Raw genomic sequence first — 91,463 nt, 5'->3', positions numbered from 1 at the left:
GCACCCAGACGACCCGAAGCCCGCTGGCTACCATGCCCGCGGGCTTTCTGTCGTTTGGGGCATTGGCTGCGCTAGCCGCTCGCAGACACAGCGACCCGCTAGTGTGATCGTCCCCGCCGAACGCAAGCGGATCGCTCGGCACCACGCCACCGCTGGCAGGGGAGGGGGCTTCGCATTCGGAGATCAGGATTCAGAATCGCGGACCGGGCGCGCTCAGCCTGCCCAGCGGGCTGACCCCAGCACGCCGCAGGCTCGGACTCCGACAGCGCTAGGGCCGAGGGCGTCTTCGCGACCCTTGAATGCGGACGGCTCGACCGCCGGCGCTTCGCCTCGCTGGCTCGAGAGCCATCCAGACCGACCTTTCGATCCTGATGAGTGATCGCGGGAAGTCCGGCGATCTCGCTGGCTTTGGCTTCGGCAGAGGTTCTACCCCCCGGCACCCCGCCGGCCGCGCGGTCCCGTGGGGGTTGGCGTGTTGTCGCGGTTTTCGGTGAGAAGCTTGCGCCAACGGATCAGCCGCTCAGGGTCGAGCCGGCCGTCGGCGACGGCGGCCTGTACGGCGCAGCCGGGTTCGTGCGCATGCGTGCAGTCGCGGAACCGGCACGAGGGTGCGAGTTCGGTGATCTCGGCGAACAGGGTTGCGATCCCTTCCGCGGCGCCGCTGACGTGCAGCGTCCGCATCCCCGGCGTGTCGATCACCCAGCCGCCCCCCGCAATGGCGTGCAGTGAGCGCGACGTCGTGGTGTGACGGCCCTTGGCATCGTGCTCGCGAATGCCTCCGGTCTCCTGGGGAAGCGCCTGTCCCGGACCGGCGAGCGTGTTCACCAGCGTTGATTTGCCGACACCGGAAGAGCCGACCAGCGCTACGGTTTGTCCCACCCCACACCACGCGGCCAGGGTGCTTGCAGCCGTCGGAAGGCGGGGATTGACGCTGACGACATCGAGCCCGCGCTGCAATGCAACGGCTTGGTCGCGATAGACGCCGACATCGGCCGCCATGTCGGCTTTGGTGAGCAAGATCACCGGATTCGTGCCGCCCTGATTGGCCAGCGCCAGATAGCGCTCCAATCGGGCCTGATTGAAATCGGCATTGCAGGAGGTGACGATGAACAGCGTATCGACATTGGCTGCGGCGGGCTGCAGGGCTCGGCTGCCTTCGACGCGCCGCTCCAGGACCGTCCGACGGTTCAGACGGCGGTGGAGCATCCGGGTCTGGGGATGAACCAGCACCCAATCGCCCACGGCGAAATCGCCGGTATTGGTATGAACCGGAAGTTCCAGCTGGACCGGTCCCGTCTCCGACAGGGCGGTCAGGCGTGAGCGATGAACCGTGGCGATCCGCACGGGAGCGAGATCCGACTCGTGCGGTTCACGCTGCTCCTCGAAGAAGGCGAGCCAACCCAGGCTCGCAGGCGGCGCGGGTGAAAGAGGTTCAGGATGATGGGTCACCGGCCTGCACATGACATGGCATCGGTCTTGTGACCAGCGCCCCGTAATGGGGTGCGCTCTCCGCGTGCGATGGAATCAGGTAGCCGCGACAGGTTGGACTTGGGACAAGGCTGAACCGCTCCCGGGTCAACGCCAATCGCGACACGCTTCCGGTGCACAGAATTTTCGTCCGGCCGCAGCTTTTCCTCGAACAGAAAGCGGGCGCATCGTCACCGGTTCAACCGGGCGACCATCAGGCTATTATGGGGAGAGTGCGAGATTGTCGTCGCTCATTGCCGAACACTGCAGCAACGATTTTGGCAACGAGATCGAAGGCCGGTGGCGCTCCCAAGGGGAATCGAACCCCTGTTTTCGCCGTGAGAGGGCGACGTCCTAGACCGCTAGACGATGGGAGCTTCCGGGCCGACGGGGGTTCGTATAGCGAGGCATCCCGGACCCCGCAAGCGCTTTCCGGGGCGAAATGACGAGAATCCTCACGGTGTCCTCCACGGTGCTTTCCATGAACCCCGGCGCGGACGAGGCGCGCTGCCTCGTGCTCGACGAGGGAACCGTTCCCGAGCGGCTCGACCGCGTCCTTGCCCGCGTCTTCGACGATCTCTCCCGTGCCCGGCTCCAGGGCTTGATGCGCGAGGGCCTCGTGCGCTGCGACGGGATCGTGGTGCGCGATCCCGCGCGCAAGGTCGCGGCTGGCAGCCGGATCGATCTCAGCGTTCCGGCGCCGCTTCCCGCCGAGCCGCTCGGCGAGGCTTTGCCGCTCGCCGTCGTCCATGAGGACGAGGATCTCATCGTCATCGACAAGCCGGCGGGGCTCGTCGTGCACCCGGCGGCGGGGCACGAGGACGGCACCCTCGTCAATCGGCTGATCGCGCATTGCGGGGCGAGCCTGTCCGGAATCGGCGGCGTGCGCCGGCCCGGCATCGTCCACCGCCTCGACAAGGACACGAGCGGCCTGCTCGTCGTCGCCAAGAACGACCTCGCCCATCAGGGCCTCTCGGCCCAGTTCGCCGACCATGGCCGCAGCGGCGCCCTGGAGCGGGCCTATCTCGCCCTGGTCTGGAATGTGCCGGAGCCGCGGGCCGGCACGATCCGCGCGAACCTCGCGCGCTCGCGCCACAATCGCGAAAAGATCGCCGTGGTCCGCGACGGCGAGGGGCGGGAGGCGATCACCCACTACCGGGTCGAGGACGTGCACGGGGAAGGCGGCGTTACGGCCCTGCTGCGCTGCCATTTGGAAACCGGGCGCACCCACCAGATCCGGGTGCATCTGAGCCATCGCGGCCATCCGCTGCTGGGGGACGCGGTCTATGGCGGCGCCTTCAAGACCAAGGCGGCCCGGCTCAGCGAGCCCGCTCGCGCCGCCCTGGACGCTCTCGGACGGCAGGCCTTGCACGCGGTCGAACTCGGATTTCTCCACCCGCGCTCCGGCGAGCGCCTGCGCTTCGAGAGCCCGCTGCCGGAGGATTTTTCGCGGCTGCTCGCCGCCCTCGGCTGAGACGACCCGCTGCCTTCAGGGCGCCGCGCCGGCAGGGGGGACGGCGCCACTGAACCACATCCGCGGCACCATGCGCGGATCCGGAAAGCACGACGCCTTGCCTCCCGGCCCGCCGCCGTGAAACACCCGTGCCATCGGGCCCATGGAGGCGTGCAGGTCGCGCTCGGATGCCGTGGCGCGGGTTGAAAACGACATCGGGCGGAGGTGCTGTTGGGAAGCCGATACGGGCTGGAGATCCGCTCGGCGCTGCCGGCCGATGCGGCGGGGCTTGCGGAGCTGTTGAGCGCCTCAGGCCATCCCGTGCCCTCGCACGTCCTGGCTGAGCAGCTCGAGGTGCTCCGGTATGGCCACGGCACGGCGCTGCTCGCCCTCGAATGGGGGCCGCCGAGCGGGATCGTGGTGCTGCACTGGTATCCGGTGCTCGAGCAGGCCTCGCCGGTGGCGCAGATCACGATGCTGCTCGTCGCCCCGGACGGACGCCGCCGCGGCGTCGGCCGCCAGTTGCTGAAGGCCGCCTCGCAAGCAGCGCGGATGGCGGGCTGCGGCACGATTCAGCTTCTTGCCGCCACGGAGGAGACCGGCCTGCCGGAATTCTGCGGTGCCACCGGCTTCGTGCCGAGCGCCGGCTGCTTCGTGCGCCCCTTGCGCAAGAAGGGGTGACGGGCGGCCCCTACGGGTCGGGCACCGGGACGCGGCTTACAGGTGGAGGAAGGGCAGATCGAGCGGCTGCGGGCCGTCATGCCGGCGGCGCGACCGGAACTGTGGCGTCCGTTGCGCCCAGTGGGCGTCGAAGCGGTCCGAGGCGCGTCCGACGAGGAGCGTCAGGCCATCGAGCGCGGCGATCAAACCGCCGACGCTGAAGCGCAGGCCGTTGCCGCAGGCCCGACCGATCGAATGGAGAACGCGCATGACGACCTTTGCGAGCGGGATGAGCTCGGCGCGCGGGGCGCCGGACACCCGCACAAGTAGCGTTCCGGATCGCGGTTGGGACGCGACCGAAGGTGGCATCGCGCGACCGGAACCTCCTCACGCCTGAGAGTGCCACGCAAGACGCCCGATCACCGATCCTTTCGCTTCCAAACAAGGCGGCGCAGCGCGCGCTTTGTGAAGGACTTCACTGTCGCCGATCCGGTCAGCATGCCGATCGATCGCCGCAGCTTCCAGCGTGGCGGAGACGCCAAGCATTCAAGCGCGGCGACCTCGGTCATCTCTTGATCGCTCTGCCTCTTGTCAAAAGACCATTCCAGACGAGCGGAGGGTAAGGTCATGCATGACGTCACCGGCTCGTCATCTCGACGGGTCGCCGGACGATGAAGCTCTTCTCAACCATCTGTTACGTCTTTGCGGGTAAAGGCAGTGTGCTTCATTTCCGAAGCGTCCGACCCGGACTCGTCCTTATGCGCTCACGTCCGAGCACCGAGCCGCATCTCGACAGGTTGATCCGCCGCGATCAGCTCGAGGCGGTGCGCGCCAGCGTGCAGCAGGCTCTGCCCGTCAACGTGCTTCTCGGTTTGGCCGGCTTCCTGGTCGCCCTGCATTCCGGGCACGGCGCCCTCGGTGCCCTCTGGTTTTCCGCCTCCACCGCCTTCAACGGCTTGCGCTTTGGGTTGTGCCGCGCGCCCTGTGCGGGGCTGGCGATGTCCCCCGGCCGGGCTCCGATCTCCGAAGAGGCCGCGGCCCGCTCGATCGACCGGCACCTGTGGCTGGCCTGCCTCGCCGCGCTCCTCTCCGGCTCTGTCTGGGCCCTCCTGCCGCTCCTGTGCGACGGCTACACCTCGGCGCAGACGCTGTTCTATCTCACGGTCACCTGCGGGATCACGGCCGGCGCGGTGACCCACGGCATCGCCTATGCGCGGATCCCGATCTGCTTCATCACGCCGCCGCTCGTCTCGGTCGCGGGATGCCTGCTCGCCGTCGGCGGTTTCGACCAGACCTGCCTCGCGGCCACCGTGCTGCTGTACCTGGCCGCCCTGATCCGCAGCTCGATCGCGACCGAGCGGGGATTCCGGGAGACCAGCCGCCTGAAGAACGAGGCGACCGCGCTCGCCGAGGCGCGCAAGGCCGCCCATGCCAGCGCGAGCGCCCTGGCGGAGGAAATGCGCGAGCGCGCGACGCATGACGGGCTGACCGGCCTCCTGAACCGCGCGGGCTTCATCCAGCGGGCGGAGGAGCAACTGGCGGCGGGGGCATCGGTCTGCCTGATGCTGCTCGACCTCGACGGCTTCAAGTCGGTCAACGACGTCTACGGCCACTCCACCGGGGACCGCGTTCTCGCCGAGGTCGCCCGCCGCATCCGCGTCGCCGTGCCGGTGGATTGCGATGCCGCGCGTCTCGGGGGAGACGAGTTCGCCCTCGTCTACGACACTGCCCGGGTGATCGAGAGCCCGGCCGCCCTCGCGGAGCGCCTGATCCGGACCGTGGCCCAACCGTTCGAGAGCTTCGATACGGGTCGGCTGGGCATGAGCATCGGCATCTGTCACCGTCCGTCGGACAGCCTGACACATCTGCTGAGTTGCGCCGACGAGGCGCTCTATGCCGCCAAGCATTCGGGCCGCAATCACTTCCGCCTGTTCGACGACGGACTCAGCACGCGCCTGGAGATGCGGCGCGACTGCGAGCGCGACCTCTCGCAGGCCCTGGCCGAGGGAGAGCTGGAGGTGTGGTTCCAGCCGATCTTCGGCCCGGACGGTCGCAGCGTGACCAATTTGGAGGCGCTGGTGCGCTGGCACCACCCGGTGCATGGCTGGGTGCCGCCCGCCGACCTGATCTCAGCCGCCGCCATGGCGGGTCTGACGGAATCGCTGCTGCGCTTCATCCTGGAGCAGGTCTGCGCGATGCTCTGCGCGCTGCGGACGCGGGGACTGCACGACCTCTCGGTGGCGATGAACGTCTCACCGCGGGAGATGGCGCAGATCGCAGTCGATGAGATCGTGCTCGGGCGGCTTCGGGTGCTCGGTCTGCCGGCGACGGCCCTGGAGATCGAGATCACCGAGGAGACGGCGCTCGACATCGAGGCGGTACAGGGCAAGCTGCTGGCGCTGTCGCGGGCCGGCATCCGGATGGCGCTCGATGATTTCGGGACCGGCTACTCGTCCCTGGCCTCGGTGCGCCAGTTGCGGGCCGACCGGGTCAAGATCGACCGCAGTCTCGTGACCGGTTTGTCGGAGGCCGAGGACAAGCGCGGCCTCGTCCAAGCGGTGCTCGGTCTCGGCCGGGCGCTCGGTCTCGAAGTCGTGGCCGAGGGCATCGAGACGGCGGACGATCTCGCCACGCTTCAGGCCATGGGCTGCCCCTTCATGCAGGGCTACCATCTCGGCCGCCCGCAGCCGCGGGACGACATCCTGCGCTTCCTCGATGCGCGCCCCCGCCCGGATGTTCAGGCGCTTCGCCTGCGCGAGGCGTGAGGCGCCCTATCGACGCCGACCGAACCGGTTCACGCGAAGCGTCGAGAGGGGGCTAAGAAAGGTGCGTTTCGGCACTGCGACCCCCGTGCGCCCATGACACGTTAAACCCGGACTCCGGTTCGCGCGTTGGACCCTGCGTGAACAGCGTTGGTCGCTACCGGGCATGGCGGATTTCCATTAAGATGGGGAGCGGCGTGGTCGGCTCAAGAGAGCGGCCATTCGCTTGGAGCCCGCCCGACAGGGGGGCTGTTTAAGGAGGTGCACATGGCCGGCGCTCTGCCCGTGCTCGCCAATGAGGGAGGCCTTTCGCGCTACCTCGATGAGATCCGCAAGTTCCCGATGCTGGAGCCGGCGGAAGAGTTTACCCTTGCCAAGAGTTGGCGCGACGATGGTGACCGCGAAGCTGCGCACCGCCTCGTGACCTCGCACCTGCGTCTCGTGGCCAAGATCGCCATGGGCTATCGCGGCTACGGCCTGCCGATCAGCGAAGTGGTGTCCGAGGGCAATGTCGGCCTGATGCAGGCCGTGAAGCGCTTCGATCCGGACAAGGGCTTCCGGCTGGCCACCTACGCGATGTGGTGGATCAAGGCGGCGATCCAGGAATACATCCTGCGCTCATGGTCCCTCGTGAAGATGGGCACCACCGCCAACCAGAAGAAGCTGTTCTTCAACCTGCGCAAGGCGAAGGGCCGCATCTCGGCGCTCGACGAAGGCGATCTGCGCCCCGATCAGGTCCAGCACATCGCCACCTCGCTCGGCGTGCCCGCGCAGGACGTGATCGACATGAACCGCCGCCTGTCCGGCGACACCTCGCTCAACGCGCCCCTGCGCGAGGAGGGCGAGGGCGAGTGGCAGGACTGGCTGGTGGACAACAGCCCGAGCCAGGAGACCGTGCTCGCCCGTGAGGAAGAGGGGCGCAACCGCCTCTCGGCCCTGCGCGACGCGCTCGGCGTGCTGAACCCGCGCGAGCGGCGCATCTTCGAGGCGCGGCGGTTGGCCGACGACCCGATCACCCTGGAGGATCTCTCGGGCGAGTTCGGCGTCTCGCGCGAGCGCGTCCGTCAGATCGAGGTGCGGGCCTTCGAGAAGGTGCAGGAGGCGGTCAAGCGCAACCTCGCGACTCGCGAGCTGCCCCGGACCGAGGCGCGGGTCTCGTAGGCCGCACGGCGTCGTCCGCACGCGCCCATCCGAGAATGAAAAAACCCGGCCCCCAATGGTGGCCGGGTTTTTCGTGTGAGCGGCCGTCGACGCCCCAACGCATCATCCCGAAAGGCGGGTGGCGCCTGTCGGGGTGATGCACGGTCAGACCATCCTTAGTCGCGCCACTGCGCGAAGGCGCTCTGCAGAGCCTGGGCGCCGGCGCTGCCTTTTTCGAAGCTGATAACCGCCCGCTGGCCGTTCGCGTAGGTCAGGGCCAGATCGAACCAGTTCTTGTGCAGCAACAGCTCGGTGTTGCGGTCCACGTCGCTCTTCAGCGACGACAGACCGATCAGGAACAGGTTCTCGCGCACCCGCACCGGCAGGCCCGAGACCGGGGAGCCGCGGGAGGCTTCCTCGTCCTTGAGCTGGAGCAGGCCGATATTCTGCACCGCGCGCTGGACACCGGCATCCGCGTTGTTGGTGAAGGCGAGTTCGACGGTGTGAGACGCGGGCAGCGTCGCATCCAGATTCTTGCGCATGGTCATCGCCAGCGTCAGCCCCGCCTCCGGGAACTCCACGTTGACGCGGAGTGCCGTCTGCAACGGCTCGCCCTGTTCGCCGTTCACCGCTTCCAGCCGCCAGACCGTATGGCCGTTGGTCGCGATCGGCTGGGCGCGCGTGTCGCTCTGGTTCTCCTCGTAGAGGATCGCCCGCTGCGAGACGGTCACCTCCGGCTGGGCCGGAGCGGCGCCGGGAGCGGCCGGCTTCGGCCGGGCCTCGGCCTCGTTGCGCTCGGCTCCGACCCGATCCGAGAACTTCGCGTCCGGCTGCTCGGCCGGCGTCTCCTGCTCGGCCGCGCTCTGCTGGAGATCGGAGGGCTGGTCACGCAGGAAGAAGGCCGCCACCGCGATCAGCGCGATCACCGCCGCGAGCACGCCGCCGACGAACAGGTTGCGCAGCAAGCGCGAACGCCCCTCGGGCGGCGTCACTACGTCGATGCGCGGGCGCTGGCGGCCGTTGCCCGCCTCGCCGGCACCGTTCGTCTCAGGCGAGGCCGAATCGGCGCTGGCCTCGGTCTCGGACGCGACGGAGGCCGGCTCAGGCTCGGCAATCGGTGGGATGAAGCCGCTCTCGTTTTCCGGCTCAGGCTTCACGGCCTCGTCGGCTTTCGGCCGGCGGGTCGGCGGCATGAACGGCACCGTCTCGGCCGGCGGCTTGGGCTCGGCCGATCCGGTGTCCGATCCGATTCCGGCCGGCACAGAAGCTGGCGGCAGAACCAGCGGCTCATCGGACGTCTGCGGCGGCTCCGGCTCCGGCAGCGTCGGCGGCAGCGGGCCGGGCGAGAGCGGCTCGGGCCGTGTCGGTTCGGGCGGGGGGGAGGGGGCGCCTCCGGAGCGGCGGCCGCAGGCTCCTCGGCCGGCATCGTCACGGCCGCGGGTGGCGGCGCCTCGTATTCCGCCTCCAAGCGGCCGATCGCCGTGTCGAGCGCTTTGCGTTCGAGGTCGATGTCCGCTTCCGGCACCGGCGGGTCGAGCGAGCGGAGCTGCGCGATCAGCGCGCTGCGTGCACGGTCGTAGACGGCCCGGCGCAGGGCCGGGGAACGGTCGGGCAGGGCGTCGAGCGCGCGTGCCAGCAACGGATAATAGTCGGCCATCGTGCCCGGATCTGCCTGTCTCTCCCCGTCGTTCCGGGACTTTAATCCTCGAAGGGGTTGTGCATGAGGATGGTGTCGTCGCGCTCCGGCGAGGTGGAGAGCAGCGCCACCGGCGCGCCGATCAGCTCCTCGATCCGGCGCACATATTTGATCGCCTGCGCCGGCAGGTCGGCCCAGGAGCGGGCGCCCGCGGTGGTGCCGCTCCAGCCGGGGATCGTCTCGTAGACCGGAACGGCGCGCTGCTGCGCCGCCTGGCTCGCGGGGAGATGGTCGAAGCGCTGGCCGTCGATGTCGTACGCGGTGCAGACCCGAATCTCCTCGAAGCCGTCGAGCACATCGAGCTTGGTCAGCGCGATGCCGTCGATCCCCGAGGTCTTCACGGTCTGGCGCACGAGGCAGGCGTCGAACCAGCCGCAGCGGCGCTTGCGGCCGGTGACGGTGCCGAATTCGTGGCCGCGCTCGCCGATGCGCTGGCCGATTTCATCGTGCAGCTCGGTCGGGAACGGGCCCTCGCCGACGCGGGTGGTGTAGGCCTTGGCGATGCCGAGCACGTAGCCGATGGCGCGCGGGCCGAGGCCCGAACCGGTCGCCGCCTGTCCCGCCACCGTGTTGGAGGAGGTGACGAACGGGTAGGTGCCGTGATCGACGTCGAGCAGCGCGCCCTGCGCGCCCTCGAACAGGATGCGCTTGCCGCCCCGGCGCGCGTCGTCGAGCAGGCGCCAGACGGTGTCCTGATACGGCAGCACCCGCTCGGCGATCCCCGTCAGCTCATCGAGGATCGTCTGCTCGGAGATTTCCTCGAGGCCGAAGCCGCGGCGCAGGGCGTTGTGGTGGGCGAGCAGCCGCTCGATCTTCGGCGGCAGGGTCTCGGGCTCGGCCAGATCCATCAACCGGATCGCCCGGCGGCCGACCTTGTCCTCGTAGGCCGGGCCGATGCCGCGCTTGGTCGTGCCGATCTTGGTGCCCGGCGCCCCGTCCTCGCGAAGCGCATCGAGTTCGCGGTGGAGCGAGAGGATCAGGGTGGCGTTATCGGCCACGCGAAGGTTTTCGCGGCTCACCGTCACGCCCTGGCCGGCGAGCCGGTCGATCTCGGAGGCGAGCGCATAGGGGTCGAGCACCACGCCGTTGCCGATCACGCCGAGCGTGTTCGGGCGGACCACGCCGGAGGGCAGCAGGGACAGCTTGTAGACCGCCTCGCCGACCACGAGCGTGTGGCCGGCATTGTGACCGCCCTGGAAGCGGACGACGACGTCGGCCTGCTCCGAGAGCCAATCGACGATCTTGCCCTTGCCCTCGTCGCCCCACTGGGCGCCTACGACGACGACGTTCGCCATGCGCGTCTGACCTGTCTCGAACTCGCGGGCGCGGGCGCCAAGCGGTTGCGCCACGCGCGAAAACCCCGGCCATCAGGTCGGGGATCGGGCATACCGGGCGCGTCTTCGGCGATCTGGGCAAGCAGGTCAAGCGAAGCGGCCCGTTAGCACTGGGGACCGCTCCGCATGGCTGATGTGTGGTCTCGGATTATTTGGCGTTGCCCGGCGGCTTGATCACGGGGGTGGAGTTCGGCGTCGGCTCGGGCGCGATCGTCCTGATCTCGGGATCGACGCCGGCGGGCGGCTTGATCACGCCGTCAGATTTCTCGAGCTTCTCGCTCAGCGTGGCGCCGGAATTGCCGCTTTCGGGCCTGACCCGTTCCGGCACCTGCTCCTGGGGGGCGGGCAGCTTCGGGTCGCTGTCCTGTCCGCGCAGCGGCACCGACGGGTCCTGGGCGAAGGCCGCGCCGCTCGCGAGCGCAGCGAACAGGGCGGCAGCGCGTACCGCATTCTTGGATAAGGTCATTGCGTCCTCGATGGTCCTTCGGGAACCAACGGGCACGCGCGCCTTCGCGTTCCTGCTCAGGCCAAGCCCGGCTTAAGCTTCGGACCGCTCGGCGAAGGCGAAATACAGCTCGCGCAGGCGCCGCGCCACCGGGCCGGGCCGCCCGTCGCCGAGGGGTTTGCCGTCGATTTCCACCACCGGCATCACGAAGGCCGAGGCCGAGGTGTAGAAGGCTTCCGCCGCCTCGGGCAGCTCGCGAGCGTTGATGAGCCGCTCCTCGAAGCTGAGGCCGGTCTCGTCCGCCAGCGCCAGCACCGCCTTGCGGGTGATGCCGGGCAGGACCGCATGGGAGAGCGGACGCGTCACCAGGGCGCCCCCCTTGGTGACGATGAAGACGGTGGAGGACGAGCCCTCCGTCACGACGCCGTCCTCGACCATGAAAGCCTCGGCGACGCCGGCCTCCGAGGCCTGCTGCTTGGCGAGAACCTGGGCCAGAAGCGCCACCGACTTGATGTCCCGCCGCTTCCAGCGCAGGTCCGGCACGGTGATCGCCCGCGCGCCGGTCTCGGCCATCGGGTTGTTCACGATGGATTTCTCCTGCGTGAACATCAGCACGGTCGGGGCCACGTCCCCCTTCGGAAACGAGAAGTCGCGCTCGGCCACGCCCCGCGTCACCTGGATATAGACGAGACCCTCGCGCACGCCGTTCTTCGCGACGAGGTCCGTTTCCAGCCGCTCCCATTCCTCGGCCGTATGAGGATTGCGGATGCCGATCTCGGCGAGCGAGCGGTCGAGCCGGGCGAGATGCCCGGCATTGTCCACGAGGCGGCCGTGCAGCACGGCGGCGACCTCGTAGATCCCGTCGGCGAACAGGAAGCCGCGGTCCATCACCGGCACGCGGGCTTCGTCCAGGGGCAGGAATTCGCCGTTCAGGTAGGCGGTGCGGCTCATGGCTTTACTCGATCGTTCGTCGACAGCGAGCGCGAAGCAGGTTCCGTGCAGAACGGATCAGGCTTCGCCGAACACCCGCGAAAAAATCGTGTCGACGTGCTTGAGGTGGTAGCCGAGGTCGAAGCACTCTTCGATCTGCTCCGGCTTCAGCACGGCGGTCACCTCGGGATCGGCCTTGAGCAGCGTGAGGAAATCGCCCTCGCCGCGCCAGACCGGCATCGCGTTGCGCTGGACCAGCCGGTAGGCGTCCTCCCGCGAGACGCCGCCCTGCGTCAGCGCCAGCAGCACCCGCTGCGAGTGGACGAGGCCGCCGAGCCGGTCGAGGTTCTTCTGCATCTGCTCGGGGTAGATCAGCAGCTTGTCGATCACGCCGGTGAGCCTGGCGAGCGCGAAGTCGAGGGTCACCGTGGCGTCCGGGCCGATCATGCGCTCGACCGAGGAATGCGAGATGTCCCGCTCGTGCCAGAGCGCGACGTTCTCCAGGGCCGGGGTCACGTAGCCGCGCACCATGCGGGCGAGCCCGGTGATGTTCTCGGTGAGAACCGGGTTGCGCTTGTGCGGCATCGCCGAGGAGCCCTTCTGCCCCTCCGAGAAGAACTCTTCCGCCTCCAGCACTTCCGTGCGCTGCAGGTGGCGCACTTCCGTCGCGAGCCGCTCCATGGAGCTGGCGATCACGCCGAGCACGGCGAAGAACATCGCGTGGCGGTCGCGCGGGATCACTTGGGTCGAGACCGGCTCCGGTGCGAGCCCCATCTGCTCGGCGACGTATTCCTCCACCCGCGGGTCGATGTTGGCGAAGGTGCCGACCGCCCCCGAGATCGCGCAGGTCGCGACCTCTTTGCGGGCGGCGACGAGCCGGTCCTTCGCTCTCGCGAACTCGGCATAGGCCTGGGCGAGCTTGAGGCCGAAGGTGACGGGCTCGGCATGAATGCCGTGCGAGCGGCCGATGGTGGGGGTGAGCTTGTGCTCGAAGGCGCGCCGCTTCAGCGCGGCGAGCAGCGCGTCGAGATCCTTGATCAGGATGTCGGCGGCCTTGGTGAGCTGCACGTTGAGGCAGGTGTCGAGCACGTCCGAAGAGGTCATGCCCTGGTGGACGAAGCGCGCCTCCGGCCCGACGATCTCGGCCAGATGCGTGAGGAAGGCGATGACGTCGTGCTTCGTCACCGCCTCGATCGCGTCGATGCGCGCGACGTCGAAGACCGCATCGCGGCCCTTCTCCCACACCTTCTCAGCGGCCTCCTTCGGCACGACGCCGATATTGGCCAGAGCCGTCGTGGCGTGGGCCTCGATCTCGAACCAGATCCGGAACCGGCTCTCCGGCGACCAGATTGCGGTCATCTCGGGACGGGAGTAGCGGGGGATCATCGTTTTCAGTGCCTCGGACGTGTCGCGATCTCGTGAAATCGCTCCGCGCGTAGCACGGCGCGGCCCAGCGCCTCAACGCGTCGCCCTGCCGGGATGTGCATGGCTCCCCCGCGACGTCAGGCGACGGTTGACCCGCCGCAGCCGCGGGACAACATCGACAGCATGACCAGCGAGCCGACGCCCCGCGCCTTCATCCCCCTCGCCATCGCCGTGCTGACGGTGTCCGACACCCGTGTGCTTGCCGACGACCGGTCGGGCGATACCCTGGTCGCGCGGATCACGGGGGCCGGGCATCGGCTTGCCGAGCGGGACATCGTCCCGGACGAGATCGTGTCGATTCGCGAGAAGGTCGAGGGCTGGATTCACGATCCCCGCATCGATGTGATCCTGACCACCGGCGGCACCGGCTTCACCGGGCGCGATGTGACGCCGGAGGCGATCGAGCCGCTGTTCGAGAAGCGGATGGACGGCTTCTCGGCGGTGTTCCACCGCATCTCCTACGACAAGATCGGCACCTCGACGCTGCAGTCGCGGGCGACGGCCGGGGTGGCCGGGGCGACCTATATCTTCGTGCTGCCGGGCTCGCCCGGCGCCTGCAAGGACGCTTGGGACGGCATCCTCGCCAGCCAGCTCGATTACCGCCACCGCCCCTGCAACTTCGTCGAGATCATGCCGCGTCTCGACGAGCACCTGCGCCGGGGCGCCGCCACGACGACTTGAGCCGTCCAGCGCCGCCTCTGTCCGCGACGTGATGCGGGCGCGCAACGTCCACTGCTCAGGCGCGAGGCGTCAGCCACATCGGCTTCGTGAACCCACGCCGGCGTGATCCAAAAAGTCGCGGCGGCACCGTCATTTGGCGGCACTTCGCATCGCGGGTGGCGTTACGATCCGGGACGGCCGGGCTTCGAGCCATTGCATCGAGCCGGGGCGGGTATCCCCCGAAGACGGCGCCGCGCGGCGTCCTTCTTGTTCACGGAGTCGCTGTCCTTGCTCCCGCTTTCCGTTCGGCCCCTTCTCCTCGCGGCGCTGATGCTGAGCGCGCCGCTCGCGCCGGCCTCCGCCGCGCCGCGGGTCGATGCGCGGGCCAAGGCCTGGGTGGCCGGAATCGTCAACCGCATCGGGATGGCGGATCGCGCCGCGGCGCCGGGGCGGGGCGGGCAGGTCACGGTTCGGGTGCGGATCGAGGCCGATGGCGCGCTCGGCGGAATCGTGCTCGAAGAGGGCCCCGCAGCCCTCGGCGAGCGCGCCGCCCGCGCCGTGCAGGCGGCCGCCCCCTTTCCGCCGCCGCCCGCCGGGCTGTTGACCCTCGAAGGTTTCACCGAACTCAGCTTTCCCCTCACGCTGCGGTGACGGCGCCAATCGCCATCGTGTCATCGAATCGTCGCGGATGGGCCGGAAAGGCTGAGTTTCCGTTCGTCAGAAGAGCCGCGCTCCATGGATTTTCACCGCCGCTTCACCGTGCTGATGTGCACGCCCGCCTTCGATCCGGATGATCTGGAGGGCGCGCGCGTCGATCAGATCGTCGCGGCGGTGGAGAAGCGCGGCTTCGAAGTGGTGCGGGCGCGGCGCGTCGAGGATGCTTCGATTGCGGTGCAGACCGACTCCGCCGTCGGCTGCCTCGTGGTCGATTGGGGCAAGCGCGGACTCGAGGGCAAGGCGGCCGCGCTCATCGACATGATGCGCAAGCGCGGCCTGGAGATGCCGATCGTCATCATGGTCCGCCGCAAGCGGCTGGAGGACATCCCGGTCGAGCTGCTCGACTTCATCGACGGCTACATCTTCCTCGCCGAGGAGACGCCCGAATTCATCGCCCGCGGCCTCGTTTCCCGCGTGACGCAGTATGCTGACACGCTGAAGACGCCGTTCTTCGGCGCGCTGGTCGATTACGCCGAAGAGGGCAACCAGCTCTGGACCTGCCCCGGCCATAACGGCGGCATCTTCTACAACCGCTCGCCCATCGGCCGCATCTTCGTGGAGCATCTCGGCGAGGCGATCTTCCGCGACGACCTCGACAACTCGGTGCTCGATCTCGGCGACCTGCTGACCCACGAGGGGCCCGCGCTCAAGGCGCAGAAGGAAGCGGCAAAGATCTTCGGGGCGGAAAAGACCTATTTCGTCCTCAACGGCACCTCAGCCTCGAACAAGGTGGTGCTGGGCTCGCTGGTGGCCGAGGACGACCTCGTCCTGTTCGACCGCAACAACCACAAGGCCGCCCATCACGGCGCGCTGCTGCTGGCCGGCGGCATCCCGATTTTCCTCGAGACCGACCGTAATGCTTACGGGTTGATCGGGCCGATCTACCACGAGGCGCTCGACGAGGGGCGCATCCGCGAGAAGATCCGCGACAACCCGCTCGTGAAGGACAAGGAGGCGTGGCGCAAGGAGCGCCCGTTCCGCTGCGCCGTGATCGAGCAATGCACCTATGACGGCACGATCTACGACGCGCAGGCAATCGTCGAGCGCATCGGCCACCTGTGCGACTACATCCTGTTCGATGAGGCCTGGGCGGGCTTCATGAAGTTCCACCCGCTCTACCAGCGCCGCTTCGCCATGGGCCTGACCGGGCTCGACGAGACCTCGCCGGGCATCATCGCCACGCAATCGACCCACAAGCAGCTCGCCAGCTTCTCCCAGGCCTCGCAGATCCACACCCGCGACGGGCATATCCGCGGCCAGACCCGGCGGGTCGAGCACAAGCGCCTGAACGAGAGCTTCCTCGTCCACGCCTCGACCTCGCCGTTCTACCCGATCTTCGCCTCGCTCGATGTCGGCGCGCAGATGATGAAGGGGCGCTCCGGTGTCGTGCTGTGGGACGACACGATCCGCCTCGGCATCGAGTGGCGCAAGAAGGCCCGCGCCATCCGCAAGGAGTTCGAGGAGCGCGAGGCCGACCCGAAGCGGCGCTGGTTCTTCGACCCCTTCGTGCCCGACGTGGTGAAGGGGCCCGAGGGCACGGAAATCCCGTGGGAATCCGTGCCGACCGACGCCCTGGCCGCCGACGCCCGCTACTGGGAGCTGACGCCGGGCGCGGCGTGGCACGGCTTCACCCATGTCGCGCCGGGCTTTGCTATCACCGACCCCAACAAGCTCACCGTGCTCACCCCCGGCTTCGACCGGAAGACGGGGGCCTATGCCGAGCACGGCGTGCCGGCGCCGATCGTCGCGCAATACCTGCGCGAGAACCGGATCGTCCCGGAGAAGAACGACCTCAACTCGCTGCTCTTCCTGCTGACGCCGGGCGTCGAATCGTCGAAGGCGGGCACGCTCATCTCCGGCCTCGTCGCCTTCAAGCGGCTGCACGACGACAACGTGCCGCTCGAAGAGGCGATGCCGGAATTCGTGGCACGCCGGCCCAAGCGCTACCGCGGCGTGCGCCTGCGCGACCTCTGCGCCGATTACCACGCCTTCCATCGCGAGTCGGGCACCTCGGCGCTCCAGCGCAAGCAGTTCATGCCCGAGCACCTGCCGGAGATGGTGATGGCGCCCAAGGCCGCCGCGCAGATGCTGACCCGCAACCGGGTCGATTACGTGCCGATCGCGGAGGCCGAGGGGCGCGTCGCCACGACCCTGATGCTGGTCTATCCGCCCGGCATCGGCACCGTGCTGCCCGGCGAGCGCCTCGACGAGCGGGCCAAGCCCATGCTCGACTATTTCAAGATGTTCGAGGCGGCGGCCAACCTGTTCCCCGGCTTCGAGGCCGAGATCCAGGGCGTCTACCGCGAGAGCGATCCGGACGGGCGCATCCGCTTCCACACTTACGTCCTGCGCGAGGGCGCCTGATGGCGGAGGGCGCGGCGGCGATTCCTACTCACGCGGAGGTGGTGATTCGACCCTCGTCGGATGCCGACGTGTCGGCGATGATCGCGATCTACGAGCGTCACATCCGCAAAGGCGTCGGCGATACTGGCGACTTCGAGGAGGAGCGCCTGTTGCCCGACGAGTTGCGGCGGCGGCGCAAGACCATGCGCAGCAAGCGTCTGCCCCATCTCGTTGCCGAGCGGGGCGGGCAGATCGCCGGCTACGCCTACGCCGTGCCGTTCCGCAAGCGCCCGGCCTACCGCTACGCCCTCAAGCACTCGATCTACGTTCACCCGGACCACCTGCACGCGGGCATCGGGCGTCGGCTTCTGCCGGCGCTGATCGAGGCCTGCGCCGCGGGCGGCTACCGGCAGATGATCGGCTACATCGACGCCAGCAACGAGGCCTCCCTGCGCCTGCATGAGGCCTGCGGGTTCGCGCGCGTCGGCTACCTTCCGGCGATCGGCTACAAGTACGGGCGCTGGAGCGATAGCGTCATCGTGCAATGTCCGTTGGGGACCGGGGCGGACGACCAACCCTCCGCGTGGCACCGTCCCGAGCGGACGCGCGCTTTCCGGTTGTCGTCGACGTCCTGACTTTGTGGCCGGGCCGGCTCGGCGAAATCGGTGACGAAGGCCGGCCTGCCCAAACAGCGCCGGCTTTTTTGCGTGAAGCCAACGCGCAACTTTCCATCCGATGCACTAGATCGGTTGCAGGACGCTTCTCCCTCCCAGGGCCGCCCGCGGTTTTCGCAGGGCGGCGCCGTGTTCGCTTCGAGCCGTTCCATGACCCTTCTCGCACCCTCGATCCTTGCGGCCGACTTCTCCAGGCTCGGTGAGGAGACGCGGGCGATCGCGCAAGCCGGCGCCGACTGGATCCATCTCGACGTGATGGACGGGCATTTCGTGCCCAATATCAGCTTCGGCCCGGCGGTGGTGAAGGCGCTGCGGCCGTGGACCGACAAGGTCTTCGACGTCCACCTGATGATCGCGCCGGCCGACCCCTACCTCGCCGCCTTCGCCGAGGCCGGCTCGGACGCGATCACGGTCCATGTCGAGGCGGGTCCGCACATCCACCGCTCGCTCCAGACGATCCGGGGTCTCGGCAAGCGCGCGGGCGTGGCGCTCAACCCCGGCACCCCGGCCTCCACCATCGAGCCGCTGCTCGACATGGTCGATCTCGTGCTGGTGATGACGGTCAATCCCGGCTTCGGCGGCCAGAGCTTCATCCACTCGTCCCTGGAGACCGTTGCGCGCGTCAAGGCGATGACGGCGGGCCGCTCCATCGACATCTCGGTCGATGGCGGCATCACGCCAGAGACCGCCGGGCCCGCCGCGCAGGCCGGTGCCAACATCCTCGTCGCCGGCTCGGCCGCCTTCAAGGGCGGACCGACCCAGTACGAGACGAACGTCGCGGCGATCCGCGAGGCGGCCCAATCGGCCACCGGGCGGGACGGCGTGCGATGCTGAAGGCGCTGATCTTCGACGTCGACGGGACGCTCGCCGAGACCGAAGACCTCCACCGCCAGGGCTTCAACCGGGCGTTTCGCGCCCTCGGCCTGCCCTGGCACTGGTCGCCGGAATTCTACGCCGAACTGCTCAAGGTGATGGGCGGCAAGGAGCGGCTCGTCCACTACATCGAGCGATATCACCCCGAGGAGGCGCACGCGCTCAAGCGCCGGATGCCGGAGATCCACGATCTCAAGACGCGCCATTACGGCGCGCTGGCCGAGAGCGGCGGGCTCTCGCTCCGTCCCGGCGTGCGGCGTCTCGTGGAAGAGGCGCGCGCGGACAACGTGCGGCTGGCGGTGGCGACCACCACCAGCCGGCCGAACATCGACCTCCTGCTCCGGCTCAATTTCCCGGGTGACGCGCAGCCCTTCGACGTGATCGCCGCCGGCGACGAGGCGGCGCAGAAGAAGCCCGCCCCGGATATCTTCGCGCTTGCCGTCCACCGTCTCGGCATCGATCCGTCCGAGGCGATCGCTTTCGAGGATTCGGCGGCCGGCATCCGCTCGGCGCTCGCCGCCGGCCTGCCGGTGCTCGCCACCCGCAGCCGCTACACGCAGAGCCACCGGCTCGACGGGGCCTTCTCCGCCGTCTCCGATCTCGGAGAGCCGGACGCGCCGCATCAGCATCTTCAGGGCCATGCCTGGCCCGACGGTGTCGTCACCCTCGACGCCCTGCGCCGGTGGCATGCGGGGCACCTGCACGGCGCGGCCTGATCGGCCGTTATCGCGCCCTCGTCACCGAACCACCGCTTCCCAATCCACCACGGCGCGGTCTATCAGGACGGCCGCCTTCCGCTCCGGGTCGCGGGTCCCGGAACGGCGCCGTACCGGCCGCCTCGCGCGCCGCGCGGGAGGCCGGGACCCTGCCGCTGCGACGTCACACCGCCGGACCGTGGAGCCTGATGCGCGAGCCGAACGCGATCGATTTTTGGCGCGGCTTCGCGCTCATCACGATTTTCATCAACCACATCCCGGGCAATTTCTTCGAGCGCTACACCTTCTCGCAATACGGCATCTCGGATGCCGCCGAGCTGTTCGTGTTCCTGGCGGGCTGGTCGATCGGGCTCGCCACCCGCGGTCGCGACGGCCAGCCGGAACCGCGCCTCACCACCGTGCTGCGCCTCCTGGCGCGCACCGTGGAGGTCTACCGCGCGCAGATCACGATCATGGCGCTGGCGCTGGCGATGATCGCGGGCTGCGCGCTCTATCTCGACAACCCGCTCATCCTCGAATGGCACAATGCCGGCGGCTTCTTCGCCGACCCGATCCAGACCATGGTCGGCGTCGTGCTGCTCACGCACCAACTCGGCTTCTTCAACATCCTGCCGCTCTACGTGGTGCTCATCGCCATCGCCCCGGCCGTGGTGCTGATCGGCCGGGTGAGCCGGCTCCTGCTGCTGGCGCTCTCGCTGTCGCTCTACGGGGCGAGCCTCGTCTTCGAGTGGAACTTCCCGTCCTGGCCCGGCGAGGGCGATTGGTTTTTCGATCCGCTCTGCTGGCAATTGCTGCTGGTGCTCGGCTTCCTGTCGAACGAGGCGACGCGGGGATCGGAGCGGCTGCGGCGCCTCTGGCCGCGGCTGATGCCGCTCGGCGTCATCATCGTCGCGGTCGGCGTCGTGCTTGCGGTGCTGGAGCTGCGGCCCGATCCGATGCTGGCGCCGGAGCCGCGCCTCGTCTTCACCTTCGACAAGACCTACCTTTCGCCCGCCCGGCTGATCCATTTCTGCGGGATGGTGCTGGCCTTCCAGGGTGTCTACGCCCTCATCGCCCCGCGCGTCGGGCGCCTTGCCCGCTTTCTGTCGGGTTTGGGGCGCAACTCGCTCGCGGTCTTCTCGATGGGATCGCTGTTGAGCCTCGCTGGACAGTTCGTGCGCTTCCAAACCGGCGGCGGTATCTTCGTTGACATTTCGGTCGTAGGCTCCGGCCTGATCGCACTGGGTTTCACCGCATGGTTCGTCGAATGGCGTTCCCGCAGACCGCGGCCGACGCGCAAGGCTCCCGACACCGCCTCGCCCGCCGACTCGCCGTCCTCCTCGGCCTGAGTCTCGCCTCGCCTGCCTTTGGCGAGACCGCGGGCGCCGCGCCGATGCCGCCTGCGACCGCGACGGTCGAGGCGCTCGACCTGAGCCTGTCGCCCGAATGCCGGGTGCCGGGCTCGAAGCTCTACACCCTGGCCCGGCTCAAGGCGGTCAAGGCCGCGCTCAAGGAGAAGCGGCCGATCCACGTCCTGTCGATCGGCTCCTCCTCGGCGGGGCTCGGCGCCTCCGCGAGCTATCCGGTGAAGCTGGAAAACGCCCTGGAGCAGGCGCTGCCCGACGTTCAGATCGAGGTCGAGGCTCGCGGGCTGCCCGGCGAGGTGGCGAGCGGGGCGGGCGAGCGGCTGCGCTCCATGGTCGCCGAGATGGAGCCGGACCTCGTCGTCTGGCAGGTCGGCACCAACGATGCCCTGGCCCGCGTCGATATCGAGGCCTTCGGCGAGGCGCTCGATGAATCAGTGCAGTGGGTCAAATCCCACGGCATCGACATCGTGCTCATCGACCCCGTCTTCACCGAGAGTCTGGCCGACGACGCCTATTATACCCAGATGGTGCGCACCGTGCAGGACGTCGCCCGCCGCGAGGCGGTGCCGCTGGTCCACCGCTACGCGGCGATGCGCTTCCTCTCGACCCAGCGCACCACCGAGGCGCACATGCTGGGCCGCCATTTCCGGCTCAACGATCTCGGATTGCGCTGCATGGCCGAGCACGCCACGCGGGCGATCACCCTGTCGCTGCTCCAGCCGGATGCGGCCAAGGATGCAGGCAAGATCGATCCGAGCAAGATCGATCCGAGCAAGATCGATCCGAATAAGACCGATGCGGTGAAGACGGACCACGCCACGTCCGAAACCACGAAGCCCGACCCGACCCAGACCGGAACGCCAGGCTCCGGACCGACCCCGGCGCTCAAGCAGCCGTAGGGCCGGCAGCGGACGTTTTGTGACACCCTCTTAACCCGCTCGAAATGCCGCGCTTCCTAGGCTGATCGCCGAGCGTGCCGGCCACATCCGCGCCCGGCGCCTTTCGGATGGCGCGCCCATGGCAGCGGACAAGGTGATCGCGGGCGGCCTCCCAGCATCCTTTCTCGAGACCCTCCTCGTCCGGGCTCGGGCCGTGCGTGCCACAGCCGCCGTCTCGGCGCTCGGCGTGTTCGCGGTCCGCATCGGCGCGGCCGGGTTCGCCTACGGGGCGCAGGTCCTGATGGCGCGCATGATGGGCGGTGCGGAATACGGGATCTTCGCCACGATCTGGGTCTGGATCGCCATCCTCGGCCACACCGCGACCTTCGGCCTGTCCCAGGGCGCCTGCCGCTTCCTGCCCGCCGATCAGGCGACGGGCCGGCTCGACGATGTGCGCGGCTTCCTGCTCGGCGGGGCACTCGTGAGCCTCGGCGGGGGGCTGGCCCTGTCGCTCGGTGGCCTCGCCGTGGCCTTCCTGCAAGGCGGCCTGCTCGCCGGCCCCTACGGCACGCCGATCCTCGTCGCGGCCGTCGTCGTGCCGCTCTTCGCCTTTCAGGACTATCTCGAGGGCGTGGCCCGCAGCCAGGGCTGGCCGCTGCTCGCCATCGCGCCGCCCTACCTGCTGCGCCAGGCCCTGATCATGATCGCGATGATCGGCGCCGTGCTCGCGGGCGCGCCGGCCGAGGCCTGGGTCGCCATCGCCTGTACGCTGGCCGCGACCGGCCTCGCGGCGGCGGTTCAGGCGGGGCTGCTGCTGGCGCGCCTGCGCCGCCACCTGCCGGCCGGCCCGCGCCACTACCGCTGGCGGCTGTGGCTGGCCGCCTGCCTGCCGATCGCGGCGGGCGACCTTGCCGCGAGCGCCTTCGGCTTCGTCGATGTTGTGATCCTCGGCTTCCTCGCAGCCCCGGAGGCCGTCGGCCTCTACTTCGCCGCCACCCGCATCCAGCAATTCGTGGCCTTCGTGCATTACGCGGCCTCGGCCACGACCGCCCAGCGCCTCGCCGCCGCCCGCGCCCGCGGCGACGAGGCGGGGCTCGCGCATCTCGTGCGCATGCAGGCGCGCTGGACCTTCCTGGCGACGGCGGGCGTCGGCCTCGGCATCGTCGCGGTGTCGCCGCTGCTGCTCGGCCTGTTCGGCGAAGGGTTTCGCGCCAGCCTTCCGGTTCTGGCGATCCTCGTCGCCGGCAGCGTCGCGGCGAGCCTGTTCGGCCCGGCCGAGGATGTGCTGACCATGCTCGGCGGCGAGCGGCTCTGCGCCGGCGTCACCCTGGCGATGCTGGTCCTCGCCGCAGGGCTCTGCCTTGCCCTGGTGCCCTGGCTCGGGGTCGGCGGCGCGGCCCTTGCGGTGGGGCTGGCTCAGACGCTGCGCGGGCTCATTCTGGCGCTCGGCGCCCGGTCCCTTCACGGTCTCTCGACGCCGGTCGTCGGATTTCCCCAGCGGAGTGCCGCCCGGTGATGCGCGCCCTGTCCCTTTCCGGATCGTCGCGGGCGGCGGTCGAGCCCGTTGCCGCGCTCGCTGCCGAGGCCTCGGCCTGGGATGCCCTGGCGGTCCGAGCCGTCCCCGCGCATCCGTTCTTTGCGCGGGCGGTCGTCGCGGCTCATTGCGATCATGGCCTGTGCCATCCCCGCCTCTCGGCGGTGGTCGTCCGTGACGGGGGGGCGATCAGCGCCCTTCTGCCCTTCACCCTGCGCCCCGACATCGCCGGGCTCGGCGCGGCGATCGCGCAGCCCTTCCTCTCGCCCTACATGACGGCGAGCGCCCCCCTCGTCGCCGACGGTCCCGGCCTGGAGGAGCGGCTCGACGCCCTGGTGGACGGCCTGGCACGCGCCTCCGGCGGCCGGCCCTGGCGCTGGCCGCTGCTCGCGACCGAGACCCGTCTCGGCCTCGGGCTGCTCGCCGCCATGGAGCGGGCCGGCTGGCAGACCGGCACCGTCGCGCGCTTCGAGCGCCCGGTCCTCGACCGGCGGGCCGATTACGACGCCTTCCTCGCCGGCCACCCGCACAAGAGCCGCCTCAAGGACCTGCGCCGCCGCCGCCGCCGTCTGGAAGAGGCCGGGACGCTCACCGTCGAGACCGCCACGGCGGGGGCCGCGCTGGAACAGGCGCTGGAGGATTTCCTCACCGTTGAGGCGGCTGGCTGGAAGGGCGAGGCCGGCACGGCCCTGCGCAGCCGCCCGCGGACGGAAGCCTTCGCCCGCGCCCTGTTCCGGCCAGACGGTGGTTCCGTCACCGTCCGGGCCGACCTTCTAAGCCTCGACGGGCGCACGGTCGCGGCCAGCCTCGCCCTGGTCTCCGGCGGCACCGCCCATCTGCTCAAGACCGCCTATGACGAGAGCTTGCGGGCCATGGCCCCCGGCCTCGTGCTGGAAGACGCCATCGTGCGCGCCCTCCATGCGGAGGGCTTTGCCGCGCGGCTCGACTCGGCGACGATGCCGGGATCGGCGCTGGAAAGCCTCTACCCCGAGCGCGAAAGCATCGCCGAGATCATCGCCCAGCCGCCGGGCGCCGGCCTGATCTCCCTGGAACGGCGCCTGCGCCTCGCCCGGTTCGAGCATCGCGCCCGGGCCGAGGCCAAGCGCCTGCTGCGGCGGGGCTGACGCCGCGTCGTCACTGGGTGGAATCAGCGCGTCGAGTTCTCGCCGTTGTTGCGCTGGACGCAGCGATAGCCGGCGAAGCAGTACGGATTGTCCAGGGTCGGCTCGAAGGCGGGGCGGGCGGTCACTTCGTTGCGGCAATCGCCGCTGTCGAGATGCACCGCCTCGTAGGCGTTCGGGCTCGTGGCGAGCACGACACGGCGCTGCCGCGCCACCAGAGCCTGCACCGCCCCGCAGGTGAGAGACGGGGTGAAGGGCCGTTCCTGGGCCGAGGCCGCCGCGCCGGCGAGGCCGCCGACGCCGAGACAGAGGGCGTGGAGGAGAGAGAGCGTGCGCTGCATCGTCGTGGGACCTGCCCGAGCCGGAGGGAGGAGCCTCGGGACGATCCCGGGTTCTGCACCCTGAACCGTGCGTGCGCCATACCGGTTCTCGGCGCCTGTGAGCCGGCGGTGGTGATGCCGGGGCGTTTGGCCCGCGGGAACCGTTCTCCCCCTGAGACCCTTCACCGGACATAACTCCGGAGGCGCCTTTGACCCCGACCGACGCGACCAGACCCGACGATCCCGTGGAGAGCCCGGGGGCCCGGAGCTACGAGCAGCGTCCGGTCTCCAAACCGGTTCCGGAGCATCGTTCTCCCGCGCCGAGTGAGCCCGGCGATATCGGTTCCGGGTGGGACAAGGAGAAGCCGCCGCGCGAAGAGCCGCGCTCCGGTGATGGCCCCGGTTACCGCGGCGGTTGATCCAACCTCATGCGCAGGCGGGAGGAAGGCCCGTGACGATCCACATCTGCGTCACCTGCGGAACCAGCTTCCCCGACGCGCCGAGCCCGCCCGAGCGATGCCCGATCTGCGACGAGGAACGGCAATACGTGCCCGCCTCCGGCCAAAGCTGGACGAATCCCGGCGCACTCGCATCCGCTCACGCCAACGCGTGGCGGCAGGTCGAGCCGGGGCTGCTCGAGATCGAGACCCATCCCCGTTTCGCCATCGGCCAGCGCGCCTTCCTGCTACGAACGCCACGGGGCAACGTGCTGTGGGATTGCATCGCTTTGCTCGATCCGGCCACCGTAGCGCTGGTGCGGTCGCTAGGCGGCCTGGCCGGAATCGCGATCTCGCATCCGCACTACTACACGACCATGCCCGATTGGGCGGCGGCCTTCGATGCGCCGATCTACCTCCACGCCCGCGACCGCGAATGGGTGATGCGCCCGGACGACCGCGTGGTGTTCTGGGAGGAGGATGAGCGCGCTCTTGCCCCCGGCCTGACCCTGCTGCGCCTCGGCGGCCACTTCCCCGGCGGTTCCGTGCTGCACTGGCAGGACGGGGCGGACGGGCGCGGCGCGCTGCTCGCGGGCGACATCGTGCAGGCCGGCGCGGACCGGAAGAGCGTCTCCTTCCTGTGGAGCTACCCGAACTGGCTGCCGCTCTCCGGCGGCACCGTCGCACGCATCGCGGCCCGACTGGAAACGAAGGCGTTCGCCCGCCTTTACGGCGCCTTCGGCCTGCATATCACCGAGGATGCAGGCGCCGTCGTCAGCCGCTCGGCGGCGCGCTACCGGGATCTCCTGGCGCAGGATCAGCCCTAACGTCTTCCCCGGTGCGGCCCCTGGCGGGTCTCGGGAATAGCGTCGCGCCGGCCAGCGCGCCGATGAGTGCGGCGAGGCCGAAGCGCCATCGCTTGCCCCGCGCGCCGGCCGTACCCGTTTCGGTCGTCGGCATCGGATCGCCTCGTGCAAGACCGTGAGGAGGGATCGTGTCCTCGCCCCCGACGTCTACCATCGCGGCCGCGAACCCGGCCACCGACGCCACCGCGAAAGATTCGCCTTCACGGACACGCTCACGCCGCATCTCACGGCCTTGTCGGTCGGCGGCGTTCCGGCGGTTGCCGGCGGCTCGTGGCGGATCGGGCGTCCGACCGCGGAGACGATCAGACCCGAGCCGTCACCGCCCCGCGTTGCCTCGGAGTGGTCGCGCGGCCTATAAGCGAAGCCCCCGACACATCCCGCGCGGCGTCGAGGATCCTTCTTGCGTGAAGGAGCCCTCCGCCCGCACGAACGAGAAGACGATCCCGCCATGGCCGGGCATTCCCAGTTCAAGAACATCATGCACCGCAAGGGCCGCGTCGATGCGGTCCGCTCGAAGGTGTTCAGCAAGCTCGCCCGCGAAATCACGGTGGCGGCCAAGCTCGGCACGCCCGACCCCTCGATGAACCCGCGCCTGCGCGCCGCCATCCTCGCGGCCCGGGCCGAGAACATGCCCAAGGACAACATCGAGCGCGCCATCAAGAAGGCCGTGGGTGGGGATGGCGAGAACTACGAGGAGATCCGCTACGAGGGCTACGGCCCCGGCGGCGCCGCGCTGATCGTCGAGGCGCAGACCGACAACCGCAACCGCACCGCCTCCGACGTGCGCTCGGCCTTCACCAAGTCCGGCGGCAGCCTCGCCGAGACCGGCGCCGTCGCCTTCATGTTCGACCGTGTCGGCGTCATCGCCTTTGCGCCGGACGTGGCCGATGCCGACACGATGCTGGAAGCCGCCATCGAGGCCGGCGCCGACGACGTGCGCTCGGATACGGAGGGCCACGAGGTCATCTGTGCCCAGGACGCCTACGGCGACGTGTCGAAGGCGCTGGAAGGCCGTTTCGGCGAGCCGCGCCGGACCGGCCTGATCTGGAAGGCGCAGAACACCATCGACGTCGATGACGAGACCGGTGAGAAGCTGATCCGCCTCGTCGAGGTGATCGAGGATCAGGACGACGTGCAGAACGTCTACGTCAACTTCGCGCTGTCCGAGGCGCTGGTGGAGAAGATGGGCGCGTAAGCCGACGCCCGCGCTTTGCGGATGCTCGCACCGCCCCGTTGACGGCGGGAGAGGTTCGGCGGCTGAACCATGCTGCCGATTTGTCGCGCGGAACCGCTGGGGTCCGTGCGCTATATGCCCTGCGAGGCCGGCGCTGAGCCGGCCATCGATGACGCGCAAGGCCCCTCTCTTCGACCGATGCACGACCGCCCGCTCATCCTCGGCATCCACGGCCTCGCCAACAAGCCGCCGAAAGAAGAGAAGCAGGCATGGTGGGCCGAGGCGATCCGCGAGGGACTTCGGCGCAACCTCGGTGAGGATCCGCGGGATCTGTCCTTCGACTTCGTCTACTGGGCCGACCTGCGCTACGACGCGCCGCTCTCGGAGGACAGCAACCGGGAACCCTACTACCCCGCGCGGGGGAGGGGACCGTTCCCGAGCGCCGACGGCGTGTGCGCCCCGACCCTGACCGACCGGCTCTACCGCATCGTCGAATGGGCGCAGGAGAAGACCGGGCGCCTCGTCCTCGACGACTTCATCATCGAGCACCGGCTCGACGACCTCTGGGGCTATTACGAGGATGCCGCCTTCCGCGAGTCCGCCCGCAATCGCTTGCGGGAGGCGCTGGAGCAGCATGCCGGCCGGCCCCTGCTGCTCGCCGCCCATTCCATGGGCTCACTGATCGCCTACGACGTGCTGCGGCAGCTCGAGCGCGACGGGCGCTGTCCGCGGATCGAGCACTTCGTCACCATGGGCGCGCCGCTCGGTCTCGCCGAGATCAAGCATCGCCTCGCCGAGGAGCACGGGGCCTTGCGCGTGCCCTACGCCGTGGCCCGCTGGAGCAATCTCGGCGACCGCGAGGACGTGGCGACCGTCGGCACGACGCTGGCCGAGGCCTATGCCCCAAACGCGACGGGTGTGGGCGTGATCGATCGTCCCGTGCTCAACACCTATCGGCGCCCGCGCGGCAGCGTGAACCACCACAAATCCTACGGCTACCTGCGCACGCCGGAATTCTCGGAAGCGGTCGCGGCGTTTCTCGACCGAGAGGAGGCGGTTGCCCCTGTCGAGATGTCGGATGCCAGAAGCGCCTGAGGGCCGGGCGACGCAGCACGATCCTCGCCGTTATCGCGAACGGTCGGCGCCCCGAGGGGGCCGGACGAGGCTCACGCCAGCCGCCGCCGCCGTTCTACAAGCTGCATGATGATCGGCGTCAGAATGAGCTGCATCGCCAGATCGAGCTTGCCGCCGGGGATGACGATGGAATTGGCCCGGCTCATGAAGCTGTCGTGGATCATCGACACGAGATAGGAGAAATCGATCCCCTTCGGGTCCTTGAAGCGGATGACCACCATCGACTCGTCGGCGGTCGGAATCCACCGGGCGATGAACGGGTTCGAGGTGTCCACCGTCGGCACTCGCTGGAAGTTGATGTCCGTCCACGAGAATTGCGGGCAGATCGTCTGCACGTAGTCGGGCATCCGGCGCAGGATCACGTCGGTGACAGCCTCGGTCGAGTAGCCCCGCGTCGAGCGGTCCCGGTGCAGCTTCTGAATCCATTCGAGGTTGATCACCGGCACCACCCCGATCTTGAGGTCGGGGTAGCGGGCGAGGTCGACGTTCTGATCGACCACGCAGCCATGCAGGCCTTCGTAGAACAACAGGTCCGAGCCGGGCTGGAACGGCTCCCAGGGCGTGAAGGCGCCGATGGGTACGCCGTAGCGCGCGGCATCCGCCTCGTCGTGGGCGTAGTGCCGGGTGCGGCCGGTGCCGGATTCGCTGTAGCTGCGAAACACCTCCTCCAACTCGGGCAGGAGGTTGGCGCGGGGCGCGAAATGGCTCAGCGTCGGCTCGCGCGCCATCATCGCCCGCATGGTGTCGCGGTCGTGCGCGTGGAAGCCGTCGCCCTCGATGTAGACGGCGCTGACATCCTCCCTTCGGAAGATCTGCTCGAAGGTGTTGCGGACCGAGGTGGTCCCGGCGCCCGAGGAGCCGGTGACCGAGATGATGGGATGACGCGCCGACATGGGCTTTTCAGATAAATCGGGCCGAGTGCTTGGTTCCAGAAGGCGATGATCCCGAATCATCGCCTTCTGGCCGCGCGAATGCGCGGCGGCGGTCTTCCGCCGGACGCTGAGTCTGCGACCGTAGGTCGGGGACTATGCACCCATTGATCAACTCCGCATCAGGCCGCGCTGGCCGAACAGGGGTGAGCGGCCGGCGCTGGGCTGGCGGCCGTCATAGTACTTGGCCACGCACTCGACCTCCTCGGTGGAGCCGAACACCAGGGGCGAGCGCTCGTGGATCTTGGTGGCCACCCGCTCGAGGATACGGCCCTGGCCGTCGGTGGCGCCGCCGCCGGCCTGCTCGATCAGGAAGGCGATGGGGGCGGTCTCGTACAAGAGGCGCAGGCGGCCCTGGGCGTAGCCCTTCCGGTTGTCGCCCGGATACAGGAACACGCCGCCGCGGATCAGCACCCGCTGCGCGTCCGCCACCAGGGCGGCGGTCCAGCGCATGTTGAAGTCGCGGTCGCGCGGGCCTTCCGAGCCGCGCAGGCAATCCTCGATGTAGGACTTCACCGGCCCGTCCCAGTGGCGGACGTTCGAGGCGTTGATCGCGTACTCGCTGGCGCTGGGGACGATCTTCATCGCATCGTGGGTGAGGCGGAAGACGTTGTCCGTCCGGTCGAGGGTGAAGATGCGGGTGCCGTTGCCGAGCGTGACGACGAAGGTCGTGGCCGGGCCGTAGACGACGAAGCCGGCGGCCGTCTGCGTCGTGCCAGGGGTCAGGAACGAGGCATTCGGATCCTCGCCCGGCGTCACCGGGCGGATGCCGAAGATGGTGCCGACCACCATGCCGACGCCGATATTGGACGAGCCGTCGAGCGGGTCGATCGCGACCGCCAGCGGCGCGCCGGCCTTCAGCGTCACCACGTCCTCGGCTTCCTCAGAGGCGACCTGCGCCACGGGGGCCTCTTCGAGCGCCCGCATGAACCGCTTGTGGGCGATCACGTCGAGCGCCTTCTGCACGTCGCCGTCGCTGTTGTGCTCGCCCTGCGCGGCGAGGTCGCCCGCGAGCGACCCACGACCCACGGTCTCGCTCACGTCGATCGCGGCGGCGGCCAGCGCCCGGATCGTGGCGGCGGTGTCGGCCAGCGAGGGGTCCCGCGCGACTTCGGCGTCGAGATGGTCGTCGAGGGATGACCCGTAGGGCTTCGTCATCGTTCTGAGGCTCGCTCCCGTCGAACCCGCGCGTGTGACTTAAGGTCCTGCGCGGCGTTCTTATCGGCCATGCGCGCGCGGAGGCGTGCAGGGCTATCTCGCGCTATGATACGCTGTGGCGAGGCGGCAGCGCCAGACGGCACGAGACGGCTGTCGAAAGATTTCTAAAAAAACTTGTGGTGCCCCGCAAAAAAACTAAAACCGGGGCATGCGCAATCTTTCGCTCAAGCAGCTCCAGGCGGTCGCCGCAGTCGCACGGCTCGGCACAATGACGCGGGCCGCGCAGGAGCTTAACGTCACCTCCGCCGCGCTCTACGCACGCATCCGCCAGCTCGAGGAGGAGGCGGGCCTCCTCCTGTTCGACCGCACGCCGACCGGCCTCAAGCCGACCGATGCGGGCCGCGAGATGCTGTGGGCGATCAACAGCATCAACACCGTGCTGGAGACCTGCACCGACCGCCTGCGCACCCTGAAGGGCGGCGGCGGCGGCCGGGTCGGCCTCGGGGTTGTTTCCACGGCGAAGTATTTCGCGCCGCTCGTCATCGCCGGCTTCATGGAGACCCATCCGAAGGTCGAGATCTCGCTCACCGTCGGCAACCGGCAGGACACGATCGAGGCTTTGCGCAACTACGACATCGATTTCGCGATCATGGGCCGCCCGCCGCGGGACTTCGCCATCGAGGCGGAGACGTTCGGACCTCATCCCCTGGTGCTGATCGCCGCCCCCGACCACCCAATGGCCGGGCGGCGCGGCCTGACGCGGGCGGATCTGGCCGAGGAATCCTTCCTCGTGCGCGAGGAGGGGTCGGGCACCCGCTCGGTGTTCGAGGAATTCATGAACGGCGTGATGATCCGCCGGGCCAAGCTCGGGATCGATTCCGGCTCGAACGAGACGTTGAAGCAGGCGGTGATGGCGGGCCTCGGCATCGCGCTCCTGTCCGGCCATTCGGTGGCGGCGGAGGTGGCGAGCGGGCGCCTCGTCCTCCTTGACGTGGAGGGCCTGCCGATCCGGCGCGACTGGTACGTCGTGCGCCGCGCGGACAAGGTGCTCGGTCCGGCCTCCGACGCGTTCTGGGACTATCTCGCGCAGGAGGGGCGCCGCTTCCTGCCGAGCATTCCCGGCGATTTCTTCCCGGAGGACGCGGCCGCAGCAGCACCGCTCAAGGCGGTCCGCAGCCCGGCCGAGGCGGGCGAATGAGCGGGCCGATGGAGACGATCGTCATCGTCGGGGCGGGGCAGGCCGGCTTCCAGGCCGCCGCCTCGCTGCGGGAGGCGGGATTTTCCGGCCGTCTGACCTTGGTCGGCGAGGAGGCCGCGCTGCCCTACCAGCGCCCGCCGCTGTCGAAGGCCTATCTTGCCGGCAAGACCGATGCCCGCGGTTTGCTGCTTCGGCAGGAGAGCTTTTTCGCCGAGCACCGCATCGCGCACCGGCCCGGGACACGGGTGACGGCGATCGATCGCGCCGGGCGCAGCGTCCGGCTCTCGGACGGCGAGGATCTGTCTTACGACCATCTCATCCTGGCGACGGGCACCCGTAACCGGGCGCTGCCGGTGCCGGGGGGCGATCTCGACGGCGTGCGCCAGCTTCGCTCCCTCGACGATGCCGATACGCTTCGCGCGGCGATCGAGGGCATCCACCGGATCGTCGTGATCGGCGCGGGCTTCATCGGCCTCGAATTCGCGGCGGTCTGCGCCGCCCGCGGTCTTTCTGTCACGGTGATCGAGGCGGCCGAGCGCGTCATGGCGCGGGCGGCCTCGCCCGAGACCTCGGAGGCGTTCCGCGCCTTCCACGAGGAGGCCGGCGTCACCTTCCTGTTCGGGGGGGCGTCACCGCCATCGAGGGGGAGGGGGGACGGGCCGTGGCGGTCCGCACCGCCGACGGGCAGAGCCTGCCCGCCGACCTCGTGCTCGTCGGCATCGGTGTGGTGCCCAACCAGGAACTCGCGGCGGAAGCCGGCCTCGCCGTGCGCGACGGCATCGAGATCGATGCCTTCCTGGCAACCAGCGACCCGGCGATCTCGGCCATCGGCGATTGCGTGCGCTTCCCGAGCCGCTTCGCGTCCGGAATGCCCGGCGGCGACCGGGTGCGGATCGAATCGGTTCAGAACGCGGTCGATCAGGGCCGCTGCCTCGCCGCACGGCTCACCGGCCGGCCCGCCGCCTACGACGCGGTGCCGTGGTTCTGGAGCGATCAGGGGCCGCGCAAGCTCCAGATCGCCGGGCTCGCCGCGCCGTCTGACGCGAGCGTCCTGCGCCGGGCCGGCGCCGGCTTTTCGGTGTTCCGCTTCCGCGATGGCGCGCTCAGCGCCGTCGAATCGGTGGATCGCCCCGCCGACCATATGGCGGCCCGCCGCCTTCTGGCCGCGGGCAAGAGGCTGACGCCGGAGCAGGCCGGCGATCCGGGCTTCGACCTCAAGGCCCTGGCGACGGGCTGAGATTTTACCTCAGCGGTCGTTCTCGGTCGTGAGTTGATCGAGCCGTGTGCCCTCGTCGCCGCCGCGCTGCTGCTCGGACAGCCGGACGCCCGGCGTCGCACCGTCGGTGAAGACGATGCCGCCCTGCATCAGGGCGCTGCGCAAAGCCTCGACCTGGCCGGAGGCGGAATCGCCCGTGCCGGCCTCGAACCCCTTGATGAAGCCTTCGTCCAGCCCCGAGCGGCGGGCGAGATCCGCCTCGGACCAGCCGAGCAGGCCGCGGGCACCCCGGCACTGGGCCGCATTCATCGTGTTGGGCGAAGCTCCGCTCGACGCACCTTCATCCGATCCCGTCAAAGCGCTCTCCTCGATCCTTGGCAGATACCACCCCGCGCCACGGGGCATGGGATCGTTCAACGGTCCGACGGGCCGGTTCGTTTCGGTGAAGCTTGTGAGAAACGGCGTTTCGCCTGCCTCGAAGACTCGCCGGGCGAGAATTCCTGCCGCACAAGGTTCGCGGCGCGTCGAAACGGATGGGATCGCCGCTGAACCGGGTCTCGGGCCGGTCTTGACCATAATTGTGCTTGAATCTGTGCCGATTCCCCCTAGCGCCCAGGACCGGCTGCCGAGAGGGAGCGCGGCCCGAAGGATACGGAGCATGCGCCGGCTCGGCCCAATCATCGGGCGAAGAGCCGAGCCGTTGGCCAAGTGGGGCTCCGGGGTGAAGCAGTCGAGCAGACAGGGGGCTGAACGATGAACAGGATGCTGACCGCCGCGCTGGCCTGCGCGGTTGCCGCGGGCGCGCTCGCGGCCGTGCCGGCTGCGGCGCAAATGGGCATGGGCGGCAATACGTCCGGTTTCGGCGCGGGCAAGCAGCCCGATAAGAAGCCGCAATACGTCCCCGGCGCGAAGCCGACGGAGAAGATGTTCCCTCTCGGCTCGATGTGGACCGCCGTCAGCATGAACGGCAAGCCGTTCACCGGCGCCGACCGCCCGAGCTTCATCATCGACGCGCAGTACCGCGCCCGCGGCTATGGCGGCTGCAACACCTTCACCGCCACCGCCTTCCCCCTGCGCGAGCAGCACCTCGCCGTCGGTCCGTTGGCGCTCACCAAGAAGACCTGCGACAAGGCACTGGCGGCCACCGAGCAGGCCTTCCTCGTCGCCTTGCGCACGGCGGGCAAGTGGGACCTCGACGGTTCGCAACTCGTGATCCGCAGCCAGAACGGCGAGCTGCGGTTTGATCGGGCCCTGTAGGCGCCCCATTCTCGAACAGCCCGCCGGTTCCTCGGACGAGCCGGCGCGCGATCGCTTTAAGTCCCCGTTGACGACGATTCGTGGACGGGAGCCCGGATTCATCCTCCGTCAGGCTCCCGCGCCGTTTCCTCGCGCCCCTCGGTCGCGCTCCGCGCGGCCGCTCAGGCGGAGAGACGGAATGCGGATCGGCCGGGTTCATCAGCGCGTCGTCCCGAAGGTGCGGCCGGCGGCCTCCCACGCGGCGCGTTACGACTTCGTCCGCGCCCACCACGAGGGTGCAGCGACCCTGGCCGCCCTCGCCACCAGTTCGGGAATTGGCATCCTGATCCTCGCCACCCGCTTCCTCGTCGCCTGAACCGCGATCGCAGACCGTAACCGGCCCGTCGATTCGGAGTGACGAGGATGACAATACTGTCGTCCGGCGGCGAAAAAGGAAAATAAAATTCTCCGCTAAAGCTCAGCCGTGCGCAGTCCGTGTAAAGACTGGTATCCGCCCGGCGTGAAGCTCGACGGAGCTTGCGAAATCGGCTACGCGTCGCCGCAGCGGACCTCGCTTCGGCGGGAGCGCTAAGTTTCTGGTTTCGCGTCGGCTTTGTCCCCTGGCGGTCGTCTTCCTTCGGGCCGATGTGGAAGCCTTTCGTGTTGGCGCGCGCTCCTGCACCGGGCCGGTGGCCGTTGCGGCACGGGAGCGCTCAGGGAGCGGACAGACGATGACAGACACCTCGACCCCGGACACCGTGCGGAAGCCCGGACACGGCCGCGTCTATGGCTCGATCACCGAGACCATCGGCAACACGCCGCTCGTGCGCCTCAACCGGCTCACCAAGGAGCGGGGCGTCGATGCTGAAATCCTGCTCAAGCTCGAATTCTTCAACCCGATCTCGAGCGTGAAGGACCGCATCGGCGTCAACATGATCGACGCCCTCGAAGCCTCCGGCCGGCTCAAGCCCGGCGGCACGCTGGTCGAGCCGACCTCGGGCAATACCGGCATCGCGCTGGCCTTCGTCGCCGCCGCCCGCGGCTACCGCCTGATCCTGGTGATGCCGGAGACGATGTCGGTCGAGCGGCGCAAGATGCTCGCCTTCCTCGGCGCGCAGCTCGAACTGACGCCGGGCGCGCAGGGCATGAAGGGCGCGATCGGTCGCGCCGAGGAGCTCCTGCGCGAGATCGACGGCGCGGTGATGCCGCAGCAATTCTCGAACCCGGCCAACCCGGAGATCCACCGCAAGACGACGGCGGAAGAGATCTGGAACGACACGCAGGGTCAGCTCGACGCCTTCGTGGCGGGTGTCGGCACCGGCGGTACGGTGACCGGCGTCGGCGAGGTGCTCAAGCCGCGTCTGCCCAACCTCAAGGTGTTCGCGGTGGAGCCGGTGGACAGCCCCGTGATCTCCGGTGGCCAGCCCGGCCCGCACAAGATCCAGGGTATCGGCGCGGGCTTCATCCCCGACAACCTGCACACCGACATCCTCGACGGCGTGCTCAAGGTGTCGAACCAGCAGGCGATCGACACCGCCCGCGACCTCGCCAAGTTCGAGGGCATCCCCGGCGGCATCTCGACCGGCGGCAACGTCGCGGCGGCGCTGGAACTGGCGGGCCGCCCCGAGTTCCAGGGCAAGCGCATCGTCACCATCGCCTGCTCGTTCGCCGAGCGCTACATCTCCTCGGTGCTCTTCGAAGGCATCGGCTAACACGCATCGCGCGGTGCGGGTCTGCGACGGACCCGCACCGCAACTCCTCCGGTCCCGGGTTGTTGTCCCGGTCAGATCAGGAGGACGAAGAATGACAGAGACTTCCCCCGACCGGCCGTCGCTGAAGGCGTTCGACGCCTATGCGGATCGCAACGGCCAGGATTTCGGCACCGATTCGCCCCTCGACGCGGGCATCCCCTCGCGGACCCAGGCGGAGCTGAAGAGCAATCCCGACGGAACGGCCGAGACCGCGCGCATCGCCTCCGGCACCGAGCGTCAGGGCCAGGACGCGGTGGACCAGACCGAGGCCGAGACGCCCGCCGAAAATCTACGCCGGATCTCCGATCCCTCGTCCCGCTCCAAGCCCGACGCGACCGCGCAGGAGGCGATCGAGCGCGCCACCGCCGCCGTCGGCCAGGAAGAGCCGCCGCGTCACGGCGAGGATCTTGGCGAACGTGTTGGGGGAGGCCGTGATGGGCAATGAAAACCGGCCCAACGAAGACCTGAGCAACACCGGCACCCGCAAGCCCGACGAGGCGGTCGGCTCACCCGGCCCCCATCCGGCGGGCGGCGGCCACCAGACCTCCGAGCAGGCGGCGATCACCGGGCAGGGGTCCGGCGGGCGCTCCGATGCCGAGCGGCGCGGAGAATGGGGCGAAGGCGCGGAAGGGGGCGCGGCCGGACGTACGCCACCCGCGATCGGCGGTTCGTCCGGCGGCCATTCCGACCGCAAGGCCTCGGCCGGCCCGCGTGAGGGGGAGCCCATCGCGGGCGAGCCCGACCGAGCCAAGCACTCCTGAGCCGCGCCGGCCCGCACCCCAATTTCTAAGGGAACTCGACGATGGACAAGCAGAACGGCGACGACCGCGAGACGGATCGGGAGCCCCAGGACGGGCACAAGCCCGCCAACAGCGCCCCCGACGCGGTCAAGGATCCCAACGAGAAGACCGACGGCAAGCCCGGTGTGCCGGCACAGGGCGACGAGACCGATCCGGGAGCGGGTTGACCGCGCCCCCGGTGCGGCCTTGCCGGCTCAGGCGGCCTGCCGGGGTTCCTCGTCCAACAGCTCGTCGGCGGGGCCGAAGAACTCGAACCGGACCCGCTCCGCCGGGACGCCGGCACGGGCCAGCCCGTTGGCCAGAGCGGCCAAGAAGGGCTTGGGTCCGCACAGGTAGTAGGTCGCACGCTCCGAGGGGGTGTTCGCAACGAGCCACTCGGCCGTGATCAGCCCTTCGTGGTCGAAATCTTCGCCCGGCCGGTCCTGCGGCTCCGGCTCCGCGTAGACGATGTGGGCCGACAGGGCCGCTTGGTTCGCAACAAGGCCGCGTACATGCTCGCGCATGGCGTGAACCCGCCCGTTGAGGGCACCGTGGACGAACCAAGCCGGGCGCTCGGGCGTCTCCGCCGCGATGCTCTCCAGCATGCTGATCATCGGGGTCAGGCCGACGCCGCCGCTGACCAGAACCACCGGCTCGGCGCTCTCCCGGTCGAGGAAGAAGTCGCCGGCGGGCGCGGCGACCTTCAGCACGGTTCCGGCCTTCGCTTCCGCGTGCAGCCAGTTCGAGACGAGGCCGGCCGGATGCGCGGTTGCGGCCTCGCGCTTGACGGTGATGCGGTAGGCGCGATCGTTCGGAGCGCAGGAGATCGAGTAGTTCCGCTTCAGCACGCCCCGGCCCGGCAGGTCGACGAGGAAGCCGAGATACTGCCCCGGCTCGTGACGCAGCACCGGGCCGCCGTCAGCGGGGACCAGCACGAACGACCGGATCGTCTCGCTTTCCGGGGTGACGCTCTCGACCACGAAGTCGCGCCAGCCGTTCCATCCACCGGTCTTGGTCGCCTGATCCCGGTAGATCGTCGCCTCCCGGCCGATCAGCAGCTCCGCCAGGAACCAGTACGCCTCGCCCCAGGCCGTGATGATCTCAGGGGTCGCTGCCTCTCCGAGCACATCGCGGATCGCCGCGAGCAGGGCGTCGGCGACGTGAGGATAATGCTCCGGCAGGATGTTGAGCGCGACATGCTTCTGGGCGATGCGCTCCACCGCGCTCGTCAGCACGCCGAGGTTGTCGATGTTGCGGGCATAGGCCAGAACGGCGAGGGCGAGGGCCTTGGGCTGCGAGCCGGTTTCGCCGTGATGCGACTGGTTGAAGAGGTCGCGGATCTCCACGTTCTCGAACAGGCGCTCGTACATGCGCCGGGTGATGGCGAGCCCGTGCGTTTCGAGAGCCGGGACGGTGGCTTTGACGGTGGCGACGGTTTGGGGCGAGAGCGGTGCGGGCATCGTCGGATCCAAAGGTTCATTCGACATAAACCTTTTGTCGCAGCTCGCGAAAAGATGCAAGTGAAATGTACCTTATAGGTCGTTCGGATCCGCCATGCGCCTGACCCGCTACACCGACTACGCTCTTCGGACCCTGATCTATGTCGGCCTGCGCGAGCCGAAGCAGAGTTCGATCGCGGAGATCGCGCGCGCCTATGGGATCTCGGAGAGCCACCTCACCAAGGTGGTGCATCAACTCGGCCGGCTCGGGCTGATTCAGACGATCCGGGGACGGGGCGGCGGATTGCGCCTCGCCAAGCCGCCGGCTGAGATCGTCGTCGGCGCCGTCGTCCGCGAGACGGAGGACGATCTCGCGCTGGTCGAGTGCTTTTCCGCAGGGTCCTGCGCGATCACCGCGCCCTGTCGCCTGCGGCGGGCACTCGGTGAGGCGCTGGCGGCCTTCCTGGCGGTTCTCGACCGCTACACCCTCGCCGACCTCTTGGGCGGAGCGGAGGGCGACGAGATCGCGCGGCTGCTCGGCCTGTCCCCACCCACCGCCATCCCGGCGGAAACGCCGGCTCCCGAGTGAGGCGGCGCCGAGATCCCCTACGCGGCTGCGGCCTCGACCCGGTTCCGGCCGAAGGACTTGGCGCGGTAGAGCGCGGTGTCGGCGCGCTTGAGCAGGTCGGACGGACCCGTATCGGTCGCGCGCCGCACGGAGACGCCGACCGAGACGGTCACACCGATGTCGCGCGTCCCGCCGTCGATGGCGAAGGGCGTCGCCTCGATCCGGTGGCGGATGCGCTCGGCGATGGCGCGGGCATCGGGCAGTTCGGCGCCGGGCACCACCATCACGATCTCCTCGCCACCGTAGCGGGCGAGGATGTCCATCGGCCGTACATACTGGCGGATGCGCTCGGCGAAGGCGCGCAGCACCTCGTCGCCGGCCTCGTGGCCGTAGGTGTCGTTGATCAGCTTGAAGCGGTCGATGTCGAGGAGCAGGCAGGCGAGTCCCTTCTCCTGCAGGGCTGCCTCACCGAAGACCGGCCCGAGATGGCGGTCGAGGTAGCGCCGGTTGTGCAGGCCGGTCAGGTCGTCGGTGATCGCGAGTTCCATCGAGGCATGGAGCGCCCCGCGCAGGGTCTCGGAGAAGCGCCGCCGCCGCACCTGCGTGCGCACCCGCGCGATCAGTTCGTTGCGGTCGACCGGACGCAGCAGGTAGTCGTTGACGCCGAATTCGAGACCGCGGGTGATGCGCGTTTTCTCGTGCATCTCGCCGAGCATGATCAGCGCCATGCTGCGGGTCCGCTCCAGCGATCGGAGCTGGCTGCACAGGCGCAGCCCGTCGAAGCCTTCGAGATCGAGGCTCACCAGGGCGAGGTCGAAGCCTTCCTCGGGCGCCCGCACCAGGGCGCGGTGCGGGTCGGTCTCCACCGTCACATGATGGTGCTGGGAGAGCGCCGTGCTGATGCGGTCGATGGCGCTCGCCCGGTCCTCCACGAGGAGAATGCGCGCACCCTCGCCGGTATCGGCGGCGGCGAGAACCAAGGGGTCGGGGCCGCCGATCTCGCGCGTCTCGAGGGCGCGGGAGCGCAGCTCGTCCGTCACGGCCTTCAGCCGCACGAGGCTGCGCACCCGGGTCATCAGCGCGGTGTCGTCGATGGGCTTGGTCAGGAAGTCGTCGGCGCCCGCATCCAGGCCCCGCAGCCGGTCGGCGGGCTGATCGAGGGCGGTGACGATCACCACCGGCAGATGGGCGGTGGCGGGATTGGCCTTGAGCCGGCGGCAGACCTCGAAGCCGTCCATGCCCGGCATCATCACGTCGAGGAGAACGACGTCGCATTCGCCCTTCTCGCAAATGGCCAGGGCGTCTGGCCCATTCATCGCCACGACCACGTCGAAATACTCGAGAGACAGTTTTGTCTCGAGCAGCCGGACGTTGGGGTAGAGATCATCCACGATCAGGACGCGAGCGGACATCGTTCCTCCGAGGCGCGGCCTTCACGACCGCGACGGCATTCAGTCCGAAGAGGTCTCAAGGAGCGCCGTCATCACCAATGTAACGACGGACCGTTGCCAAAAACTTCGCAACCGAGATCGGTTTGGACAAATATGCCTCGCATCCGCCTTCACGAATGCGTTCCTCGTCGCCTTTCATTGCAAAAGCGGTGATAGCGATCACAGGAATGTTACGAAGGTCGTCGTCGTCCTTGAGCCACTTTGTCACCTCCAGGCCCGAGACTTCGGGAAGCTGGATGTCCATCAGAATCAAGTCTGGGTGGTGCGCGCGCGCGAGTTCAATCGCCTCGATACCGTTGGCGGTCTTGAGGGTCGCGTAGCCGTGCGCCTCCAGCAGATCGTTGAAGAGCTTCATGTTCAGCTCGTTGTCTTCAACGATAAGAACGGTTTTCTTCATGACCTGCTCCGGCGCGGTCGCGATGGCGTTCCAACCCGTGGCCCGGCCCTCTTACTCTCTTAAACTGCTACTCGTTGATGAAACGCAAACTTGATCATAGTGATGGCCCGAGCGAGCGTCTCGCGGTCGAGGTGCTCGGATGGCTCGCCGCCGACGAGGACCGGCTGTTCCGGTTCATCGCCGCCAGCGGCCTGGAGCCCGGAACGCTGCGCGAGAGCATGCACGATCCCGGCTTTCTTGGTGCCGTGCTCGACCATGTCATGAGCGACGAACCGTCGCTCCTCGCTTGCGCCGAGGCGCTGGAGGTGAAACCGGAGCGGATCGTCTCCGCCTGGCAGCGCCTGCAGCCGCCGCCTTTCGACGAGGGCGGTTGAGGCGTTCTGGTCCGCGCTATCGCGCCAGCTCCCGCAGCCCGAGCCGGATCAGCGTCTTGGCCTCCACCCTCCCGGCCTCCTCGCCGAGGCCCTTCAGGGCGGCAGCGATGGCGGCCGAGGCCTGAATCTGGGCATAGCCGAGATTGACCAGGGCCGAGATCGCGTCCGCGACCGGTTGCGGCGCGGTCCTGTCCTCGACGGCGCCGGTCAGGGCGATGAGCGCCGGATCGATGGGGGCGAAGGCGGGCGCCTTGTCCTTCAACTCCGCGACGAGGCGGGCCGCGAGCCGCGGGCCGACGCCGGGGGCGCGGGCGACGGCGCCCTTGTCGCCGGTGGCGATGGCGGTGGCGAGCTGAGCCGGCTCCAGCACCGAGAGCACGCCGAGCGCCACGCGGGTGCCGACCCCCTGCACCGTCTGGAGCAGGCGGAACCACTCCCGCTCGGCATCGACGCGGAAGCCGTAGAGGCGGATCATGTCCTCACGCACATGTGTCTCGATGGCCAGATCCGTCGCCTCCCCGGGCTTCGGCAGACGCTGGAGGGTGCGGGCGGAGCAGTGGACGACGTAGCCGACGCCGTTCACATCGAGGATCACGAAATCCTCTCCGTAGGAATCGACGATTCCCTTGAGCTTGCCGATCATGTGAACCGTCGATCCTCGAAGGGTCCGTTGCCGCGCTTGGCCTAAGGCCATATCCGTCGTGGCGGCACAACCGACAAGGTGACCGCATGAAGCGCACGCACGCCCTCGCCGCCCTCCTGCTGGCGGGTTTCGCATTCGCCGCGCCCGGCGGTCTACACGCACAGGAGGCCGCCCAGGGAACGGCACCCGCTCTGACCAAGGATCCGGGGCAGGTGAAGGCCGGGCGCTACCGGCTCGATCCGGCGCACGGCAAGATCACGTGGTCGATCAGCCATCTCGGCTTCTCGACCTATTACGGCCAGTTCACGGAGGTGTCGGGCGACCTCGTCCTCGATCCCGCCGCCCCGGCCAAGAGCAGCCTCTCGGTCAAGATCGGCACCGGCAGCGCCAACGGTCTCAACGACAAGCTCAACGCGCATCTCAAGCAGCCGGATTTCCTCGACGTCGGGAAGTTTCCCGAGGCGACCTTCGTCAGCACGTCGGTCGAGCCGACGAGCCCGACGACGGCGCGCGTCAACGGCACCCTGACCCTGCGCGGCGTCTCGAAGCCGGTCTCGTTCGACGCCACCTTCAATCAAGCGGGCGTCAACCCGGTCGATAAGATCTATTCGGTCGGCTTCGATGGCTGGACGGTGATCAAGCGCTCCGAGTTCGGCGTGAACGCCTTCCTGCCGCTGCTGGGCGACGAGGTGTCCCTCCGGTTGGAGGGCGAGTTCAAGCTTCAGTAGGAAGCGGCGAAGCGGGCCGCCGGTTTGCGGCAACGCTTCGTTCACGATATGTGCCGTACCGGATCGATGCTCTGAAGGAGGCCGAGGCCATGACCACGGACGTCCGCATCCTCGGCATCGATCCCGGCCTGCGCCGCACCGGCTGGGGTCTGATCACGGCGCGGGGCAGCAAGCTGTCCTACCTCGCCTGCGGCGTCGTCACCTCCGACGGAGACCTGCCGCTGGCGTTGCGCCTGCGCGAGCTGCACGAAGGCCTGACCCGCATCGTCACGACCTACACGCCCGACGAGGTCTCGGTGGAGGAGACCTTCGTCAACAAGGACGCGCAGGCCACGCTCAAGCTCGGCCATGCCCGCGCCGTGGCGCTGCTGGTGCCGGCGCTGGCCGGCCTGCCGGTGGCGGAATATGCCGCCAACCTCGTGAAGAAGACCGTGGCCGGGAACGGCCACGCGGAGAAGGTTCAGATCCAGGCGATGGTGAAGTTCCTGCTGCCGAAGGCGGAGTTCAAGCTCGCCGACGCAGCCGACGCACTCGCCATCGCGATCACCCATGCCAGCCACCGCGGCGCCATCGCCCTCGACCGCCGCCACGCCGTGGCCGCGGGCGGGGGACCGGGTGCGGCGCGGATCGCCGCGGCGCTGGCGCGGCTCGACCGGTAAAGTTGATCGGCCGCGATACCTCCGGACCGCCTACGCGGAGCGGACGTTGACGAGGATCGGGCGACCTCCAGGCGCAACGGCTCGGCTTGGCGGATCGCTCGGCGGTGACGCTCATCGTCCGGGCGGTCTCCCGAAGCTCGGCGGCGGAGGTGCCGACCGTGCCGACGATGCGGCCGACCGACGCCGCGAAGCCGTCCTGACCCGAATCTCTCCGGCCTGACCCGTCTCTAGCCTCTGAGGTCGAGCAACACCTTGCCGACCGCCTCGCGGCGGACGAGCACGCCGAGCGCCTCCGCGTAGGCGTCGAGCGGATAGACGCCGTGCACCTTCACGGTGAGTTTGCCCTCCGCCGCCCAGGCGAGCAGTTGGGCTTGGTTGGCCGCATGCGCCTCCGGCTCGCGCTCGCCGAAGGCGCCCCAATGGACGCCCTGGACGTCGATGCCCTTGAGCATGATGACATTGAGGGGGAATTTCGGGATCTCGCCCGCGGCAAAGCCGATCACGAGGAAGCGCCCCTTCCAGCCGAGCGCGCGCATGGCCGGCTCGGCCAGATCACCGCCGACCGCGTCGTAGACCACGTCGACGCCGCGCTCGCCGGTGAGGCGCCGCAAGGCCTCGCGCAGGTTGTCCGCCTTGTAGTCGATCAGGTCGTCGGCGCCGTGGGCACGGGCGGTCTCGAGCTTTTCGGGCGAGGAGGCGCAAGCGATGACGCGCGCCCCGAGCAGCTTGCCGAGTTCGACCGCCGCGAGCCCGACGCCGCCCGACGCGCCGAGCACGACGAGGGTTTCGCCCGGCCGGATGCGGGCGCGATCCCGGAGCGCGTGGAGCGTGGTGCCGTAGGTGATCGAGAGCCCGGCGGCGATCTCGTCGGAGACGGCCTCCGGCACCCGCGCGAGGCGCTTCACCGGAACCGCGATCCGCTCGCGGGCGGTGCCGTGGCTGAGATGGACCATCACCCGGTCGCCGACGGAGAAGCCCTCCGCATCGGGGCCCAAAGCCTCGATCACGCCGCAGGCCTCGCCGCCGGGGGAGAACGGCAGTTCGGGCTTCACCTGATAGCGGCCGGCGATGATGAGCGTGTCGAAGAAGTTCAGCGCCGCGACCCGCACCCGCACCAGCGCCTCGCCGGGGCCCGCCACCGGATCGGGCAGGTCCTCGATGCCGAGATCCTCCGGCCCACCGAGCCGGCTGCACACCAGGGCCTTCATATCAGCGCCGTCTCCCTCACATCGCCGGTCGTGCCAGATCCCCACGCCCGGCAGGCGGGAGCGGGATCGGTGCCGCGTTCAGCCACGGTCATGCCCGCTCGCACGCCGTGAGCGCAAGATATCGAGCGCAAGACGTTCAGGCCCGCTCGTAGGTCCCCGTCAGCATGCCTTTGGCGATCACGTTGTCCCGGAGTGCGTCGAGCAGGGAGCCGCGGCCCGGCGAGGCGGGCAGGTCGGCGGGGCGGGCCAGCGCGAAGACCTGAAACAGGTAGTGGTGCGGGCCGTGGCCGGTCGGCGGGTCCGGCGGCAGCCAGCCGTCCTTCTGGAACGAGTTGCGGCCCAGATCGTGCGGGCTACCCTCGCTCGCCGGGCTCGCGAACGCCCCCTCGGGGACGTTTTGCGCTTCCGGGCGCAGGTTCCAGGCGATGAGGTGGACGAAGGGGTGCGAGGAGGGCGCGTCCGGATCCTCCACGAACAGGACGAGCGCCGCGGCCCCGTCCGGCACGTCGGCGATGGCGAGCGGCGGCGAGAGCCCATCGCCGTCCGCGGTGTAGCGGGCGGGGATCGGCGCGGTGTCGGCGAAGGCCTCGCTCGTCACGCGGATGCTGGCGGGGGCCTCCGCCGCGACCGTGTGGAACGCGGCCTTTTCCGCGCCGGCCCTGAGGCCGGAGAGCGCCTGACCGATGGCGTGCGGCAGCTTTTCGAGCATCGGGGAGGGTCTCCGCTTGTCCTGCGAAAAACCCTCAACGAACACCCGCCCGCTTCGTTCAGGCGGGCCCTTCATTCAGGCGGGGCGGTGCGCCGCCACCATGTAGTTCACCCCCGTGTCGCGGCTTGCGCGCCAGGAATCGTTGAGCGGATTGTAGACCACGCCGGTCGTGTCGGTGACGGTGAGGCCGCCCGCCGTGATGTCGGCGGACAGCTCCCGCGGCGTCACGAACTTCTCCCAATCGTGGGTGCCCCGCGGCAGCCAGCGCAGCACGTATTCGGCGCCGACGATGGCGAGCGCGAAGGAGCGCATCGTCCGGTTGATGGTGGCAGCAAACAGCAGGCCGCCGGGCTTCACCGTCGTGCAGCACGCGCGCAGAAAGCCTGCGCGGTCGGAGACGTGCTCGACCACCTCCATGGCGAGCACGATGTCGAAGCGTTCGCCGCGGGCGGCCACCGCCTCGATAGTCTCGTCGCGGTAATCGATAGTGAGGCCTTCCGCCTCCGCATGGGCGCGGGCGGCCGCGATGTTGCCGGTCGCCGGGTCGAGGCCCGTCACCGTCGCGCCGAGCCGGGCCAGAGGCTCCGACAGAACGCCGCCGCCGCAGCCGATATCGATGACGCTGAGCCCTTCGAGGGGAAAGGAAGCCGCCGGGTCGCGCTCGAAGATGCGGCAGGCCTCGTCGCGGATGTAGCCGACCCGGACGGGATTGAACTTGTGCAGAACCGCCATCGGCCCGCGCTCGTCCCACCAGCGCGCGGCCAGGGCGTCGAAGCGCGCCACTTCGTCCCGATCGATCGAGGCACCCGTCATCCGGCTCACTTTCGCATCGTTTGAACCTGTGGCAGCGCAATCGCTTGAACCCGATTGCGCCGTTTTTCCAGCTGGCCTCAAGCGCCGGCGGCCGCCTCCGCGGCCTCGGCTCTCGCTCCGCTTTTGTGTTCGAGCGACCGTTCCGGTCCTCGAACCCGCTCCGCGGGGCGCTCTTCGCGCCCGGAATGAAGCGCCATCGCGCTTCGAGCGATGGCCCTGGTCCTGCCGTCCGATTGACACGGCCGGGGGGCCCTTGTACCCGCCGGTCGCATCCCCGGTACAGCCGCGCCGTGTTGTTTTCCGTTTGACGCGGCGCGCCGGCCTCACGGCCGGCACCGTAGGGACAAGATGAGCAGACCGGACGCGACATGCCCCGTTTGGTGATGAAATTCGGCGGCACCTCCGTCGCCAATGTCGACCGCATCCGCAACGTGGCGCGCCACGTCGCCCGCGAGGTCGCGGCCGGCTACGAGGTCGCGGTCGTGGTCTCGGCGATGTCGGGTAAGACCAACGAGCTGGTCGGCTGGGTCAAGGACGCCGACCCGCTCTACGGCGCGGCGGAGTACGACACGGTCGTTGCCTCGGGCGAGCAGGTCACCTCGGGGCTTCTCGCCATCGCGCTCAACAAGGACGGGATCAAGGCCCGCTCCTGGCAGGGCTGGCAGATCCCGATCCATACCTCCGACGCGCATGGCTCGGCACGGATCGAGGGCATCGATCCGACGAATCTCGACGAGAGCTTCAAGCGCGGCGAGGTCGCCGTCATCTCCGGCTTCCAGGGTGTGAATCCGCAGACCGGCCGGATCGCGACGCTGGGACGCGGCGGCTCGGACACGTCTGCGGTGGCGATCGCCGCCGCCATCGGCGCGGAGCGCTGCGACATCTACACCGACGTGGACGGGGTCTACACCACCGATCCCCGCGTGGTGCCCAAGGCCCAGCGCATGGAGCGCGTGACCTTCGAGGAGATGCTGGAGATGGCGTCCTTGGGCGCCAAGGTGCTCCAGGTGCGCTCCGTCGAGCTCGCCATGGTGCACCGGGTGCCGACCACGGTGCGCTCCTCCTTCGATCCCCCCGATGCCGCGCGGCCGGGCACCCTCATCTGCGACGAGGACCAAATCGTGGAACAGCAGATCATCACCGGCATCGCCTTCTCGAAGGACGAGGCGCAGATCACCCTGCGCGCCGTGAAGGACAGCCCCGGCATTGCCGCAGCGATCTTCGGACCGCTGGCGGATGCCAACATCAATGTCGACATGATCATCCAGACCGTGTCCGGCGATCAATCGACCACCGATATGACCTTCACCGTGCCGGCGGCCGATTACGAGCGCTCCCGCGCCATCCTCGACGCCCAGCGCGACACGATCCAGTTCGGCCAGATCGAGGGCGCCACCGACGTGGTCAAGGTCTCGGCGATCGGCGTCGGCATGCGCTCGCATGCGGGCGTTGCAGCCAAGGCCTTCCGGGCGCTGGCGCAGAAGGGTATCAACATTCGCGCGATCACCACCTCCGAGATCAAGTTCTCGGTCCTGATCGACGCCGCCTACACGGAGCTTGCCGTCCGTACGCTCCACTCGCTATACGGCCTCGACCAGGCCTGACCGTTCCCGTCGGCGTCGGCCCCACGGCTCTCAAGCCAGGGTTGCGCCGGCCGACCCGGATTGACGACACGATGCCCGCTGCGCCCGGAGGCCCGCGCCTGCTGCTGCGCCGGCTCCGCGAAGCCATGGCGGAGCCGGTCAGTCCGCAGCAGCGTCTCGACCGGATCGTCGTCCTCATCGCGGCGAACGTGATCGCCGAGGTGTGCTCGGTCTATGTGGTGCGCGATGACAACACCCTCGAACTGTTTGCAACCGAGGGTCTGAACCGCGACGCGGTTCACATCACCCGCATGCGCGCCGACGAGGGCCTCGTCGGCCTGATCGCCAAGACGGCCGAGCCGTTGGCGCTGTCCGACGCGCAGTCGCACCCCTCGTTCTCGTATCGACCGGAAACGGGCGAGGAAATCTACCACGCCTTCCTCGGCGTGCCGCTGCTGCGGGCCGGGAATACGCTCGGCGTGCTGGTGGTCCAGAACAAGACCTACCGCGTCTATTCCGAGGAGGAGATTGAAGCGCTCCAGACCACCGCCATGGTGCTGGCCGAGCTGATCGCTTCGGGTGAACTCCAGGCGCTGTCGCCCGGCGCCGGCACCGCCGCGCGCCGTCCGGTGAGCCAGCGCGGCGTCGCGCTCGCCGACGGGATCGGCCTCGGACATGTCGTGCTGCACGAGCCGCGCATCGTCGTGAAGACGCTGATCGCTGAGAACGTCGAGCGCGAGATGGAGCGGCTGGAGGCGGCGATCGAGGACGTGCGCTCGGCCATCGACGAGTTGGTCGAGCGCGGCGACGGCATCGGCTCGGGCGAATCCCGCGAGATCCTCGAGACCGTGCGGATGTTCGCCCATGACAAGGGCTGGCTGCGGCGGATGCGCGAGGCGGTGCAGTCCGGTCTCACCGCGGAGGCCGCGGTCGAGAGGGTGCAGTCGGACAACCGTGCCCGGATGCTGCGCCAGAGCGACCCTTACCTACGCGACCGCCTCCACGATCTCGACGACCTCGCCAACCGCCTGCTGCGCCGCCTCGTCGGCCAGGAGAGCCAGAACGGCGACGGCCTGCCGGAGAACGCGATCCTGGTCGCCCGCTCCATGGGCCCGGCGGCACTCCTCGACTACGACCGGGCTCGCTTACGCGGCGTGGTGCTGGAGGAGGGCGGGCCGACGAGCCATATCGCCATCGTCGCCCGCGCGCTCGGCATCCCGGCGGTCGGCGAGATCGCTAACGCCACGAGCCTGTGCGATTCGGGCGACGCGATCATCGTCGATGGCCTGTCGGGCGAGGTGCAGATCCGGCCGACCCCCGAGGTCGAGGCGTCCTATGCCGAGATGGTGCGCCTGCGCGCCCGGCGGCAGGAGCAGTACCGGGCCCTGCGCGACGTACCCGCCGTCACCCGCGACGGCGTGAAGATCGGCTTGCACCTCAATGCCGGCCTGCTCGTCGATCTGACGCATCTGCACGAGACCGGGGCGGAGGGCGTCGGCCTGTTCCGCACCGAGCTGCAATTCATGATCGCCGAGCGGATGCCCTCGGCCGCCGAACAGCAGACGCTCTACGAGGCGGTCTATTCGGCCACCGGCGACCTGCCGGTGACGATCCGCACCCTCGACATCGGCGGCGACAAGATCCTCCCCTACATGCCGGCGCTGGAGGAGGAGAACCCGGCGCTCGGCTGGCGGGCGATCCGCATCGGCCTCGACCGGCCGGCTTTGCTGCGGGTGCAGTTGCGGGCGTTGCTCAAGGCGGCGGCGGGGCGACCGATCAAGATCATGTTCCCGATGGTCGCCACCGTCGAGGAGTTCATCCGCGCCCGCGACATCGTCGAGCGCGAGAAGGCGCACTTGCGCCGCCACGGCTACGCCCTGCCGAGCGATTGCCGCCTTGGCGCGATGGTCGAGGTGCCCTCGCTGCTGTTCCAGATCGACGAGATCGCCCGCGAGGCGGATTTTTTGTCGGTCGGCTCGAATGACCTGATGCAGTTCCTGTTTGCCGTCGATCGCGAGAACCGGCGCGTGGCCAACCGCTTCGATCCCCTGTGCGGGGCGGCGATGCGCGCCTTCCGCCTCATCGCCGAGCGCTCCGCGGCGCAGGGCTGCCCGGCGACCGTCTGCGGCGAGATCGGCGGCCGGCCTTTAGAGGCGCTGGCGCTGATCGGCTTAGGCTTTCGCGATTTCTCGATGTCGCCGGCCTCGATCGGCCCGGTCAAGGCGATGGTGCTCTCCGCCGATGCCGCCGAGGTCGCGGCGTTGATCCAGTCCGAGCTGACCCGGGTGACCGACGGCGCCTCGGTCCGGCCCGCCCTGGCCGCCTATGCCAAGGCGAACGGCGTGCCGATTTAGGTTCACGACGACCGACATCGGCCCCAGCCTGCGAGAGGAAAACGGGTGGATTGGCAGGTGCACTGGCTGGAGGCCGAGGGCGACCTCGCGCCCTGGCGCGAGCGGATCGCAGCCGAGATCGAGGTCGCTCGGACCGCCGTGGCCGGCGTCCTGCCGCCGTTCCGGTTGGACATCCTCGTGGAGCGTGTGACCGGCGCGGTCATCCCGGAGGTCGGAACGGCCGGCCGCGCCTATCGGCCGAGCCTGTGCGGGCTCACGGTCGACCCGCTCAACCCGAACTTCGCGGCGAGCCTCGACACCGGCGACATCCGGCGGACGATCGCGCATGAGGTGCATCACTGCCGTCGCTTTGCCGGGCCCGGATACGGCCGAACGCTGGGTGAGGCGATCGTCAGCGAGGGATTGGCCGGACAGTTCGCCGGGACGCTCTTCGCAGCGCCCCCCGAGCCCTGGGAATGCGCCCTGGACGACACGGCTTTGCGGGCCCATCTTCCGAGTGCGGCGGAACTTCGTGCGCCCAATCACGATCACGCCGGCTGGTTCTTCGGAGCCGGCGGCCGCCATCCGCGCTGGCTCGGATACACCCTCGGTTACCGGATCGTCGGCGACTGGCTCGCTGCCAACCCCGAGCCCGATGGCGCGATCTGGGTGAACGTGCCGGCGGAGTCCGTGCTGGCGGCGTCTCCGTGGTCCGCTGCGGCGTGAGCGGCCCTTGAACGACCCGGATGCGCGGCCGGTCAGACCCGGCGCATCTTCCCTCCCGGTCGCCGCACGGGTAACGGGTGCCGGTCGGACCGCCATGAACGGTGTCGTTCCGGCGAGCCCGCCGAAGCGGCCGTGCGATCCGCCCCGTCCCCTTCCGATTTGACGCGCACCATCGACGAGTATCCTGACAGGCGATGACCCCCATTCCTTCCGATCGCCTCGACGCCATCCTGGCGCGGCACGACATCGTCACGGCGCAGCTCGCCGACGGTTCGGCCGATGCCGGGAGCATCGTGCAACTTTCCCGCGAATTGTCCGAACTCGACGGCGTCGTGGCCGCGATCCATCACTACCGGCTGGCAGAGGCCAACCTGGCCGGCATCCGGGCGATGATCGACGAGCCGGGCGGCGATCCCGAGATGCGCGCGCTCGCGGCCGAGGAGAAGCCGGAGGCCGAGGAGGCGCTCGAACAGGCCCACCGTGCGCTGCAACTGATCCTGCTGCCGAAGGATGCCGCCGACGAGAAGAGTGCGATCCTCGAAATTCGCGCCGGCACCGGCGGTGACGAGGCGGCCCTGTTCGCGGGCGACCTGTTCCGCATGTACGCGCGCTACGCCGAGTCGAAGGGCTGGCGCGTCGAGGTGATCTCGGAGAGCGAGGGCACGGCCGGCGGCTATCGCGAGGTCGTGGCCGAGGTGAAGGGCCGCAGCGTGTTCTCACGCCTCAAGTTCGAGAGCGGGGCCCACCGCGTCCAGCGCGTGCCCGACACCGAGACGCAGGGGCGCATCCACACCTCCGCCGCCACCGTCGCGGTGCTGCCCGAGGCGGAAGAGGTCGACATCGTCGTCAACGAGGCCGACCTGAAGATCGACACCATGCGGGCGCAGGGCGCGGGCGGCCAGCACGTCAACAAGACGGAATCGGCGATCCGCATCACGCATATTCCGACCGGCGTGGTGGTGTTCGTCCAGGAGGAGCGCTCGCAGCACAAGAACCGCGCCCGGGCGATGTCCCTCCTGCGCTCGAAGCTGTTCGACGCCGAGCGCACCGCCAAGGATTCGGCACGGGCCGCCGACCGCAAGGCGCAGGTCGGCTCCGGCGACCGCTCGGAGCGCATCCGCACCTACAATTTCCCGCAAGGCCGCGTCACCGACCACCGCATCAACCTGACCCTCTACAAGCTGGAGGAGGTCATGGCCGGCCAGGCGCTCGACGAAGTGATCGACGCCCTGGTGACCGAGCATCAGGCCGAGCTGCTGGCCGCCGAGGGAATGGCGTGAGGGCTGGGGCCGGCATGAGCCCCAGCTTTGCACCGACGCTTCCCCGCGAAGCCGCCCTGCGGCATCTCGTCCAGACCTTCGAAGGGGCCGGCCTGCCGAACGCGCGCTCGGATGCGCGCTTCCTCCTGCTGCACACCCTCTCGCTCACCCCCCTCGACCTGACGCTGCGCGGGCGCGAACTGCTCGGCGTGGCCGGGGCGGAGGCGATCCGGCAGGCGGCCGAGCGGCGGCTCGCGGGCGAGCCGGTGGCGCGGATCCTCGGCGCCTGGGAGTTCTGGGGGCTGCCCTTCGCCCTCGGCCCGGAGACGCTGGTGCCGCGGCCCGATACCGAGAGCGTCGTGGAGACGGCACTCCGCCTGTTGCCGGAGCGCGAGCGGCCGCTGCGCCTGATCGATCTCGGCACCGGCTCCGGCTGCATCCTCGTGGCTCTGCTACACGAGCGGCCGGGCGCGCTCGGCATCGGCCTCGACCGGTCGGCGGCAGCGCTGGCGATCGCCCGCCGGAACGCGGCGGCGAACGGTGTCGCCGATCGGGCCGCCTTCCTGTGCGGCTCCTGGCTCAATGCGCTGGAGGGGCCCTTCGACCTCATCGTCTCGAACCCGCCCTACATCGCCGCCCCCGTCATCGCGACGCTCGAACCGGAGGTTCGCCTGCACGATCCGCAGGCGGCCCTCGACGGCGGAGCCGACGGCCTCGACGCCTACCGGGCGATCCTCGCGGATGTCGCCCGGCGGCCGGGCCTGCTCTCGGCGCAGGGCACGCTCGTGCTGGAGATCGGCTACGATCAGGCAAACGCCCTGACCCGTCTCGCGCAGGAGGCGGGATTCGAGGATATCGGTGTCGGCCAGGATCTCGCGGGCAACGACCGGGTCGTCACGCTTCGGCCATCCTTGGCGGGCAGGTGACTGATCGAGGAAGCGGATTTCGCGCCGGGCCGCGACGCGAATGGCCGATAAACCTGCACAATTCCGGCATAAGCCGCCTTGGCCACGAAAAAATGCTTGTTGTCGAGGGCGTCAGTCACTAGCTTAGAGATGCAGGCCGCCAATGGTCCGTTGAGCGTCTCTCACAAAACTCCCGCTGCGCCCCACAGGCCAAAGGGAGCTCCCGAGAACCGGGAGTTTTGTGAGGCACTCTTTTAAACGGTATCGGCAGGATCGGTTTTGACCGTGTCCTCCGGCTTCGGACGGTCTTCCCATCATCGAGCGGACGCGCTCCGGCAGTCGCGGCTAGGCTCGGTGATATCGAACCTGACAGTCGAGGGATGTCTCGCGGCGCGCCAAAACCGAGCGCAGCCACCAGACGAGCGGCAAACATCGCGGAATGAAGCGCGGTCGGGCGCCTTGCGCCCGGCTCGCCCTGTCCGCGAGCCAAGCTCCAGCACTGTCAGTCACGCTGAGCGACAGGTAACGAGGGTCAATCGAGGCCGATGAGACCAAACCAGAATCGACGGATGCGGGGTCGCAATCGGCCCAAGGGTCCGAATCCGCTGACGCGCTCTTACGAGTCGAACGGTCCCGACGTCAAAATCCGCGGCACCGCTCAGCATATCGCCGACAAGTACGCACAGTTGGCGCGCGACGCCCTTGCGAGCGGTGATCCGGTGGCTGCCGAGAACTACTTCCAGCACGGCGAGCACTATTTCCGGATCATCACCGGCGCTCAGGAGCCCGGTCGTCCGCAGGTCACGCAGGGCTATGCCCGCAACGGCTTCGACGAGGACGAGGAAGGCGACGACGAGACCGTGCAGGGCCAGGGCGCCGAGGGCGGTCGCCAGGGGCTCGGCTACGGCACCGACGAGTACGGTGACCCGACGCAGCAGCCGCAGCCGTTCGAGCGCCACGACTTCGACGGCCGTCCCCAGCGTAACGATCGCAACGACCGGAACCAGCGCTTCCAGCCCCGCGAACAGGGCCGCGACCGCAACGATCGCAACGACCGGGGTCAGCGCTTCGAGGGCAACCGGCCGGATTACAACCGCGGCGAGCCGCGGCAGGACTTCCGTCAGGATCGCCAGGACCGGCCTGACCGCCAAGACCGGCCCGAGCGCCAAGATCGGCCCGAGCGTCAGGATCGTCAGGACTATCCCCGTCAGGACGGCCCGCGGCAGGATTACCGCCAGGACCGGCGTCAGGATTACCGGCAGGATTTCGGGCAGCAGCCCCAAGACGGCCGTGAGAATCAGGGCCGGGACAATCAAGGTCGTGAATTTCAAGGCCGCGACAACCAGGGCCGCGAGCCGCAGGGTCGCGAGAACCGTCGCGACACCGGCCGCTTCGAGAACGGTCGCAACGAGTCGCCCGAGGCCCCGCGTCAGGAGCCTCGCCAGGAATCGCGCCAAGAGCCTCGGCAAGAACCCCGGCAGGAGCCGCGTCAGGACACCCGCGCCGAGCCTGCAGCACGGACCGAGACGCCCCAGCGCCCCGACAGCCCGGCGCCGCGGCGCGGACGCGGACGTGCGAGCGAAGCCAGCCGCGCCGCCGCGGCCGAGGCGGCCGATCCGTCGGCGCTGCCCGCCTTCCTGATGACGGCGACCCGTAACCCCACGCCCCCGCCGTCCCCCGAGGCACCGGTTGCGCGCGCCGCGCCGGAGCCGCGCGAGGCAGCCCCCGCCCCCGAAGCGCCGTCATCGGCCGAGGAGGCGCCCGCGCCCAAGCCGCGCCGCCGCCGGACCCGCTACAAGGGCCCCGAGGACGAAGCGGCTCCCGAGAAGACCGACACGCCGGACGCGGCCGAGTAAGCGAACCAAACGAAAGCGGCCCGAGGATTTCCTCGGGCCGCTTTCGTTTGGCGCCTGCGCCAGGGCGGCGCGGGCTGAGCGATACGCGTCCCGCTTGGATCAGCGGAGATAGTTGACGAGGCTCATCTCCGAGAGGATCGAGGTGACCTTGTAGCTCGCCTGCAACTGCGTCTGCAGGCTCAGGAGCTTGGCCGCGACCTCTTCCGTCGAGACCGTATCGACCCCGTCGAGGGAGTCCTGCAGGGTCGCCTTGGTCGTGTTGGCCACCGACTTCGCATTGGCCATGCTGCTGGCGGCCAGACCGAAATCGGTGCCGATCTGCTCCAGGCTCTGCTGGCTGGTGCCCGCAGTGAGCAGGTTCGCCGCGCGGCTGGAGACCGCCTCGAACCGTGCCGTGTCGACCGTTCCGGTCCCGGTGGTGAAGTTTTCCGCCGCCATCGCGGCGATCCCGGCCAGCGTCCGGCGGATCGCCTCCTCGTTGGCCTGCGCGCCGATCTCGACCGTCCGGCTGGTGCCGGCCTGCACCGTCGCCGTCGCCCGCGGGTCGGAAGCGGTGTCGCCCTTGTACCAGATCACGGTCTTGGCGCTCGCGGTCTCGGCGTAGCCGTTGCCGTCCGCCGCGACGCGCCGAGGGCTCAGGCCGGCGGCGGGCGAGCCCTCGAAGAAGTTCAGCGAGGCGCGGCCGGCCGAACTCGCCGAGAGTTCGGTGTTGGCCGCCGTCGTCAGGGCGTTCTGGAGCGTGCGGGAGAGGTTCGCGGTCGTCTCCTCCGGCGTCGCGCCGATGGCGAAGGCCGTCGCGGAGTCGACCCCGGCCGTGGCAGCGGCGGTCAGAGTGATCGACTTGGTCGTGCCGTCATGCATCCCGAGCTTGAGCGTGATCGTGTCGCCGGGCGCGGGATTGCTGCCGACGGTCAGGGTCGCCGTGGCCGCCTGGCCGTTGCTGAAGTCCGCCGCCACGCCGGGCGGGCTCGCGCTCTGCACGCTGGCAATGTCGGCTCCGCCGAGCGCCCGCTTCAGGTTCGCGGCGGTCTCTTCCTTGGTGGCTCCGATGGAGAAGGCTCCGGCCGCATTGCCGGCCTCGCCCGCACGGGCGGTGAGGTCGAGGGTCGTCTGGCTGCCGTCGGCGCGCTGCACCACCACCCGCACCTGAGCGCCTTCGGCAGGCTGCTCGGCAAAGCGCAAGGCGACGTCGGGCTTCGACCCGGCGACGACGTTCGCGCCGAGCGTGGCGCTGTTCGAACTCGACGCGGCCATGAGGGTGAAGCCGAAATTCGCCCGTGCTTCGGCACTGAAATCCTCCGACAAGCCGATCGTCCGGGTGCCGACGCTCTGGGTCAGGCGGCCATTGCCTGAGGGGCCGAGATCGGCCTTCTTCTGCTCGGTGATCAGGGTCCTGAGACCGTCGAGCCCCTCGGCCGGGATACCATCCAGGATGGCTTGGTCGGAGACGACCGGCGCCGTCTCGGTCGCCCGCCCCGAGAAGACGTAGACCCCGGCCGCCTGCTGGTTCAGGGCATCGACGGCCGCCGAGAGGTTGTTGGCGGCAAGCTGCACGGTGGCCGACGGCAGCTTCTCGTTGCGGGTGGCGACGATGCCGGTGAGGTTCGAGCGGGTGCTGTCGGAGAGTGCCTTGAGCTGGGTGAGGCTGGCGCTCGTGAGCTTCACCCGGGTCTCGGCCGAGCCGATCGCCGCGAGGTAGCCGTCCTGCGCGCTGATCGCCGCGTGCGCGCTGAGACTGGTCGTGCGCGCGACGCCCAGGCCGCCATAGGTTTCGGCGGTGCGCCCGGTCGAGAGCTGCTGAGCCAGCCCGTCGAGCTGGTTCTTCATGCTGACGAGGCTCGCCGACTGGCGGTCGAAGCGGTAGGTGCCGGCGGCGAAAGCGGTGATGGTCATCGGCGGCTCCGCACCTAAATCCTGAGCAGGGTGTCGATCATGTCGCGGGCGGCGGTGAGCACGCGGGCGTTGGCCGCGTAGGCCTGCTGGAGCGCGATCAGGTTCGACATCTCCTCGTCGATGTTCACACCCGAGGCGGAGGCGAAGCGTCCCTGCGCCGTCGAGAGGGCGATGCTCTGCCCCTCGTCGAGATCCTGCGCCGCCGCCGCCGCCGCGCCCTGCACCGAGATGACGCCCTGGACGAAGTCGGCGACGCTCGACCGGGTCGGGGCGTCGATGCCGCTGATGCCGCTCGACGAGGAGAAGAGGCGCTGGGTGCTCGTCAGCGCGGTGAAGAGGGCCTGCGGCCGGGTTCCGTCGCCGATGCCGCTCGCCGCGCCCGTCCCGGTGACGCCGACGAGGCTCGCGGCGCTGCCGACCACCGCCGGGTTCACGGCGATGCGCTGGGCAAAGCCGGTGAGCTGCGAGCCGCCGTCGAAGGAGCCGGTGTAGAGCGCGGCGGACGCGCCATCGACGAAGAGCGGGATCTGCGTGGCGGATCCCTTGATGTCGCCCGCCGCGGTGACCTGCGTCACGCTGGCGCTCGCCGCGACCAGGGTGGCCCCGCCGCTCGAGAGGATGCGCATCGCGCCGGCCTCGCCGCCGGGCACGCTCGACACCGTGTACCCGCCGCCCAGCGCCGCGGTGATCGCGCTGCGGACCTCGTCCGCGGTGCGGGCGGGGACCGCATCCGGCCGCCGGATCGTGAACGGGATCACCGTGGCGTTCGCGTCGTCGGTCGCGCCGGCGGGAATGGCGGGGGGCGGATTCTGGTAGGACGGCATCAGGATGAGGTTGCGCTGCGTGCCGCTCCCGTCCTGGACCGTCAGGGTGATGGCGTTGCCGGCCGAGAGACCGGTCAGGTCGATGTCGAAGCCCCCCGTGGTGCCGTCGGTGGGGACCGAGCCGGTGGCCAGTCGGTCGGACATCGCGCGCGACAGCCCCGCCGCGAGGTCGTCGAGCTGGCGCTGGGCCTGAGGCAGCACCGTATCACGCAGTTCGATCGCGGCGGCGATCGATCCGGAGCGGATCGCCCCGGAGCCGAGCAGATCGATCTTGCCGCCGCCGGGCGTCGACGCGACGATGGTGCCGACGCCGCTCTGCGACGGGTCGGAGGCGTAGAGCGCGTTGGCCGAGAGCGTGCCGCGGGCATCGAAGCGGAGCGAGGCGGCGTTGGAGCGGTCGAGCAGGGTGACGCCGGAGCTGGTCAGCACGCTCACGCTGCCGTCGCTCTGAGGAACGGCGTTGATGTCGATGAGGCCCGATAGGCTGGTCAGCGCCTGGTCGCGCTGATCCTCGAGTTCGGGCCGGCTCGCATCGCCGGACGCGGTCGCGACGATGCGGGTGTTGAGCTTGGCCAGTTGCGCGAGCAGGCCACTGGCCTTCTCGGTATCGGTGGCGAGTTGCGATTCCAGCCCCGAGCGCAGGGCCTGAACCCCGTTGGCGGCGCTGCCGATGCGCGTGGCGAGGTCGTTGGCTGCGCTGAGCACCGTCGCCCGCGCGGCCGTCGATGTCGGGTTGGCGGCCAGGGTCTGGAGCGAGAGCGTGAAGTTGTTGAACACCCCGTCGAGCGCCGAGGCGTCTCCGGGCCGCCCATACAGCGTGTCGAGCTGCGTGCGGGTCTTGGACATCAGCGAGGTGTAGGCCGCCCCCGAGCTCTCGGCGCGCAGCTGCTTGAGCGCCGCCGCGTCGAGCGCCCGTGCGACCGTGCCGGTCGCCACGCCGGCATTCCCCGAGCCCGAGGTGATGGGCGCGAGCGTGCGTCGGACATAGCCGGCCGTGCCGACATTGGCGATGTTCTGCGAGACGACCCCGATCTGAGCCTGCGTGACCCGCAGGCCGGCGGTGGCCGTGCTGAACGCGTCGAGGGCCAAGGCGCTTCTCCTCCCTCAGGGGTTCGTCAGCGGATGACGTTCAGCAGATCGGAGATCATCGTCTGCGCCGTCGACATCACCCGGGTGTTGGCAGAGTAGGCCTGTTGGGTAACGATCATCTTCGAAAATTCCGCGGCAATGTCCGTATTCGACTGCTCGACATTCGCCCCGACCACGGTCGAATCCTTGAGCCCGACGATCGGCTCGCCCGAGGCCACGGTCTGCTGGTAATTGCCCAGCGAATCCGGCTTCAGCCCGTCGGGATTGACGAACTGCGCCACCTCGACCCGGGCCAGCCCGATCACCGAGCCGTTGGAGTACTTGCCGCTGATGATGCCGTTCTCGCCGACTTCGACGGAGTTCAGCGTGCCGGAGGCGTAGCCGTTCTGCTTGAGGTCGTTGGTCGTCACGGTGCCGGAGGCGGCGGCGTACTGCGTGAGGCCCCCGCTGAGATCGAGGGTGACCGCGCCGACATTGACGCCGTCGACGGTCAGATTGCTGATCGGAACCGTCTTCCCGGTCGGGGCGGTCATCTGCCCGCTGGGACTGAAGGTGAAGGCCTGGCCGATATTGGTCCAGCTCGCCTGGTTGCCGTTGACGCTGGTCTTGTCGGCGGTGAAGAGGTTCCAGGTGTCGCTCGTGCCGGCCGCGGTGTCGGCGGCGGCCACCTTCGCCCACCGGCTCTGAACGCTCACGGGGGCGCCGGAGGCGGTGTAGACCGTCAGGGCCGGGCCGGCGATGCTGTTGTCGATGAAGCTCTGCGCATTGGTCTGGGAGACGCTGCCGGTGGTGGCGCCGTTGGTCGGCGTCACCCGCGCGTCGGTCCCGTCGCTGAAGGCGGAGAGCAGGCCCTGCGTCGAGGCGGCGTTGGTCGTGGCGGGGGATTTGGGCAGGTTGGCCGAGTAGGTGATCGTCGTCGTCGGCTTGGCCGGGATGACCGCGTTCGAGATCTTGATCGGCCCCGTGCCGTTGGTCTGGCCGGTGACCGGATCGAGGCTCGCGCCGACGAGGTAGGCGCCCGCGGTGTTGACGAGGTAACCGTCCTTGTCCGGGGCGAAATCGCCGCGGCGGGTATAGAGGTTTCCGGCGGTGAAGCCCTCGCCGCCGCCGGCATCGGTGGTCTTCTTGCGCACGGCGAAGAAGCCCTGGCCGTCGATCGCCATGTTGGTGGAGACGCCGGTCGAGACCTTGTTGCCCTGGATCGAGTTGGTGAGCTCCGAGAAGGCGCCGACCGAACCCGCGGTCTGGCTCTTCGCGTCGCCGTCGACGAGCATGTCGACGAAGCTCGTGTCGATGCGCTTGTAGCCGGTCGTCTGCGAGTTCGCGATGTTGCCCGAAATGTTGCTCAACGAGAAGGACTGCGCCTTCAGGCCCGAAACCGCGGTCTGAAGCGCGGAAAAGACGTCCATGGCGTTCGCTCGCTCCAAAAGACCGCATGAAGCGGCGGATCTGAAGATCGAGAGCGCAACGCGCGTGCCAAAGCTAAGCCATTGATATTGTTGGAATGGGCTTGCCGGGGCTCGGCAGTTTCGGACGGGTGGGTACGGACCGTGCGGCAGATTCTGCCGGGTCCGGCCGTGTTTACGGCCCGTTATCGCCATGCCCGCTAATGTAGCTGCGAGTTGTCGCGTCGGACGGGATTCATGAAGAACAAGAGGACGAGCCTCGTCCACCTGATCTACTTCTCACGCCTGACCATCTCGAACGAGCCGGCTCTGCGCGCGAAGCAGATCGGCGACATCACCCGTCAGGCTCAGAAGAAGAACGAGTTCGCCGTGATCACGAGCTTTCTGATCATCGACCAGAATTTCGCGATCCAGGTCGTCGAGGGCGAACGCCAGTCGGTCAACGAGACCTTCCAGCGGATTGCCGCCGATTCGCGCCACCGCGACGTGCAGATCGTTGAGTGGCGCGAAATCGCCAAGCGGGAGTTCGTCAGCTCCTTCACCACCGTGAGCCGCACGGCGGCCAACGAGCCGCATTTCGCCAAATCCGGTCTTCTGCCGATGCTGCAACGGGGCACGCCCAAGAGCAGCGCGATCCACGGCTTGGCCGTCACGCTCCAAGCCGAATCGATGGCCAAGCAGGGCATCGACCATCTGTTCGTTTGAGTGGGTGGGCTGCCTCCAGCCCGCCTTTCAGAGATCCCGTTGAGACGCGACCCCGGACGCCATGAGCGACACGCTTCCCATCCTCATCGTCGATGACCAGCCCAAGCTTCTGCGGCTGATCATCGAGCTGATGACCCGCCTCGGTTTCCCGGACGTCGAGGGCGTGTCGGACGGAGCCGAGGCGCTCATCCGGATGCGGGAGCGCCGCTACGCCCTCGTCATCTCCGATCTCGCCATGGAGCCGATGGACGGGCTTCAGCTCCTGCGCGAGATCCGGGCCGACGACAGCCTGATGAACACGCCCTTCATCCTCACCGAGACCTCGTTCGACTTCGAGGACATCAACCACGCCCACGTCGCGGGCGCCGACGCCTTCATCCTCAAGCCGTTCGACATCAACCTCCTGAAGACGAAGCTGAAGCAGGTGCTCAACCGCAAGCCGCGCCGTCGCGAGGCGCCGCTGCCCGCCGAATCGACGCTGAGCCAGGAATTCCCGCTGCTCGGCAAGTTCTGACCGGCAAGTTCTGATCGTCGAGTTCTGAGCGGCGCGTTTTCGCCTGTTCGGTAGTCCATCGAGGACGCCGCGCCGTCCGGCGTTACGCATTTCCAACGACGTCTTCGCTGTGCCCTTGCCGCGAGCCACAAGCCGTCGGCGGCCGGACATCCGTGGGCCCTCCACACCCGTCGCTCCTCGCGGGCGCGATACGCCGAGTGGCATGCCGGAACCTTCGCAGAGCACTCGGTCTGATCACCGTTTCCGAAGAAAACCGACCTGTGGTTGGCTCATCGTGAGGCACTCTTAACCGGATCCGGGCATTTTGCCGGGAACGAAGAAGGGGGTGGACGACCGATGCAGGCGCAGGCCGAAGGTCAGGAAGTCGCCGGTCGGCGGACGAGTCTAGGGAACGGGCAGGGCGGCCGAGAGACGGTTGGCAGGCACTTGCTGCGGACAGGCTCGGGACTCTGCCTGACCGTCGCCGGCTTTGCTGCCACCGCGCTGATAGCCTCGCTCTCCGCCGACCCAACCCTGAGGCTCACGGTCATCGGGGGCGCGGCCATCGTCGCCCTTGTTCTCGTCTGCCTGATCCTGCGCCGGCTTGCCCGCAGCCTCACTCGCGCGATGCAGGCCGACGAAAGCATCGCCCTGCCGACCGCTCCCGCCGTCGCGCTCCGGACTCTCCCAGCATGCGCCTCCGGCGAAGCCCCACCTTTGGACGGACTCCGCCTGATCGCCGACCGCTCTCGGCTCGGTGACGGGCCCGACCCGGCCATCCTTACCGACATTGCGGCCCTGAAGCTCCGCGAGGACGCGTTGAGCGATCGCATCGCCCGTTTGAACGCGGCGCTCGATACCCTTTCCCTCGGCTTCCTTCTCTACGATCGCGATCACCGGCTGCTGGTGGTCAACCGCCGCTACCACGAGATCTACCGGCTGCCTCCGGGGGCCGTGACCCCCGGCATGTCGGCGCTGGAAGTGCTGCGCAGCAATGTCGGGACCGGTGATCAGCCGGACCGGAGCGAGGACGAATGCATTGCCGAGATCGGCGTGATGATGGGGGCCGATGCCGTGCCGACCCAGATCCAGCATCTCGCCGACGGACGCGTCGTCGCCGTCGAGATCCAGCCGATTGCCGGCGGCGGCTTCGTGGCGATCTACGAGGAAGCGACCGAACGCTGGAACGCCGAGAACCGCATCGCCCACATGGCCCGGCACGATGCCGTCACCGACCTGCCCAACCGCGTGCTGCTGCGCGAGCGGATCGAGGGGGCGATCACCCGGGCACGGCGTGAGACCGGTTTCGCCGTGCTCTGCCTCGACCTCGACAACTTCAAACAGGTCAACGACACCCTCGGCCACGCTGTCGGCGACGAGTTGCTGCGGGCGGTGGCGCACCGTCTCAGGGCCTGCCTGCGCGAGGTCGACACCGTCGCCCGTCTCGGCGGCGACGAGTTCGCGATCATCCAGGCGAGCGTCGCGACGCCGGCCGATGCCGCCACCCTGGCGCAACGCATCCTCGACGTGGTCAGTGCTCCCTACGCGCTGACCCATCACTCCGTCATCGTCGGCGTCAGCATCGGCATCGCGCTCGCGCCCGGAGACGGGCTGGAACCCGAGCGGCTGATGCAATGCGCCGACGTCGCCCTCTACCGCGCCAAGGACGACGGGCGCGGTGTCTTCCGGTTCTTCGAGGCGCAGATGGATGCGCGCCTCCAGGCCCGGCGCGCCCTCGAACTCGACCTGCGCGCCGCCTTCGAGGCGGAGGCGTTCGATCTGCATTATCAGCCGATCTACGACCTCGCCGAGGAGCGCATCAGCGGCTTCGAGGCGCTGCTGCGCTGGACCCACCCGACCCGCGGGCGCGTCTCGCCGGCCGAGTTCGTGCCGCTCGCCGAGGAGATCGGCCTCATCGTGCCCCTGGGCGAGTGGGTGCTCCGCCGCGCCTGCCGTGAAGCCTCGAACTGGCCGGACGGCCTCAAGGTCGCGGTCAACGTCTCGGCGGCGCAGTTCACCTCGATCGCGCTGATCGGAACGGTACAGGCGGCGCTCGCCGAGAGCGGCCTCTCCGCCCGCCGTCTCGAACTGGAGATCACCGAGAGCGTGCTGCTGGTCAACGGCAGCGCCACGGTGGCGATCCTGCACGGGCTGCGTGACCTCGGCGCCCGGATCGCCATGGACGATTTCGGCACCGGCTATTCCAGCTTGAGCTACCTGCGCAGCTTCCCCTTCGACAAGATGAAGGTCGATCAGTCCTTCACCCGCGACCTGACGGTGGAGCAGGGCTCCGGTTTCATCGTGCGGGCGGTGATCAGCCTCGCTTCCAGCCTCGGGATGACGACGACCGCGGAAGGCGTCGAGACCCCGGAGCAACTCGCTTGGCTGCGCGAAGAGGGCTGCGACGAGGTGCAAGGCTACCTGTTCAGCCCGCCGGTGCCGGCGAGCGAACTCCCGGCCCTGCTCGCGATCTGGAACGGCCGGAAACGCCGCGCCGCGTGACGCCGTGATCCGATCCCGCTTGTCGTCGATCGCCGGAAATCAAGCCGCTTCGGACGCCGGCGCACGTTCCCGAGACACCTTGGCCACCGCCTCGCGCAGGGTGGCGAGGCCCGCCTCCGGGCCCATCCCGGCGGTGGCGAGATGTCGGCGAAAGGCCCGCGCTCCGGGCCGCCCGTTGAACAGGCCGAGCATGTGCCGGGTATAGGCATGAAGCCGCAGGCCGCGTTCGAGCCCTGCCGCGACGATGGGCTCGAAGGCCTCGACCGCAGCGAAGGCATCGGCGACGGGCGCCGGTTCGCCGAACAATTCGGCATCGACATCGAGCAGCAGCGCCGGCTCGGTATAGGCGGCCCGGCCGATCATCGCGCCATCGACCTCGCCGAGCCTCGCCTTGGCGGCGGCGATGTCGGCGATCCCGCCATTGACCGCGATCGGCAGATCCGGATGCGCCCGCTTCAGCCGGGCGACGCGGCCGTAATCGAGCGGCGGCACGTCCCGGTTCTCGCGCGGCGAGAGACCTTTGAGCCAAGCCTTGCGGGCATGCACGACGAGTCCGTCGACCCCCGCCGCGACCACCGCGTCGGCCACGGCGTCGAGAGCTTCCTCGATATCCTGATCATCGACGCCCAGGCGGCATTTCACGGTCACCGGCACCGGGACGGCCGCCTTCATGGCCGCTACGCAGGCACCCACGAGGCCCGGCTCGCGCATCAGGCAGGCACCGAAGCGTCCATCCTGCACCCGATCGGAGGGGCAGCCGACATTGAGGTTGATCTCGGCGTAACCGAAATCGGCGGCGATCCGCGCCGCCGCCGCGAGGTCGTCCGGGTTGGAGCCGCCGAGCTGCACCGCCAACGGCTGCTCGTAGGCGTCGAAACCGAGCAGCCGCTCCCGGTCCCCGTGCAGCACGGCCCCGGTCGTCACCATCTCGGTATAAAGCCGCGCCCGGCGCGACAGTGTTCGGTGGAACGCGCGGCACTGCCGGTCGGTCCAGTCCATCATCGGTGCGACGCTGAAGCGCCACCCGCTGAGTTCGTTCAGTTTTTCAGCCGGGGTCGACACGTGCGCCCTGTTCCGTTTCGATGCTGGTCCGCTTCGAGCCATCCGCGAGGATCCTCGCACAGGCGGCCCGTTCGGAAGCGTACGAGCCTCGGCCTGACGACCAGCGACCGGCCGCCGAAAAGCCGATGCGGCCAGCGTCCGATTGGCTTGATTCCGCAGGCCGCAAGCCATCGTTCAGGACGATGTACGCAATGCGCGCCCGGATACCACGCATCGGCCAGCCTCAAAAGCGACGAGCACCGCTGTCGCGAGATCAGAGCGTTCGCCGGGAGGCGGGTGGACCGGTCGAACCGGCGTCTGCATCTTGCGCGGCAAACCAAATACCGCGAGACGCCGACCCGATGGCATCGGGTCGGATACGGCTCTCGGCTGTCACGCACCTTTCGAGAATGGCTGACGCATGGTGCTGTCGGCGGCCATCACGGCATCCACTGCACGTTCGGCAAGCGCGCGGGCGAGATCATGGGGCAGTCGGCCGCTGCTGGGCAATTGTCTGCTGGTGACGTCATACTGCGCGATGACGGCGGCCACGGCCCTGATCCGATCTTCGCGGCTTGCTTGCGCCTGTTGCACGTCATCTCTCCTGGTGCGGCATCGATCCGAACGGGATTCCGCCTGTGCAACGCCGACGAGAGTGCCTCACAAAACTCTCGGTCACCGAGCGTTTTCCCCTTGCCGCGACGAAGGGGCGTTTCAGGAGAGACACCAAGCTAAGGCGCATCGCGCACTGTCCGCTTCTTCGATACCGGAACGGGCTTTTTCTGTCGTCGTGATCGCCGGAGATCTGCACAAGTTGCGGGCTGATTGCGTGTGCCAGCGGCGCCTTTGCGCGGGCCGTGCACACAAGCCGTGCAGGTTCGATCCGGGGCGTGATGACAGACTGCCTATCCCGCAAGCGGCTACGATTTCTGCGCGGGCTGCTGATCGCCGAGCCTGAGAAAGCTTGCTGCGAAGGCTTCCGCGCCCTCCTTGGTCAAGCCGGTGACGACGAGGCCCTGTGCGGTGACCGCCCAGAGTCCGTCGCCGTTCTGGAGGACGCTGATTTCCGCCACGGCTCTCTCCCGGAATTCAACTTTCCGGTTAACCCTCGCGCGCCGCAACGCGTTCCGGGGGCGCGCGGCGGGGCATGCCCACGCCGCGCACGCGATCCTCTAACGCCGCTCAGTGTTCGTGGCGGTGGCTATGGCCGTGCTCATGGCCATGGTCATGGCTGTGATCGTGCCCGCAGCCTCCGTGGGCGTGGCTGTGCCCGTGGTCATGGTCATGATGGGCGTGGTCATGGTGATCCTCGGCTTCATGGCCATGAGCGTCATGCGTATGGGCTTCGTGGCCGTGATGATGGTCGTGGCCGCACTGGCTGTGATCGTGCGCAGCCTTTTCCGGCTTGAACGGGCGGTTCACGGGCTCGGCCGAGCAGCCGGCGCCGCGGATCAATTCGGCGGCGCTGGCCGGCACATAGAGAACTTCCGCGCCGACCTCCGCGGGGACGTGCTCGCCGCCGAGCTGCCAGGCGAGCCGCAGCAGGCGGGCCGGATTGCCGGCGCGGACCTCCAGAAGCGCTTCTTCGGCGGCACGAACGGCCACGAGGCGCCCGTCCTCGAGCTTCAGCGCATCGCCGTCCTCAAGGCCCGCGGCACGATCCAGGTGGAGATCGACGGACAAGCCTCCCGCCGTCGTCAGGTGCGCATGCGCCTGGCCCCGGGCGGCGTGGTCGAGGGTCACCGTGTCGACGACGAGATCGGGCCGAACAGCGGCCTTGCGGACGATCAGGCTGGCTTTGGGCATGGTGATCCTCGGATAGGGGCCCGTCGGCAGCGGGCCGAAACCGGGCGATTTTGCAACAGGCGCGCCTTCAGATGGCAGGCGCAGGGCGAAAAGTCATGCGCCGATGCAACCTGCCCCAATCTTGGCCGTTTCATGTGCCGTCGATGGCGGCCGGTGACAAACCAAGGCCAAAACGGTGCCCCGCGCCGGCAAATGGCCCGATCGCCGATGCACAAGGGAGTTCGGACCACCATGAAGAGACTCATTGCCGCCGCCCTCGCGGGCAGCCTCGCGCTCTCGCTCGGTGCCTGCAATACGCCTCAGGATCGGGCGCTGGGCGGTGCTGCCCTCGGTGCGGGCCTCGGCGCGGCGGTCGGCGGCCTTGCCACCGGTCGTGCAGGCGGTGCGCTGGCCGGTGCCGCGATCGGCGGCGCGGGTGGTGCCATTGCCGGCGCCGCGACGGCGCCGCGCTGCCCCTACGGCACGTTCCGCGACGAGTACGGCAACGTCTACTGCCGCTGATCGCGAAGCGGTTCATGGGGGAGGGCCGGAGCGGCAAGCTCCGGCCCTTTTCTTTTGCGGTCGATTAAAGCACCGGACTTGCGCTGCGGTACGCTTTGCGGCGTTAAGCCGTGACGACCGCTCCTGCTGAATGTCTTCGGAACCGCCCTTGTCCCCCCTGGATCCCTCACGCTTCCGCTCTCCCGTTGCGGGCGGCGCCCGATGAGCACCGGCCTGTGGGGCAAGATCGGCGGGGCCGGGATCGGCGTGCTGGTTGGCGGGCCGATCGGGGCGCTGGTCGGATCGGTCGCCGGCCACTTTCTCGTCGATCGCGAGGGCGCGCCCTTCGGCCCGACGCCCCGGGACGTCCTGTTCACGACGGGGCTCGTGGCGCTCGCGGCCAAGATGGCGAAGTCCGACGGCGTGGTGACGGAGTCCGAGGTCCAGGCCTTCGGGCGGGTGGTGCAGGTCGAGCCCGAAGCGCGCGCGGGTGTCCAGCGCCTGTTCGACCTCGCCAAGGCGACGACCGACGGCTTCGAGGCCTATGCCGGGCAGCTCGCCGCGACCTTCGGCGAGGAGCCGGCTCTGCTTGAGGACGTGCTCGACGGCCTGTTCCACATCGCCACCGCCGACGGGGCGATCCACGAGGGCGAGGAACGCTACCTGCGCTCCGTTGCCGGGATCTTCGGTCTCGACGAGGCGGCCTTCCGCCGGATCGCCGCCCGGCATGTGCGGCTCGCCGACGACCCCTACCTCGTGCTCGGCCTCGAACGCTCCGCCGACCCCGCGGCCCTCAAGGCACATTACCGGCGGCTCGTGGCCGAGAACCATCCCGACCGGGCGCTGGCCCGCGGATTGCCGCCGGAGGCGGTGGCGATCGCGACGCACCGGCTCGCCGCCATCAACGCCGCCTGGGACCGGATCGCGGCCGAGCGGGGTTTGACGTGAGTTTTTCCCCGGACAGCCCCCTGGCTGAGGCTGTCGTCGCCTCGCCGAACCGCGGCGCGCGGGTCGGGGACAGCCTCGACATGCTAATCCTGCACTACACGGGCATGCCGACGGCGCAGGGTGCGCTGGAGCGCCTGTGCGACCCGTCCGCCGAGGTCTCGGCCCATTACTTCGTGTTCGAGGACGGACGCGTCGTGCAGATGGTGCCGGAGGCCGACCGGGCTTGGCACGCGGGCGCCGGAGCCTGGGCGGGCGTGCGCGACATCAACTCCCGCTCCATCGGCATCGAGATCGCCCATCCCGGCCATGCCGGCGGGCTCCCGCCCTATCCGGAGGTGCAGATCGCCGCGGTCATCGCGCTGGCCCGCGACATCGTCGTCCGGCGCGCGATCCCCGGCCCCCGCGTGCTTGCCCATTCCGACGTCGCGCCCGCACGCAAGGAGGATCCGGGCGAAGACTTTCCCTGGGAGCGGCTGGCGCGCGAAGGCGTCGGGCACTGGGTGCCGCCGGCGCCCGTGCGGGATGGCCGCTTCTTCGCCATGGGCGACACCGGCCAGCCGGTCGAGGCCCTGCAGGCGATGTTGGCGCTCTACGGCTACGAGCAGCCGGTCACCGGCCACTTCGACGCGGCGATGCATGCGGTCGTCACCGCCTTCCAGCGCCATTTCCGGCCGGCCCGCATCGACGGTGTCGCGGATTCCTCCACGATCACGACCCTGCGCGATCTGATCGCCTCCCGGCCAGTCTAACTGCGGTCGGGCCGAAGAATTCGGAAAGAAACCCGGTCGCCCGGCGTTCCGTTGCCACCGTCATTGGCACGGGGGCGCGTCGGACCCGTTTCCTTCCATGTTCGTGTTCCACTGGATCGTCGGCGTCTTGGTCGGCGCGGTTCTGCTCGCTGCCCTGGCGCGGCGCCTACGCGCGCCCTATCCCGCCTTCCTGGCCCTGGGCGGCGTCGGCCTCGCCTTCGTGCCCGGCGTGCCGAGCCTCACGCTCGATCCGGAGCTGGCGCTCGCCCTGTTTCTCGCGCCGGTGCTGATGGATGCCGGCTACAGCACGTCGCTGCGCGACCTCGTGCGCAATGCCCGCCCCATCGCCGGGCTCGCCGTCGGCGCGGTGGCGGCGACGACCGCGGCGGTCGCGGCGGTCGCTTTGTGGCTCGTGCCGGACATGCCGCTTGCCGCTGCCATCGTGCTCGGGGCGATTGTCGCTCCGCCGGACGCCGTGGCGGCTTTGTCGGTGCTCAACCACGTCTCCCTGCCGCACCGCCTTGCCACGATCCTGCGCGGCGAGAGCCTTCTGAACGATGCCGCTTCGCTGCTGATCTACCGGCTCGGCGTGGCGGCAGCGATGACCGGCCATTTCGCCTTTGCCGAGGTGGCGCCGGCCTTCCTGATCGGTGTCGTCGGCAGCCTCGTGGCGGGGCCGCTCGCCGCGCTCGTCTACCTACGGATCCTGCGCCGCGTCGATGAGCCGGCCAGCGTCATCGTGCTGCAATTCGCGGCTGCCTTCGGCCTCTGGATCGCCGCCGAGGCGATGGAGCTGTCCGGGGTGCTCACCGTGGTGAGCTTCGCGATCACCGTCGCCCGCTACGCCCCCGGCCAGACCTCGCCGCGCCCGCGGGTGATCTCGAACGCGGTCTGGGAAACGGCGATCTTCGTGCTCAACGTCCTCGCCTTCGTGCTGATCGGCGAGCAGATCGGGCCGATCCTGGCGCGGATGACGCCCGAGCAGGAATTCGCCTATGCCTCCGTCGGCGGAGCCGTGGTCGTCACGGTGATCCTCGTTCGCATCGCCTGGGTTTTGCCGGCGAGCGCCATCCGCCGTGTTGGCTTCGGCATCGCCTCCGATCAGCCGGACGATCTTGGCCCGGCCCGCGATCTCGGCCTCGGCGCCGGCTTTGCCGTCTCGTGGTCGGGGATGCGCGGCCTCGTCACCATTGCCACGGCCTTGGCCCTGCCCGAGGGCGGGCCTGAGGGCGGCGCGTTTCCCTATCGCGACCTGATCGTGCTCACCGCCTTCTGCGTGGTGATCGGTACGCTGGTGCTCCAGGGCTTGAGCCTGCGCCCGATCCTGGGATGGCTCGGGCTGGAGGATAGCGATCCTGTCGGCCGCGAGGTCGGCCGGGCGCGGGCCGAAGCTTACGGCGCCGCGGTCGAGGCCCTGAAGAACGACCGCTCGGAGGCAGCGGATGCCCTGCGCCGAGAATTCCATGCCGCGCTGGCCCAAGCCGAGGCGCATGAGGAGGGCCTCGCCCCGGAAGGGCTGCCGACCGACGAGCCCCGCCGCCGCGCGATCCACGCCGCCCGCGACCGCCTCCTGACCCTGCGCCGGAACGGCCGGATCGGCGACGACGCCTATCTCGTGCTGGAAGAAGAACTCGATTGGGCCGAGCTCAATGCGACGCCGCGCGGGGAGGCCTGATGTGCTTCCAGAAGGCTAATGTTTCGAGCGAATTCACTTTTAAATTGCAGAAAATGAACTCATATTCTGATCTTTGGCTTAGGATTTAGAGCAATCACTTAGATGGGCCTTCGATTTGCCGAAAAGCCTCGTTTTATCGACATCGCAGATGCTGCGCGTTCGAGTGGATACAATCTTGATGCGAGCTTCCTATCGGTGGGTCATTTCATGAGATTTGTTTCCGGTGTTGCCGTCCAGGTCATGGCCCGCAATCTGTTGCAAGGAATTGTGTATCGCCCCTGGACTCATCCAGAAATCCTGGGCGAATAAAGGTCCCATGCGGTAAAGCTCGCGGGCCCGAGGCAGCGATGACGGGGACGGCCGTCGGAAGCGCGCCGGGAAAACCTTTTGCCCCCGTGACACGTATTGGCCTGCGCCACGCGGCGTGCCCGCGATCCCTCATGTCTTCGCGCTGCCATCCGCTTCCGCGGACGGGGCGGGAACAGGTCCGATGCCGAGATCGATGTTCGAACCGTCAGCCTCATGCCCGACTGCAAAACCGCCTGCGTCGCCCCCAGCGGAGTCTTCCCGCGTTCCCGGTCATGGCTTCGGGATGGGACCAGGCCGCGCCTGTCTCGCGGGCCACGGTGTCGTCCGCCTGCTGGACCGCCCGTGCTGATGGTCGCGAGCGTCGCTTGTCTTGTCGCGGGTGTCGGGCTGGCGGCTCAGGCGCACCGCTTCGGCGCGCGCGCGGCGCTGGCCGAAACCTTGTCCGGCCTCCTGCTGATCCTCGGCCTCGGCCTGATCGGGCTCGGGCTCCCGGTGTTTCGGTAGGCCCCGATCGCGATGGGGAAGGGCTGATCGCCCGAGACGACCCCGTCTCGAGCGGCGGTCAGGCGCCGAGGCTGCGGCGGGCGGCGAGCCGCACCTCGATCGCGTCCCAAACCGAGACGGCGAGATCGGGGCCGCCGAGCCGCTTGATGGTTCGGATGCCGGTGGGGGAGGTGACGTTGATCTCGGTGAGATGACCGTCGATCACGTCGATGCCGACCAGGATCAGGCCGCGGCGTCTCAACTCCGGCCCGATGGTGGCGCAGATCTCGCGCTCACGCTCGGTCAGATCGGAGGCGCCGGCCGCGCCGCCGCGGACCATGTTGGAGCGGATGTCGCCCTTGGCCGGCACGCGGTTGATCGCGCCCATCGGCTCGCCGTCCACGAGGATGATGCGCTTGTCGCCCTCAGTAATCTTTTCCAGGAAGCGCTGCACCACCCATTGCTCGCGGAAGGTGGCGGTGAACAGGTCGAACATCGAGCCGAAGTTCGGATCCTCCTCCGTGACCCGGAACACCGCCGCGCCGCCATGCCCGTGCAGCGGCTTCATCGCCACCGTGCCGTGCTCCTTGCGGAACGCTTCGATTTCGGCGCGGTCGCGGGAGATCAGGGTCGGCGGCATCAATTCGGGGAAGTCGAGGACGAACAGCTTCTCCGGCGCGTTCCGGACCTCGGCCGGATCGTTGACCACCAGGGTGCGCCCAGCGACCTTCTCCAGCATGTGGGTGGCCGTGACGTAGGCCATGTCGAAGGGCGGATCCTGGCGCATCAGCACCACGTCGACTTCGGCGAGGTCGATGCGCTCCGGGGCCCCGAGGGTCGCGTGCGCGCCCTCGACATCCTGCACCGTCACGGGCTGGGCGTAGGCCGTGACCAGCCGGCCCTGCATCGAGAGCCGGTCCGGCGTGTAGGTGTAGAGGCTGTGACCCCGCGCCTGCGCTTCCAGCATCAGGCCGAAGGTGGTGTCGCCCGCGATGCGGATCGACTGGATCGGGTCCATCTGAACCGCGACGGTCAACGCCATGCTCGTCCCCGAATTGCTGCGCGTTCCGCCGAAACGGCGGGCGAAACTGCGGGCTCTCGGCGAGCCCGCTCCGTTCCGATCGATCCTCTGAGGGGACCGGAGCCCGAGGGTCTCTCACATCGTGCCCGCTGCGCCGCCGCGGCCGGTGGGGCGATGCTCAGCGCCCGGGCGTTGTGTGAGGCACTCCGGGCGCCCCCCTTTAGGACCGTAACCGACCTGATGGCATCAGGTCGGCGTCTCTCAGTCATTGTTGTAGCGCGCATTCTTCCGACGAACCGGTGGCCGCTTCGTCGGAATGCGCTCTAGCGCTGGCCGCGGGACTGCGAGCCGCCCCCGCTGCGCCGGTCGTAATCGCTGATGGCGGACTTGCACTCCGGCGAGAGGCGAGAGCGGTTGCGGGTCATGCAGGCATCGGCATCCTGGCTGTTCGGATCGACGCCGGCGCAGAGCCGGAAGTAGTCGTTGGCGCAGCCGAGTTGCAGCCCCTGGTCCTCGCGCTGGGCCTGGGCCGGGCTTGCCGCCACCAGAGCCAGCAGAGCGAGAGGCGCCAGTCTCAGGGCCGCGGACACTCCGCGCGCTAGGGTGCCGAATCGTGTGAAGTCCGGACGCATCCTGCCTTGTCCTTCGCTCGATCAAAGTTGGGTTGGGTCCGCATATCGGGCATCCCCCCTCGTTAGCAAGCGCAGCACGCCACCGTTGCACCCGCTCTGTCGCGCCCGTCCGGGCCTCCAGCGTGACCTGCGAAAACCCGCCCGACAAAGAAACGGCCCCGCAGCGCGATCGCGCGGGGCCGAAGTCAAGGGAGGAAACGCCCGCCATGGGCAAACCCAACGTCGCAAGGACCGTGCCGCCCGCGAAACAGGTCGCGCCGAGGTCACGTATCGCCGCGGACGTATGCGGAACGCGGCGTGCGTTGAAACACTCCGTTAACCACGTCGTGCTGAGCTTGGCCTGAGATCGCCCGGCCGGGGCGGGCCCGTCCCGCTCACGACGAGCACGCGCCCCATGCTGCCCGCCCGCTCCGGGAGGCCGCAGGGCGAGAGCCGGCCGCCACACACATCGACGGGACAGGCCCATGACGCCTTCAACGACCGCCCCCTCCAAGACGCCTTCCTCAGCGTCCCCTCCCGCTCCCGCGGCGAAGCCGGGCCACGGCGAGGGCAGCGCGACCGGCTCCGTCGTGCCCTTCGCCCCCGCGACGACCCGCCGCTTTCGCCGCGAGGCGGACGATGCGCCGCGCGGTCAGATCCTGCTGTTCATGGGCGTGCGCTACGAGAGGATGCCGGAGGCGGAGGCTCTGCCGGTTCCGCGCCGCCGCCGCTCGTGACGCGCGTCGGTTCTCGATCTGCCGGCCTGCTTTTGGCCCTGCTCTTGGGCGCTTGCGCGCAGGAGGGTGACTTCGGCCGCCCGGCCCCGAGCGCCTGGAACAGCCTGATCGAGACCACGGGGACGGTGGCCGCCTACGAACGCGGCACGCCGGCTTCAGCCTTTCCGCTGACCGACGACGAGACGGTCCTGCGCGATCGGGCCTGGCGGTTCCTGATGCCCGCCGACGACCACGCCGCCTTCTCGGACGCGCTCGCCAACCTGACCCGAGCCCGCGTGCTGCCGCCGCGTTGGCGGCATGCCGATATTCCCGCCTATCACAACGATTTGATCGCCGAGTCGTTTCGCTCTCCCTATTCCCGCTACCGCAGGTTGTTGGATGACGCCGTGGCCGACGGTCGGCTGATCCCGATCTTCGCGGCCGTCGCCGGGCGTGTCTTCGAGGCGGACGGTGTGCGCCTGCGTGCCCTGCCGTTCTCGAAGAGCCTCGACGATCGGGATGTGCGGCAGGCCGCGATGCGCGTTGCCGAGAACCGTTGTCTCGTGGCGTGGGTGCGCCTGGAAACATCCCTGCGCATCGCCCGCTATCGCTACGCGCTCGAGCATTTCCTGATCGAGATGCCCGGCCGCGAGGCGGCGTCGGCCGAGCAGGCGCTCGCCTTCCTCGAAGGGCGGCGCGGGCTCCTCGACCCGCTGCTGCCGCCGGACGCCGCCGCCCGCTGCGGCCTCGTCGAGCCGCCGGTTCAGGCGGCCTTGGCCGCGCCGGTCGTGGCCAAATATTAGCGGGCGTGTATTAGCCCCGGTCCGGACACGGCAGGGACAGGGCTGAAAGCGAATGGGACCGATGCGAACCATCGTCTACGCAGATGGCGGTTGCGACCCCAATCCCGGCCCCGGCGGTTGGGCGGCGGTGATCCAGGCCCCCACCGGGACGATCGAGCTGTACGGCGGCGAGCTCGCCACCACCAACAACCGCATGGAACTGACCGCCGCGATCCGCGCCCTGGAGCATTTTCCCGAGGGCGCCGCGATCGAGATGCGCTGCGACAGCCAGTACGTGGTCAAGTCCGTCACCGAGTGGATGCGCGGCTGGAAGGCGCGGGGCTGGCGCACCGCCACGGGGCCGGTGAAGAACATCGACCTGATGCAGCGCCTCGACGCGCTGGCCGCAGCCCGCGACGTGCGCTGGACCTGGGTGCGCGGCCATGCCGGCGAGGCCGGCAACGAGCGCGCCGACCGTCTCGCCACCCTCGGCCGGCGCGAGGCCCTGAGCGGCAAGACGTCCGGTGAAGCGGTGCCCCCGCCGGCCGATGCCGTGCCAGCCCTGGCGCCGGCGCAGCCTGTGCAATCGAAGACGGTGCAGGTGGCGTTGAGCGCGGATCTGGCCAACGCCCTGTCGCGGGCGGCGGGGCGGGCCGGGATCACCCCTCAAGCCTATCTCGAGGACGCGGTGCGGCTGGCGCTTGAACTCAAGCCGCCGGGCGTCGCCCGTGTTCGGGCCGAATTGCAGAAGGCGTCCTGATCGGGTGGAGGCGGGCGCGATGAACCTGGGGCATCGTCCCGAAAGGTGGACGCCGGCTTTCGGAGAAAGACGATGCAAAACAAAAGACGAGAGCGTCGCCCTGGATCCGGTATCCAGGACGATGCTCTCGCTTTCTTCGACCGCCCCGCCGCGACCGTTGCCGCCGAACTGATCGGCCACGGGCTGTTCGTCGACGGCGTCGGCGGCCTCATCGTCGAAACCGAGGCCTACGATCGGAGCGATCCGGCCTCGCACAGCTTCGCCGGGCCGACGCGGCGCAACGCCAGCATGTTCGGGCCGCCGGGCCGCGCCTACGTCTACCGCTCCTACGGCCTGCACTGGTGCCTCAACCTCGTCTGCGAGACCGGCAGCGCCGTGCTGCTGCGGGCGCTCGAACCGAATGCGGGTCTGGAGACGATGCGCACCCGCCGCGGGCTCGACGCGCCGCGCCTTCTCTGTGCCGGGCCGGGCCGGCTCGCCCAGGCGCTCGGCATCGACCTCTCGCATGATGGCCTGCCGCTGGACCTGGCGCCCTTCGCCTGGGCGCCGCCGGAGCGGCCGATGCCGGTCGCGGCGACGACCCGCATCGGCATCAGCCGCGGGGTCGAGGCGCCCTGGCGTTTCCTGGTGCCCGGCTCGCCCTATCTCAGCCGTCCGCTGCCCCGAGCGAAACCCGGTGCCGCGGGGGAGGGGGCTTAGAGCATCATCCCGAAAGGTGGCCTCCGGCTTTCGGAAAAAGATGATGCAAAACGTAAGCCTAGAGCATCGTCCTGGATCCGATATCCAGGACGATGCTCTAGGTCTCGGCCAAGCCGGCACTCGACTCGGAGGGCGCCCGCCCATGCGGCGTGCCGAGATATTCCTCCGAGCGCATCTCGATCAGGCGAGAGGCTGTGCGCTCGAACTCGAACGCCTCGCGGCCCTGCGCCGCGGTGTAGAGCTCGGTCGGCTCCGCCGCGGCCGAGGCGACGAGCTTGACGTGCGCGTCGTAGAGCGTGTCGATCAGCGTGATGAAGCGCTTGGCCTCGTTGCGCTCCGCCTCGCCCATCACCGGAATCCCCGAGACGATCAGCGTGTGGAAGCTGTCGGCGAGCGCCATGTAGTCAGAGGCGCCGAGCGGCTTGCGGCATAGGTCGTCGAAGCCGAAGCGGGCGACGCCGCCGGCTTCCTCCGGCACCGGGACCGCGCGGCCCTTCACCTTCACCGTACTCGGCTGGCCCTTCGCGCGCCCCGAGAGCGCCTTGAAGGCGGCGTCGAGCGCGGCCTCGGCCGCCGCGTCGGCCGGCACATGGTAGACCGAACTGCCGCCGAGCTTCTCCAGGCGGAAATCGGTGCGGGAGTCGAGGCGCAGCACCTCGACCCGCTGCTGCAGCTCCGCCACGAAGGGCAGGAACAGCGCGCGGTTGAGGCCGCCCTCGTAGAGCCGGTCGGGCTCGACGTTCGAGGTCGCCACCACCGTCACGCCGCGCTTGAACAGGGCTCCGAACAGGCGCCCCAGGATCATCGCGTCGGCGATGTCGGTGACCGTGAACTCGTCGAAGCAGAGCAGCGTCGCTTCCGCTGCCAGCGCTTCGGCCACCGGCGGGATCGGGTCGTCGCCCTTCACCTCGCCCCGTTTCAGGGCCTGGCGGTGGGCGTGGATTCGCTCGTGCGCGTCGGCGAGGAAGCCGTGGAAATGGACCCGACGCTTCGGGCCCGGCGCGACTTCGTGGAAGAGGTCCATGAGCATGGTCTTGCCGCGGCCGACCGAGCCCCACATGTAGAGCCCCTTGGGCGGCCCGACATCGTCATCCTTGCGGCCGAACAGCCAGCCCAGCGCGCTGCCCTTCTTCGCCCGGCGGCGGCGCTCCAGGTTCTGCACCAGCCGGTCGAGGGCCTGGACGAGGCGGATCTGCGACGAATCCCGCTCGATCGCGCCCGAGGCCACGAGGGCGTCGTAGCGTTCGCGGACCCGGCCGTGCGGCGCCGCGCCGGCGCGGGCATGGTCGGAGGGCGTATGGGTCTCGGGCATCCCGGCCGATCGTTCACGTGAGGGAGCGGCTCCTCCGGCAAGTCAACCTGCGGAGGAGGCGGGCGGTGTGGCTCGTCCCGCTCTGCCGCGCGGCGGCAGCGCGATCAAGCCGGCGCATCCCTATCCTGCGAACAATCGCGCCGCTTCGATCCCGGTTCAGGAGCACGGCGGGTCGTCTCTTTCGAGTGGGCGAGACCGGCTTGGTTTGGAGGCCGGTCTCGCGAGAGGCGGCCGGGCTGCGGGCGTTGACGACCTCACTGGGTGATGCGTGCAACCTTCAGTGCTTGGTCGAACATCGCTCCGAGCGAGGCGGTGATGTCCTTCGCACTGTTAGCCGTGAAGAACAGTCCCGGTGAGGCGCATTGCCGGAGAGGGTCGGCGAGCGTCGGACTGAAGCCGTTTACTCGGTTATTCTCCCAGACGATGGTGCCTTCGTTGGTATAGCTTTTGACGTAATTGTAAGGAATATAAAGAACAGAAATGGTTGCGCCTGCTTTTTTTAGATCTGCACATTTGGCCGGATCGATCTGGGCGGGTTGCGACCCGTCCCAGTCGGCGTAGCGGTAGCCTGCAAACTTAGACGGATTTCCGGGATAGGTCTTCTTATCTTTCCAGGACGAGTAAGTCTGGCTGTTCTGCATTCCGTCAGTGATAAGAAACACGAACGGCTTCGGATTCGCAGAGCTGGACCCGTTGCCGAACGTCCGAATCGTCGATTTCATCTGCGGCAAGGCGGTTTCGAAATGCGTGCCCCCGCTGCCCGTGCCAGTCGTTGGATCATTGTTGGTAAAGAGCTGCGTGCTACCTGTATCGAGCAAGTTGGTGAAAGCCAAAGGCCAAGCCTTGCCGCAATCAGCGGTAGTTTTTAGCGAAGCCAGAGATGTGGTAGTGTCGCTAAGGGGAGCTAGCGTCGCCAGTCTATTGATGAACGGGTAGATTCCGATCCGATACTGGTTCGGCACGATTGGTTTCGATGCCCTGTCGAGAAGGGCACAGACAGCGTTGTTCACCGCGTCAGACCGCAGTTGGATCTTTCCTGCTGCCAGGTTCCAGCCTTTCCGATTTGGGAAGTGGCACGCGAACTGGCAATTTCCCTGATCTTCGACACTCTTGCTGGCCAGCAACGCCGCATCGCTATCGGTCGTCGGCAGACCCATCGAGCCCGATACGTCCACCATCAGGTAGAAATCAAGGTAGCCCGCGATGTCGGCTGAGGCGTTGACCCGGTTGGTCAGGGTCGTCGCCGAAAGCCCGAAGAGTCTGCCGAATGTGCTTTGAACCGTGGCCGTATAGCTGACCGTTGCATCAAGGGTTTGTCCGCTTCGTACGATCTCGAGTTGAGAAAGAGAGACAGTTGCGAACGGGACTTTGCTGGCATTAACGTTGAAGGCCTTGAGGGCCTGGTACTCGCCCGCCTTGATGCCGGCCGTCATCACGTCGCTCTGCTGCGCGTTGGCGGCGATGAACTCCTTGGCCGTCACGACGCCCGCGAGAGCGGCGGCGTCCGCTGCATTGTCGAGCCGCGTCTTGCTGCTGATCGCCATGCCGTAATCGACGCCGAGGCCAACGAGGCCGATGGTCGGAAGCACGGCGAGCGCGAAGAGGACGTTGATGCTGCCCTCGGCGTTCGAGGCCAGTGCCGTCGCCCGGCCCTTGAGCCGGCCTGCGCGGGTCAATAGCCGGTGCATTTGGTCGCGATCCCGTCGTTGTTGGTTGTGTCGAAGTTCACCAGCGACGCGTAGCGCGGCTGCACATAGGCCGATCGCGCGATCCGCACGGCGGGGACGAAGCCTGACCCGAAGGTCGGCGTGAAGTCGAATGCCACATCGATCACCACCAGCGATCCGGGCCCGTAGGTGGATCGCGGCAGGGTGGCCCGGCTCGGCGTTGCATCGTCATCGGCCGGCAGTTGCGGCGTATCGCAAGGACGGTAGTTGGCGCCGCCGGGTTGAGCGGTGCCGGTGGTCGTCCAGACCACGTTGGCATTGTAGCAGGGGCTCAGGTCGGTGCTGGTGTCGGGATTGTTCTGGCAGGCGGTGTTCTTCGCCTTGAACTGGATGCTGGCATAGTTGATCGAGATATTCTGCCACCACGACCGGCCCTGCCGCTTGGCGTCCTTCATCACATAGGGAAACAGCACGAGGGTGGCGTCGTAGCTGAAATGCAGGTCGGTGGCGTTAACCCGGGCGACGTTCGTGGTGTCCAGGGGCACCGATTGCGAGATCATCTGGCTGATCGAGTGTGCGACGAGTTCAACCTTGCGGGTCGCGTTGACGTAGGCGGCCACTTGGGTGCCCGCGAACAGGATCAGCAGCATGGTGGGCAGGATCAGGGCGAATTCGATCGCCGCCACCGCGCCCTCCGCGGCACGGAAGCATTCCGCCTGCGCCCCGAGGCCGGCGCGGACGCCACGAAGCGCCGCCAGCGCCCGGAGGGCGAGGGTGTTCTCCGGTGCCGCGCCGCGCCGCGCCGCGGGAAGGGGCGTGCGGGGGGAGCCGTCCGCCATCAGTACTGCTCGTTGCGAAAGGCCGCGGCCGAGACCGCGAGATAAGCCGGCTTGCCCTTGTAGGTCGCGCCGCCGCTCAACCAGTATGAAATCTGCGGAGGCAGGAACGTGATCGGGTAGATGACCTGCAGATACTGGTAATCTCCGCGGCTTCCGAGATTGAATTGCCCTGACCCGGTGGCCAGATTGGCGACGGTCACGCCGCTCAAGTCAGAGGAGACGTAGGCGTAGTACCCGCTGGGCTGGCCTGCCTTGGGCACGACGTAGAGATTAACGATGAGGTTGTCGCAAGAAAGCGTCGCGGGCAGGTATCCGCAGAGGGTTTGCTTGAAACCGTCCAGCGTTGCCGCACTCGATTGAGACTGAAGGTCCCCCGTCAGGATCTGGCGTGAGGCCCGTATCGTCGCGTTGTCGAGCGTCTGGTTGATATACCCGACCAGTGCGGACGCCATCACGAAAAGCAGTGTAAGGATAAACGCCGCTCCGACGAGGGCGAACTCGACGGCCACCGATCCTTCCTCGTTGCTGATGTAATTCGATTCTCGCCGCATGGATTCAGGGTATCCGTCAGCATTTAAATAAAAGGTAACAGGATATCAGAAATCCGGGCCTTTGCCGGCGAAGATCGATGCGATCCTTCCGTCACCTCCGGTTGCAGGCCTGGAACAAGCGGACAGACCAGCCATGCGGGCTCAAGCGGAGATTCAGCACTTTGCTGCATTGCGGTAAGCCCACTGCCGCGCCAAATTGACTGTGTTCGTGCCGGAGAGGGAGGCCGCGCGGGCACATCGCCGATCCGGTGCGCCGCAAGAGTTCTTCACCTCCCCGATGTCCCTCTCAACCTTTTCCGACGATCGTCCCTCAGGCCGCCCCCTCGGCGCGACGCAGGGCCGACCGAGTCTGCGCCGCCTCTGGCCGAGCGATGGGCCGGCGGTGCACGCCTTCTTCCTGCGCCTCGATCCAGAAACCCGCGCGAGTCGCTTCATGGCCGCGGTCGGTGACCGGACGGCCGCGGCCTATGCGGCGCAGGCGATGGTTGCGCCTGGCCTGATCGTCGGTGTCTTCGTGGATGGCACCCTGCGGGCGATCGGCGAACTGCGCCCCTTCGGCCCAGGACAGGCGGACGCCCGGCGGGCAGAGGCTGCACTGACGGTGGAGCGGGGGTTTCGGCGGGCCGGCCTCGGGTTGAAACTGCTGCGGCGTCTGGCCGAGGCCGCCCGCAATCGCGGCCTCGTCGAGCTTCGCCTGCGCTGCCTACCCCACAACGTCGCAATGCGGCGGCTGGTCGCAGGACTCGGCGCAGAGCTGCGCCTCACTGAGGGCGAGAGCGAGGGAGCGATCCGTCTGGCGCAGCCGACGCCGCTCTCCTTGTGGCGGGAGGGGATCGAGGCGGCCCTCGATTTCAATCTCGCCGTGGTGACCCTGCCGCGATCTCGGTCGCTTCCCTTGCCGTGTCTGCCGCCGTTTCTCGCGCGCGCAGCCTGAATCGCCCGCTCAGGCGGCTTCGTCCGGCCATGCGACGATGCGCTCGACCAATTCGTCCTCGGCAAACTCCTCCTCGTTGCCGGCGACGCGCCCGCGCACGGAGATGCCGGCGTCGTGGACACTGGCCCGGCGGCCGGTCTTCAGCGGGTGCCACGCCGGCAGGTCGCGGCCCTCCCGCACGAGGCGGTAGGCGCAGGTCGGCGGCAGCCAGGGGATCGTGCGCACCGCCTCCGGGGTCAGCTGCACGCAATCCGGCACGCGCTTGGCACGGTTACGGTAGTCGCGGCAGCGGCAGGTATGGGTGTCGAGCAGCGTGCAGCCGACATCGGTGTGGTGGATCTCGCCGGTGTCGTCGTCCTCGAGCTTGAGCAGGCAGCAGCGGCCACAGCCGTCGCACAGGCTCTCCCACTCCGCCGGGCTCATCGCTTCGAGCGTCTTCACGCGCCAGAACGGCCCTTCGCTGCGCTCGGCCATATCTGGCGCCTCGCTCGCTTTCGATCGTATCGTTTCGGGACAAGGCGCCCCTCCTGCCGCATGCCGCCGCCGGGAGCAAGCGGGACCGGACGATCCGCCATCCGCCCGCCGGATTCAGCTGCCACAGGCGTCTTAAGGTTAATGCGCGGTAAGTGGTCCGCCGGGGGACGGTGGCCCGCCGGTCGCGTTCCTTAACGGAAGCGAAAGCTCGCGGGCCGGCGTGTGTCCTGATACAGAACGTATCGGATAATCGTTGCCCGGGCTTTCTCTACGCCGACCCGGACAACGTCGAAAGAAACCGGAAGCCGCCTTGCGCCTGCCCCGCCTCAAGACGCTGACGACGCGGATCAGCCGCGCGGCCCTGGCCTTCGATGCCTGGGTCAATGCGAGCCTGTACGAGGGCGGCCATTCCACCACGGAAGCCTACGAGCGCTTCCAGGCGCGGATGCAGGTCTTCTCGGTCCGCGGCTGGAAGCGCTACGCCCTCGACCTCACCAGCGAGGGCGTCACCATTGGGACGGCGGGCGCCCTGCTGCTGCTGTTCCTGGCTCAGCCCGCCTTCAACCTCACCAGCGACAACTGGCTGAAGGCCCAGGATCTCGCCGTCACCTTCCTCGACCGCTACGGTACCGAGGTCGGACGCCGCGGCATCAAGCACGACGACTCGCTGAAGTTCGACGACTTTCCCGAGCTGATGATCAAGGCGCTGCTCTCGACCGAGGACCGGCGCTTCTACGAGCATTGGGGCATCGATCCGATCGGCACCTCCCGCGCGCTCGTCTCGAATTCCTCCGGCAAGGGCAACGTGCAGGGCGGTTCCACCCTGACGCAGCAGCTCGCCAAGAACCTGTTCCTGACGAACGAGCGCTCGCTGGAGCGCAAGGTCAACGAGGCGTTCCTCGCCTTCTGGCTCGAAGCGCACCTGACCAAGAACCAGATTCTCAAGCTCTATCTCGACCGCGCCTATATGGGCGGCGGCACCTTCGGCGCGGTGGCGGCGGCGGATTACTATTTCGGCAAGCGGCTGCAGGACATCACGCTGGCGGAAGCCGCGATGCTCGCCGGCCTGTTCAAGGCGCCGACCAAATACTCGCCCAACGTCAACCTGCCCGCCGCCCGCGGCCGGGCGGTGGACGTGCTGCACAACATGGTCGAGGCAGGCTTCGTCACGGAAGGCCAGATCCAGACGGCGTTGCGCAACCCCGCGACCCCGGTGACCCGCACCAAGGACATCACCGCCGATTACTATCTCGACTGGGCCTTCAACGAGGTGAAGCGGATGGCCGATGCGGGCAAGCTCCGCAACGACCGCGTGCTCACGGTGAAGACGCCGCTCGACCTCTCGATCCAGCGCTCCGCCGACCAGGCGGTCGAGAACATGCTGCGGCGGCTGGGCGACCAGTACGACGTGGACGAGGCCGGCGTGGTGATCCTCGATCCCGACGGGGCGCTGCGTGCCATGGTCGGCGGTGCCGATTACGGCGAGAGCCAGTTCAACCGCGCCACCGATGCGCTGCGCCAGCCGGGCTCCTCGTTCAAGCCCTATGTCTACGCTGCAGCACTCGCCTCCGGCCTGTTCAAGCCGGACACGCAGGTGGTGGATTCGCCGGTCTGCGTCGGCAACTGGTGCCCGCAGAATTACGGCCGCTCCTATTCCGGCCGCCAGCCGATGTGGCTCGCGGTGGCCAAATCGGTCAACACGATCCCGATCAAGGTCACCACGGCCATCGGCAAGGGGCTCGGCATCACCCACGACTGGAAGGCGGCGAAGGCCGGCCGCGAGAAGATCATCCAGCTCGCAAAAGCGATGGGCGTGACGACGCCGCTGACCGACACGCCCTCGCTGCCGATCGGCGCCACGGAGGTGACGGTGATGGACCAGGCGGCCGGCTTTGCTGTGTTCGCCAACGGGGGCAAGGTCGCCAAGCCCTACGTCGCCAGCGAGGTGCGCAATTCCAGCGGCGAGGTGATCTACCGCCACGCCGACGAGAAGCCGGTGCAGGTGCTGTCGTCCCAGGTGACGGCCGACATGAACTACATGCTCAACAAGGTCGTCGAGGAAGGCACCGCGCGAAAGGCCCAGATCGAGGGCGTGAAGGTCGCGGGCAAGACCGGCACGACCAACGGCTACCGCGATGCGTGGTTCGTCGGCTACACCGGCAACTATGTCGGCGCCGTCTGGTACGGTAACGACGACCACAGCCCGACCAACAAGATGACCGGCGGTTCGCTCCCCGCGATGACGTGGCACGAAATCATGGCCCCTGCCCATCAGGGCATCGAATTGAAGCCGATGCCCGGCCTGAACGATCGCCGGAGCGCACCGCAGGCTGCCCAGGCGCAGGCCGACGGCGCGGCGGCCGCCGCCAGCACCGGCGGCCGGCTCTCGCGCCGTTCCTTCGAGGTATTGTCAGGCCTCAACGGCCTGTTCCGCAACGTCGAGACCAACCGCTCCGCCGCCAAAAGCGAACCCGTCAAGAGCGATCCGGCGCGCTCCGGCGCCGTCGCCCCTGATCGGATGCGGGCACCCGGCCTCGTGCCCGTCGATGTCGCCGAGGGCGCACGCGCCTCCGGCGGCTTCGGGACGCCCTGAGGCCGACCCCATGGCCCTGTCGAGTGGAGTCGGCCCGGCGGCCGGGACATCGCTGCGTGAGGATGCGGGCGCCGAGCCGTCCGGGCGCCTGCCCACGCGGCGGCACAAGCGGCTACCCAAGCACCTGGGTCGCCTCGCGCGGGGCGCCGCCTCGCGCAGCTCGCGCGTCGGGCTGTTCGTCTACGCTCTCACCCTCGGCGGGCTCCTCGGCCTCGCCAGTGCCGATTACGCCACCAGCGGCGGCTATCCCTTCGGCGGGACAGCAATCGGAAGCTGGACGGCGTGGCCACGGGCGGGCTCGCTCGATTCCGACCCCTATGCCCGCGCCGTCAACGCCCGGCGCAGCGACATTCCCCTCGCGGTCGGGGAGGGCATGCTGCTGACCGCTGCCAGCGACGATGACGGGCGGACGCTGGACGCCGCCTGCAGCTATCGCCTTGCGGGCGTGACGCCACCGGCCCGCGCCTGGACCCTCACCGTGACCGGCCGTGGCGCGCTGGCGCCGGGTCAGGAGCCGGTTCGGACGGGCTTTACCTCCACCGAGATCCTGCGCGAGACCGATGGCCGCTTCGCGATCCTGCTGAGCCCCGAGGTCCAGCCCGGCAACTGGCTGCCGATGCCGCGGCCGAGGGGGCCGGTGCGACTGGCGCTGCGCCTCTACGACACGCCGGTGGCCGCGAGCGTCGGCTCGCTTGACCGGGATACCCTGCCGGTGATCGAGCGCACGGGGTGCGGGTCATGAGCCGCAGCGCGTTCTGGCTCGCCACCGCCTGCGGCCTCGTCATCGCCGGCATCGTCCACATCGCCACGGTGCTGGCGATCCCGCGCTTCTCGGAGGGCGACGCCTTCACCCGCGCGAGGGCGAGCGAAACCCTCGACCACCCCCTGCGCATCCACGGCCTCGCGGGCGCGCCCGCGGCGAACGGCGAATGGCTGCCCAATCCCGATCCGGCGGTCTCGGTCGGCGTGTGCTCCTACGACCTCGATGACGGGCCGATGCGAGTCTCGGCCCAGGCCGGCTCGCTGATGCTGTCGGTTTCGATGCACAGCCGCCGGGGTGCCTTCTACGCGGTGACCGATCAGGCGGCGGTGCGCGGCGGGCTCGATCTCGTGGTGATGACCCGCGCCCAGTTCGACGAGGCGCTGGCCAACGATGTGGCCGGCGAGGTGACGCGCGACGTGCGCATCGTCGCCCCCGCCCGGCGTGGCTTCGCGGTGGTCCGCGTGATCGCCGCCCTGCCGAGCGAGCGCGCGGTAGCCGACGCGGCGGTGCAGGCAGTATCCTGCACCATCGACAGCCCGGCCGAGCCGACGGGAGAGGAGCCGGGGAAGGGCAAGAGCTAAGGGCAGAACTGAAGAGGCAGGGGCTGAACGCCTCCGCTCCGCTGCCGCGAGCGCCGGTGCCGTCTTGGCCGTCCACAGCGATTGCAGGAGTGCGGGGCCGATCACCCGAGGGATCGTCGCCCCTGGCCGCCGGTTCACCCGATCCCGCTTCGGCCCTCGGACGGGCGGGCTGATCTTCGAGGAACGGGCGGATTATTTTCGCCGCAGCGGCTTTCGGGCGCGCCGCGTCCATGCGGGTGACCGTGAAAGCCATGCGCGTGGTTCGATTGTACCCACGACGATTTTTCTTTAGGGTCCGAGTCTTAGGTCTGTCGCAGGGATTCTACCGCGCGGCTGCCATTGGCCGGGACGCGGATCGCGCGAGAGCGCAGGGGCCCAAGGGGCTGCTGCCTTTTCACGCAGGCCTCTCATCCGATGGCAGCGGCGGATCGCGGGGCGGCCCAATGATTCGCGGAGGCGGCTCGCCGTCCCCATATCCGTCGGTGCCGAACCTGTCTGCGGGTTTGAAACGCCAGTGCGCCGTGGGCGCACCGAGGAAGAGTGTCATGAGTCAAACGGGCCGCGATGACCCGCAATCCCTGGACAGCCAACTCTGCTTTGCCGTCTACGCGGCGGCGCATGCCTTCGGTCGCGCCTATCGCAGCCTCTTGGCCCATCACGAGCTGACCTACCCGCAATATCTCGTTCTGCTGGTGCTGTGGGAGGAGGAGGGACTCTCGGTCAAGGAGATCGGCAGCCGCCTTTTCCTCGATTCCGGCACGCTCACGCCGCTGCTCAAGCGCCTGGAGGCCTCGGGCCATGTCCGCCGCGCCCGCGACCGGCCGGATGAGCGCCAGGTCAGCATCTTCCTCACGGACAAGGGGCGTGGGCTCAAGGGCAAGATGGACTGCCTGCCGCACACGGTGGGCGGCATGACCGGGATGACCCTCGATGAACGGCGCGCGCTCCTCGACAACCTCGCTTCCATGCGCGACGAGCTGCATGCCCGTGCCGGCAGCACCGAATTGCCGGCGGCGAACGCGTCTCGCTGACGCACCCGCCGGTCACTCAGGGATTTGAGACGAAGAAAGCCGCCCCGAGGGGCGGCTTTCCTGTTTGGTCCGATCGACTTCCGGAGGCGCGGGGCCTCAGGACTTCGTCTTGAGGTAGGCGATGATGTCGTCGACCTTCTTCGGGTCCTTGATGCCGGGGAAGACCATCTTGGTGCCGGGCACCTTCTTCTTCGGGTCGGCAAGCCACTCCTTGAGGTTGGCTTCGTCCCAGGTGAGGCCGGACTTCTTCAGCGCGTCGGAGAAGGCGTAACCGTCGGCACCCTCACCGGCCTTCGCGCCGACGACACCCTTCAGGGTCGGGCCGACGCCGTTCTTCTCGAAATTGTGGCAGGCCTTGCAGGGCGCGAACGCCTTCTCGCCGGCGGCGGCATCGCCCTCGGCATAGGCGGCGACAGGCAGCAGCAGCGCGAGGGCGGCGCCGAGGATGAGATGACGCATCGTTGTTTTCCTCCTTGAACGGCCGAAGCCGGCCTGCTTATGGCAGAGCTTTTAGCCTTAGAACAGATATAGACTATGCCGGGCACGCGTCCAGCCGAGGTGACTTCACGAAGACGCTTCCGGTCCTTTCGGTGGCTGCATGGGTCGGCGGGAACCGCCGTGCGTCCCGGGAGACTTTCCGTTAGAATGCGCGTCCGACGTCGTCCGGGCTGAACCTGAACTGCGGCGGCTGAAGCGAGGCTGAAGGCCCTGCACGCCGCTGTGGATCGCCGGAACGAAGACGTAAAAAAACAAATCTCTGGAGGAGATGCCGGCCATGTCGATCGCCTTCCCCGCGCCGGATGCGGATGTCATCGCCCGCCGCGAGGCGATCATCGAGGGGCTGTCCGCGCTGGTGGCGCCGGAGTCTCTGGTGACGACGGAGGACGAGCGCCGCGCCTTCGAGACCGACGGGCTCACCGCCTACCGCAAGATGCCGCTCGCCGTGGTGCTGCCCTCCACGACCCGCGAGGTCTCGGCGGTGATGGCCTTCTGCCACGCCAACGGCGTGCGGGTGGTGCCGCGCGGCGCCGGCACGTCGCTGGCCGGCGGTGCCATCGCCCAGGAGGATGCGATCATCCTCGGGGTGGGCAAGATGACGCGCATCCTCGATCTCGATTTCGCCAATCGTATCGCCCGGGTGGAGGCTGGCATCACCAACCTTGCGATCTCCGGGGCGGTGGCGCATGAAGGCTTCTTCTACGCCCCCGACCCGTCGAGCCAGCTCGCCTGCACCATCGCCGGCAACATCGCCATGAATTCCGGCGGCGCGCATTGCTTGAAATATGGCGTAACCACCAACAACCTCATGGGCGTGACGCTCGTGACCAACGACGGCACCGTGGTCGAGCTCGGCGGCGAGCATCTCGATTCCGGCGGCTACGACCTGCTCGGGCTGATCTGCGGCTCGGAAGGCCAGCTCGGCATCGTCACCGAGGCCACCGTTCGCATCCTGCGCGCTGCGGAAGGCGCGCGGCCGGCCCTGGTCGGCTTCTCCTCGGTCGAGGATGCCGGCGCCTGCACCGCGGCGATCATCGCGGCGGGCATCATCCCCGTCGCCATCGAGTACATGGACCGCGAGGCGATCCTCATCACCGACGACTTCGCCAAGGCCGGCTACCCGCGCGACGCCGCCGCGATGCTGATCATCGAGGTCGAGGGCTCGGACGAGGAATGCTCGGACATGCTGGCGCGCATCGAGGCGATCGCCGCAGGGTTCAACCCGACCAGCATCCGCGTCTCGAAGTCGGAAGCCGAATCCGCTGCGATCTGGAAGGGCCGCAAATCCGCCTTCGGCGCCACCGGGCGCATCTCCGACTACATCTGCATGGACGGCACGATCCCGACCGGCCAGCTGGGCCATGTGCTGGAGCGGATCGAGGCGATCTGCGCCGAGCAAGGGCTTCGCGTCGCCAACGTGTTCCATGCCGGCGACGGCAACCTGCACCCGCTGATCCTGTTCGATATCAACAAGCCCGGCGAGTTGCAGAAGGCCGAGGCCGCGGGCGACGCGATCCTCAAGCTCTGCGTCGAGGTCGGCGGCTGCCTCACCGGCGAGCACGGGGTTGGGATCGAGAAGCGCGAGCTGATGCGCTTCCAGTACACGCAGGACGACCTCGAACAGCAGATGCGCGTGCGCAACGTGTTCGATCCGGCCTGGCTGATGAACCCGGCCAAGGTGTTCCCGCTCGAGGGCCGGATCGCGGCCTGACCGGACCGCGGAACGGATGCGGTCGCGGCCGGTTGGCGTCTCACCCGCTTCGCATCGGCCTGCGACGATCGCGCCGGGACGATGCGCCAACCAGAGGCTCACGTGATGAAACATCCGATTCTGACCGCTGCCGTCCTCGCTCTCGGCGCGGCCGCTCTGGCCGGCCCGGTCGAGGCCAAGGGCTGTCTCAAGGGCGCCGTCGTCGGCGGCGCGGCGGGCAGCATGGCCGGCCACGGCAAGGCCGGTGCCGCTGCCGGTTGCGCCATCGGCCACCACGAGGCTAACAAAAAGGACAAGTCCGGCGGTCAGAGCCCGCAACAGGGCTCCGCGAAGTAAGGCTGTCCTCCCCGGTGCCACGCTACTTCTTCCACACCCGCATCGGCGCCGACGCCCTCACGGACGACGAGGGCGTGGAGCTGCGTGATCCCGATCAGGCCTGGCGTGTGGCGCGGGCGACGATCCGCGCCAGCCTGGAGGAAGAGGGAAGCGACCCGCGGCTGGTCACAGCGATCCTCGTCGTCACCGACGAGGCCGGGGATGTCGTCCTGGAATTCCCCTTCGCCGAGGCGATCCCCGAACCGGGTGCCGAGCCCGAGCCGGGGGAGGGGACACTGCATTGAGGGCGAGGCGGGTGCTCTACTCCGCCGGCCCGAGCCGCTCACTTCGGAAGGCACCGTAGCCGCTGCGGGCCAGCCGCTCGGCCAGAGCCGGCATGAACAATTCGGCTTCCGCCGCCAGGGTCCAGGGCGGGTTGATGACCACGAGGCCGGTGCCGGTCAGGCGTGTCGGATCGTCGGGCCGCTCGATCATCAGGTCGAGGCGCAATGCGGGCCGCTCCAGCCCCGCATCGAGCGCCGCCGCCATGCGATGGACCCCGGACACGTCCTTGATCGGATACCAGCCGAGATAGATCCCGGTCGGCCATTTCCGCGCGGCCTTCAGCAAGTGAGCGCCCAAACGGTCGATCTCGCCGCGTTCCTCGTAGGGCGGATCGATCAGCACGAGGCCCCGGCGCTCCGGCGGCGGGATCAGGGCGTTGAGCGCGGTCCAGCCGTCGAGATGCATCACCTTCGTGCGGGAATCGCTGGCGTAGCGCCCTGCGAGCGTTTGCGCGTCGGCCGGATGCAACTCCACGAAGACGCCCTTGTCGCCGGCCCGCAGGGCTTCGCGGATGATCGCGGGTGAACCGGGATAGGTGGTGGCACCAAACCGCGCCCGCACGGCGGCAACCGCTTCGCGATAGGGCGCGAGCAGGGCCTCGACCTCGGGCGTGAACGGCACGTCGAGCCGGCCGAAGCCATCGTGCCACTCGCCCGTGCGCCCGGCCTCATCTGCTTCGAGGTCGTAGACGCCGAGGCCCGCATGGGTGTCGATGGCGCGGAACGGTTTATCCTTGGCGCGGAGATGGACGAGCACGCGGGTCAGCACGAGGTGCTTGAGCACATCCGCGAAATTGCCGGCGTGGAAGGCGTGACGGTAGTTCAGGGTATGGTCCCCACTGAGTGAGGCCTGCGCTTATCAGGAAAGCCGTGCCCGCGTCACCGAGCCGCGTCGACCGACACCTCGCCGGCCCGGCAGTTCTGGCGCGCCACCTCGGGGCAGGGGGTGAAGCCGCGCAGATCCTTCGAGAAGCAGATCCGCACGTCCTGCAATTGCCCGCGGCGGCAGGTCACCGACATCATGTCCGGGCGCAGGCCCTTATTGGCCATCACGAACTGCCGGGCGATCTCGATCGGGGCGGCGCGCAGGCTCACATCCGGCTTCGCGAAGGCCTCGGGAATCGTCACCGCCTCGCGCGCCGTCTTCACCGCCTTGAAATAGGCGAGGGGATCGAGGCCGGAGCAGGTGCCGTGGGTGCGCCACTCGTGGCGGGCCAGCCCCTCGCTCGGCATGATCTCGCCCGCAGCCTCGACCGCGTTGCGGGTTAGCGGGCGCTCCACCGCCGAGCAGTTCGAGGGATAGCCGCGCTCGTATTGCGGCCACAGCCCGTGCACCACGAAGCCGAGTCCGCGGCCCGGGGCACATTGCCCGTTCCGGTCGCGGCGCGCACCCTCGCCATCGCAATAGGTCGGCGACCACGACAGCGACAGCACGTAGAAGTCGAAACTGCCGGGCTCGCCGCCGCGGCGGAACCCGCCGAAATCCTGCGCGCCCGCACCGGAGGCCAGGGTCAGCCCGAGGGCCAGGGCGACGAGGGGGCGGAAGCGGGGCATGGAAGGGACTCGGGGGGCGGCAGGACGCCTCAGGACGATGCCGGGCGCGGCCTGCAAGTCAAGCTTGCATCCGCGCGCTGCTCCCGGTTTCCCGCCCCGATCAGGGCCGCGCCATCCGGCAGGCGGTGGCGTAGGCGTAGGCGTTGTTGCGGTCGAGGCCGTGGACGCAGAAATCGACGCCCCAGGTCGAGCCGATGATGCCGAGGCTCTCGCGCACCGAGTAATCGACCTTGCGCCGCACCCCGTCCGAGGTGGTGGCGAGGGCCGAGCAGAAGCGGCGCGGGATGAAGTCGACGCCGTAGGGGCGCCACGCCGTGCGCTCGATCCGCTCGTAGGAAACGATCGTCAGCGACGAGTTCCAGAACTTCGCCTCCTTCTCGGCAAACTGGGTCGAGACCTTCTCCAGAACGTCCGCGTCCTGGCAGCCGGGAATGTCGGCGTCGTAGGGGAAGGTCTGCTCCTCGGCCGGCGAGATTTCCTCGCGGCCGGAGCGGGCGTGCGCCGGCAGTACGGACGAAGCCGTGACGAGGCCGAGCGCCAGGACGGCGAGGGGAAGGTTCGGGCGCATGCCGCTCAGATCCGCCAGTTGAGGGTGCCGTGGCGCGACGCAGGCCCGTTCAGGGCTAGGCGCAGCGGGCACCGGATGGGCGAAAGACGATGCGCTGCGCTTGGCTCAAGTCAAGCTTCGACCGGGCCCGGGCGCCGCTTTTGGTCCGGGCTGGGGTGCGCCGGGCACACCCCTGAAGGATTAATAGATCGGTTCGTCGGGAGCGTGGTCCGAGGCATGGGGCGCAGCCAGCGACAGCGGCGCGTAGGCCGCGTCATGCGCCGGAACCGGGGAGCGGGGCCGGCTCGGGGCCGGGGCGGCGGCGTAAGCCGTCGGCGCGGGTGCGGCCGGCGCGCGGGCGACGCGCGTGCCGGTCGAGCGCGAGGAGGTCGGCGCGACGCCGTAGGGGTCGTCCTCTTCGACGTCGATCGGGGCCTGGGTCGGGACGGTCTGGCGCGCAGGCGGGCGCGGCGAGGCCAGCGGCCGCGGCGATCCGTCGGCGAGGTTGAGCTGCGACTCGAACTTCAGCAGCGGCTTGCAGATGCGCTTCAGGCCGCGCGGGTCGTGCATCGCCAGATCGACGTGGATGTGGTCGTAGTGGAACACGTTGGAACCCGGCGCCAGCACGGTCGAGAACCGGGCGCAGGCCCCCACGAAGACCTCGCGCAGGAAGGCCTGCTCGGCCTCGGTGCCGCGCCAGCCGCCCTTGACGGTGATGACGTGCCCGTCGGCGA

90 protein-coding genes, 1 tRNA gene and 2 pseudogenes (1 of these 93 running past the window's edge) are annotated in these 91,463 nt (G+C 68.9%); 55 read left to right on the top strand and 38 right to left on the bottom strand.

The window, feature by feature from the left end; genetic code table 11:
• Nucleotides 1–426: 426 nt before the first annotated feature.
• Together rsgA and OVA30_RS25920 are read right to left on the bottom strand one after the other, a co-directional pair.
• Nucleotides 427–1,461, bottom strand: a complete 1,035-nt coding sequence (gene rsgA / locus OVA30_RS25925) for a ribosome small subunit-dependent GTPase A (RefSeq protein ID WP_268177439.1) — start codon at nucleotides 1,459–1,461, stop codon at nucleotides 427–429.
• Between the two features lie 307 nt (nucleotides 1,462–1,768).
• A tRNA-Glu gene (locus OVA30_RS25920) sits at nucleotides 1,769–1,844 on the bottom strand.
• A 104-nt stretch (nucleotides 1,845–1,948) separates the two neighbouring features.
• Here OVA30_RS25920 and OVA30_RS25915 point away from each other — a divergent pair.
• Entirely contained in the window at nucleotides 1,949–2,941 is a 993-nt protein-coding gene (locus OVA30_RS25915) for an RluA family pseudouridine synthase (protein ID WP_268177541.1), read from the top strand.
• A 210-nt stretch (nucleotides 2,942–3,151) separates the two neighbouring features.
• A complete protein-coding gene (locus tag OVA30_RS25910) occupies nucleotides 3,152–3,601 on the top strand; it encodes a GNAT family N-acetyltransferase (RefSeq protein WP_003602980.1) in 450 nt (149 codons plus the stop codon).
• A 36-nt stretch (nucleotides 3,602–3,637) separates the two neighbouring features.
• On the opposite strand, the gene OVA30_RS25905 is transcribed toward OVA30_RS25910, so the two are convergent.
• Nucleotides 3,638–3,850 carry a hypothetical protein gene (locus OVA30_RS25905; protein ID WP_268177438.1) on the bottom strand — a complete coding sequence of 71 codons (213 nt, stop codon included), beginning with the start codon at nucleotides 3,848–3,850 and terminating at the stop codon, nucleotides 3,638–3,640.
• Nucleotides 3,851–4,338: 488 nt separating this feature from the next.
• On the opposite strand from OVA30_RS25905, the gene OVA30_RS25900 reads away from it, so the two are divergent.
• A complete protein-coding gene (locus tag OVA30_RS25900; RefSeq protein ID WP_268177437.1) occupies nucleotides 4,339–6,345 on the top strand; it encodes a putative bifunctional diguanylate cyclase/phosphodiesterase in 2,007 nt (668 codons plus the stop codon).
• Between the two features lie 264 nt (nucleotides 6,346–6,609).
• Nucleotides 6,610–7,503, top strand: a complete 894-nt coding sequence (gene rpoH / locus OVA30_RS25895; RefSeq protein ID WP_003602986.1) for an RNA polymerase sigma factor RpoH — start codon at nucleotides 6,610–6,612, stop codon at nucleotides 7,501–7,503.
• 155 nt (nucleotides 7,504–7,658) lie between these two features.
• On the opposite strand, the pseudogene OVA30_RS25890 reads toward rpoH, so the two are convergent.
• The 5 genes and pseudogenes from OVA30_RS25890 to purB all read right to left on the bottom strand — a co-directional run bounded on the left by OVA30_RS25890 (nucleotide 7,659) and on the right by purB (nucleotide 13,273).
• A pseudogene (locus OVA30_RS25890) lies at nucleotides 7,659–9,139 on the bottom strand (histidine kinase).
• 41 nt (nucleotides 9,140–9,180) lie between these two features.
• A complete protein-coding gene (locus OVA30_RS25885; protein WP_041357436.1) occupies nucleotides 9,181–10,473 on the bottom strand; it encodes an adenylosuccinate synthase in 1,293 nt (430 codons plus the stop codon).
• 187 nt (nucleotides 10,474–10,660) lie between these two features.
• A complete protein-coding gene (locus OVA30_RS25880) occupies nucleotides 10,661–10,978 on the bottom strand; it encodes a hypothetical protein (RefSeq protein ID WP_003602992.1) in 318 nt (105 codons plus the stop codon).
• 72 nt (nucleotides 10,979–11,050) lie between these two features.
• Entirely contained in the window at nucleotides 11,051–11,908 is an 858-nt protein-coding gene (locus tag OVA30_RS25875) for a D-amino-acid transaminase (RefSeq protein ID WP_056463048.1), read from the bottom strand.
• Nucleotides 11,909–11,965: 57 nt separating this feature from the next.
• Entirely contained in the window at nucleotides 11,966–13,273 is a 1,308-nt protein-coding gene (purB, locus tag OVA30_RS25870) for an adenylosuccinate lyase (RefSeq protein ID WP_268177435.1), read from the bottom strand.
• 162 nt (nucleotides 13,274–13,435) lie between these two features.
• Between purB and moaB the strand changes: the two genes are divergently transcribed.
• From moaB to OVA30_RS25820, 10 genes are all read left to right on the top strand, one after another.
• Nucleotides 13,436–13,993, top strand: a complete 558-nt coding sequence (gene moaB / locus OVA30_RS25865; RefSeq protein WP_268177434.1) for a molybdenum cofactor biosynthesis protein B — start codon at nucleotides 13,436–13,438, stop codon at nucleotides 13,991–13,993.
• Nucleotides 13,994–14,260: 267 nt separating this feature from the next.
• Nucleotides 14,261–14,623 carry a TonB family protein gene (locus OVA30_RS25860; protein ID WP_041358443.1) on the top strand — a complete coding sequence of 121 codons (363 nt, stop codon included), beginning with the start codon at nucleotides 14,261–14,263 and terminating at the stop codon, nucleotides 14,621–14,623.
• Between the two features lie 84 nt (nucleotides 14,624–14,707).
• Nucleotides 14,708–17,053, top strand: coding sequence for an Orn/Lys/Arg decarboxylase N-terminal domain-containing protein (locus OVA30_RS25855; RefSeq protein ID WP_003605432.1), 2,346 nt, complete (start codon nucleotides 14,708–14,710; stop codon nucleotides 17,051–17,053).
• Nucleotides 17,053–17,667, top strand: coding sequence for a GNAT family N-acetyltransferase (locus tag OVA30_RS25850; protein WP_003605434.1), 615 nt, complete (start codon nucleotides 17,053–17,055; stop codon nucleotides 17,665–17,667). Before OVA30_RS25855 ends, OVA30_RS25850 begins: the two co-directional genes overlap by 1 nt.
• Nucleotides 17,668–17,856: 189 nt before the next feature.
• Entirely contained in the window at nucleotides 17,857–18,540 is a 684-nt protein-coding gene (rpe, locus tag OVA30_RS25845; RefSeq protein ID WP_268177433.1) for a ribulose-phosphate 3-epimerase, read from the top strand.
• Entirely contained in the window at nucleotides 18,534–19,295 is a 762-nt protein-coding gene (locus OVA30_RS25840; protein WP_003605437.1) for an HAD-IA family hydrolase, read from the top strand. The genes rpe and OVA30_RS25840 overlap by 7 nt, the downstream gene beginning before the upstream one ends.
• A 188-nt stretch (nucleotides 19,296–19,483) precedes the next feature.
• The gene (locus OVA30_RS25835) at nucleotides 19,484–20,623 is read left to right on the top strand and encodes an OpgC family protein (protein WP_268177432.1); all 1,140 of its coding nucleotides are present in this window, start codon (nucleotides 19,484–19,486) and stop codon (nucleotides 20,621–20,623) included.
• Nucleotides 20,542–21,540: an SGNH/GDSL hydrolase family protein gene (locus OVA30_RS25830; RefSeq protein WP_268177431.1), complete on the top strand. Its 999-nt coding sequence runs from the start codon at nucleotides 20,542–20,544 to the stop codon at nucleotides 21,538–21,540. The genes OVA30_RS25835 and OVA30_RS25830 overlap by 82 nt, the downstream gene beginning before the upstream one ends.
• A gap of 118 nt (nucleotides 21,541–21,658) precedes the next feature.
• Nucleotides 21,659–23,035 carry a lipopolysaccharide biosynthesis protein gene (locus tag OVA30_RS25825; protein ID WP_268177430.1) on the top strand — a complete coding sequence of 459 codons (1,377 nt, stop codon included), beginning with the start codon at nucleotides 21,659–21,661 and terminating at the stop codon, nucleotides 23,033–23,035.
• Nucleotides 23,035–24,177, top strand: coding sequence for a GNAT family N-acetyltransferase (locus OVA30_RS25820; RefSeq protein ID WP_268177429.1), 1,143 nt, complete (start codon nucleotides 23,035–23,037; stop codon nucleotides 24,175–24,177). The genes OVA30_RS25825 and OVA30_RS25820 overlap by 1 nt, the downstream gene beginning before the upstream one ends.
• A 23-nt stretch (nucleotides 24,178–24,200) precedes the next feature.
• Here OVA30_RS25820 and OVA30_RS25815 read toward each other — a convergent pair whose 3' ends face one another.
• Entirely contained in the window at nucleotides 24,201–24,515 is a 315-nt protein-coding gene (locus tag OVA30_RS25815; protein WP_268177428.1) for a hypothetical protein, read from the bottom strand.
• 430 nt (nucleotides 24,516–24,945) lie between these two features.
• Here OVA30_RS25815 and OVA30_RS25810 point away from each other — a divergent pair, with 430 nt between their 5' ends.
• The 3 genes from OVA30_RS25810 (at nucleotide 24,946) to OVA30_RS25800 (ending at nucleotide 28,066) form a co-directional block, all read left to right on the top strand.
• Complete coding sequence (locus OVA30_RS25810) at nucleotides 24,946–25,758, top strand: MBL fold metallo-hydrolase (protein ID WP_268177427.1); 813 nt, start codon at nucleotides 24,946–24,948, stop codon at nucleotides 25,756–25,758.
• 487 nt (nucleotides 25,759–26,245) lie between these two features.
• On the top strand, nucleotides 26,246–26,992 hold the full coding sequence (locus OVA30_RS25805; protein WP_003599921.1) for a YebC/PmpR family DNA-binding transcriptional regulator: 747 nt from the start codon (nucleotides 26,246–26,248) through the stop codon (nucleotides 26,990–26,992).
• A gap of 177 nt (nucleotides 26,993–27,169) precedes the next feature.
• Nucleotides 27,170–28,066, top strand: a complete 897-nt coding sequence (locus tag OVA30_RS25800; protein ID WP_076644329.1) for a lipase/acyltransferase domain-containing protein — start codon at nucleotides 27,170–27,172, stop codon at nucleotides 28,064–28,066.
• Nucleotides 28,067–28,137: 71 nt separating this feature from the next.
• Here OVA30_RS25800 and OVA30_RS25795 read toward each other — a convergent pair whose 3' ends face one another.
• Nucleotides 28,138–28,998 (bottom strand): phosphoribulokinase, encoded by an 861-nt coding sequence (locus tag OVA30_RS25795; protein WP_003599924.1) that lies wholly within the window; start codon nucleotides 28,996–28,998, stop codon nucleotides 28,138–28,140.
• 147 nt (nucleotides 28,999–29,145) lie between these two features.
• On the bottom strand, nucleotides 29,146–30,192 hold the full coding sequence (locus OVA30_RS25790) for a class 1 fructose-bisphosphatase (protein ID WP_268177426.1): 1,047 nt from the start codon (nucleotides 30,190–30,192) through the stop codon (nucleotides 29,146–29,148).
• Nucleotides 30,193–30,400: 208 nt separating this feature from the next.
• On the opposite strand from OVA30_RS25790, the gene OVA30_RS25785 reads away from it, so the two are divergent.
• On the top strand, nucleotides 30,401–31,390 hold the full coding sequence (locus OVA30_RS25785; RefSeq protein WP_238505914.1) for a LysR family transcriptional regulator: 990 nt from the start codon (nucleotides 30,401–30,403) through the stop codon (nucleotides 31,388–31,390).
• Nucleotides 31,387–32,627: pseudogene (locus OVA30_RS25780) on the top strand (NAD(P)/FAD-dependent oxidoreductase). Before OVA30_RS25785 ends, OVA30_RS25780 begins: the two are co-directional and overlap by 4 nt.
• 9 nt (nucleotides 32,628–32,636) lie before the next feature.
• On the opposite strand, the gene OVA30_RS25775 reads toward OVA30_RS25780, so the two are convergent.
• A complete protein-coding gene (locus OVA30_RS25775; RefSeq protein WP_042508715.1) occupies nucleotides 32,637–32,915 on the bottom strand; it encodes a hypothetical protein in 279 nt (92 codons plus the stop codon).
• A gap of 444 nt (nucleotides 32,916–33,359) precedes the next feature.
• Between OVA30_RS25775 and OVA30_RS25770 the strand changes: the two genes are divergently transcribed.
• From OVA30_RS25770 to OVA30_RS25745, 6 genes are all read left to right on the top strand, one after another.
• Nucleotides 33,360–33,863 carry an META domain-containing protein gene (locus OVA30_RS25770; RefSeq protein ID WP_003599933.1) on the top strand — a complete coding sequence of 168 codons (504 nt, stop codon included), beginning with the start codon at nucleotides 33,360–33,362 and terminating at the stop codon, nucleotides 33,861–33,863.
• A 178-nt stretch (nucleotides 33,864–34,041) separates the two neighbouring features.
• Nucleotides 34,042–34,218 carry a hypothetical protein gene (locus OVA30_RS25765; RefSeq protein WP_012252670.1) on the top strand — a complete coding sequence of 59 codons (177 nt, stop codon included), beginning with the start codon at nucleotides 34,042–34,044 and terminating at the stop codon, nucleotides 34,216–34,218.
• Between the two features lie 355 nt (nucleotides 34,219–34,573).
• Nucleotides 34,574–35,554, top strand: a complete 981-nt coding sequence (gene cysK / locus OVA30_RS25760; RefSeq protein ID WP_003599935.1) for a cysteine synthase A — start codon at nucleotides 34,574–34,576, stop codon at nucleotides 35,552–35,554.
• 91 nt (nucleotides 35,555–35,645) lie between these two features.
• Nucleotides 35,646–36,038 carry a hypothetical protein gene (locus tag OVA30_RS25755; protein ID WP_268177425.1) on the top strand — a complete coding sequence of 131 codons (393 nt, stop codon included), beginning with the start codon at nucleotides 35,646–35,648 and terminating at the stop codon, nucleotides 36,036–36,038.
• Nucleotides 36,028–36,354: a hypothetical protein gene (locus OVA30_RS25750; protein ID WP_268177424.1), complete on the top strand. Its 327-nt coding sequence runs from the start codon at nucleotides 36,028–36,030 to the stop codon at nucleotides 36,352–36,354. The genes OVA30_RS25755 and OVA30_RS25750 overlap by 11 nt, the downstream gene beginning before the upstream one ends.
• 41 nt (nucleotides 36,355–36,395) lie before the next feature.
• Nucleotides 36,396–36,560 carry a hypothetical protein gene (locus OVA30_RS25745; RefSeq protein ID WP_253393829.1) on the top strand — a complete coding sequence of 55 codons (165 nt, stop codon included), beginning with the start codon at nucleotides 36,396–36,398 and terminating at the stop codon, nucleotides 36,558–36,560.
• 27 nt (nucleotides 36,561–36,587) lie between these two features.
• Here the strand turns inward: OVA30_RS25745 and hmpA are convergent, their stop codons facing one another.
• Nucleotides 36,588–37,832, bottom strand: coding sequence for an NO-inducible flavohemoprotein (gene hmpA / locus OVA30_RS25740; RefSeq protein WP_268177423.1), 1,245 nt, complete (start codon nucleotides 37,830–37,832; stop codon nucleotides 36,588–36,590).
• A gap of 94 nt (nucleotides 37,833–37,926) precedes the next feature.
• On the opposite strand from hmpA, the gene OVA30_RS25735 reads away from it, so the two are divergent.
• Nucleotides 37,927–38,400 carry an Rrf2 family transcriptional regulator gene (locus tag OVA30_RS25735; RefSeq protein ID WP_268177422.1) on the top strand — a complete coding sequence of 158 codons (474 nt, stop codon included), beginning with the start codon at nucleotides 37,927–37,929 and terminating at the stop codon, nucleotides 38,398–38,400.
• A 17-nt stretch (nucleotides 38,401–38,417) separates the two neighbouring features.
• On the opposite strand, the gene OVA30_RS25730 is transcribed toward OVA30_RS25735, so the two are convergent.
• Both OVA30_RS25730 and OVA30_RS25725 read right to left on the bottom strand, forming a co-directional pair.
• Nucleotides 38,418–39,791 carry a PleD family two-component system response regulator gene (locus OVA30_RS25730; protein ID WP_056120381.1) on the bottom strand — a complete coding sequence of 458 codons (1,374 nt, stop codon included), beginning with the start codon at nucleotides 39,789–39,791 and terminating at the stop codon, nucleotides 38,418–38,420.
• A gap of 55 nt (nucleotides 39,792–39,846) precedes the next feature.
• Nucleotides 39,847–40,227 (bottom strand): response regulator, encoded by a 381-nt coding sequence (locus OVA30_RS25725; protein ID WP_003599942.1) that lies wholly within the window; start codon nucleotides 40,225–40,227, stop codon nucleotides 39,847–39,849.
• Between the two features lie 77 nt (nucleotides 40,228–40,304).
• Between OVA30_RS25725 and OVA30_RS25720 the strand changes: the two genes are divergently transcribed.
• A complete protein-coding gene (locus OVA30_RS25720; protein ID WP_268177421.1) occupies nucleotides 40,305–40,601 on the top strand; it encodes a DUF3572 domain-containing protein in 297 nt (98 codons plus the stop codon).
• A 16-nt stretch (nucleotides 40,602–40,617) separates the two neighbouring features.
• On the opposite strand, the gene ruvA is transcribed toward OVA30_RS25720, so the two are convergent.
• Complete coding sequence (gene ruvA / locus OVA30_RS25715; protein WP_268177420.1) at nucleotides 40,618–41,244, bottom strand: Holliday junction branch migration protein RuvA; 627 nt, start codon at nucleotides 41,242–41,244, stop codon at nucleotides 40,618–40,620.
• Between the two features lie 86 nt (nucleotides 41,245–41,330).
• On the opposite strand from ruvA, the gene OVA30_RS25710 reads away from it, so the two are divergent.
• A complete protein-coding gene (locus OVA30_RS25710) occupies nucleotides 41,331–41,972 on the top strand; it encodes a YceI family protein (RefSeq protein ID WP_268177419.1) in 642 nt (213 codons plus the stop codon).
• Between the two features lie 89 nt (nucleotides 41,973–42,061).
• Nucleotides 42,062–42,631 (top strand): crossover junction endodeoxyribonuclease RuvC, encoded by a 570-nt coding sequence (ruvC, locus tag OVA30_RS25705; RefSeq protein WP_003599946.1) that lies wholly within the window; start codon nucleotides 42,062–42,064, stop codon nucleotides 42,629–42,631.
• Between the two features lie 227 nt (nucleotides 42,632–42,858).
• Here the strand turns inward: ruvC and OVA30_RS25700 are convergent, their stop codons facing one another.
• The 3 genes from OVA30_RS25700 to ubiG all read right to left on the bottom strand — a co-directional run bounded on the left by OVA30_RS25700 (nucleotide 42,859) and on the right by ubiG (nucleotide 45,370).
• Nucleotides 42,859–43,839 (bottom strand): NADPH:quinone oxidoreductase family protein, encoded by a 981-nt coding sequence (locus OVA30_RS25700; RefSeq protein WP_268177418.1) that lies wholly within the window; start codon nucleotides 43,837–43,839, stop codon nucleotides 42,859–42,861.
• A 136-nt stretch (nucleotides 43,840–43,975) separates the two neighbouring features.
• Nucleotides 43,976–44,548, bottom strand: a complete 573-nt coding sequence (locus OVA30_RS25695; protein ID WP_268177417.1) for a YbhB/YbcL family Raf kinase inhibitor-like protein — start codon at nucleotides 44,546–44,548, stop codon at nucleotides 43,976–43,978.
• A gap of 75 nt (nucleotides 44,549–44,623) precedes the next feature.
• A complete protein-coding gene (ubiG, locus tag OVA30_RS25690) occupies nucleotides 44,624–45,370 on the bottom strand; it encodes a bifunctional 2-polyprenyl-6-hydroxyphenol methylase/3-demethylubiquinol 3-O-methyltransferase UbiG (protein WP_268177416.1) in 747 nt (248 codons plus the stop codon).
• 359 nt (nucleotides 45,371–45,729) lie between these two features.
• Between ubiG and OVA30_RS25685 the strand changes: the two genes are divergently transcribed.
• The 6 genes from OVA30_RS25685 to OVA30_RS25660 all read left to right on the top strand — a co-directional run bounded on the left by OVA30_RS25685 (nucleotide 45,730) and on the right by OVA30_RS25660 (nucleotide 54,023).
• Entirely contained in the window at nucleotides 45,730–46,965 is a 1,236-nt protein-coding gene (locus OVA30_RS25685) for an aspartate kinase (RefSeq protein WP_003599950.1), read from the top strand.
• 71 nt (nucleotides 46,966–47,036) lie between these two features.
• Nucleotides 47,037–49,298 carry a phosphoenolpyruvate--protein phosphotransferase gene (gene ptsP, locus OVA30_RS25680; RefSeq protein WP_056463384.1) on the top strand — a complete coding sequence of 754 codons (2,262 nt, stop codon included), beginning with the start codon at nucleotides 47,037–47,039 and terminating at the stop codon, nucleotides 49,296–49,298.
• Nucleotides 49,299–49,343: 45 nt separating this feature from the next.
• Nucleotides 49,344–50,003 (top strand): DUF2268 domain-containing protein, encoded by a 660-nt coding sequence (locus OVA30_RS25675; RefSeq protein ID WP_268177415.1) that lies wholly within the window; start codon nucleotides 49,344–49,346, stop codon nucleotides 50,001–50,003.
• A gap of 194 nt (nucleotides 50,004–50,197) precedes the next feature.
• Complete coding sequence (gene prfA / locus OVA30_RS25670; RefSeq protein WP_003599953.1) at nucleotides 50,198–51,283, top strand: peptide chain release factor 1; 1,086 nt, start codon at nucleotides 50,198–50,200, stop codon at nucleotides 51,281–51,283.
• Between the two features lie 14 nt (nucleotides 51,284–51,297).
• Complete coding sequence (gene prmC / locus OVA30_RS25665; RefSeq protein WP_268177414.1) at nucleotides 51,298–52,188, top strand: peptide chain release factor N(5)-glutamine methyltransferase; 891 nt, start codon at nucleotides 51,298–51,300, stop codon at nucleotides 52,186–52,188.
• A gap of 548 nt (nucleotides 52,189–52,736) precedes the next feature.
• Complete coding sequence (locus OVA30_RS25660; protein WP_268177413.1) at nucleotides 52,737–54,023, top strand: DUF4167 domain-containing protein; 1,287 nt, start codon at nucleotides 52,737–52,739, stop codon at nucleotides 54,021–54,023.
• 99 nt (nucleotides 54,024–54,122) lie between these two features.
• Here the strand turns inward: OVA30_RS25660 and OVA30_RS25655 are convergent, their stop codons facing one another.
• The 3 genes from OVA30_RS25655 to OVA30_RS25645 are packed head-to-tail and all read right to left on the bottom strand — an operon-like array spanning nucleotide 54,123 to nucleotide 59,238.
• Nucleotides 54,123–55,916, bottom strand: a complete 1,794-nt coding sequence (locus OVA30_RS25655) for a hypothetical protein (protein ID WP_268177412.1) — start codon at nucleotides 55,914–55,916, stop codon at nucleotides 54,123–54,125.
• A 14-nt stretch (nucleotides 55,917–55,930) separates the two neighbouring features.
• Nucleotides 55,931–57,829, bottom strand: coding sequence for a flagellar hook-associated protein FlgK (gene flgK, locus OVA30_RS25650; RefSeq protein ID WP_253393807.1), 1,899 nt, complete (start codon nucleotides 57,827–57,829; stop codon nucleotides 55,931–55,933).
• A gap of 26 nt (nucleotides 57,830–57,855) precedes the next feature.
• Nucleotides 57,856–59,238: a flagellar hook protein FlgE gene (locus tag OVA30_RS25645; protein ID WP_268177411.1), complete on the bottom strand. Its 1,383-nt coding sequence runs from the start codon at nucleotides 59,236–59,238 to the stop codon at nucleotides 57,856–57,858.
• 234 nt (nucleotides 59,239–59,472) lie between these two features.
• Between OVA30_RS25645 and OVA30_RS25640 the strand changes: the two genes are divergently transcribed.
• The 3 genes from OVA30_RS25640 to OVA30_RS25630 all read left to right on the top strand — a co-directional run bounded on the left by OVA30_RS25640 (nucleotide 59,473) and on the right by OVA30_RS25630 (nucleotide 62,935).
• Nucleotides 59,473–59,940, top strand: a complete 468-nt coding sequence (locus tag OVA30_RS25640; protein ID WP_003603713.1) for a BLUF domain-containing protein — start codon at nucleotides 59,473–59,475, stop codon at nucleotides 59,938–59,940.
• A 61-nt stretch (nucleotides 59,941–60,001) separates the two neighbouring features.
• Nucleotides 60,002–60,454 carry a response regulator gene (locus OVA30_RS25635; protein ID WP_003603716.1) on the top strand — a complete coding sequence of 151 codons (453 nt, stop codon included), beginning with the start codon at nucleotides 60,002–60,004 and terminating at the stop codon, nucleotides 60,452–60,454.
• 336 nt (nucleotides 60,455–60,790) lie between these two features.
• The gene (locus OVA30_RS25630) at nucleotides 60,791–62,935 is read left to right on the top strand and encodes a putative bifunctional diguanylate cyclase/phosphodiesterase (protein ID WP_326493628.1); all 2,145 of its coding nucleotides are present in this window, start codon (nucleotides 60,791–60,793) and stop codon (nucleotides 62,933–62,935) included.
• Nucleotides 62,936–62,974: 39 nt separating this feature from the next.
• Here OVA30_RS25630 and dusA read toward each other — a convergent pair whose 3' ends face one another.
• The 4 genes from dusA to OVA30_RS25610 form a co-directional block, all read right to left on the bottom strand.
• Entirely contained in the window at nucleotides 62,975–63,997 is a 1,023-nt protein-coding gene (dusA, locus tag OVA30_RS25625; RefSeq protein ID WP_268177409.1) for a tRNA dihydrouridine(20/20a) synthase DusA, read from the bottom strand.
• Nucleotides 63,998–64,369: 372 nt separating this feature from the next.
• A complete protein-coding gene (locus tag OVA30_RS25620) occupies nucleotides 64,370–64,570 on the bottom strand; it encodes a hypothetical protein (RefSeq protein WP_012752186.1) in 201 nt (66 codons plus the stop codon).
• Nucleotides 64,571–64,896: 326 nt separating this feature from the next.
• On the bottom strand, nucleotides 64,897–65,049 hold the full coding sequence (locus OVA30_RS25615) for a hypothetical protein (protein WP_012605904.1): 153 nt from the start codon (nucleotides 65,047–65,049) through the stop codon (nucleotides 64,897–64,899).
• Between the two features lie 109 nt (nucleotides 65,050–65,158).
• Nucleotides 65,159–65,782, bottom strand: coding sequence for an urease accessory protein UreE (locus OVA30_RS25610; protein WP_268177408.1), 624 nt, complete (start codon nucleotides 65,780–65,782; stop codon nucleotides 65,159–65,161).
• 231 nt (nucleotides 65,783–66,013) lie between these two features.
• Here OVA30_RS25610 and OVA30_RS25605 point away from each other — a divergent pair, with 231 nt between their 5' ends.
• From OVA30_RS25605 to OVA30_RS25585, 5 genes are all read left to right on the top strand, one after another.
• A complete protein-coding gene (locus OVA30_RS25605) occupies nucleotides 66,014–66,283 on the top strand; it encodes a hypothetical protein (RefSeq protein ID WP_012252649.1) in 270 nt (89 codons plus the stop codon).
• A 201-nt stretch (nucleotides 66,284–66,484) separates the two neighbouring features.
• Nucleotides 66,485–67,210: a TerB family tellurite resistance protein gene (locus tag OVA30_RS25600; protein WP_268177407.1), complete on the top strand. Its 726-nt coding sequence runs from the start codon at nucleotides 66,485–66,487 to the stop codon at nucleotides 67,208–67,210.
• A complete protein-coding gene (locus tag OVA30_RS25595) occupies nucleotides 67,207–67,959 on the top strand; it encodes an N-acetylmuramoyl-L-alanine amidase (RefSeq protein WP_268177406.1) in 753 nt (250 codons plus the stop codon). The genes OVA30_RS25600 and OVA30_RS25595 overlap by 4 nt, the downstream gene beginning before the upstream one ends.
• Before the next feature lie 97 nt (nucleotides 67,960–68,056).
• Entirely contained in the window at nucleotides 68,057–69,634 is a 1,578-nt protein-coding gene (locus OVA30_RS25590; protein WP_015821387.1) for a Na+/H+ antiporter, read from the top strand.
• A gap of 657 nt (nucleotides 69,635–70,291) precedes the next feature.
• Nucleotides 70,292–70,447, top strand: coding sequence for a hypothetical protein (locus tag OVA30_RS25585; RefSeq protein WP_003606306.1), 156 nt, complete (start codon nucleotides 70,292–70,294; stop codon nucleotides 70,445–70,447).
• Nucleotides 70,448–70,505: 58 nt separating this feature from the next.
• On the opposite strand, the gene gshB is transcribed toward OVA30_RS25585, so the two are convergent.
• Together gshB and OVA30_RS25575 are read right to left on the bottom strand one after the other, a co-directional pair.
• On the bottom strand, nucleotides 70,506–71,468 hold the full coding sequence (gene gshB, locus OVA30_RS25580) for a glutathione synthase (protein ID WP_076640863.1): 963 nt from the start codon (nucleotides 71,466–71,468) through the stop codon (nucleotides 70,506–70,508).
• Between the two features lie 302 nt (nucleotides 71,469–71,770).
• A complete protein-coding gene (locus OVA30_RS25575; RefSeq protein WP_182570355.1) occupies nucleotides 71,771–72,079 on the bottom strand; it encodes a hypothetical protein in 309 nt (102 codons plus the stop codon).
• A gap of 464 nt (nucleotides 72,080–72,543) precedes the next feature.
• On the opposite strand from OVA30_RS25575, the gene OVA30_RS25570 reads away from it, so the two are divergent.
• The 4 genes from OVA30_RS25570 (at nucleotide 72,544) to OVA30_RS25555 (ending at nucleotide 75,015) form a co-directional block, all read left to right on the top strand.
• Nucleotides 72,544–72,795 carry a hypothetical protein gene (locus tag OVA30_RS25570; RefSeq protein WP_268177405.1) on the top strand — a complete coding sequence of 84 codons (252 nt, stop codon included), beginning with the start codon at nucleotides 72,544–72,546 and terminating at the stop codon, nucleotides 72,793–72,795.
• Nucleotides 72,792–73,577 (top strand): hypothetical protein, encoded by a 786-nt coding sequence (locus OVA30_RS25565; protein WP_268177404.1) that lies wholly within the window; start codon nucleotides 72,792–72,794, stop codon nucleotides 73,575–73,577. The genes OVA30_RS25570 and OVA30_RS25565 overlap by 4 nt, the downstream gene beginning before the upstream one ends.
• A gap of 61 nt (nucleotides 73,578–73,638) precedes the next feature.
• Nucleotides 73,639–74,316 carry a ribonuclease HI gene (gene rnhA / locus OVA30_RS25560; RefSeq protein WP_268177403.1) on the top strand — a complete coding sequence of 226 codons (678 nt, stop codon included), beginning with the start codon at nucleotides 73,639–73,641 and terminating at the stop codon, nucleotides 74,314–74,316.
• 72 nt (nucleotides 74,317–74,388) lie between these two features.
• On the top strand, nucleotides 74,389–75,015 hold the full coding sequence (locus tag OVA30_RS25555) for a DNA-3-methyladenine glycosylase (RefSeq protein ID WP_268177402.1): 627 nt from the start codon (nucleotides 74,389–74,391) through the stop codon (nucleotides 75,013–75,015).
• A gap of 97 nt (nucleotides 75,016–75,112) precedes the next feature.
• On the opposite strand, the gene zapE is transcribed toward OVA30_RS25555, so the two are convergent.
• From zapE to OVA30_RS25535, 4 genes are all read right to left on the bottom strand, one after another.
• Nucleotides 75,113–76,327: a cell division protein ZapE gene (gene zapE, locus OVA30_RS25550; protein WP_268177401.1), complete on the bottom strand. Its 1,215-nt coding sequence runs from the start codon at nucleotides 76,325–76,327 to the stop codon at nucleotides 75,113–75,115.
• A gap of 254 nt (nucleotides 76,328–76,581) precedes the next feature.
• The gene (locus tag OVA30_RS25545) at nucleotides 76,582–78,015 is read right to left on the bottom strand and encodes a pilus assembly protein TadG-related protein (protein WP_268177400.1); all 1,434 of its coding nucleotides are present in this window, start codon (nucleotides 78,013–78,015) and stop codon (nucleotides 76,582–76,584) included.
• Complete coding sequence (locus tag OVA30_RS25540) at nucleotides 78,000–78,833, bottom strand: TadE/TadG family type IV pilus assembly protein (protein WP_268177399.1); 834 nt, start codon at nucleotides 78,831–78,833, stop codon at nucleotides 78,000–78,002. The genes OVA30_RS25545 and OVA30_RS25540 overlap by 16 nt, the downstream gene beginning before the upstream one ends.
• Entirely contained in the window at nucleotides 78,833–79,384 is a 552-nt protein-coding gene (locus OVA30_RS25535) for a TadE/TadG family type IV pilus assembly protein (protein WP_012252638.1), read from the bottom strand. The genes OVA30_RS25540 and OVA30_RS25535 overlap by 1 nt, the downstream gene beginning before the upstream one ends.
• A 277-nt stretch (nucleotides 79,385–79,661) precedes the next feature.
• Here OVA30_RS25535 and OVA30_RS25530 point away from each other — a divergent pair, with 277 nt between their 5' ends.
• Nucleotides 79,662–80,318: a GNAT family N-acetyltransferase gene (locus OVA30_RS25530; RefSeq protein ID WP_268177398.1), complete on the top strand. Its 657-nt coding sequence runs from the start codon at nucleotides 79,662–79,664 to the stop codon at nucleotides 80,316–80,318.
• A 9-nt stretch (nucleotides 80,319–80,327) separates the two neighbouring features.
• On the opposite strand, the gene OVA30_RS25525 is transcribed toward OVA30_RS25530, so the two are convergent.
• Nucleotides 80,328–80,792, bottom strand: coding sequence for a YcgN family cysteine cluster protein (locus OVA30_RS25525; RefSeq protein ID WP_003604853.1), 465 nt, complete (start codon nucleotides 80,790–80,792; stop codon nucleotides 80,328–80,330).
• Nucleotides 80,793–81,102: 310 nt separating this feature from the next.
• On the opposite strand from OVA30_RS25525, the gene OVA30_RS25520 reads away from it, so the two are divergent.
• The 4 genes from OVA30_RS25520 (at nucleotide 81,103) to OVA30_RS25505 (ending at nucleotide 85,760) form a co-directional block, all read left to right on the top strand.
• Nucleotides 81,103–83,385 (top strand): transglycosylase domain-containing protein, encoded by a 2,283-nt coding sequence (locus OVA30_RS25520; RefSeq protein ID WP_268177397.1) that lies wholly within the window; start codon nucleotides 81,103–81,105, stop codon nucleotides 83,383–83,385.
• Between the two features lie 10 nt (nucleotides 83,386–83,395).
• Nucleotides 83,396–84,127: a DUF1214 domain-containing protein gene (locus OVA30_RS25515; protein WP_056501505.1), complete on the top strand. Its 732-nt coding sequence runs from the start codon at nucleotides 83,396–83,398 to the stop codon at nucleotides 84,125–84,127.
• Complete coding sequence (locus tag OVA30_RS25510; RefSeq protein WP_003605377.1) at nucleotides 84,124–84,729, top strand: DUF1254 domain-containing protein; 606 nt, start codon at nucleotides 84,124–84,126, stop codon at nucleotides 84,727–84,729. The genes OVA30_RS25515 and OVA30_RS25510 overlap by 4 nt, the downstream gene beginning before the upstream one ends.
• A gap of 545 nt (nucleotides 84,730–85,274) precedes the next feature.
• The gene (locus tag OVA30_RS25505) at nucleotides 85,275–85,760 is read left to right on the top strand and encodes a MarR family winged helix-turn-helix transcriptional regulator (RefSeq protein WP_003605378.1); all 486 of its coding nucleotides are present in this window, start codon (nucleotides 85,275–85,277) and stop codon (nucleotides 85,758–85,760) included.
• Between the two features lie 96 nt (nucleotides 85,761–85,856).
• Here the strand turns inward: OVA30_RS25505 and OVA30_RS25500 are convergent, their stop codons facing one another.
• Entirely contained in the window at nucleotides 85,857–86,219 is a 363-nt protein-coding gene (locus OVA30_RS25500) for a c-type cytochrome (protein ID WP_268177395.1), read from the bottom strand.
• Between the two features lie 316 nt (nucleotides 86,220–86,535).
• Between OVA30_RS25500 and OVA30_RS25495 the strand changes: the two genes are divergently transcribed.
• From OVA30_RS25495 to OVA30_RS25485, 3 genes are all read left to right on the top strand, one after another.
• Nucleotides 86,536–87,969: an FAD-linked oxidase C-terminal domain-containing protein gene (locus tag OVA30_RS25495; RefSeq protein ID WP_268177394.1), complete on the top strand. Its 1,434-nt coding sequence runs from the start codon at nucleotides 86,536–86,538 to the stop codon at nucleotides 87,967–87,969.
• Between the two features lie 105 nt (nucleotides 87,970–88,074).
• On the top strand, nucleotides 88,075–88,305 hold the full coding sequence (locus OVA30_RS25490; RefSeq protein ID WP_268177393.1) for a hypothetical protein: 231 nt from the start codon (nucleotides 88,075–88,077) through the stop codon (nucleotides 88,303–88,305).
• Between the two features lie 14 nt (nucleotides 88,306–88,319).
• The gene (locus tag OVA30_RS25485; RefSeq protein WP_012252631.1) at nucleotides 88,320–88,589 is read left to right on the top strand and encodes a DUF6894 family protein; all 270 of its coding nucleotides are present in this window, start codon (nucleotides 88,320–88,322) and stop codon (nucleotides 88,587–88,589) included.
• Nucleotides 88,590–88,605: 16 nt separating this feature from the next.
• On the opposite strand, the gene OVA30_RS25480 is transcribed toward OVA30_RS25485, so the two are convergent.
• From OVA30_RS25480 to OVA30_RS25465, 4 genes are all read right to left on the bottom strand, one after another.
• Nucleotides 88,606–89,412, bottom strand: coding sequence for a 23S rRNA (adenine(2030)-N(6))-methyltransferase RlmJ (locus OVA30_RS25480; protein ID WP_268177392.1), 807 nt, complete (start codon nucleotides 89,410–89,412; stop codon nucleotides 88,606–88,608).
• Nucleotides 89,413–89,507: 95 nt separating this feature from the next.
• Nucleotides 89,508–90,182, bottom strand: coding sequence for a ribonuclease T2 (locus OVA30_RS25475; RefSeq protein WP_268177391.1), 675 nt, complete (start codon nucleotides 90,180–90,182; stop codon nucleotides 89,508–89,510).
• Nucleotides 90,183–90,282: 100 nt separating this feature from the next.
• On the bottom strand, nucleotides 90,283–90,750 hold the full coding sequence (locus tag OVA30_RS25470; RefSeq protein ID WP_003605391.1) for a hypothetical protein: 468 nt from the start codon (nucleotides 90,748–90,750) through the stop codon (nucleotides 90,283–90,285).
• 180 nt (nucleotides 90,751–90,930) lie between these two features.
• Nucleotides 90,931–91,463, bottom strand: the 3' portion of a protein-coding gene (locus OVA30_RS25465) for an extensin-like domain-containing protein (protein WP_268177390.1). The gene runs 457 nt beyond the window's last position; 533 of the gene's 990 nt are visible here — the last part of the coding sequence; its start codon lies beyond the right edge, outside the window; its stop codon occupies nucleotides 90,931–90,933.

Origin of the sequence: Methylorubrum sp. SL192 (genome assembly GCF_026672325.1) — a bacterium.
GTDB lineage: Bacteria > Pseudomonadota > Alphaproteobacteria > Rhizobiales > Beijerinckiaceae > Methylobacterium > Methylobacterium extorquens.
The sequence above is the reverse complement of the archived record's forward strand: the minus strand, read 5'-3'. Positions and strand labels throughout refer to the sequence as shown.

Coding starts and splice junctions, on each gene's coding strand:
- rsgA (WP_268177439.1), bottom strand. CDS start 1,461: ATGTGCAGGCCGGTGACCCATCATCCTGAACCTCTTTCACCCGCGCCG.
- OVA30_RS25475 (WP_268177391.1), bottom strand. CDS start 90,182: ATGCCCCGCTTCCGCCCCCTCGTCGCCCTGGCCCTCGGGCTGACCCTG.
- prfA (WP_003599953.1), top strand. CDS start 50,198: ATGACCCCCATTCCTTCCGATCGCCTCGACGCCATCCTGGCGCGGCAC.
- OVA30_RS25635 (WP_003603716.1), top strand. CDS start 60,002: ATGAGCGACACGCTTCCCATCCTCATCGTCGATGACCAGCCCAAGCTT.
- OVA30_RS25505 (WP_003605378.1), top strand. CDS start 85,275: ATGAGTCAAACGGGCCGCGATGACCCGCAATCCCTGGACAGCCAACTC.
- OVA30_RS25695 (WP_268177417.1), bottom strand. CDS start 44,548: ATGCTCGAAAAGCTGCCGCACGCCATCGGTCAGGCGCTCTCCGGCCTC.
- OVA30_RS25775 (WP_042508715.1), bottom strand. CDS start 32,915: ATGAATGCGGCCCAGTGCCGGGGTGCCCGCGGCCTGCTCGGCTGGTCC.
- OVA30_RS25630 (WP_326493628.1), top strand. CDS start 60,791: ATGCAGGCGCAGGCCGAAGGTCAGGAAGTCGCCGGTCGGCGGACGAGT.
- OVA30_RS25745 (WP_253393829.1), top strand. CDS start 36,396: ATGGACAAGCAGAACGGCGACGACCGCGAGACGGATCGGGAGCCCCAG.
- ruvA (WP_268177420.1), bottom strand. CDS start 41,244: ATGATCGGCAAGCTCAAGGGAATCGTCGATTCCTACGGAGAGGATTTC.
- OVA30_RS25835 (WP_268177432.1), top strand. CDS start 19,484: ATGCGCGAGCCGAACGCGATCGATTTTTGGCGCGGCTTCGCGCTCATC.
- OVA30_RS25570 (WP_268177405.1), top strand. CDS start 72,544: ATGACGCCTTCAACGACCGCCCCCTCCAAGACGCCTTCCTCAGCGTCC.
- OVA30_RS25660 (WP_268177413.1), top strand. CDS start 52,737: ATGCGGGGTCGCAATCGGCCCAAGGGTCCGAATCCGCTGACGCGCTCT.
- OVA30_RS25535 (WP_012252638.1), bottom strand. CDS start 79,384: ATGCGGCGAGAATCGAATTACATCAGCAACGAGGAAGGATCGGTGGCC.
- OVA30_RS25685 (WP_003599950.1), top strand. CDS start 45,730: ATGCCCCGTTTGGTGATGAAATTCGGCGGCACCTCCGTCGCCAATGTC.
- OVA30_RS25880 (WP_003602992.1), bottom strand. CDS start 10,978: ATGACCTTATCCAAGAATGCGGTACGCGCTGCCGCCCTGTTCGCTGCG.
- OVA30_RS25495 (WP_268177394.1), top strand. CDS start 86,536: ATGTCGATCGCCTTCCCCGCGCCGGATGCGGATGTCATCGCCCGCCGC.
- hmpA (WP_268177423.1), bottom strand. CDS start 37,832: ATGCCCGCACCGCTCTCGCCCCAAACCGTCGCCACCGTCAAAGCCACC.
- OVA30_RS25605 (WP_012252649.1), top strand. CDS start 66,014: ATGAAGAGACTCATTGCCGCCGCCCTCGCGGGCAGCCTCGCGCTCTCG.
- OVA30_RS25540 (WP_268177399.1), bottom strand. CDS start 78,833: ATGGCGGACGGCTCCCCCCGCACGCCCCTTCCCGCGGCGCGGCGCGGC.
- OVA30_RS25755 (WP_268177425.1), top strand. CDS start 35,646: ATGACAGAGACTTCCCCCGACCGGCCGTCGCTGAAGGCGTTCGACGCC.
- OVA30_RS25795 (WP_003599924.1), bottom strand. CDS start 28,998: ATGTCGGCGCGTCATCCCATCATCTCGGTCACCGGCTCCTCGGGCGCC.
- OVA30_RS25525 (WP_003604853.1), bottom strand. CDS start 80,792: ATGGCCGAGCGCAGCGAAGGGCCGTTCTGGCGCGTGAAGACGCTCGAA.
- OVA30_RS25840 (WP_003605437.1), top strand. CDS start 18,534: ATGCTGAAGGCGCTGATCTTCGACGTCGACGGGACGCTCGCCGAGACC.
- OVA30_RS25900 (WP_268177437.1), top strand. CDS start 4,339: ATGCGCTCACGTCCGAGCACCGAGCCGCATCTCGACAGGTTGATCCGC.
- OVA30_RS25735 (WP_268177422.1), top strand. CDS start 37,927: ATGCGCCTGACCCGCTACACCGACTACGCTCTTCGGACCCTGATCTAT.
- ptsP (WP_056463384.1), top strand. CDS start 47,037: ATGCCCGCTGCGCCCGGAGGCCCGCGCCTGCTGCTGCGCCGGCTCCGC.
- OVA30_RS25770 (WP_003599933.1), top strand. CDS start 33,360: ATGAACAGGATGCTGACCGCCGCGCTGGCCTGCGCGGTTGCCGCGGGC.
- OVA30_RS25825 (WP_268177430.1), top strand. CDS start 21,659: ATGGCAGCGGACAAGGTGATCGCGGGCGGCCTCCCAGCATCCTTTCTC.
- rpoH (WP_003602986.1), top strand. CDS start 6,610: ATGGCCGGCGCTCTGCCCGTGCTCGCCAATGAGGGAGGCCTTTCGCGC.
- OVA30_RS25530 (WP_268177398.1), top strand. CDS start 79,662: ATGTCCCTCTCAACCTTTTCCGACGATCGTCCCTCAGGCCGCCCCCTC.
- OVA30_RS25730 (WP_056120381.1), bottom strand. CDS start 39,791: ATGTCCGCTCGCGTCCTGATCGTGGATGATCTCTACCCCAACGTCCGG.
- cysK (WP_003599935.1), top strand. CDS start 34,574: ATGACAGACACCTCGACCCCGGACACCGTGCGGAAGCCCGGACACGGC.
- OVA30_RS25585 (WP_003606306.1), top strand. CDS start 70,292: ATGGTCGCGAGCGTCGCTTGTCTTGTCGCGGGTGTCGGGCTGGCGGCT.
- OVA30_RS25590 (WP_015821387.1), top strand. CDS start 68,057: ATGTTCGTGTTCCACTGGATCGTCGGCGTCTTGGTCGGCGCGGTTCTG.
- OVA30_RS25905 (WP_268177438.1), bottom strand. CDS start 3,850: ATGCGCGTTCTCCATTCGATCGGTCGGGCCTGCGGCAACGGCCTGCGC.
- zapE (WP_268177401.1), bottom strand. CDS start 76,327: ATGCCCGAGACCCATACGCCCTCCGACCATGCCCGCGCCGGCGCGGCG.
- purB (WP_268177435.1), bottom strand. CDS start 13,273: ATGATCCCCCGCTACTCCCGTCCCGAGATGACCGCAATCTGGTCGCCG.
- OVA30_RS25645 (WP_268177411.1), bottom strand. CDS start 59,238: ATGGACGTCTTTTCCGCGCTTCAGACCGCGGTTTCGGGCCTGAAGGCG.
- OVA30_RS25500 (WP_268177395.1), bottom strand. CDS start 86,219: ATGCGTCATCTCATCCTCGGCGCCGCCCTCGCGCTGCTGCTGCCTGTC.
- OVA30_RS25830 (WP_268177431.1), top strand. CDS start 20,542: ATGGCGTTCCCGCAGACCGCGGCCGACGCGCAAGGCTCCCGACACCGC.
- OVA30_RS25490 (WP_268177393.1), top strand. CDS start 88,075: ATGAAACATCCGATTCTGACCGCTGCCGTCCTCGCTCTCGGCGCGGCC.
- gshB (WP_076640863.1), bottom strand. CDS start 71,468: ATGGCGTTGACCGTCGCGGTTCAGATGGACCCGATCCAGTCGATCCGC.
- prmC (WP_268177414.1), top strand. CDS start 51,298: ATGAGCCCCAGCTTTGCACCGACGCTTCCCCGCGAAGCCGCCCTGCGG.
- OVA30_RS25655 (WP_268177412.1), bottom strand. CDS start 55,916: ATGACCATCACCGCTTTCGCCGCCGGCACCTACCGCTTCGACCGCCAG.
- OVA30_RS25725 (WP_003599942.1), bottom strand. CDS start 40,227: ATGAAGAAAACCGTTCTTATCGTTGAAGACAACGAGCTGAACATGAAG.
- OVA30_RS25820 (WP_268177429.1), top strand. CDS start 23,035: ATGCGCGCCCTGTCCCTTTCCGGATCGTCGCGGGCGGCGGTCGAGCCC.
- rnhA (WP_268177403.1), top strand. CDS start 73,639: ATGCGAACCATCGTCTACGCAGATGGCGGTTGCGACCCCAATCCCGGC.
- OVA30_RS25700 (WP_268177418.1), bottom strand. CDS start 43,839: ATGAAGGCCCTGGTGTGCAGCCGGCTCGGTGGGCCGGAGGATCTCGGC.
- OVA30_RS25515 (WP_056501505.1), top strand. CDS start 83,396: ATGGCCCTGTCGAGTGGAGTCGGCCCGGCGGCCGGGACATCGCTGCGT.
- OVA30_RS25800 (WP_076644329.1), top strand. CDS start 27,170: ATGCACGACCGCCCGCTCATCCTCGGCATCCACGGCCTCGCCAACAAG.
- OVA30_RS25600 (WP_268177407.1), top strand. CDS start 66,485: ATGAGCACCGGCCTGTGGGGCAAGATCGGCGGGGCCGGGATCGGCGTG.
- OVA30_RS25510 (WP_003605377.1), top strand. CDS start 84,124: ATGAGCCGCAGCGCGTTCTGGCTCGCCACCGCCTGCGGCCTCGTCATC.
- OVA30_RS25555 (WP_268177402.1), top strand. CDS start 74,389: ATGCAAAACAAAAGACGAGAGCGTCGCCCTGGATCCGGTATCCAGGAC.
- OVA30_RS25765 (WP_012252670.1), top strand. CDS start 34,042: ATGCGGATCGGCCGGGTTCATCAGCGCGTCGTCCCGAAGGTGCGGCCG.
- ruvC (WP_003599946.1), top strand. CDS start 42,062: ATGACCACGGACGTCCGCATCCTCGGCATCGATCCCGGCCTGCGCCGC.
- OVA30_RS25710 (WP_268177419.1), top strand. CDS start 41,331: ATGAAGCGCACGCACGCCCTCGCCGCCCTCCTGCTGGCGGGTTTCGCA.
- OVA30_RS25815 (WP_268177428.1), bottom strand. CDS start 24,515: ATGCAGCGCACGCTCTCTCTCCTCCACGCCCTCTGTCTCGGCGTCGGC.
- OVA30_RS25545 (WP_268177400.1), bottom strand. CDS start 78,015: ATGCACCGGCTATTGACCCGCGCAGGCCGGCTCAAGGGCCGGGCGACG.
- OVA30_RS25855 (WP_003605432.1), top strand. CDS start 14,708: ATGGATTTTCACCGCCGCTTCACCGTGCTGATGTGCACGCCCGCCTTC.
- rpe (WP_268177433.1), top strand. CDS start 17,857: ATGACCCTTCTCGCACCCTCGATCCTTGCGGCCGACTTCTCCAGGCTC.
- OVA30_RS25750 (WP_268177424.1), top strand. CDS start 36,028: ATGGGCAATGAAAACCGGCCCAACGAAGACCTGAGCAACACCGGCACC.
- OVA30_RS25850 (WP_003605434.1), top strand. CDS start 17,053: ATGGCGGAGGGCGCGGCGGCGATTCCTACTCACGCGGAGGTGGTGATT.
- OVA30_RS25915 (WP_268177541.1), top strand. CDS start 1,949: ATGAACCCCGGCGCGGACGAGGCGCGCTGCCTCGTGCTCGACGAGGGA.
- OVA30_RS25575 (WP_182570355.1), bottom strand. CDS start 72,079: ATGCGTCCGGACTTCACACGATTCGGCACCCTAGCGCGCGGAGTGTCC.
- OVA30_RS25610 (WP_268177408.1), bottom strand. CDS start 65,782: ATGCCCAAAGCCAGCCTGATCGTCCGCAAGGCCGCTGTTCGGCCCGAT.
- OVA30_RS25790 (WP_268177426.1), bottom strand. CDS start 30,192: ATGACGAAGCCCTACGGGTCATCCCTCGACGACCATCTCGACGCCGAA.
- OVA30_RS25875 (WP_056463048.1), bottom strand. CDS start 11,908: ATGAGCCGCACCGCCTACCTGAACGGCGAATTCCTGCCCCTGGACGAA.
- OVA30_RS25640 (WP_003603713.1), top strand. CDS start 59,473: ATGAAGAACAAGAGGACGAGCCTCGTCCACCTGATCTACTTCTCACGC.
- OVA30_RS25470 (WP_003605391.1), bottom strand. CDS start 90,750: ATGCGCCCGAACCTTCCCCTCGCCGTCCTGGCGCTCGGCCTCGTCACG.
- OVA30_RS25805 (WP_003599921.1), top strand. CDS start 26,246: ATGGCCGGGCATTCCCAGTTCAAGAACATCATGCACCGCAAGGGCCGC.
- OVA30_RS25885 (WP_041357436.1), bottom strand. CDS start 10,473: ATGGCGAACGTCGTCGTCGTAGGCGCCCAGTGGGGCGACGAGGGCAAG.
- OVA30_RS25720 (WP_268177421.1), top strand. CDS start 40,305: ATGAAACGCAAACTTGATCATAGTGATGGCCCGAGCGAGCGTCTCGCG.
- OVA30_RS25785 (WP_238505914.1), top strand. CDS start 30,401: ATGCGCAATCTTTCGCTCAAGCAGCTCCAGGCGGTCGCCGCAGTCGCA.
- moaB (WP_268177434.1), top strand. CDS start 13,436: ATGACCAGCGAGCCGACGCCCCGCGCCTTCATCCCCCTCGCCATCGCC.